The organism is Pelistega suis (genome assembly GCF_013133795.1).
Lineage (GTDB): Bacteria > Pseudomonadota > Gammaproteobacteria > Burkholderiales > Burkholderiaceae_B > Taylorella > Taylorella suis.
Window position 1 is genome coordinate 1 of record NZ_JABGBN010000003.1, and the last position, 115,343, is coordinate 115,343.

General features: G+C 42.6%; 100 protein-coding genes, 5 tRNA genes and 1 pseudogene (1 of these 106 running past the window's edge). 78 read left to right on the plus strand and 28 right to left on the minus strand.

The window, feature by feature from the left end:
* Positions 1–319: 319 nt before the first annotated feature.
* Positions 320–2,911 (minus strand): bifunctional aconitate hydratase 2/2-methylisocitrate dehydratase, encoded by a 2,592-nt coding sequence (acnB, locus tag HKX39_RS05330; protein ID WP_171680300.1) that lies wholly within the window; start codon positions 2,909–2,911, stop codon positions 320–322.
* A 256-nt stretch (positions 2,912–3,167) separates the two neighbouring features.
* On the opposite strand from acnB, the gene HKX39_RS05335 reads away from it, so the two are divergent.
* Entirely contained in the window at positions 3,168–4,142 is a 975-nt protein-coding gene (locus HKX39_RS05335; protein WP_171680301.1) for a hypothetical protein, read from the plus strand.
* 93 nt (positions 4,143–4,235) lie between these two features.
* On the plus strand, positions 4,236–5,132 hold the full coding sequence (locus tag HKX39_RS05340) for a hypothetical protein (RefSeq protein ID WP_171680302.1): 897 nt from the start codon (positions 4,236–4,238) through the stop codon (positions 5,130–5,132).
* A gap of 5 nt (positions 5,133–5,137) precedes the next feature.
* On the opposite strand, the gene HKX39_RS05345 is transcribed toward HKX39_RS05340, so the two are convergent.
* The 5 genes from HKX39_RS05345 to HKX39_RS05365 form a co-directional block, all read right to left on the minus strand.
* A complete protein-coding gene (locus HKX39_RS05345) occupies positions 5,138–5,410 on the minus strand; it encodes a GNAT family N-acetyltransferase (RefSeq protein WP_425500269.1) in 273 nt (90 codons plus the stop codon).
* An 82-nt stretch (positions 5,411–5,492) separates the two neighbouring features.
* Positions 5,493–5,828 (minus strand): hypothetical protein, encoded by a 336-nt coding sequence (locus tag HKX39_RS05350; protein ID WP_171680304.1) that lies wholly within the window; start codon positions 5,826–5,828, stop codon positions 5,493–5,495.
* A gap of 286 nt (positions 5,829–6,114) precedes the next feature.
* Entirely contained in the window at positions 6,115–7,266 is a 1,152-nt protein-coding gene (gene prpC / locus HKX39_RS05355) for a bifunctional 2-methylcitrate synthase/citrate synthase (RefSeq protein WP_171680305.1), read from the minus strand.
* Positions 7,267–7,303: 37 nt separating this feature from the next.
* A complete protein-coding gene (gene prpB, locus HKX39_RS05360) occupies positions 7,304–8,188 on the minus strand; it encodes a methylisocitrate lyase (protein ID WP_216605055.1) in 885 nt (294 codons plus the stop codon).
* Between the two features lie 210 nt (positions 8,189–8,398).
* A complete protein-coding gene (locus HKX39_RS05365) occupies positions 8,399–9,388 on the minus strand; it encodes a malate dehydrogenase (RefSeq protein WP_171680306.1) in 990 nt (329 codons plus the stop codon).
* A 227-nt stretch (positions 9,389–9,615) separates the two neighbouring features.
* Between HKX39_RS05365 and HKX39_RS05370 the strand changes: the two genes are divergently transcribed.
* The 7 genes from HKX39_RS05370 to gltA all read left to right on the plus strand — a co-directional run bounded on the left by HKX39_RS05370 (position 9,616) and on the right by gltA (position 15,382).
* Positions 9,616–10,362, plus strand: a complete 747-nt coding sequence (locus HKX39_RS05370) for a GntR family transcriptional regulator (RefSeq protein ID WP_171680307.1) — start codon at positions 9,616–9,618, stop codon at positions 10,360–10,362.
* Positions 10,363–10,462: 100 nt separating this feature from the next.
* Positions 10,463–10,873, plus strand: a complete 411-nt coding sequence (sdhC, locus tag HKX39_RS05375; RefSeq protein ID WP_171680308.1) for a succinate dehydrogenase, cytochrome b556 subunit — start codon at positions 10,463–10,465, stop codon at positions 10,871–10,873.
* On the plus strand, positions 10,873–11,250 hold the full coding sequence (sdhD, locus tag HKX39_RS05380) for a succinate dehydrogenase, hydrophobic membrane anchor protein (RefSeq protein WP_171680309.1): 378 nt from the start codon (positions 10,873–10,875) through the stop codon (positions 11,248–11,250). The genes sdhC and sdhD overlap by 1 nt, the downstream gene beginning before the upstream one ends.
* On the plus strand, positions 11,251–13,035 hold the full coding sequence (gene sdhA, locus HKX39_RS05385) for a succinate dehydrogenase flavoprotein subunit (RefSeq protein ID WP_171680310.1): 1,785 nt from the start codon (positions 11,251–11,253) through the stop codon (positions 13,033–13,035).
* 7 nt (positions 13,036–13,042) lie between these two features.
* Positions 13,043–13,759, plus strand: a complete 717-nt coding sequence (locus tag HKX39_RS05390; protein ID WP_343043420.1) for a succinate dehydrogenase iron-sulfur subunit — start codon at positions 13,043–13,045, stop codon at positions 13,757–13,759.
* A 6-nt stretch (positions 13,760–13,765) separates the two neighbouring features.
* On the plus strand, positions 13,766–14,026 hold the full coding sequence (locus HKX39_RS05395; protein ID WP_171680312.1) for an FAD assembly factor SdhE: 261 nt from the start codon (positions 13,766–13,768) through the stop codon (positions 14,024–14,026).
* Between the two features lie 48 nt (positions 14,027–14,074).
* On the plus strand, positions 14,075–15,382 hold the full coding sequence (gltA, locus tag HKX39_RS05400) for a citrate synthase (protein ID WP_171680313.1): 1,308 nt from the start codon (positions 14,075–14,077) through the stop codon (positions 15,380–15,382).
* 52 nt (positions 15,383–15,434) lie between these two features.
* Here the strand turns inward: gltA and HKX39_RS05405 are convergent, their stop codons facing one another.
* On the minus strand, positions 15,435–15,836 hold the full coding sequence (locus HKX39_RS05405) for a hypothetical protein (RefSeq protein WP_171680314.1): 402 nt from the start codon (positions 15,834–15,836) through the stop codon (positions 15,435–15,437).
* Between the two features lie 2 nt (positions 15,837–15,838).
* A complete protein-coding gene (locus HKX39_RS05410; RefSeq protein WP_171680315.1) occupies positions 15,839–16,426 on the minus strand; it encodes a Panacea domain-containing protein in 588 nt (195 codons plus the stop codon).
* A 378-nt stretch (positions 16,427–16,804) separates the two neighbouring features.
* Between HKX39_RS05410 and HKX39_RS05415 the strand changes: the two genes are divergently transcribed.
* The 6 genes from HKX39_RS05415 (at position 16,805) to HKX39_RS05440 (ending at position 29,569) form a co-directional block, all read left to right on the plus strand.
* Positions 16,805–17,716, plus strand: a complete 912-nt coding sequence (locus tag HKX39_RS05415) for a glycosyltransferase family 2 protein (protein ID WP_171680316.1) — start codon at positions 16,805–16,807, stop codon at positions 17,714–17,716.
* Positions 17,717–17,829: 113 nt separating this feature from the next.
* Positions 17,830–26,355: an ESPR-type extended signal peptide-containing protein gene (locus tag HKX39_RS05420; RefSeq protein ID WP_171680317.1), complete on the plus strand. Its 8,526-nt coding sequence runs from the start codon at positions 17,830–17,832 to the stop codon at positions 26,353–26,355.
* A gap of 68 nt (positions 26,356–26,423) precedes the next feature.
* Positions 26,424–27,617, plus strand: coding sequence for a glycosyltransferase (locus HKX39_RS05425; RefSeq protein WP_171680318.1), 1,194 nt, complete (start codon positions 26,424–26,426; stop codon positions 27,615–27,617).
* A gap of 64 nt (positions 27,618–27,681) precedes the next feature.
* Positions 27,682–28,308, plus strand: coding sequence for a class I SAM-dependent methyltransferase (locus HKX39_RS05430; protein WP_171680319.1), 627 nt, complete (start codon positions 27,682–27,684; stop codon positions 28,306–28,308).
* Positions 28,309–28,337: 29 nt separating this feature from the next.
* A complete protein-coding gene (locus HKX39_RS05435; protein ID WP_171680320.1) occupies positions 28,338–28,727 on the plus strand; it encodes a hypothetical protein in 390 nt (129 codons plus the stop codon).
* 8 nt (positions 28,728–28,735) lie between these two features.
* Positions 28,736–29,569 (plus strand): hypothetical protein, encoded by an 834-nt coding sequence (locus HKX39_RS05440; protein WP_171680321.1) that lies wholly within the window; start codon positions 28,736–28,738, stop codon positions 29,567–29,569.
* 331 nt (positions 29,570–29,900) lie between these two features.
* Here HKX39_RS05440 and HKX39_RS05445 read toward each other — a convergent pair whose 3' ends face one another.
* Entirely contained in the window at positions 29,901–32,180 is a 2,280-nt protein-coding gene (locus HKX39_RS05445) for an NADP-dependent malic enzyme (RefSeq protein ID WP_171680322.1), read from the minus strand.
* 321 nt (positions 32,181–32,501) lie between these two features.
* Here HKX39_RS05445 and HKX39_RS05450 point away from each other — a divergent pair, with 321 nt between their 5' ends.
* The 5 genes from HKX39_RS05450 to HKX39_RS05470 all read left to right on the plus strand — a co-directional run bounded on the left by HKX39_RS05450 (position 32,502) and on the right by HKX39_RS05470 (position 41,211).
* The gene (locus tag HKX39_RS05450; RefSeq protein WP_171680323.1) at positions 32,502–35,366 is read left to right on the plus strand and encodes a 2-oxoglutarate dehydrogenase E1 component; all 2,865 of its coding nucleotides are present in this window, start codon (positions 32,502–32,504) and stop codon (positions 35,364–35,366) included.
* A 25-nt stretch (positions 35,367–35,391) separates the two neighbouring features.
* Positions 35,392–36,582 carry a 2-oxoglutarate dehydrogenase complex dihydrolipoyllysine-residue succinyltransferase gene (gene odhB, locus HKX39_RS05455; protein ID WP_171680324.1) on the plus strand — a complete coding sequence of 397 codons (1,191 nt, stop codon included), beginning with the start codon at positions 35,392–35,394 and terminating at the stop codon, positions 36,580–36,582.
* A gap of 87 nt (positions 36,583–36,669) precedes the next feature.
* Entirely contained in the window at positions 36,670–38,100 is a 1,431-nt protein-coding gene (gene lpdA, locus HKX39_RS05460) for a dihydrolipoyl dehydrogenase (RefSeq protein WP_171680325.1), read from the plus strand.
* 561 nt (positions 38,101–38,661) lie between these two features.
* Positions 38,662–39,765 (plus strand): cell division protein ZapE, encoded by a 1,104-nt coding sequence (gene zapE / locus HKX39_RS05465; protein ID WP_171680453.1) that lies wholly within the window; start codon positions 38,662–38,664, stop codon positions 39,763–39,765.
* A gap of 81 nt (positions 39,766–39,846) precedes the next feature.
* On the plus strand, positions 39,847–41,211 hold the full coding sequence (locus HKX39_RS05470) for a tryptophan--tRNA ligase (RefSeq protein ID WP_246226069.1): 1,365 nt from the start codon (positions 39,847–39,849) through the stop codon (positions 41,209–41,211).
* Positions 41,212–41,373: 162 nt separating this feature from the next.
* Here the strand turns inward: HKX39_RS05470 and ddpX are convergent, their stop codons facing one another.
* Together ddpX and argE are read right to left on the minus strand one after the other, a co-directional pair.
* Positions 41,374–41,931 (minus strand): D-alanyl-D-alanine dipeptidase, encoded by a 558-nt coding sequence (ddpX, locus tag HKX39_RS05475; RefSeq protein WP_171680326.1) that lies wholly within the window; start codon positions 41,929–41,931, stop codon positions 41,374–41,376.
* Positions 41,932–41,958: 27 nt separating this feature from the next.
* Positions 41,959–43,110 (minus strand): acetylornithine deacetylase, encoded by a 1,152-nt coding sequence (gene argE, locus HKX39_RS05480; RefSeq protein WP_171680327.1) that lies wholly within the window; start codon positions 43,108–43,110, stop codon positions 41,959–41,961.
* A 194-nt stretch (positions 43,111–43,304) separates the two neighbouring features.
* Here argE and HKX39_RS05485 point away from each other — a divergent pair, with 194 nt between their 5' ends.
* The 3 genes from HKX39_RS05485 to phnP all read left to right on the plus strand — a co-directional run bounded on the left by HKX39_RS05485 (position 43,305) and on the right by phnP (position 45,939).
* Positions 43,305–44,846, plus strand: a complete 1,542-nt coding sequence (locus HKX39_RS05485) for a YifB family Mg chelatase-like AAA ATPase (protein WP_171680328.1) — start codon at positions 43,305–43,307, stop codon at positions 44,844–44,846.
* Positions 44,847–44,864: 18 nt separating this feature from the next.
* Positions 44,865–45,008 carry a hypothetical protein gene (locus HKX39_RS05490; RefSeq protein ID WP_171680329.1) on the plus strand — a complete coding sequence of 48 codons (144 nt, stop codon included), beginning with the start codon at positions 44,865–44,867 and terminating at the stop codon, positions 45,006–45,008.
* 172 nt (positions 45,009–45,180) lie between these two features.
* Positions 45,181–45,939 (plus strand): phosphonate metabolism protein PhnP, encoded by a 759-nt coding sequence (gene phnP, locus HKX39_RS05495; protein WP_171680330.1) that lies wholly within the window; start codon positions 45,181–45,183, stop codon positions 45,937–45,939.
* Here the strand turns inward: phnP and HKX39_RS05500 are convergent, their stop codons facing one another.
* Both HKX39_RS05500 and HKX39_RS05505 read right to left on the minus strand, forming a co-directional pair.
* Complete coding sequence (locus HKX39_RS05500; RefSeq protein ID WP_171680331.1) at positions 45,940–47,115, minus strand: alpha-hydroxy acid oxidase; 1,176 nt, start codon at positions 47,113–47,115, stop codon at positions 45,940–45,942.
* A 161-nt stretch (positions 47,116–47,276) separates the two neighbouring features.
* A tRNA-Pro gene (locus tag HKX39_RS05505) sits at positions 47,277–47,353 on the minus strand.
* 201 nt (positions 47,354–47,554) lie between these two features.
* Between HKX39_RS05505 and HKX39_RS05510 the strand changes: the two genes are divergently transcribed.
* The 3 genes from HKX39_RS05510 to HKX39_RS05520 all read left to right on the plus strand — a co-directional run bounded on the left by HKX39_RS05510 (position 47,555) and on the right by HKX39_RS05520 (position 51,416).
* Positions 47,555–48,757 carry a DesA family fatty acid desaturase gene (locus HKX39_RS05510; protein WP_171680332.1) on the plus strand — a complete coding sequence of 401 codons (1,203 nt, stop codon included), beginning with the start codon at positions 47,555–47,557 and terminating at the stop codon, positions 48,755–48,757.
* Positions 48,757–51,006 (plus strand): UvrD-helicase domain-containing protein, encoded by a 2,250-nt coding sequence (locus HKX39_RS05515; protein ID WP_171680455.1) that lies wholly within the window; start codon positions 48,757–48,759, stop codon positions 51,004–51,006. The genes HKX39_RS05510 and HKX39_RS05515 overlap by 1 nt, the downstream gene beginning before the upstream one ends.
* Before the next feature lie 128 nt (positions 51,007–51,134).
* Positions 51,135–51,416 carry a hypothetical protein gene (locus tag HKX39_RS05520; RefSeq protein ID WP_171680333.1) on the plus strand — a complete coding sequence of 94 codons (282 nt, stop codon included), beginning with the start codon at positions 51,135–51,137 and terminating at the stop codon, positions 51,414–51,416.
* Between the two features lie 82 nt (positions 51,417–51,498).
* Here HKX39_RS05520 and HKX39_RS05525 read toward each other — a convergent pair whose 3' ends face one another.
* A complete protein-coding gene (locus HKX39_RS05525; RefSeq protein WP_171680334.1) occupies positions 51,499–53,841 on the minus strand; it encodes a Tex family protein in 2,343 nt (780 codons plus the stop codon).
* A 160-nt stretch (positions 53,842–54,001) separates the two neighbouring features.
* Between HKX39_RS05525 and yoaA the strand changes: the two genes are divergently transcribed.
* Complete coding sequence (gene yoaA, locus HKX39_RS05530; RefSeq protein ID WP_171680335.1) at positions 54,002–55,966, plus strand: DNA repair helicase YoaA; 1,965 nt, start codon at positions 54,002–54,004, stop codon at positions 55,964–55,966.
* Positions 55,967–56,126: 160 nt separating this feature from the next.
* Here the strand turns inward: yoaA and HKX39_RS05535 are convergent, their stop codons facing one another.
* A complete protein-coding gene (locus tag HKX39_RS05535; protein WP_171680336.1) occupies positions 56,127–56,945 on the minus strand; it encodes an outer membrane protein assembly factor BamD in 819 nt (272 codons plus the stop codon).
* A gap of 153 nt (positions 56,946–57,098) precedes the next feature.
* On the opposite strand from HKX39_RS05535, the gene HKX39_RS05540 reads away from it, so the two are divergent.
* The 6 genes from HKX39_RS05540 to HKX39_RS05565 all read left to right on the plus strand — a co-directional run bounded on the left by HKX39_RS05540 (position 57,099) and on the right by HKX39_RS05565 (position 62,598).
* The gene (locus HKX39_RS05540; RefSeq protein ID WP_171680337.1) at positions 57,099–58,073 is read left to right on the plus strand and encodes an RluA family pseudouridine synthase; all 975 of its coding nucleotides are present in this window, start codon (positions 57,099–57,101) and stop codon (positions 58,071–58,073) included.
* Between the two features lie 2 nt (positions 58,074–58,075).
* The gene (gene pgeF, locus HKX39_RS05545; protein WP_171680338.1) at positions 58,076–58,822 is read left to right on the plus strand and encodes a peptidoglycan editing factor PgeF; all 747 of its coding nucleotides are present in this window, start codon (positions 58,076–58,078) and stop codon (positions 58,820–58,822) included.
* A gap of 122 nt (positions 58,823–58,944) precedes the next feature.
* Positions 58,945–60,588 carry a PHA/PHB synthase family protein gene (locus HKX39_RS05550; protein ID WP_246226071.1) on the plus strand — a complete coding sequence of 548 codons (1,644 nt, stop codon included), beginning with the start codon at positions 58,945–58,947 and terminating at the stop codon, positions 60,586–60,588.
* Between the two features lie 111 nt (positions 60,589–60,699).
* On the plus strand, positions 60,700–61,437 hold the full coding sequence (gene phbB / locus HKX39_RS05555) for an acetoacetyl-CoA reductase (RefSeq protein ID WP_171680339.1): 738 nt from the start codon (positions 60,700–60,702) through the stop codon (positions 61,435–61,437).
* Between the two features lie 4 nt (positions 61,438–61,441).
* Complete coding sequence (phaR, locus tag HKX39_RS05560) at positions 61,442–61,966, plus strand: polyhydroxyalkanoate synthesis repressor PhaR (protein WP_171680340.1); 525 nt, start codon at positions 61,442–61,444, stop codon at positions 61,964–61,966.
* Positions 61,966–62,598 (plus strand): P-loop NTPase family protein, encoded by a 633-nt coding sequence (locus HKX39_RS05565; RefSeq protein WP_171680341.1) that lies wholly within the window; start codon positions 61,966–61,968, stop codon positions 62,596–62,598. The genes phaR and HKX39_RS05565 overlap by 1 nt, the downstream gene beginning before the upstream one ends.
* Positions 62,599–62,600: 2 nt before the next feature.
* On the opposite strand, the gene HKX39_RS05570 is transcribed toward HKX39_RS05565, so the two are convergent.
* The gene (locus tag HKX39_RS05570) at positions 62,601–62,831 is read right to left on the minus strand and encodes a hypothetical protein (protein WP_171680342.1); all 231 of its coding nucleotides are present in this window, start codon (positions 62,829–62,831) and stop codon (positions 62,601–62,603) included.
* Between the two features lie 375 nt (positions 62,832–63,206).
* Positions 63,207–63,428, minus strand: coding sequence for a hypothetical protein (locus HKX39_RS05575; RefSeq protein ID WP_171680343.1), 222 nt, complete (start codon positions 63,426–63,428; stop codon positions 63,207–63,209).
* A 117-nt stretch (positions 63,429–63,545) separates the two neighbouring features.
* Here HKX39_RS05575 and HKX39_RS05580 point away from each other — a divergent pair, with 117 nt between their 5' ends.
* Positions 63,546–63,818 carry a type II toxin-antitoxin system HicB family antitoxin gene (locus HKX39_RS05580; RefSeq protein WP_216605057.1) on the plus strand — a complete coding sequence of 91 codons (273 nt, stop codon included), beginning with the start codon at positions 63,546–63,548 and terminating at the stop codon, positions 63,816–63,818.
* A gap of 541 nt (positions 63,819–64,359) precedes the next feature.
* Here HKX39_RS05580 and HKX39_RS05585 read toward each other — a convergent pair.
* The 3 genes from HKX39_RS05585 to HKX39_RS05595 all read right to left on the minus strand — a co-directional run bounded on the left by HKX39_RS05585 (position 64,360) and on the right by HKX39_RS05595 (position 65,463).
* Complete coding sequence (locus HKX39_RS05585) at positions 64,360–64,575, minus strand: hypothetical protein (RefSeq protein WP_171680344.1); 216 nt, start codon at positions 64,573–64,575, stop codon at positions 64,360–64,362.
* Between the two features lie 191 nt (positions 64,576–64,766).
* Entirely contained in the window at positions 64,767–65,027 is a 261-nt protein-coding gene (locus HKX39_RS05590) for a hypothetical protein (protein ID WP_171680345.1), read from the minus strand.
* 359 nt (positions 65,028–65,386) lie between these two features.
* A tRNA-Met gene (locus HKX39_RS05595) sits at positions 65,387–65,463 on the minus strand.
* Positions 65,464–65,539: 76 nt separating this feature from the next.
* Here HKX39_RS05595 and scpB point away from each other — a divergent pair.
* From scpB to typA, 8 genes and pseudogenes are all read left to right on the plus strand, one after another.
* A pseudogene (scpB, locus tag HKX39_RS05600) lies at positions 65,540–66,050 on the plus strand (SMC-Scp complex subunit ScpB); the annotation flags it as partial.
* 221 nt (positions 66,051–66,271) lie between these two features.
* Positions 66,272–67,906 carry a 23S rRNA pseudouridine(2605) synthase RluB gene (gene rluB / locus HKX39_RS05605; RefSeq protein WP_171680347.1) on the plus strand — a complete coding sequence of 545 codons (1,635 nt, stop codon included), beginning with the start codon at positions 66,272–66,274 and terminating at the stop codon, positions 67,904–67,906.
* Between the two features lie 188 nt (positions 67,907–68,094).
* Positions 68,095–68,565 (plus strand): ribosome maturation factor RimP, encoded by a 471-nt coding sequence (rimP, locus tag HKX39_RS05610; RefSeq protein WP_171680348.1) that lies wholly within the window; start codon positions 68,095–68,097, stop codon positions 68,563–68,565.
* Positions 68,562–70,034: a transcription termination factor NusA gene (gene nusA / locus HKX39_RS05615; protein ID WP_171680349.1), complete on the plus strand. Its 1,473-nt coding sequence runs from the start codon at positions 68,562–68,564 to the stop codon at positions 70,032–70,034. The genes rimP and nusA overlap by 4 nt, the downstream gene beginning before the upstream one ends.
* Before the next feature lie 54 nt (positions 70,035–70,088).
* On the plus strand, positions 70,089–72,902 hold the full coding sequence (gene infB / locus HKX39_RS05620) for a translation initiation factor IF-2 (RefSeq protein ID WP_171680350.1): 2,814 nt from the start codon (positions 70,089–70,091) through the stop codon (positions 72,900–72,902).
* A 3-nt stretch (positions 72,903–72,905) separates the two neighbouring features.
* Complete coding sequence (rbfA, locus tag HKX39_RS05625) at positions 72,906–73,319, plus strand: 30S ribosome-binding factor RbfA (protein ID WP_171680351.1); 414 nt, start codon at positions 72,906–72,908, stop codon at positions 73,317–73,319.
* Between the two features lie 25 nt (positions 73,320–73,344).
* Positions 73,345–74,097 (plus strand): tRNA pseudouridine(55) synthase TruB, encoded by a 753-nt coding sequence (truB, locus tag HKX39_RS05630; protein WP_171680352.1) that lies wholly within the window; start codon positions 73,345–73,347, stop codon positions 74,095–74,097.
* Entirely contained in the window at positions 74,094–75,914 is a 1,821-nt protein-coding gene (gene typA, locus HKX39_RS05635; RefSeq protein WP_171680353.1) for a translational GTPase TypA, read from the plus strand. Before truB ends, typA begins: the two co-directional genes overlap by 4 nt.
* A 199-nt stretch (positions 75,915–76,113) precedes the next feature.
* Here the strand turns inward: typA and HKX39_RS05640 are convergent, their stop codons facing one another.
* Genes HKX39_RS05640 through HKX39_RS05650 form a run of 3 tightly spaced genes read right to left on the minus strand, consistent with a single transcriptional unit; the run spans position 76,114 to position 78,421 of the window.
* On the minus strand, positions 76,114–77,454 hold the full coding sequence (locus HKX39_RS05640) for an ATP-binding protein (protein ID WP_171680354.1): 1,341 nt from the start codon (positions 77,452–77,454) through the stop codon (positions 76,114–76,116).
* Positions 77,455–77,459: 5 nt separating this feature from the next.
* The gene (locus HKX39_RS05645) at positions 77,460–78,122 is read right to left on the minus strand and encodes a response regulator (protein WP_171680355.1); all 663 of its coding nucleotides are present in this window, start codon (positions 78,120–78,122) and stop codon (positions 77,460–77,462) included.
* Between the two features lie 17 nt (positions 78,123–78,139).
* Positions 78,140–78,421, minus strand: a complete 282-nt coding sequence (locus tag HKX39_RS05650; RefSeq protein ID WP_171680356.1) for a PepSY domain-containing protein — start codon at positions 78,419–78,421, stop codon at positions 78,140–78,142.
* A gap of 340 nt (positions 78,422–78,761) precedes the next feature.
* On the opposite strand from HKX39_RS05650, the gene HKX39_RS05655 reads away from it, so the two are divergent.
* The 3 genes from HKX39_RS05655 to HKX39_RS05665 all read left to right on the plus strand — a co-directional run bounded on the left by HKX39_RS05655 (position 78,762) and on the right by HKX39_RS05665 (position 80,928).
* Positions 78,762–78,837: transfer RNA gene (locus tag HKX39_RS05655), tRNA-Asn, on the plus strand.
* Positions 78,838–78,855: 18 nt separating this feature from the next.
* Positions 78,856–78,931, plus strand: a tRNA-Asn gene (locus HKX39_RS05660).
* 152 nt (positions 78,932–79,083) lie between these two features.
* The gene (locus HKX39_RS05665; RefSeq protein ID WP_171680357.1) at positions 79,084–80,928 is read left to right on the plus strand and encodes a Na/Pi cotransporter family protein; all 1,845 of its coding nucleotides are present in this window, start codon (positions 79,084–79,086) and stop codon (positions 80,926–80,928) included.
* Between the two features lie 129 nt (positions 80,929–81,057).
* On the opposite strand, the gene HKX39_RS05670 is transcribed toward HKX39_RS05665, so the two are convergent.
* The 3 genes from HKX39_RS05670 to HKX39_RS05680 form a co-directional block, all read right to left on the minus strand.
* A complete protein-coding gene (locus HKX39_RS05670; RefSeq protein ID WP_171680358.1) occupies positions 81,058–82,113 on the minus strand; it encodes an NAD(P)-dependent alcohol dehydrogenase in 1,056 nt (351 codons plus the stop codon).
* Positions 82,114–82,120: 7 nt separating this feature from the next.
* Positions 82,121–82,981, minus strand: coding sequence for a LysR family transcriptional regulator (locus tag HKX39_RS05675; RefSeq protein ID WP_171680359.1), 861 nt, complete (start codon positions 82,979–82,981; stop codon positions 82,121–82,123).
* Between the two features lie 94 nt (positions 82,982–83,075).
* Entirely contained in the window at positions 83,076–83,294 is a 219-nt protein-coding gene (locus HKX39_RS05680) for an HP1242/YdcH family protein (protein ID WP_171680360.1), read from the minus strand.
* A 198-nt stretch (positions 83,295–83,492) separates the two neighbouring features.
* Here HKX39_RS05680 and HKX39_RS05685 point away from each other — a divergent pair, with 198 nt between their 5' ends.
* Genes HKX39_RS05685 through HKX39_RS05720 form a run of 8 tightly spaced genes read left to right on the plus strand, consistent with a single transcriptional unit; the run spans position 83,493 to position 90,418 of the window.
* The gene (locus HKX39_RS05685) at positions 83,493–84,137 is read left to right on the plus strand and encodes a CDP-alcohol phosphatidyltransferase family protein (RefSeq protein WP_171680361.1); all 645 of its coding nucleotides are present in this window, start codon (positions 83,493–83,495) and stop codon (positions 84,135–84,137) included.
* Between the two features lie 4 nt (positions 84,138–84,141).
* On the plus strand, positions 84,142–84,918 hold the full coding sequence (locus HKX39_RS05690) for a 1-acyl-sn-glycerol-3-phosphate acyltransferase (protein ID WP_171680362.1): 777 nt from the start codon (positions 84,142–84,144) through the stop codon (positions 84,916–84,918).
* Positions 84,911–85,870, plus strand: a complete 960-nt coding sequence (locus tag HKX39_RS05695; RefSeq protein ID WP_171680363.1) for a phosphatidate cytidylyltransferase — start codon at positions 84,911–84,913, stop codon at positions 85,868–85,870. Before HKX39_RS05690 ends, HKX39_RS05695 begins: the two co-directional genes overlap by 8 nt.
* A gap of 56 nt (positions 85,871–85,926) precedes the next feature.
* Positions 85,927–87,567 carry a CTP synthase gene (gene pyrG / locus HKX39_RS05700; RefSeq protein ID WP_171680364.1) on the plus strand — a complete coding sequence of 547 codons (1,641 nt, stop codon included), beginning with the start codon at positions 85,927–85,929 and terminating at the stop codon, positions 87,565–87,567.
* Position 87,568: 1 nt separating this feature from the next.
* Positions 87,569–88,426 carry a 3-deoxy-8-phosphooctulonate synthase gene (gene kdsA, locus HKX39_RS05705; protein ID WP_171680365.1) on the plus strand — a complete coding sequence of 286 codons (858 nt, stop codon included), beginning with the start codon at positions 87,569–87,571 and terminating at the stop codon, positions 88,424–88,426.
* A gap of 18 nt (positions 88,427–88,444) precedes the next feature.
* Positions 88,445–88,729 (plus strand): DUF1330 domain-containing protein, encoded by a 285-nt coding sequence (locus HKX39_RS05710; RefSeq protein ID WP_171680366.1) that lies wholly within the window; start codon positions 88,445–88,447, stop codon positions 88,727–88,729.
* 58 nt (positions 88,730–88,787) lie between these two features.
* A complete protein-coding gene (gene eno / locus HKX39_RS05715; protein ID WP_171680367.1) occupies positions 88,788–90,074 on the plus strand; it encodes a phosphopyruvate hydratase in 1,287 nt (428 codons plus the stop codon).
* Positions 90,075–90,091: 17 nt separating this feature from the next.
* Complete coding sequence (locus tag HKX39_RS05720; RefSeq protein WP_171680368.1) at positions 90,092–90,418, plus strand: septum formation initiator family protein; 327 nt, start codon at positions 90,092–90,094, stop codon at positions 90,416–90,418.
* A 113-nt stretch (positions 90,419–90,531) separates the two neighbouring features.
* Here the strand turns inward: HKX39_RS05720 and HKX39_RS05725 are convergent, their stop codons facing one another.
* Positions 90,532–91,077, minus strand: coding sequence for a PIN domain-containing protein (locus HKX39_RS05725; RefSeq protein ID WP_171680369.1), 546 nt, complete (start codon positions 91,075–91,077; stop codon positions 90,532–90,534).
* A gap of 169 nt (positions 91,078–91,246) precedes the next feature.
* On the opposite strand from HKX39_RS05725, the gene clpB reads away from it, so the two are divergent.
* From clpB to HKX39_RS05780, 11 genes are all read left to right on the plus strand, one after another.
* Complete coding sequence (clpB, locus tag HKX39_RS05730; protein ID WP_171680370.1) at positions 91,247–93,823, plus strand: ATP-dependent chaperone ClpB; 2,577 nt, start codon at positions 91,247–91,249, stop codon at positions 93,821–93,823.
* 117 nt (positions 93,824–93,940) lie between these two features.
* Positions 93,941–94,177: an accessory factor UbiK family protein gene (locus tag HKX39_RS05735; RefSeq protein WP_171680371.1), complete on the plus strand. Its 237-nt coding sequence runs from the start codon at positions 93,941–93,943 to the stop codon at positions 94,175–94,177.
* A 292-nt stretch (positions 94,178–94,469) separates the two neighbouring features.
* The gene (gene trxA / locus HKX39_RS05740; RefSeq protein ID WP_216605058.1) at positions 94,470–94,796 is read left to right on the plus strand and encodes a thioredoxin TrxA; all 327 of its coding nucleotides are present in this window, start codon (positions 94,470–94,472) and stop codon (positions 94,794–94,796) included.
* Between the two features lie 56 nt (positions 94,797–94,852).
* Entirely contained in the window at positions 94,853–96,109 is a 1,257-nt protein-coding gene (gene rho, locus HKX39_RS05745; protein WP_171680372.1) for a transcription termination factor Rho, read from the plus strand.
* A gap of 115 nt (positions 96,110–96,224) precedes the next feature.
* Positions 96,225–96,995, plus strand: a complete 771-nt coding sequence (locus HKX39_RS05750; RefSeq protein WP_171680373.1) for a 5'-methylthioadenosine/adenosylhomocysteine nucleosidase — start codon at positions 96,225–96,227, stop codon at positions 96,993–96,995.
* A gap of 40 nt (positions 96,996–97,035) precedes the next feature.
* Complete coding sequence (locus tag HKX39_RS05755) at positions 97,036–97,953, plus strand: GIY-YIG nuclease family protein (protein ID WP_171680374.1); 918 nt, start codon at positions 97,036–97,038, stop codon at positions 97,951–97,953.
* Between the two features lie 22 nt (positions 97,954–97,975).
* Positions 97,976–98,052: transfer RNA gene (locus HKX39_RS05760), tRNA-Ile, on the plus strand.
* Positions 98,053–98,491: 439 nt separating this feature from the next.
* On the plus strand, positions 98,492–98,833 hold the full coding sequence (locus tag HKX39_RS05765) for a helix-turn-helix domain-containing protein (RefSeq protein WP_216605059.1): 342 nt from the start codon (positions 98,492–98,494) through the stop codon (positions 98,831–98,833).
* Between the two features lie 140 nt (positions 98,834–98,973).
* The gene (locus HKX39_RS05770) at positions 98,974–99,873 is read left to right on the plus strand and encodes a ribonuclease H1 domain-containing protein (RefSeq protein WP_171680375.1); all 900 of its coding nucleotides are present in this window, start codon (positions 98,974–98,976) and stop codon (positions 99,871–99,873) included.
* A gap of 61 nt (positions 99,874–99,934) precedes the next feature.
* Positions 99,935–100,444, plus strand: a complete 510-nt coding sequence (locus HKX39_RS05775) for an RNase LS family HEPN domain-containing protein (RefSeq protein ID WP_246226073.1) — start codon at positions 99,935–99,937, stop codon at positions 100,442–100,444.
* A gap of 41 nt (positions 100,445–100,485) precedes the next feature.
* A complete protein-coding gene (locus HKX39_RS05780) occupies positions 100,486–100,848 on the plus strand; it encodes a hypothetical protein (RefSeq protein ID WP_171680377.1) in 363 nt (120 codons plus the stop codon).
* 143 nt (positions 100,849–100,991) lie between these two features.
* Here HKX39_RS05780 and HKX39_RS05785 read toward each other — a convergent pair whose 3' ends face one another.
* The gene (locus tag HKX39_RS05785) at positions 100,992–101,669 is read right to left on the minus strand and encodes a DUF7424 family protein (RefSeq protein WP_171680378.1); all 678 of its coding nucleotides are present in this window, start codon (positions 101,667–101,669) and stop codon (positions 100,992–100,994) included.
* A 343-nt stretch (positions 101,670–102,012) separates the two neighbouring features.
* Here HKX39_RS05785 and parE point away from each other — a divergent pair, with 343 nt between their 5' ends.
* The 14 genes from parE to HKX39_RS05855 form a co-directional block, all read left to right on the plus strand.
* The gene (parE, locus tag HKX39_RS05790; protein ID WP_343043419.1) at positions 102,013–103,983 is read left to right on the plus strand and encodes a DNA topoisomerase IV subunit B; all 1,971 of its coding nucleotides are present in this window, start codon (positions 102,013–102,015) and stop codon (positions 103,981–103,983) included.
* Positions 103,983–106,286 (plus strand): DNA topoisomerase IV subunit A, encoded by a 2,304-nt coding sequence (gene parC / locus HKX39_RS05795; RefSeq protein ID WP_171680379.1) that lies wholly within the window; start codon positions 103,983–103,985, stop codon positions 106,284–106,286. Before parE ends, parC begins: the two co-directional genes overlap by 1 nt.
* 84 nt (positions 106,287–106,370) lie before the next feature.
* Positions 106,371–107,402 carry a CDP-6-deoxy-delta-3,4-glucoseen reductase gene (locus HKX39_RS05800; RefSeq protein ID WP_171680380.1) on the plus strand — a complete coding sequence of 344 codons (1,032 nt, stop codon included), beginning with the start codon at positions 106,371–106,373 and terminating at the stop codon, positions 107,400–107,402.
* A 230-nt stretch (positions 107,403–107,632) separates the two neighbouring features.
* Positions 107,633–108,031, plus strand: a complete 399-nt coding sequence (locus HKX39_RS05805; RefSeq protein WP_171680381.1) for a TrbG/VirB9 family P-type conjugative transfer protein — start codon at positions 107,633–107,635, stop codon at positions 108,029–108,031.
* Positions 108,032–108,108: 77 nt separating this feature from the next.
* A complete protein-coding gene (locus tag HKX39_RS05810; RefSeq protein WP_171680382.1) occupies positions 108,109–108,411 on the plus strand; it encodes a type II toxin-antitoxin system HigB family toxin in 303 nt (100 codons plus the stop codon).
* On the plus strand, positions 108,401–108,751 hold the full coding sequence (locus HKX39_RS05815; RefSeq protein WP_171680383.1) for a helix-turn-helix domain-containing protein: 351 nt from the start codon (positions 108,401–108,403) through the stop codon (positions 108,749–108,751). Before HKX39_RS05810 ends, HKX39_RS05815 begins: the two co-directional genes overlap by 11 nt.
* 99 nt (positions 108,752–108,850) lie before the next feature.
* Positions 108,851–111,466: an alanine--tRNA ligase gene (gene alaS, locus HKX39_RS05820; protein WP_171680384.1), complete on the plus strand. Its 2,616-nt coding sequence runs from the start codon at positions 108,851–108,853 to the stop codon at positions 111,464–111,466.
* Positions 111,467–111,477: 11 nt separating this feature from the next.
* A complete protein-coding gene (locus HKX39_RS05825) occupies positions 111,478–111,723 on the plus strand; it encodes a sulfurtransferase TusA family protein (protein ID WP_171680385.1) in 246 nt (81 codons plus the stop codon).
* A gap of 138 nt (positions 111,724–111,861) precedes the next feature.
* Entirely contained in the window at positions 111,862–112,107 is a 246-nt protein-coding gene (gene rpsP, locus HKX39_RS05830) for a 30S ribosomal protein S16 (RefSeq protein ID WP_171680386.1), read from the plus strand.
* 112 nt (positions 112,108–112,219) lie between these two features.
* Complete coding sequence (rimM, locus tag HKX39_RS05835; protein WP_171680387.1) at positions 112,220–112,813, plus strand: ribosome maturation factor RimM; 594 nt, start codon at positions 112,220–112,222, stop codon at positions 112,811–112,813.
* Positions 112,813–113,595, plus strand: coding sequence for a tRNA (guanosine(37)-N1)-methyltransferase TrmD (gene trmD / locus HKX39_RS05840; RefSeq protein WP_171680388.1), 783 nt, complete (start codon positions 112,813–112,815; stop codon positions 113,593–113,595). The genes rimM and trmD overlap by 1 nt, the downstream gene beginning before the upstream one ends.
* A 56-nt stretch (positions 113,596–113,651) precedes the next feature.
* The gene (locus HKX39_RS05845; RefSeq protein ID WP_171680389.1) at positions 113,652–114,143 is read left to right on the plus strand and encodes a low molecular weight protein-tyrosine-phosphatase; all 492 of its coding nucleotides are present in this window, start codon (positions 113,652–113,654) and stop codon (positions 114,141–114,143) included.
* A 169-nt stretch (positions 114,144–114,312) separates the two neighbouring features.
* Positions 114,313–114,813 (plus strand): Rrf2 family transcriptional regulator, encoded by a 501-nt coding sequence (locus tag HKX39_RS05850; protein ID WP_171680390.1) that lies wholly within the window; start codon positions 114,313–114,315, stop codon positions 114,811–114,813.
* A 16-nt stretch (positions 114,814–114,829) separates the two neighbouring features.
* Positions 114,830–115,343: the beginning of an IscS subfamily cysteine desulfurase gene (locus HKX39_RS05855; protein WP_171680391.1), read on the plus strand. 698 nt of this gene lie beyond the right edge of the window; 514 of the gene's 1,212 nt are visible here — the first part of the coding sequence; its start codon is at positions 114,830–114,832; its stop codon lies off the right edge, out of view.

The following is a 115,343-nucleotide window of genomic DNA, read 5'->3' on the forward strand; positions in this document are numbered from 1 at the left end:
GTCCAAACCGTCGTGTGGAAATCAAAGCAAGTGGTGGAACAGCGACTAACTCTACAGATGCTGGTTTAGAAGGTCCATCAGCATTGTATGACAAAAACTACCCATATCCGCCAAAACGCTAATTAGACGTCGTTTTACAGGTCTTACCCCAAAAGTTAAACAGACTTTTGGGGTATTTTTTTATCCTGCAGTATGGCGTAGCATATTTTGGGAGAGGTGGGGGGCTTATTACAAACGAGAAAAGGAAACGGGAAAACAAAAAGGACTAAGCCTCTGGAGTACAGAAACTTAGCCCCTAACGTTGAGCGTTGAGTGCTCTTTATAATTTAACAGAAGCCGCTAACTCTTTGTAGCTATCGATTTGATCGAAGTTCATGTAACGATAAATCTTATCGCCATTTTCATTAATCACACCGATGTCCGCTAAGTACTCTTCACGAGTTGGGATACGACCTAAGCGAGAGCAGATAGCGGCAAGCTCAGCAGAACCCAAGTATACGTTAGTATTCTTACCTAGACGGTTAGGGAAGTTACGCGTACTGGTTGACATGACTGTCGCACCTTCACGCACTTGTGCTTGGTTACCCATACATAATGAGCAGCCTGGCATTTCTGTACGTGCACCAGCTACACCTAGAACACCATAGTGACCTTCTTCCGTGAGTTGCTCTTGGTCCATCTTCGTTGGAGGCGCTACCCATAGACGTACAGGGATATCACGTTTACCTTCTAATAGTTTAGAAGCAGCACGGAAGTGACCAATGTTAGTCATACAACTACCGATAAACACTTCGTCAATCTTCGCACCAGCAACTTCAGATAATGTCTTCACATCATCTGGGTCGTTCGGGCAAGCAACGATAGGCTCATGAATTTCATTCAAGTCGATTTCGATAACCGCCGCGTATTCCGCATCCGCATCGGCTTGTAGTAGTTGTGGGTTTTCTAACCATGCTTCCATGGCTTTAACACGGCGAGCAAGAGAGCGCGCATCTTGGTAACCATTAGCAATCATCGCTTTTAATAAAGTGATATTACTGTTGATGTACTCAATGATAGGCTCTTTGTTGAGGTGAACTGTACAACCTGCAGCAGAACGTTCTGCAGAGGCATCTGACAATTCAAAAGCTTGCTCTACTTTAAGATCTGGTAGACCTTCAATCTCTAGGATACGACCAGAGAAGATATTTTTCTTGCCTTGTTTAGCCACCGTCAATAGACCTTGCTTGATAGCATAGAGAGGAATCGCATTAACGAGGTCGCGTAGAGTTACACCAGGTTGCATTTTACCTTTGAAACGCACTAATACCGACTCAGGCATATCAAGTGGCATGACGCCTGTTGCAGCGGCGAACGCCACAAGACCAGAACCTGCTGGGAAAGAAATACCAATTGGGAAACGAGTATGTGAGTCACCACCTGTACCGACAGTATCAGGTAATAACATACGGTTTAACCAAGAGTGAATCACGCCGTCACCTGGACGTAGAGAGATACCGCCACGGCTGCTGATGAACTCAGGTAGTTCGTGGTGAGTCTTCACGTCTACTGGTTTTGGATATGCTGCTGTGTGGCAGAATGATTGCATCACTAAATCAGCTGAGAAACCTAAGCAAGCTAAGTCTTTTAACTCGTCACGAGTCATAGGACCTGTAGTGTCTTGGCTACCCACAGATGTCATGCGAGGCTCGCAGTATGTGCCTGGACGAATACCTTGACCTTCTGGAAGACCACAGGCACGACCGACCATTTTTTGAGCCAGTGTAAAGCCTTTGCCAGTATCAGCAGGGTCTTTTGGTAGGCGGAATAATGTAGAAGCTGGTAAGCCTAATGCTTCGCGAGCTTTTGCTGTTAGACCACGACCAATGATAAGAGGGATACGACCACCAGCACGGACTTCGTCAAATAATACATCTGATTTTACTTGGAATTCAGCAATCACCTTACCGTCTTTTAATGCTTTACCTTCGTATGGACGTAATTCAATCTCGTCACCCATATTCATTTGGCTAACATCTAATTCGATAGGTAATGCACCGGCGTCTTCCATGGTGTTGTAGAAAATAGGGGCAATTTTACCGCCTAAACATACGCCACCAAAACGTTTGTTAGGGATAAAAGGAATGTCTTCGCCGGTAAACCATAGAACAGAGTTGGTCGCTGATTTACGAGAAGAACCTGTACCTACCACGTCACCTACGTAAGCAACAAGATTGCCTTTTTCTTTGAGTGACTGGATAAATTTCACGGGACCGCGTTTACCGTCTTCTTCAGGCTCAAAAGGTGCACCGTCACGTTTGTTTTTTAACATCGCTAAGGCGTGCATAGGGATGTCTGGACGAGTTGTCGCATCTGGAGCAGGAGAGAGGTCGTCAGTATTTGTCTCACCAGGGACTTTAAATACGGTGATTTTTAGGCTTTCTGGTACTTCTGGACGGCTTGTAAACCACTCAGCATCAGCCCAGCTTTGGAGGACTTCTTTTGCAAACGCATTGCCTTTATCAGATTTTTCTTTGACATCATGGAATGCATCAAACATCAATAATGTTTTCTTAAGAGCATTTGCTGCAATTTGACCTAACTCAGGATTATCTAATAAATCCACTAATGGGCTGATATTGTAGCCACCTAGCATCGTGCCTAATAATTCAGTCGCATGTGCTGGACTAATGAGGGGATTTTTTTCTGTGCCGAAAGCAACAGCAGCAAGATAAGAGGCTTTTACTTTAGCCGCATCATCTACGCCAGCAGGTACACGGTGCGTTAATAACTCAAGTAAAAACGCTTCTTCACCTGCGGGTGGGTTTTTTAATAGTTCGATAAGGTCAGCCGTTTGTTTTGCTGATAGTGGAAGGGCTGGAATGCCCAGAGCAGCGCGTTCGGCTGCGTGTTTGCGATATGCTTCCAACATAGTATTTTCCTAAAGTCGGTTAAGATAAATAACCTTATTATTATAAATGAAAAATCAGGTTTCTGCTTAAGTCTTATATAAGACTTGAAAAAAACCAACAATTTGAATAAGTATTTAAAATTCAAAGAGATGGTTTTATTTATTTGAGCCTTGGTGAAATAGTTTGAAAAATGAAAGTCTATTCCTAGGGAAAGTCCTAGTCAGTATTTTCCGCTATAATTTGGGCATCTATCATTTCGTTAATAAAGGAATAAGAATGAGTAAAACAAAATTACTAGTCGGTGCTGTTGCGGTAGCTGTGGCGGGCTTGGCTTGGCATTTTGCGGGGAATAAAGACGCTACATCACCCGTAGGTAGTATGGCAGAGCAACAGCTCAATCCACAAGAAGCAAAAAGTGCGGCACTAGTGAAAAATTTTGAGGCGTATCTTGCAGGCACAGAGCAAACAGGCGCTTATAAATGGGAACGTATCTCGACATTAGATGACGGTACGGCACGTTTACACAATGTATCGTATCAAGCGCCTAATATGACAGAACAAGAGGTGATTAAGTTTAAGCATTTTGATTTGCAAAAAATGACGTACACGTCAGAGTTGTATGAGCAAAAGGTCAGCTTTGAGGGTTTGTCTAATGCGGAAGGTAAATCATTAGTGCAGGAGGCTCTTTATCAGGATGATGTTTATAAGAGTTTGGGTTATACCGGTGATTTGCCTTTATCAAACGGTGAGTTTGATTTAATGCATGATGTCAAAAACAATAAAGCAGCCATGAGTATTTTGTTTAAGCAAGCTGACTTTTTGAATATTCAAGTTAATTTTGCCGGTACGCAATTAAATGACTTTTTGGATGTCATCACTAAAACATCAGATAAAGAGTTAGAAGAAAATCCAATGAAACTAGTTGGTGCCTTATCGCCCGCATTAATTGAGAAGTTATCTATTCAGGCGAATGATACAGGTCTTATAGAGCGCACGCAAAAACTGTCAGATGCGACACCATTAACAATGGATACATGTCAATTCAGTTTAGCAATGATGGGTATTTCTCTAGATGATTCAGCATGTACTAATTTCACTCATTTTGTGAATGGACAGCAAAAGCAGTTAAAAATTAGTATTAATCCTGCCCAAGCCGTAGCGGTAGGCAAGATGATGTTAGACCTTGCATCGCCAACGCCAGAAACTATTGCGGCTATTGTCAAAGACTTAAATTTAAAAGTTGAGAACTAATCGAATTGGTTTAACGAGAAAATACGTAGTTAATACATCAGAGGCTGGTAGATTGTGAACTATCAGCCTTTATCTTTCCAAGGATTTAAAGTCATGTCAAAAAAATTAGTGGGTACGTTAGCCGCAGTGGCTGTCGTGGGTGCTGGGGTATGGTTTGGTGGTAATTACTATCTTACCCAAAAGGTAGAAGAAGAGGCAAAAGCCTTTATTACGAAAAATAACCTAACTGATCAAATTCAATGGGCTAAGGCAGAGGGTCGTATCAATAAGACAGCGACATTTTATGATGTCGTTATTAGTCCTAAGAAAATGAAAGAGAAGATTTTTGTGAAAGAACTTCATGTCAATGATTTTTCGGATAAGCAGGGTAATTATGTCTTAGACCTTTCATTTAAAGGGTTGTCAGACAATCAGGGTAAAACGTTATTGACTAAAGACTTAGCTAAAGCATCATGGGCAAAGCATATTGATACGCAAAGTCTGCCTTTGATGGATGGGCAATTAGCAGTGCGTCAGAAAGATGATAGTCTTGCTTTTACGATGGTGGCAGAGCAGGGTAATGTTGGTGATGTGAGTTTTAGTATTGATTTAGCCCAAACTGATGTTGTGATTAATACCTTAAAAGAGAAAGGTGTGTCACAAAATAATCCTTTCCAATTATTAGGTTTGTTATCCCAAGTGACCTTGGAAGATGCTTATTTGCAGATTAAGGACAAAGGGCTTATTCAAGGACGTGATAAGACAGCCGATGCTAATTTGGAGAAACAGTGTTTAGATGATTTAATGGCTCGACAAGTTTCTCAAGCACAAACATATTGTGCTAGCTTGAACAAGTTTATCAATGGCGAGGCAAAAACACTAAACATCGCCGTCAAACCTACACAAGCTATTTCACTCTTTGCGCTTTTTAATCAGTTGCAACGATCATCTAAACGACCAGACGGTGTTGCAGCATTGCTAGAAACACTCAAATTAGAAGTGAAAAACTAAGGAATTTAAGCGAGCAAATCTGCAAATTCAGGATGGCGCTTAATATAGGCGGCAGCATAGGAACAGCTTGGAATGACTTTCCAAGCTTTTTCTTTGGCTGTATTGAGAGCGGCTTCCATCAATTGACCTGCAATGCCACGCCCACCAATCGCCTCAGGGACAATGGTATGAGTAATATTCATCACATTATTAGCTAACTCATAATCAATATGAGCGGTATGACCTTCAACCTCTGTGGTGAATTGTTGCTTTTCCGGATGGTGAGTAATGGTCATGATAGATGTCCTTTGTTAAACAGTAAATGGTTATGTGTTTGTGATGAACGGTATGTTGGTGAGTAGTGTTATATTCTCAAGTACTTTACGCGGTTGTGCCGTTTTGAACAATCAGGATTAATACCCATAGCAATACCATGGCAATGATACCGACAAAGCAACCTCCCCATAAACCGAGTAAGGGAGCTTTGGTTTTGAGCGATACTAGGGAGGGATTAACGTGGGTGAGTTGTTGGTTTGCATGACCAATTAAACTCCAGCGCGTATTAGGGAAGAACACACGGAAAAAGTAGTCCAGTAAAATGCCAGTTCTATTGCCTAAGCTAAGACGTTGCCAAGGTAGGACATTTAAATACGGGTGCTTGAGCTCTGCGTTGACAGAAGAATGTCCAAATACAAATAGGTATAACGCACTTATCAATGTACAGGCTAAACAAAAAAATAAAAGCGTAAAAGTGTAGCTAAGCAGTGTAATCGCCATATTAAGGTATAAAGAAAGGGTGTTATTGTTGAAAAATGATATTTTACCAAAAACACGATCTAGGCTAAATGGATGTGTGGTGTTGAGATTTTCCTCACACTCAAGGCGCGAGTTTGGGTATACGCTGATAACAAACACCTCCCGATGAAGGGAGGTGTTTGCCGCTAAGTATTTAAGCGAGTCGTCATCACTTAATACACTAAGTGATGGCGCATTGAGTGCACTATTATGGACGCTGATCTAACGGTACAAATGGAATATCATCTGGACCTGTATAGTTGGCGGTCGGGCGGATAATCTTGTTATCAGCACGTTGCTCTAGAATGTGAGCAGACCAACCCGCAGTACGAGCAATCACGAATAATGGGGTAAACATCGCTGTAGGCACGCCCATCATATGATATGACACAGCAGAGAACCAGTCGAGATTCGGGAACATTTTTTTGATTTCCCACATGACTGATTCAAGGCGCTCCGCAATGTCGTACATTTTAGTATTGCCTTGCTCATCCGAAAGTTGTTTTGCCACCTCTTTGATGACCACATTACGTGGGTCTGAAATGGTATAAACGGGATGACCGAAACCAATAATCACTTCTTTATTTTCTACACGTTTACGGATATCCGCTTCTGCCTCGTCTGGGTTTTCGTAGCGTTTTTGAACTTCAAAAGCGACTTCATTGGCACCACCATGTTTTGGACCACGTAATGCACCGATTGCTCCTGTTACGGCAGAGTACATATCAGAGCCAGTACCCGCGATTACACGGCTTGTAAAGGTTGAGGCATTGAACTCATGCTCAGCATAAAGAATGAGCGAGGTATGCATCGCGCGAACCCAGCTTTCGGGAGGTGTTTCACCATGTAATAGGTGGAGGAAGTGACCGCCAATACTGTCATCATCAGTTTGTACATCAATCACACGACCATTATGACTAAAGTGATACCAATAGAGTAATGCAGAGCCTAAGCATGCCATGAGACGATCAGCAATATCACGTGCATCAGCGGCATTGTGGTCGTCTTTTTCGGGTAATGTACAACCCAAAACCGATACCGCGGTACGCATAACATCCATTGGGTGGCTAGCGGCGGGTAAAGACTCTAAAACCGTTTGTAAATTAGCGGGTAAACCGCGAAGACGTTTTAACTTGGCTTTATAGGCTTCCAGTTCTTTTTTGTTAGGTAATTTACCATGGACTAATAAGTGGGCGATTTCTTCAAATTCACTCACTTTGGCTAAATCAAGAATATCATAACCGCGATAGCTTAGGTCATTACCTGTACGACCGACGGTACATAGTGCCGTATTACCAGCGACGACACCAGATAGTGCGACTGATTTTTTTACTTTTGGTTTAACTTCTTCCGTGCTCATTTAACACTCCTTTCAGTGAGAATCGTTAATCATTAAATTATTTGTTCTTAGCAAATAGGGCATCTAATTTTTGTTCAAATGCATGGTAGCCAATGCGGTCATATAGCTCTTCGCGAGTTTGCATAATATCAATAACCTCACGCTGATGACCATTTTTTCGGATACTGTTATAAACGGTTTCTGCGGCTTTATTCATGGCACGGAAAGCCGATAATGGGTATAGCACCATACCTACGCCAACACTAGAGAGCTCTTCGACGCTAAAAAGTGGCGTTGCACCAAATTCCGTAATATTGGCCAAGAGAGGAACATTGATAGCTTTTGCGAATTTTTCATAAGTCGGTAAATCATAAGCTGCCTCGGCAAAAATACCGTCAGCACCAGCTTCTACGCATTTAATAGCACGTTCGATAGCTGCATCGACACCATGGGCTTGGATAGCATCAGTGCGTGCGATAATGAAAAAATTCTCGTCAGTACGTGCGTCGGCTGCCGCTTTAACGCGATCGACCATCTCTTCGGTAGAAACGATTTCTTTGCCTGGACGATGTCCACAACGTTTTGCGCCAACTTGGTCTTCGATATGGCAAGCTGCCGCACCTGCTTTAATGAGACTCTGTACAGTACGAGCGATATTGAAAGCAGAGGGTCCTAGACCTGTATCAATATCGACCAATAAAGGTAAGTCGCATACATCGGTAATGCGACGTGTATCGATAAGAACATCTTCTAATGTATTAATCCCAAGGTCTGGTAAACCTAGTGAGCCTGCTGCAACACCCCCACCAGATAAGTAAATGGCTTTAAAACCAGCACGTTTAGCTAACAATGCATGATTGGCATTGATAGCACCGATAATTTGTAATGGATTTTCTTCGGCTAGAGCTTGGCGAAATTTAGCACCTGCTGATTGAATGGTCATAATGTGTTATCTCCAATATCGTTTTTAAATTTATCTTGCAAGTATTGGTGAAAATCTTGCAAATGAAAATAGGGGAAACTACTCTTTTTAAATAGTAAAAAAGCCACGCATTGTAGGCGTGGCTAGTAGAACAACATCAGCACCAAGCAAGTGAGTCCATATGGCTTGCTTGGGCATAATGCATCATCACTATTGAGATAAGTGATTAAATTACTTTAGAAGATCAGCCACGCCGTCACGTTCTTCAGTAAGTTCGGCTAAGGTCTTGTCCATACGCTCACGAGAGAATTCGTTGATTTCTAAGCCTTGAACAATTTTGTATTCACCGTTTTCGGTAGTGACTGGGAAGCCGTAAACGATACCTTCTGGGATACCATAAGAACCGTCAGATGGAACACCCATTGTTACCCATTTGCCATTAGAGCCAAGTACCCAGTCACGGATATGGTCAATCGCTGCATTGGCTGCAGAAGCGGCTGAAGATAAGCCACGAGCTTCAATAATAGCAGCGCCACGTTTACCAACAGTAGGGATAAAGTTTTCTTTATTCCATACGTCGTCATTGATTTTCTTCTCTAAGCTTTCGCCATTTACTGTCGCAAAGCGGATATCTGGATACATGGTTGGAGAGTGGTTACCCCATACGATTAAGTTTTCGATATCTTTAACTTGTGTACCAGATTTTTGTGCTAATTGCGTTAATGCACGGTTATGGTCCAAGCGTAACATTGCCGTGAAGTTTTTAGCTGGTAGGTCTGGAGCAGATTTCATCGCAATATACGCATTCGTATTGGCTGGGTTGCCTACCACTAATACTTTGACATCACGTTTGGCGACAGCATTTAGTGCTTTACCTTGAACTGTGAAAATTTGAGCATTCGCTTGTAAGAGGTCTTTGCGTTCCATGCCTGGGCCACGAGGACGTGCGCCGACTAATAAAGCAATATCTACGTCTTTGAAGGCTGTCATTGGATCACTATGTGCTGTGACTTCTTGGAGTAATGGGAACGCGCAGTCGTCTAGTTCCATGATAACGCCTTGAAGTGCTTTTTGAGCTTTTTCATCAGGAATTTCAAGAAGTTGTAGGATAACAGGCTGGTCTTTACCTAGCATTTCACCAGAAGCGATGCGAAATAGTAAAGCGTAACCGATTTGGCCTGCAGCGCCTGTGACGGCAACGCGAACAGCTGGTTTAGACATATTTATGCTCCAATAAAAATTGAAAATAAGGGTTTTGTTTGAAAAAAACAAATACCAAAACAACAAAAAATTATACGCGTATATTAGCCGATAATCTTCTTTTTCGTCAATAAGTCTTATATAAGATATATGAGTGGACAATAAAGGGTAAGATATGAAATAATTTCAAACCATTAATGCGGTATCCCTATAGGACATTTGGCGAGATACGAAGAAGGTAAAGAAATATGACCAAGTCATTAAAACCAAAGACTTCTGCTTCTTTTAGCCCGCTTTATAAGCAGATTAAAGAGCTATTATTGCAGAGCTTGGAGACAGGTGAATTTAAACCCGGTAGTGTTATTCCTAGTGAACAAGAATTGGCGGTACGGTTTCAAGTGAGTCAAGGTACTGTCCGTAAAGCGATTGATGAGTTATCAACTGAAAATGTTTTAATTCGACGCCAAGGGAAAGGCACGTATGTAGCGACGCATCATGAACCACAAGTGCGTTATCGTTTTTTACGTATGGCGACAGATCAGCCAGGTGGTGTCAAACGTACCAAAAGTGTGATTGTTTCTTGTGATGAAGTTAATCCGACGCTTGAACAAACACGTTTATTTGAGTTAGAAGCTTCGCAAAAAGTAATCTGTATTAAGCGTGTTATGCATCTTTCAAATGCACCAGCAGTGTATGAAGAAATTTATTTGCCAGAACCCGTTTTTAAAGGTTTAACATTTGAGTTGCTTCATTCCGAAAAAATGCCTTTATACGGTTTATTTGAGAGTCATTTTGGGGTGCAATTGTTACGTTGTGACGAGAAGTTACGAGCAGTAAATGCGCCTGCAGATGTGGCACGTCTACTTGAAATTAAGGAGGGGGTGCCATTATTGTCCATTGAGCGTGTGGCGTATACCTATGGCGAAAAGCCGATGGAAATTCGGAAAGGTTTGTATCTAACAGAGCATTATTACTACAGAAATAGCCTGAATTAAACCCTTGAATGTAACGATTGTTAAATTTCTTTATGAGCTATGCTAAAATCATAAGGTTTAATAATTGATTTTTTTATTGTTGTAAATTTTAGAGGCCAATATGTCAGACTTAAAGTCAAAACCTCGCCGTGAATTTCGCAATGTCGATTTTCAGCTGATTACGACAAAGTATCGCTTACCTTTTGCGGGTAAGGTGTCGATTCTTCATCGTGTTAGTGGCGCACTTTTATTCTTAAGCTTACCTTTACTCATCACTTTATTTGCTTATAGTGTAAATCCTTTCGGTTTTAGAGCATTAACCGAAGGTTACTTAGGCTTTTTTGTGAAGTTCTTATTATTAGTGGTGCTATGGGGTTTCATGCATCACTTATGTGCAGGTATTCGTTATTTAATCCTAGATTTACATATCGGTATGGATAAAGTCACCGCACAAAAGAGTGCAAAAATCGTTCTTGGTGTGAGCTTGGCTTTAACGCTAGTATTTGCGATTAAATTATTTGGAGTTATCTAATGGCACAAGATCAATTCGGTAGAAAGCGTCGCGTGGTTGGCGCGCATTACGGTACTCTGGACTTTATCGCTCAACGTGTGACAGCGGTTATTTTAGCGGTGTATTCCGTACTCTTTTTATTGACGTTATTATTTACGTCGGTGACCTATAAGAACTGGGTCGGTTTCTTTACATTTACCTGTTTTGATGTGCCCGTCGGCAAAATGTTAGCGACGGTTGCTTTCTTTGCGTTGGCATGGCACGCATGGGTAGGTGTTCGCGATATTTGGATGGACTATGTTAAATCAGCAGGTGTTCGTCTTGCCTTATTTGCATTAACACTTCTTTGGTTAGCAGGCTCAGTTGCCTACTTTGCTTCAATTGTTTGGAGACTATAAATGACAGCGATTCTTTCTTCATTACCACGCCGTAAGTTTGATGTAGTGGTAGTTGGTGCAGGTGGTGCGGGTATGCGCTGTTCATTACAGTTAGCACAAGCTGGTTTATCTGTTGCCGTTCTCTCAAAAGTATTCCCAACACGTTCTCATACCGTTGCGGCACAAGGCGGTATTAGTGCCTCTTTAGGTAATATGTCAGAAGACAACTGGAAATGGCATATGTATGACACGGTCAAAGGTTCTGACTGGTTGGGCGACCAAGACGCGATTGAGTTTATGTGTCGTGAGGCGCCTAATGCGGTATACGAGTTAGAGCATTTTGGTATGCCATTTGACCGTAACCCTAACGGTACGATTTACCAACGTCCTTTCGGTGGTCATACAGCAAATTTTGGTGAGAAACCAGTTCAACGCGCTTGTGCAGCAGCTGACCGTACAGGTCATGCTTTGTTGCATACGCTATACCAACGTAACGTTGCTGCACGTACCCACTTCTTTGTTGAGTGGATGGCATTAGACCTCATCCGTAATGATGACGGAGATGTTTTAGGTGTTACGGCGCTAGAGATGGAAACAGGCGATATCTACATCCTTGAAGCTAAGACAACAGTATTAGCAACAGGTGGTGCAGGTCGTATTTGGGCAGCATCAACTAACGCATTCATCAATACGGGTGACGGTTTAGGTATGGTGGCTCGTGCAGGTATTCCTTTACAAGATATGGAATTCTGGCAATTCCACCCAACAGGTGTGGCAGGTGCGGGTGTTCTTATTACTGAGGGTGTACGCGGTGAGGGTGGTATCCTTTTAAATAAGAATGGTGAGCGTTTCATGGAACGTTATGCGCCTAACCTAAAAGACTTAGCACCTCGTGACTTCGTTTCTCGCTCTATGGACCAAGAAATCAAAGAAGGTCGTGGTTGCGGTCCAGACGGTAGCTATGTGGTGCTTAAATTAGACCACTTAGGTGCTGATGTGATTAATAAACGTCTACCTTCTATTCGTGAAATCGCGATTAAGTTTGGTAACGTAGACCCTATTAAAGAGCCAATTCCCGTTGTCCCAACTATTCACTATCAAATGGGTGGTATTCCAACTAACTACCATGGTCAAGTATTATCATGGGATGCTGCTACTCAATCAAATAAAGTGGTTAATGGTTTATATGCAATTGGTGAATGTGCAGCAGTCTCTGTGCATGGTGCTAACCGTTTAGGTACTAACTCATTACTTGACTTAGTCGTCTTCGGTCGTGCGACAGGTAACCATATCGTTGAGTCACATCCAGAGCGTCAAAAAGCTCACAAAGACCTCGCTGTTGAGTCAGTGACTAAGTCGCTTGACCGTGTGAATGCACTAGAAACGCGTGCTTCGGGTGAAAAAGTTCAAGACGTGGGTAATGCAATGCGTATGGCAATGCAACACCACTGCGGTGTATTCCGTACATTAGACTTGTTGAATAAGGGTGTGGCTAAGATTGATGAAATCGCCGAACAAGCGAAGAACATCTACTTCAAAGACAAATCTAAAGTCTTCAATATGGCTCGCCAAGAGGCATTAGAAATTGAGAATATGATTGAAGTGGCTCGTGCGACGATTAAATCGGCTTCTCAACGTACAGAGAGCCGTGGTGCGCATGCACTTAATGATTACCCAGAGCGTGATGATGTGAACTGGACGAAACACACATTATGGTATTCTGATGACGGTCGCTTAGAGTATAAGCCTGTTCAAATGAAACCATTAACAGTTGAATCATTCCCACCAAAACCACGCACATTCTAAGCAGGATATTATGACTAAACGTATCGTAAAATTTGAAATTTATCGCTATGATCCTGATAAGGACGAGCGTCCATACATGCAAAAATTGGATGTAGAACTAGGTCCAAATGACAAAATGTTATTAGATGCGATTGTTCGCATTAAGAACGATGTGGATGATAGTATTTCTATCCGTCGTTCTTGCCGTGAGGGTGTTTGTGGTTCTGATGCGATGAACATTAATGGTAAAAATGGTCTTGCATGTTTGACTAACCTTAATGACTTAACTCAGCCTATCGTGTTACGTCCATTACCAGGTTTACCTGTTATTCGTGATCTTATTGTTGATATGACGCATTTCTTTAACCAGTATCATTCGGTTAAACCGTATCTTATTAACAATACACCAGCACCAGAAAAAGAGCGTTTACAAAGTCCAGAGGCTCGTGATGAGTTAGACGGTCTTTATGAGTGTATTTTATGTGCGTGCTGTTCTACATCTTGTCCATCATTCTGGTGGAACCCTGATAAATTCGTGGGGCCTGCTGGTTTGTTACAAGCTTATCGTTTCTTGGCAGATAGCCGTGACGAAGCGACAGCTGAGCGTTTAGATAACCTAGAAGATCCGTACCGCTTATTCCGTTGTCATACCATTATGAATTGCGTGGATGTATGTCCAAAAGGCTTAAATCCAAGCAAGGCTATTGGTAAGATTAAGGAAATGCTCGTACGTCGTACTATCTAATAGCTTATGGCGAACTTAACAGAACTAGAGCGTGCACGTCTAAGATGGCGTGCACGCCGTGGTCTTTTAGAAAACGATTTAATTATTACGCGTTTTCTAGACCGCTATGAAACTGAGTTAAACGATGAGGACGTTCGTAGTTTGACTCATCTTTTTGAAATGGACGATAATTCTTTGCTTGATGTCTTACTCGGTAGAGCAGAGCCAGAAGGCAACTATGATACAGCGAATATTAACCGTTTGGTTAAGCTTATGCGCGAGGATTAGAGATTAAGTGTAGGATGTGTCCGGGTATAACTTTACAAAGGAATTTAAATGAAGTTATCAGATAAAAAAGCTACCCTAAATATTGATGGTAGCACACCAATCGAATTGCCAGTTTATTCTGGTACTGTTGGTCCAGATGTACTAGATATTCGCAAACTATATGCTCAAAGTGATATGTTCACATTTGACCCAGGGTTTATGTCGACGGCATCTTGCGAATCAGCGATTACGTACATTGATGGCGATAAAGGTGAATTGTTATACCGTGGTTATCCAATCGAGCAATTAGCGGTCAATTGTGATTATTTAGAAGTCTGCTATTTATTATTAAATGGCGAACTTCCAAATGCACAGCAAAAAGCCGAGTTCGAGTACTCAATCAATCATCACAACTTAGTGCATGAGCAAATGCATTTCTTCTTACGTGGTTTCCGTCGTGATGCTCACCCAATGGCGATTTTAACGGGTTTAGTGGGTGCAATGTCTGCGTTCTATCATGATTCTACAGACATCACTAACCCACGTCACCGTGAGATTTCGGCGATTCGTTTGATTGCCAAAATGCCAACATTAGTGGCAATGGCATACAAATACTCTCGTGGTGAGCCATACGTCTATCCACGCAATGAGTTGTCTTACTCTGGTAACTTCTTACGTCAGATGTTTGCAACGCCTTGCGAAGATTACAAAGTCAATGAAGTCTTAGAGCGTGCCTTTGACCGTATTTTGACGTTACATGCTGACCACGAGCAAAATGCTTCTACATCGACTGTTCGTCTATGTGGTTCTTCTGGTACTAACCCATTTGCAGCGATTGCAGCAGGTGTGGCGTGCTTATGGGGTCCTTCTCACGGTGGTGCTAACGAAGCATGCTTACAAATGCTTGAAGACATCCAAGCTAATGGTGGCGTAGCCAAAGTTGGCGAATTCATGGAAAAAGTGAAAGACAAAAACTCTGGCGTACGCTTAATGGGCTTTGGTCACCGTGTTTATAAAAACTATGACCCACGCGCTAAATTAATGCAAGAAACATGTAAAGAAGTATTGACGGCATTAGGTTTAGAAAACGACCCATTATTTAAATTAGCGATGGAACTAGAGCGTATTGCCTTAGAGGATCAATACTTTGTGGATCGCAAACTCTATCCAAACGTTGACTTCTACTCAGGTATTGTTCAACGTGCGATGGGTATTCCAACACAGCTCTTTACGGCTATCTTTGCATTAGCACGTACAGTCGGTTGGATTGCTCAATGGAATGAGATGTTATCGGATGCCAACTATAAGATTGGTCGTCCACGTCAGTTGTACGTGGGTAGTGCTCGTCGTGATGTGCCAGCATTGGATAAACGCTAGAGCGTACTGATTAATTATCATCAAAAAAACCGTCTCTTTAAGAGACGGTTTTTTATGTTGGTGTCTTTATACTGTCTTGTATAATTTGTTTAAATTGACGGGATATCCTTTTTGATTTCAGCGCACCTGCTATAATTTTTTCTAAAAGTGTCTGTGAGCATGGTTCTTTTTTGACAAATACGCCTTTGTCTAATAAACTATTAATGTGTGCTATATTATCTTCTCGAGCGCATCTGTAGTTTACATAACTTTTATGTTGAATAAAGGGGTGTTCACCTGCCTGTACAACACAGGCGTCATCATAAGGAACATCATCACGAATACTTGTAAAGTTGACTAGAATAACGACTGGTATACTTCCTGTTTGTGGTAATGTCACAGGGTCTATCACGACGGTAAAAAGATGTTTGTGGTTGTTGTCGCCTGATGGTATGAGCATACATTGACCACGCATACTTACCTCATTTGAAGTCTGGCATTGATTTCTGCCTGATCGCGCATATTGTTCACAATACCTTTGATTTGGGCTTCATTGTAATTAAGAATCTTTAATAGTTTTTCAATCCGGATAGGACGGCTAGATCCTTTTGGGTCTTCCCACTCAGGGCAGAGTCCGTCGTGAGTCTTGTTACGTAATTCCCATGCACCATAATGCCCAAACTCTTGCCATGTCTTATCAAGTGTTTCTAAGTCAGATTCAGACAGTGCTAATAAATCCTCTTCAGGATTACGTAACATGTTAGGGTCTTTGAGTGCGACAAAATGATTTTCTTTGTCTGCAATCCAATCGTTCCAACCACCAGCCTTATGCTTGGTATTCCCATTGATACAGTCATATGTCATGGATAATACTGGTCCATGTGGCATAGATACAAAGGCATCTCCTGTGATTGTTTCACCGAAAAGACGCAATGATTCTCTTTCAGCTAAATACATTAGCTTTATCAGCTTTAAAATTTCCAGTTTATTGTTTGCTTTGTGTATGAGGAACGCTGCGACTTGAGCAGCTTTTTGCTCTTGGAAAAGCAAGGAATTGTCAATCATTTCTATGGCAGCCCTACTGTCAATTAAAATATCTGTGATACTAACCACTCTGTAAGAAGTTTTATGCTAGTTTATAAGTGGATATCTTGTCAATTTAGTGTAAGCCCCTTATTAAATCTTTAGGAAAGTTATTTTTTTGCTAAGAATAGTTTATTCCAGGTTATGAGAGGATATATGGATCTTTTTGTAAAGACCCATATAAGATTATACAAGTTTGGTATGAAAACAACATCCCATAGTCTATGAGTCAACTGCTTGGCAGTTTTTAGTATATATAGAACATGTAGAAGATTCATGCTAGTTCATGATGACATGACACATGATGCTATCATGGCTTAGCAGACGGATAGTCAGTAAAAAATTAAACAAAGGAATTTTATGTCGATAGCGATGAGTTTTATTATACCGATGTACAACGTTGCTCCCTATTTACAGCGTTGTATAGACAGTATATTGGCACAGACAATTAGTAAAGAGATTTTATTGATTGATGATGGGTCTACAGATGAGACGCTTAATATCGCATTGAGTTATGTGCGTCAATATCCTTTTATCCATTTGGTCGCGAATCAACATCAAGGCGTATCCAGTGTTCGTAATATGGGCTTGCGTTTAGCAAAAGGCGAGTTTGTTTTTTTCTTGGATGCGGATGATTGTTTGGCGCCAGGTCTAGATTTACAGGCGATTTATACACAAATTGAAACCCATTATCCAGAAGCGGTTATAGTGAAAGGCTTGCTGCAAATTCATTTGCCCGCACCATTTAACACTATCAATACGTCTAGACCAGTGATGACAACGCTAGAGCCTCATTCAATGATGGTGGTGGGGAGTATTGCTTTTACAGAACACATGGTTCGCACAGATAATTGTTTTATCCATACAGGGAGTTACTTTATTAGGCGTGCTTTTTTACGAGAACACTCTATCTATTTTCATGAGCAAACTGCCTTTATGGAGGATTTTCAGTTTCTTTGTGACGTATTTGAGTATGATAAACCTATTGTAGAAATATCGACCTTGTTTTTTTACTATATGCGTCGGTATGGGAGTAGTTTTCCTTTGATGGGGAGTATGGAAGTTTTTCATAAGAAAGCTGGATTTTTAGCCTATTTGCGCGAGGCAATGGCACATACACAACGACTAAAGCCTTATCTGCGATACCTTTATCAACGACAATTACAAGAGTATCAGTATATCTATGACGTCGTATCGATTGAATATAAATATGCCATTCAAGGGCATCCCGAATTACGCCAATGGTTATTTATTTTGCCAGATGAGCCTTGATGGCACATTTTATTTTTCCAATCAGTTACAATAGCCAAAGGAACTATTTTTTTATTTAAAAAGGACAAAGAAAGTCAGCACTATTCGCCTGACAATACATGGGAAGAATCTAGATGAATAAGGTTTTTAAAGTTATTTGGAGTCAATCACTAGGCACATGGGTTGCCGTATCTGAATTGACTAAATCGGCGAGCAAAGAAAAATCTAGCCGTGCTTTGCGTCGAGCGGCGGGCGTGGCAACGTTGAGTCTGGGGGCTTCTCTGAGTGGAGGAGTGGCGCATGGTGCAGTAGTCGGTGAGGATGGAGCTGTTGAACAAGCTCACAGGGCTTATAATCTCACGGCTACCTCCAATAATTATGTTGAACAGTTCTATTTGATCGGTGGAATCCGAGGTGTGGCTATGGGGGAGACCTCTATGACCCTTGATAGGACTTCTACAGCGATAGGACATGCTACTGCCGCATTGGGTTCAGGAGCTTCTGCATATGGTGATGAAGCTCTAGCTCGTTCAGAAAATGCGACGGCGATAGGTAGTAGTAGTCGGATTTTGAGAGGGGGGGTTAATGCTACAGTAGTGGGGGATCGGTCATATTCAAATGCTACTAACTCTGTCGCCTTTGGGGTCTGTGCAACTATTTCGAATAATGCAAACGCTGCTATTGCGATTGGTAATCATTCATTTGTCGCTGCCAATGCGACAAATGCGATTGCGATTGGTTCATTGGCAAATGTGAGTGCGGTAAATGCTTTGGCGTTTGGTCCAACGGCGTTGGCTAATCGTACCAATGCGATTGCGATTGGTAATAGTTCAAAAGCAACGAGTGTTGATTCCATTGTGATTGGTAATCAGGCATTTATCGAGAATCAATATACTGATTCTCGCTTTCCTAATCTGCGGAGCCCCGATTTTAGTGGCACTAATAATACGGTGATGGGAACTGGAGCATCAATTCGTGTTTATCCAATTTATGATAATTCTGGCTTTTTTACGGATTTTGGTACTGTAGGAATATATTCATCACGCAATAGTGTGATAGGTGCGAATGCGACGGTTATTTCAGGGAGTGGTAATAGTGTATTTGGTTCAGATGCATCTTCTACACTAGGTCTTAATACAGTAGTGATAGGTCAAAATGCCAAAGCTGAGGGTTCTAGAGACTCTGTGCAAGAGATTCGTTCTGCTGTTGCGATTGGTGATAATGCAACTGTCTCAATTAATCTAGTAACTCAGCCTGGGGATTATACGAAGGGAGTATGGGGTAGGGATGTTCCTTTGGGAGAGACAGGCCGGTTTGGTACTGGCTATGTATTTGACTACTCTGTCAAGGGGGGAATAGCAATTGGTGATCATAGCCGAGCTTTTCTCTCGGGGGTTGCCGTGGGTAATCGTGCATTAGCAAAATCAGACCAGTCTGTTGCGGTAGGTGTTAATGCCAATGCGACAAAAGGGGGAGCCGTTGCGATAGGTTATAAATCAGCAGTGGATACGCAAGACTCCTTGTCTATAGGGGCTTTTTCTCAGGTGAAAGATAGTCGGATGGATACATGGGGTATTGCTGATGTGTATCCTGGCGGTGGGCGTCACTTTGTATTGACTGATTATAGCTCTGCGGTGTTTTTTCAACCGCACTCAGTAGCAGTCGGCTCTCGTTCTTTGGTGGATGGTGCTTATTCTACTTCAGTGGGACCAGATGCGACTGTATTTGGTGATCGATCTATTGCGATTGGTGATCAGGCGGTTATTGGTGGCGTCAGTCTTGAAAAATATGCGGAGGGGTTAGGGGATGGTCAATGGAAACAAAATGCTAACTTTCAGACCTCAGCTTTTGAATATCGTCGTTTTTTAGATATTGATTCTGTTACAGAAGTAGGAAAATTAGACTTCTTTACTAACTCAACGGCAATGGGAACCCAGGCGCAAGTATTGGGTAATTCATCCATTGCTTTTGGTGATGGGGCGCATGTCGGTTTTGCTACTAAAGTGATGACTAATAATAACGAAACCGCGACACTTGGACGAGTAGCAAATCAGTCAATTGCGATGGGTACCAATGCATCGGTGATTTCTGATAAAGCTATAGGTATTGGTAATAGTTCGCTCGTTGCGGCAAATGCGACTAATGGTATTGCGATTGGTAATAGTTCGGCGGTCAATGTTAATGCAACTAACGCTATTGCGATTGGTACACAATCTAATGCTTCAGGTGTCAATGCGACAGCGATTGGTACATTGTCTGTGGCTCGTGGACTGGAATCTATTGTACTAGGTAGTAATAGTAGCGTGATTGGTAATCAATCGGTTGCCGTTGGTGTAGGACACCGTATTTTGGCGGATAATGCGGGTGTATTTGGTGATCCCTCTTATTTAACGGCAGAAGCGGATGGTTCTTATGCTATTGGTAACAATAATACGATTACGACCAATAATACATTTGTGTTAGGTAGTGGTATTAATCGTCGATTGGACTTGGTGACGAATGGTCCTGGTACTGTTGCCAACTCAGTATATCTAGGTAATGAATCTGAGGTTACGGGTGGTTCAGGTGGTGTTGTATTTGGTGGTATAGGTACATTAAAAACTTTCAATGCTAATCAAACGCAAACAGGGACAGCGACGACGGCGGGTGCGGTTGGTACGGTCTCAAGTGCGACAGTAGGAACCTTAACTTATAATAACTTCCAAGGTGCAACAGCAATTGGTGCGGTCTCTGTGGGTGCTTCGGGTATGGAGCGCCGTATTCAAAACGTCGCTGCCGGTGAGATTTCTAGAACATCTACGGATGCGATTAATGGTAGTCAGTTATACTCTGTAGCTAATGTATTAGGACAAGGTTTCCGCGTACTTGATTACGCTAATGTACTTAAAGGTACGGTGACCCCAGGCGAGGCTATTCAGTTTGTCAATGGTACAAACACCATAGCGAGAGTAGAGGCGGAAAGTGGCAATATTACCAAAATTGGTTTTGATGTTGCATTACAGACGACTCCTTTAACCATCACGGGGGCTGGTGATGCGGCAGCACCGACAGGGAATGCGACTCATTATATGACGGCAAATCAGATTGCTAATGCGATGAATGGAGTTGGATGGTTTGTAACTGGTGGTACGACAGGGACAGGCACAAGTGATGGTGCGGTAGAGAATCAGTTAGTGACAAGCTCAGATTCAGTTAAGTTTGTTGCTGGGGATAATTTGGTTATCAGTGTACAAGAGGAGAGTGGCCCAACAAGAACAAAAGTAACGTATAGATTATCACCATATTTAACAGATATTATTTCTATTAATGTGACTGACGGTCCTCTAATTAATGGTGATGGAATTACCTTGAGTGATGGGGATAAGATTACCAATCTTACTCCGCAGCTGATTAATACCTATACAACGTCTAGTCAAGGCTTTAATCCTCAAACGATTAATCGAGCCGATGCGGCTTCGATGGGCGATGTGTTAGCGGCAGGCTGGAACTTACAGGAAAATAGTTCAGCCAAAGATTTTGTGAAACCTTATGACACCGTTAATTTTGTTAATGGTACAGGCACGATTGCTAATGTGACAGTCTCGGGTTCTAATTCGACAGCAGCGGTACGCTTTAATGTGGCTAATACAACATTAACGTCTGTTAGTACAGGGACTACGCGTGGTAGTTTGGCATTGAGTATGTCTAATGCTGGGTCTAGCTTTGTTAATGCCGCCGATTTAGTGAGTGCCATCAATTCAAGTGGGTGGCGTATTACGGCAGGGCAAACAACAGGTGTTGCAACAGGGATTACTGATCAATTAATTAAACCTGGTAATTTAGTTGAGTTAATTGCTGGTGATAATGTCAAAATTGAACAAACAAATGGTCGTTTTGTTATTTCTACCACAGTAGCTAAAGGTGATACGGGCGCGACAGGTCCTGCTGGTGCGACAGGTGCTACGGGCGCAACAGGTGCTACAGGTGCGACAGGTGCTACCGGCGCTACGGGTGCAACAGGTGCGAGAGGCGCAACAGGTGCGAGAGGCGCAACAGGTGCTACCGGCGCAACAGGTGCGACGGGCGCGACAGGTGCTACTGGTGCTACTGGTGCTACAGGCGCGACAGGTGCTACGGGTGCCACAGGCGCAACAGGTGCAACAGGCGCTACGGGTGCCACAGGTGCGAGAGGCGCTACAGGTGCTACCGGTGCGACAGGCGCTACTGGTGCTACAGGCGCTACTGGTGCTACGGGTGCGACAGGCGCAACAGGTGCTACTGGTGCCACAGGTGCGAGAGGCGCTACCGGTGCGACAGGCGCTACAGGCGCTACTGGTGCTACGGGTGCGACAGGTGCTACGGGTGCGACAGGCGCAACAGGTGCTACTGGTGCCACAGGTGCTACTGGTGCCACAGGTGCGAGAGGTGCTACGGGTGCTACAGGCGCTACTGGTGCTACAGGTGCTACGGGTGCGACAGGCGCAACAGGTGCTACTGGTGCCACAGGTGCGAGAGGCGCTACCGGTGCGACAGGCGCTACTGGTGCTACGGGTGCGACAGGTGCCACAGGCGCAACAGGCGCGACAGGCGCAACGGGTGCTACCGGCGCGACAGGCGCAACAGGTGCGACAGGTGCTACCGGCGCAACAGGCGCAACAGGTGCTACTGGTGCCACAGGTGCGAGAGGCGCTACCGGTGCGACAGGCGCTACTGGTGCTACGGGTGCGACAGGTGCTACGGGTGCGACAGGCGCAACAGGTGCTACTGGTTCCACAGGTGCTACTGGTGCCACAGGTGCGAGAGGTGCTACGGGTGCTACAGGCGCTACTGGTGCTACTGGTGCTACTGGTGCTACAGGCGCGACAGGTGCTACGGGTGCCACAGGCGCAACAGGTGCAACAGGCGCTACGGGTGCCACAGGTGCGAGAGGCGCTACAGGTGCTACCGGTGCGACAGGCGCTACTGGTGCTACAGGCGCTACTGGTGCTACGGGTGCGACAGGCGCAACAGGTGCTACTGGTGCCACAGGTGCGAGAGGCGCTACCGGTGCGACAGGCGCTACAGGCGCTACTGGTGCTACGGGTGCGACAGGTGCTACGGGTGCGACAGGCGCAACAGGTGCTACTGGTGCCACAGGTGCTACTGGTGCCACAGGTGCGAGAGGTGCTACGGGTGCTACAGGCGCTACTGGTGCTACAGGTGCTACGGGTGCGACAGGCGCAACAGGTGCTACTGGTGCCACAGGTGCGAGAGGCGCTACCGGTGCGACAGGCGCTACTGGTGCGACGGGTGCTACAGGTGCTACCGGCGCAACAGGCGCTACGGGTGCAACAGGTGCTACGGGTTCTGCTGGTGCTACAGGTTCTGCTGGTGCTACGGGTGCTACTGGTGCCACAGGTGCAACAGGTGCTACGGGCGCGACAGGTGCTACAGGTGCCACAGGCGCAACAGGTGCTACAGGTGCTACCGGCGCAACAGGTGCTACAGGTGCTACAGGCGCAACAGGTGCGACAGGTGCTACAGGTGCTACAGGTGCGACAGGTGCTACAGGTGCGACAGGTGCTACGGGTGCTACAGGCGCAACAGGTGCCACAGGTGATACTGGTGCTACGGGTTCTGCTGGTGCTACAGGCGCTACGGGTGCGACAGGCGCGACAGGCGCTACGGGTGCTACAGGCGCAACAGGTGCTACAGGCGCAACAGGTGCTACCGGCGCAACAGGTGCTACCGGTGCTACGGGTGCTACAGGTGCTACCGGCGCGACAGGTGCCACAGGCGCGACGGGTTCTGCTGGTGCTACCGGCGCTACAGGCGCGACAGGTCCTACAGGTGCTACTGGTGCTACGGGTGCGACAGGCGCTACGGGTGCGACAGGCGCAACAGGTGCTACAGGTGCTACAGGTGCTACAGGCGCAACAGGCGCTACCGGCGCAACAGGTGCAACAGGTGCTACGGGTGCTACAGGTGCTACAGGTGCTACCGGTGCTACGGGTGCTACGGGTGCTACCGGTGCCACAGGTGCAACAGGTGCTACAGGTGCTACAGGTGCTACGGGCGCGACAGGTGCTACAGGCGCTACGGGTGCCACAGGCGCGACAGGCGCGACGGGTTCTGCTGGTGCTACCGGCGCTACAGGTGCTACAGGTGCTACAGGTGCTACCGGCGCGACAGGTGCTACTGGTGCTACAGGTGCTACAGGTGCTACAGGTGCAACAGGCGCTACGGGTGCAACAGGCGCTACGGGCGCGACAGGTGCGACAGGCGCTACGGGTGCAACAGGTGCTACAGGCGCTACCGGTGCGACAGGCGCTACGGGTGCGACAGGTGCTACAGGTGCCGCTGGTGCTACGGGTGCGACAGGCGCTACAGGTTCTGCTGGTGCTACCGGTGCCACAGGTGCGACAGGCGCAACAGGTGCTACAGGCGCTACCGGTGCTACAGGTGCCACAGGTGCCACAGGTGCTACGGGTGCGACAGGTTCTGCTGGGGCTACAGGTGCTACGGGCGCGACAGGTGCTACAGGCGCAACAGGTGCTACGGGTGCCACAGGCGCAACAGGTGCTACAGGTGCAACAGGTGCTACGGGCGCGACAGGTGCTACGGGTGCGACAGGTGCGACGGGTGCTACAGGTGCTACAGGTGCGACGGGCGCGACAGGTGCTACGGGCGCTACAGGTGCCACAGGTGCTACAGGCGCGACAGGTGCTACGGGTGCTACGGGTGCCACAGGTGCTACGGGTGCCGCTGGTGCGACAGGTGCTGTTGGTGCGACGGGTGCTACAGGCGCGACAGGTGCCACAGGTGCGACAGGTGCCACAGGTGCTGTTGGTGCGACAGGTGCTACAGGTGCTACAGGTGCGACAGGTGCTACAGGTGCTACAGGTGCTACAGGTGCGACAGGTGCTACGGGTGCTACGGGTGCTACGGGTGCTACGGGTGCTACGGGTGCTACGGGCGCGACAGGTGCGACAGGTGCTACAGGTGTCGCTGGTGCTACGGGTGCGACAGGCGCTACGGGTGCCACAGGTGCGACAGGCGCTACAGGTGCGACAGGTGCCACAGGCGCGACAGGTGCTACAGGCGCTACGGGTGCGACAGGTGCTACAGGTGCGACAGGTGCCACAGGTGCTACGGGTGCCGTTGGTGCGACAGGTGCCACAGGCGCTACAGGTGCTACAGGTGCTACAGGTGCGACAGGTGCGACAGGTGCGACAGGTGCTACGGGTGCCGCTGGTGCGACAGGTGCCGCTGGTGCTACGGGTGCTACGGGTGCTACGGGCGCGACAGGTGCCACAGGCGCGACAGGTGCCACAGGCGCTACAGGTGCGACGGGTGCTACAGGTGCGACGGGTGCTACAGGTGCGACAGGCGCGACGGGTGCTACAGGTGCGACAGGCGCTACCGGTGCTACGGGTGCTACGGGTGCTACGGGCGCTACCGGTGCTACAGGTGCCACAGGTGCTACGGGTGCTACGGGTGCTACGGGCGCTACAGGTGCTACAGGTGCTACAGGTGCTACGGGCGCTACAGGTGCTACAGGTGCGACAGGTGCTACGGGTGCCACAGGCGCTACCGGTGCCACAGGCGCGACAGGTGCTACGGGTGCCACAGGCGCGACAGGTGCTACGGGCGCGACAGGTGCTACAGGCGCTGATGTTTACACGACAAGCGCTGATTACGATACGAACGGCACAAATGTTATCTTTATGCGTAATGATGGCTCGACGTATACCTTACCGGTGGACAGTCGCCTAATTGCCGATGAGAAGAACAACGGTTCTAAATACGGTGATGTAGGCTCGGGTGCGTTACGTATGGGAGAGACAGCTAAAGCAATTGGAGAGAACTCTCTAGCTGCAGGTAATAACTCTGAAGCGACTGGTGCTAATTCTGTTGCGATGGGTCAAGCATCTAAGGCCTTGGCGGATAATGCAACCGCTATTGGTCAAAGCGCCTTGGCTGAAAAATCTAACAGCTTAGCTGTTGGTCAAAATGCTAAAGCGCTAGCCTCTAGTGCGACAGCTATTGGTCAAAATGCTGAGGCAAGAGGCGACAATTCTGTTGCTTTAGGTCGTGGCTCTGTGGCAACAGAGGCTAATACGGTATCGGTTGGTGCTAAAGGTAGTGAACGTCGTATTACCAATGTGGCGAACGGTACCCAAGCGACTGATGCACTTACTGTTCAACAGCTTGAAAATAGTGCAGGTAAGAACATTAAAGTAACGCGTAATGGTGATAAGTTCTCTATTTCTACTGAAGATAATGTGAGCTTTAATCAGGTGAATGTTGGTCCTGTGACGATTAATCAAGCGGGCATTAATGCAGGTGGTACACGTATTACTAACCTTGCCTCAGGTATTGTTCATGGTGATAACCGTGATAATAGCAATGCAGCTAATATCGGTGATGTGAAGCGTTTAGTTGGTGATAGTCATAAGTCCTTGAACCAATATATCAATGCTTCAGCAGCCTCAGCATTAGCAGCAGCAGGTCTACCACAACCTCATCGTGAAGGTCAATCGGGTCTTGTGGCTTCGGTTGGTCAATATCAGTCGCAGTATGGTCTTGCGATTGGTTATTCGCGAGTTTCTGATAACGGTAAGTGGATTATCCGCGGGGCAGTAACAACCAACTCTAAGAAGCAGTTTGGTAGTCAGGTTGGTGTAGGTTACTTCTGGTAATACATCAGCGGTAGTTATAAGGGTTTATCTTGTAAGAGATAGACCCTTATTTATTTGAGGGAAGCGAAATGTCAACGATTTGTTTGAATATGATTGTCAAAAATGAGAGTCATATTATTGAAAAAACCTTAGAAAATCTTTGTCAGCATTTAACATTTGACTACTGGGTTATTTCAGATACAGGCTCTACAGATAATACGGTTACTTTAATTGAACAGTTTTTTAAACAACGTCAAATTCCTGGTGAAATTTATCATGCTGAATGGAAAAATTTTGCCTATAACCGTAATCTTGCTTTACAGGCAGCCACTAAGAAAACAGATTATGTTTTGTTTTTTGATGCAGATGATTCTCTTCATGGAGAAGTCATTATTCCTGAATCACTAAATCAGGATGCCTATTTTTTTAAGTTTGGTGCTCAAACCTCAGGGACGGCCTATCAGCGGTTATTACTGGTTCGGAACGATGGGAGCTTTTACTGGCGAGGGGTGTTACATGAGTTTATAGAACGTCGTATACCCGCGAGTCATGGTCTTATTGATGGGGATTATTATGTTATTTCTGGTCGTCTAGGTGATAGAAATAAGAATCCTCAACAAAAATATATCAATGATGCTCGTCTATTAGAGCAGGCCTGTTTTGATAATCAGGAACCTGATTTATTGCCTCGTTATATGTTTTATTGTGCGCAGTCCTTTCGTGATGCTGGATTATCTGAAAAGGCGTTGGAATGGTATACAAAACGTGCGCAATTCGCCGAAGGCTGGGTTGATGAGCGTTATTTAAGTTATTTAGCTGTCGGGTTTATTTATGAGGGAAGAGAGGATTATGAGGCGGCACAGCAAGCATGGTTGCAAGCCGTATGTTTATGTCCTGAAAGAGCTGAAGCATGGTATCATTTAGCACGACGTTGTAATTGGCAGGGGCATTATACGCTAGCTTATACTTATGCTCGACAGGGGTGTGAGTATGCTTTTCCTACCAATAGTCGTCTGTTTTTGTCGGTCGATATTTATCGTTATTGGCGCTATTATGAGTATTGTTTAAATGCGGCATTGCTACAAAAATGGGAAGAGTCATATCAAGGATTTAAGCAATTGGTCGAATATGCCCCTGCGGATTTGATTATGCGTTTAGAGGTCTATTTGCCTCATTATCGAGAGTTTTTAATGAAAGATAATTTTGAACAGGTTTCTCAATTACAGCAGATGTTAGAGATTAAGGGGTTAACCTCTTTTTTTATGCTACTATTAGGAAAGTAGGATTTGTTGAATAGGTTCTGAGTAGTTTAGTATTGGGTAGTATGATATTTTAGATGAGTGACAAATGAATAATGAATTAATTTTTAAAGACCCTGATTGGTTTAGTCATAATATTCCATCATTTTCAGCAATTTTTGATCGTATCAAACCTAAACGTATTTTAGAGATTGGTTCGTATGAGGGACGTTCGGCAGCTTATATGATAGAAAAGGCGCTTCAGTATCATCAGGAAGTAGAGCTCTTTTGTATTGATACCTGGGAGGGAGGTCAGGAGCATATCGGGGTTAATGATATGAATATGGTGGAGAGAAATTTTCTTCACAATATGCAAGTGATGCAACAACGTTATCCTGGTCTTAAATTGCATCAGCTTAAGGGGTACTCGCATCCAGCAATGATGCAGTTATGTACTCAAGGCTTAGAGGGCACGTTTGATTTCATCTATGTAGATGGGTCACATGAGGCTCCTGATGTTTTGATGGACGCTCTGTTAGCCCATCGTTTGGCAAGAAAGCAAGGTGTGATTGCTTTTGATGATTATCTCTGGACGTCGTTGCCTTATGGACAGCAGGATCATTATTTATTGGTTAAACCTGCCGTAGATAGTTATATCAATACGTATAATCGTAAAGTTTGTGTATGGCGTAATTTCCCGCTTTATCAGCTTTATGTTGAGAAAATTGCGGATTAGTGAATACATATTACTCATTGGAGAAATGTATGCAAGAGAGTGATATTAAATGTTTTATTGAGAATAGGGTTAATGAGGAATGGGAAAAGAAAAACTCACCTTTATTGCTTAGTTCTTTAGGAATTTTGTTAAAAGATAAATTTGGTGATGATAAACCTGAAGGAGTGAGTTTAAAAAAATGGATAGATAGTTATAGTATTGATACTATTAAGTATGTTTATCATAAACATAAAAAAGCCAAAATAGGCCTAATTCCCGCTAGTCAAGAATATGAGTGGGATAGTGTTGATAGAGTCAATAATGCGATGGTATCGACAAAAATGGATTTAAAAGATTTTTCTGTGTTACTAAAAGAGAAACTTTCTAAGGAAGAGTTGGATCAGATACCGTTGAGTATATTATTGAAAATTTTTAGTTAACATTATTTATGCTGAAAGTATCTTTTATTCACAATGAAAATTACTTTAAATTAAAAGATCAATTAGAGAGTTTATTTAATTCTCAATTAAAACATAAATATAAAATTATGGATAATCCAGATGTTTATCCGTCTGTAGATATTTTTTTAGAAAATGAGCTGTGTAATGTCAAAAATGGAAAATATTCCAGTGTTCTGATATTTATAGATGAAGATATTTTAATTCCCGAAGAATTAAAATACGTATATTTATTTCATCAACTTAATCCACCGTACAAGGGGTGTGATAAAGTAGCAGGTAATAGGGTTTATCTTCAACAACAAATATCATTTGGATTAAAAAGAATAAATTTTATTCGATCAAATTTTAATGATAAGATGATTCGGTCTATTTTGATAATGCCAAGGAGAAATTTCTCATCTTCTACGCTAGAGCAGTTGTTTAGAACTATTATTGAAATTAAAAGAAATAAAGGGAACGAACACACTAATCAAATACAAAGGCTTTTTTATGAATTTATTGATCAACATAAAAAACCTAAATCAAAGTCTGATAATGCGAATATAAAGTATATGAGAGATGATAATGATGTATTTTTTAGGTTGGGGGAGGAAAAACATGGGCAAGCCGAAACGAAGCAACCTCCTCATGACAACGATTGTATATTGAGTAGTTATTTTAGATTTGGTGTGAGATTAAATAGAGATATACATTTCAATGTCTCAAGTAGTGATGCATATATTGCAACAAGCAGTAAGTTTTGGAATTGTCATCGTAAACCTTATTGGGTTAAAAAAAACACTTCTCATTTGAATATATTTCCCAATGATTTTATCCGATGAGATAATATTCGTGCTATATAAATGAAAAGGCTCTCAATATATCGAGAGCCTTTTATAGTATTCAATGATACTTAAAATTATATAGAAAATCTATAAATTTTATTTCGATGGAATCTCCCCTAGCTGCCTCCATTGTGAGAATGTGACAGGCAATGAAATTTTGCCATCGAGTATATAAGGTTATAAATTTGCTTAGTGTACTAACTACTTGAATCTTTCTATTCGCTTATCACTTTAAAAGTGTGATAAGCGATGAAATTATGTAATAGTTACATCTAAGATTTACATTTATAACTTAAATTTTTTACGATTGTACCGTAATTTACACTAGTTATCTAGTGTTTTGCTGTGCATCAATCACGGCTAATGCTGTCATATTAATAATACGACGAGTGGTTGAACTCGTTGTCATAATATGAACAGGTTTTGCTGCACCTAGTAGGATAGGACCCAAGGTAATACCATTACCACTTGTCATTTTGAGTAAGTTGTAAGAGATATTACTTGATTCTAAACTTGGCATAATTAAGAGATTAGCACTGCCACGAAGTGTACTGTCAGGGCAAGCTTCTAAGCGAATACGCTCACTCAATGCCGCATCTGCATGCATTTCACCATCAACTTCTAAATGTGGCGCACGTTCTAAAATAATATTGCGTGCTTCTGCCATTTTTTTGGAGCTCGCATTTGGGCGACTACCGAAATTAGAGTTAGAAAGTAGGGCAACTTTAGGTGTAACACCAAAGCGTTGCATTTCTTCTGCGGCTAATAAGGTAATCTCTGCAATGGTTTCTGCGTCAGGGTTTTCATTGACATGCGTATCCGCAATAAAGAGCGTATCATTTGGCATAATGATGACGTTCATTGAAGCAAAGTTCTTAACGCCAGGTTTAAGACCGATAACTTCGGATACGTATTGGAGTTGGTTTTCCCAACGAGTACGTGTACCACAAATCATGGCATCTACATCGCCACGTTCTAATAGTAATGCACCAATGAGGGTATTGTGTTTGCGCACCATCATCTTTGCAATTTCTGGTGTGACCCCTTTACGACCGCGAAGTTTGTAATAATGTTGCCATGCTTCTGTGTAACGCTCGTCATCTTCGGGGTTCACAATCGTAATGTTTTTACCATGTTGCAAGCGTAGGCCTAGTTTTTGGATGCGCATTTCGATAACAGCAGGGCGACCAATGAGAACTGGGATAGCAATGCCTTCGTCGACGACGGTTTGAACAGCACGTAATACGCGTTCGTCTTCGCCATCGGCATAAACGACACGTTTTTGTGCTGATTTGGCTTGCATAAATAATGGACGCATTAATTGACCAGAGTGATATACAAAGTTCATCAACTGTGCACGGTAAGCATCCATATCAGCGATGGGTTTTGTCGCTACACCCGAATCCATCGCGGCTTGTGCAATCGCTGGGGCAATTTTGACGATAAGTCGTGGGTCAAATGGTTTTGGAATGATATAGTCAGGACCAAATTCTAAGGTTTGCCCCTCGTAAGCATTGGCTACTTCGTCGCTTTGTTCTGCTTGTGCTAAATCGGCAATTGCGTGTACGCAGGCCATTTTCATTTCTTCGTTAATGGTTGTTGCACCAACATCAAGAGCACCACGGAAGATAAATGGGAAGCAGAGAACGTTATTTACTTGGTTTGGATAGTCAGAACGACCGGTTGCAATGATAACGTCTGGACGAGCTGCTTTTGCATCCTCAGGTAAAATCTCTGGGTCTGGGTTAGCTAGCGCTAGAATCAGTGGATTAGCCGCCATGGTTTTAACCATATCGCCTGTGAGAACACCTTTTGTTGAGCAGCCGAGGAAGACGTCAGCGCCTTTGACGACATCGGCTAAAGTACGCGCCTCTGTTTCTTGGGCGTAGCGTGCTTTATTTTCTTCCATATTGGCTTCACGGTTTTTGTAAATAACGCCTTTTGAATCGCAAACATAGATATTCTCACGTGTTACACCAACACGGACTAATAGATCTAAGCAAGCAATCGCTGCTGCTCCAGCACCTGAGCAGACTAATTTTACATCAGCTGGGTTTTTACCAATGAGTTTTAAGCCATTAAGAATAGCGGCAGAAGAGATAATCGCTGTACCGTGTTGGTCATCATGAAAGACAGGAATCTTCATGCGTTCGCGGAGTTTTTTCTCAATGTAGAAACACTCGGGGGCCTTGATGTCTTCTAGATTGACACCGCCTAGTGTAGGTTCGAGTGCACAAATGATGTCTACAATTTTATCCGGGTCATTTTCGGCTAATTCAATATCAAAAACATCAACACCAGCGAATTTTTTAAATAAGCAACCTTTACCCTCCATGACAGGCTTAGCAGCAAGGGGACCAATATTACCTAAACCAAGCACAGCGGTGCCATTTGTAATCACGCCTACAAGATTATTACGCGAGGTATAGCGTGCAGCCGCCGCTTGACCATGTGCGTAAATTTCCATACACGCATGTGCAACGCCTGGAGAGTAGGCGAGAGCTAAATCATCTTGGTTTGCCATGGCTTTTGTCGGTACGACAGAAATCTTGCCAGGGCGAGGGTATTCGTGGTAATCAAGCGCCAGTTTTTTTGAATCAGTAGACATAGTTCGTCCTATAATAGTCCTGTAATAAATTAATCAAAAACTAATAGTGTAAATGGTACATTCTTTTGTTTAAAAAATCTTGATTTTTGATAGAGGTAAGTATTTGTGTTTCAATCCGTCAAGAAAAGCAAAGGAAATCAGTTGAATTAGGGTTAATACGCTATTTTTCTTTGCAAAAAAGGTTATACTACTGCCTAATCGGATTTATGTATTTGAGTCCGCCTTCTTTTTTTATCGCTATCCGTAATTCGGTAAGGCCGTAAATCGGAAGGTTTTCCTGCATCCATATGGTGAAACACTCATAAAAGGTGAAGCGTCGTTATGACTACAGCTATCGAAAAGAGTAAAAACTCGTATCTTTTTGGCAGTAACGTTGCGTATGTTGAAGAACAATACGAAGCGTACTTAGATAATCCAGAATCCGTCACTCCAGAGTGGCGCGAATATTTTGATAATCTTAGCCATCTTCCTGCCGTTGACGGCAAAGAAACTACACGTGACCAAAATCACTCTTCAGTGATTGCATCTTTTGCACAACGTGCTCGTTCTAATACTTTATTAACACAAGCTGCGCCCGCAAACTTAGAAGTTGCTGGTAAGCAATTAAAAGTACAATCTTTAATTGCCGCTTATCGTAGCTTAGGCGTACGTTACGCACAGCTAGACCCATTAAAACGCAGAGAAAGACCTGAAATTCCAGAGTTAGACCTAGCTTTCTATGGTCTGACAGAGGCGGATTTAGACGAAGTTTATTCGGCTACAAATACATACTTCACTAAGAAGTCAACCATGACTTTACGTGAAATTCTTAATGCTTTACGCGATACTTACTGCCAATCTATCGGTAGTGAGTTTATGCATATTTCGGATCCAAAAGCAAAACGTTGGATTCAAGAGCGTTTAGAGAGCTCTTTAGCTAAAGCGGAATTCTCAGTCGCAGAAAAGAAAAATATCCTTAAACAATTGACAGAAGCAGAAGGCTTAGAGCGTTACTTGCATACGAAGTACGTGGGTCAAAAACGTTTCTCACTTGAAGGTGGTGAAAGCTTTATCGTGAGCATGGACGAAATCGTTAATCACGGTGGTCGTATCGGTGTTCAAGAAATCGTGATGGGTATGGCTCACCGCGGTCGTTTAAATATGCTAATTAACGTCATGGGCAAACGTCCGGGCGATTTGTTTGCCGAGTTTGAAGGTAAACATGCCGAAGGTCTAACTGACGGTGACGTAAAATATCACAACGGTTTCTCTAGTGATATTTCAACACCAGGAGGTCCAGTGCACCTATCATTAGCGTTTAACCCATCTCACCTTGAGATTGTTAACCCAGTGGTAGAGGGTAGTGCACGTGCTCGTCAAGACCGTCGTCAGTCTAAGAAAGATGTATTGCCAGTGCTAGTACATGGTGATGCGGCTTTTGCAGGTCAAGGCGTGGTGATGGAAACTTTAAACCTTGCACAAACACGCGGTTATGGTACCGGTGGTACAGTACATGTCGTGATTAATAACCAAATCGGTTTCACGACATCTGACCCACGTGATGCACGTTCTACATTGTATTGTACTGACGTTGTTAAGATGATTGAAGCACCAGTATTCCACGTTAATGGTGATGATCCAGAAGCGGTGGCATTTGTTTCTCGTCTAGCGTTAGATTATCGTGCAGAATTTGCGCATGATGTGGTGATTGATATTGTATGTTTCCGTAAATTAGGTCACAACGAACAAGATACACCAGCATTGACACAACCATTGATGTACAAATCAATTGGTAAACACCCAGGTACACGTAAACTATACGCAGACAAATTAGTCGCTCAAGGCGTATTGGGTACAGATGATCCCGAAGAAATGGTCAAAGAGTACCGTGCGGTGATGGATGCCGGTGGTGAGACTGCTGAGCCAGTTCTTACAGACTTCAAAAACAAATATGCGATTGACTGGACGCCTTTCCTTGGTGCTAAATGGACTGACAAAGCAGACACAGCGATTCCAACGACAGAGTTACAACGTCTTGGTGAGCGCATTACGACGGTGCCAGAGACATTTACTCCTCATAAACTCGTTGAGAAGTTATTAGCAGACCGTGCAGCGATGGCACGTGGTGAGATGAATCTTGACTGGGGTATGGGTGAACATTTAGCGTTTGCTTCTTTAGTGAGCGCAGGTTTTGATGTGCGTATTACAGGTCAAGATGCGGGTCGTGGTACATTTACACACCGTCATGCGGTATTACATGACCAAAAACGTGAGCGTTGGGATGACGGTACGTATATTCCATTACAAAACATTAGCGAAAACCAAGCGAAATTTACTGTTATTGACTCTGTATTATCAGAAGAAGCTGTGCTTGGTTTCGAGTATGGTTTTGCTTGCTCAGAGCCAAATACATTAACGATTTGGGAAGCACAATTCGGTGACTTCGTCAACGGTGCACAAGTAGTTATCGACCAATTTATCGCTTCAGGTGAAGCAAAATGGGGTCGTCAATGTGGTTTAACCATGATGTTACCGCATGGCTACGAAGGTCAAGGTCCAGAACACTCTTCAGCACGTATCGAGCGTTTCTTACAATTATGTGCTGACAACAATATGCAAGTGGTTCAACCAACTAACGGCGCACAGATTTTCCACTTACTACGTCGTCAAATGATCCGTAAGTTCCGTAAGCCATTAGTGATTTTCACACCGAAGTCATTATTGCGTAATAAAGATGCGAGTGTGCCATTAACAGAGCTTTCGGAAGGTTCATTTAAACCTATTATCGGTGAAGTGGATACAGCAATTAATGCAAGCAAAGTAAAACGTGTATTAGTTTGCTCTGGTAAGGTTTACTACGATTTAGTCAATGCGCGTAAAGAGCGTGAAGCTGATGATGTAGCGATTATTCGTGTAGAGCAACTTTATCCATTTGCACACAAAGATTTCGCAGCTGAATTAGCGCAATATACTAATGCCAAAGAAGTGGTATGGGTTCAAGACGAACCACAAAACCAAGGTCCTTGGTTCTACATCCAACATCATATTTATGAGAATATGAAAGAAGGTCAAAAACTTTCTTATGCTGGACGTAATGCTTCTTCTTCGCCAGCAGTGGGCTATTTAGCTAAGCACAATGAACAACAAAAAGCTTTGATTGAGCAGGCATTTGCTAGTCGCTTAAAAGGCTTTGTATTAACAAAATAATTTTTAAGTTTAAAGGATTTTAATTATGGCAATTATCGACGTAGTCGTACCGCAATTATCTGAGTCAATTTCTGAAGCGACTCTATTAGAGTGGAAATTTAAAGTAGGCGCTTCTGTTTCTCAAGACGAAACATTGATTGAAGTAGAAACGGACAAAGTGGTTCTAGAAGTTCCATCACCAGCATCAGGCGTGATTACTGAAATCATCGAGGGTGACGGTAGCACAGTGACTTCTGGTCAATTATTAGCAAAAATCGATACAGAAGCGACAGCAGCAGCGTCTGCTCCTGCAGCGGCACCAGCTGCAGCTCCGGCGGCAGCAGCACCAGCAGCAGCTTCAAAAGGTGATGTGGCTTCTCCAGCAGCCAGCGTTATCTTAGCTGAAAAAGGTCTCAATGCTTCTGATGTAGCAGGTTCAGGTCGTGATGGTCGCGTCACTAAAGCAGACGCACAAGCAGCATCTGCTAAACCAGCTGCGGCAGCAGCACCAGTAGCCGTACCTTTAAACTTAGAAGGTCGTCCAGAACAACGTGTTCCAATGACTCGTCTACGTGCACGTATCGCTGAGCGTTTATTACAATCTCAACAAGAGAATGCTATTCTAACAACGTTCAACGAAGTTGATATGAGCGCGGTTATTGCTTTACGTAACCAATACAAAGACAAGTTTGAAAAAGAGCATGGTGTTAAATTAGGCTTCATGTCTTTCTTCGTAAAAGCGGCTGTTGCTGCATTAAAACGTTACCCAATCCTAAACGCATCAGTTGATGGTACAGATATCATTTACCACGGTTACTTTGATATTGGTATCGCGGTAAGCAGCCCACGTGGTCTAGTTGTACCTATCTTACGCAATGCGGATCAATTAAGCTTAGCGGATATCGAAAAAGCTATCGCTGACTTCGGTGCACGTGCTCGTGACGGTAAGTTAGGTTTAGAAGATTTAACTGGCGGTACATTCTCTATCTCTAACGGTGGTGTATTCGGTTCTATGATGTCTACACCAATTATCAACCCACCACAATCAGCGATTTTAGGTGTTCACGCGACAAAAGAGCGCCCAGTAGCGATTAATGGTAAAGTTGAAATCCGTCCAATCAACTACTTAGCGATGTCTTACGATCACCGTATCATTGACGGTCGTGAAGCAGTATTAGGCTTAGTAGCAATGAAAGAAGCGTTAGAAGATCCACAACGCTTATTATTAGATATCTAATCGTTAGATACCGAGAGGGCGCCCCTGATAATAAGATTAGGGGCGTTTGGTTTTTGTAAGAATACAGATTTTTAAAGAGAACAGAATATGTCTACACAATTTGACGTTGTTGTTATTGGTGCAGGTCCTGGCGGTTATATCGCTGCTATTCGTGCCGCTCAATTAGGTAAAAAAGTCGCATGTATTGATGCTTGGGTTGATGAGAAAGGTAATGCGAAACCAGGTGGTACGTGTACAAACGTAGGTTGTATCCCATCAAAAGCGCTTTTACAATCTTCTGAGCACTATGAGCAAGCGAATCACCACTTCGCAGAGCATGGTATCGAAGTAGGTAGTGTGAAATTAAAATTAGAGACTTTAATTGGTCGTAAAGATACGGTTGTTAAACAAAACAATGATGGTATCCAGTTCTTATTTAAGAAAAATAAAGTGACTTTCCTTGTAGGTAAAGGTTCTTTCGTGGGTAAAGAAGCTGACGGTACTTACAAAATCAAAGTTGACGGTAAAGATGCAAAAGAGTTAACAGCCACTCACGTTATCGTGGCAACGGGTTCTGCTCCACGTGCTTTACCAGGTTTGGCCTTTGATGAAGAGCAAATCCTATCTAATGACGGTGCCTTACGCATGTCTTCTGTACCTAAGAAATTAGGTGTGATTGGTGCGGGTGTTATCGGTCTAGAAATGGGTAGCGTATGGCGTCGTTTAGGTGCTGAGGTGACTATTCTTGAAGCGGCACCAGCATTCTTAGCGATGGCTGACGAGGCTGTAGCGAAAGAAGCGAAAAAAGCCTTTGATAAACAAGGTCTAAAAATCGAAGTTGGCGTTAAGTTAGGCGAAATCAAACAAACGGCTAAACAAGTTAAAATCCCTTACACAACAGCTAAAGGCGAAGAGCACACACTAGAAGTGGATCGTCTCATCGTGTCTATCGGTCGCGTACCTTATACCGATGGTTTAAATGCCGCAGCAGTTGGTCTAGCACTTAACGAGCGTGGCTTTATCGAAGTTGACGGTGATTGCAAAACAAATCTTCCAAACGTATGGGCGGTAGGTGACGTTGTTCGTGGTCCTATGTTAGCGCACAAAGCAGAAGAAGAGGGTGTGGCTGTGGCTGAGCGTATCGCTGGCAAACATGGTCATGTTAATTTTGACACGATTCCTTCTGTTATCTACACATCACCAGAAATGGCATGGGTAGGTAAGACTGAGCAACAATTAAAGCAAGAAGGTCGTGAGATTAAAGTAGGTAGTTTCCCATTCTTAGCGAATGGTCGCGCGCGTGCTTTAGGTGATACGACTGGTTTTGTGAAAATCATTGCTGATGCAAAAACAGATGAAGTATTAGGTGCACATATCATTGGCCCTATGGCATCTGAGCTAATTTCTGAATTAGTAACCATTATGGAATTCAAAGGCGCAGCAGAAGATATCGCACGTATCTGCCACGCTCATCCAACATTGTCTGAGTCAGTGAAAGAAGCAGCGCTCGCGGTGGATAAGCGTTCGTTGAACTTCTAATCGATACTCGTCGCTCTTGCAGTATGTTGTTCTTACTGCAAGAGCTTGTGTATTCGCTCGGACAGCAAAGTGCATCGCTATCGCTCGCCGTTTGCAAACTCGCTCGGTACATCAAGTTCTCTTCGTGAGGACTGCCATTAACTAGCACAGCAATGTTTACTCAAGCACTTAAGGTTTGTGGAGACGTTTCGATGCACAAAGCGAGTTAGGCGAACGAAGTGAGACTCTGTCCGAGCGACTGCACGGAACGTGTAGCAAACCTGATGGTGAGTTAGCAACTAATGACAAGCGACTGACAAAAACCTGTAGGTAGATTGGTGTATGCACATAATGCGAGTTAGCATTTAAGAGTGAATACACAATGTTCTGAAGTAGGTGATTGTGATTAATACAAGCACTTAAGGTTTGTGGAGACGTTTCGATGCACAAAGTGAGTTAGGCGAACGAAGTGAGGCTCTGTCCGAGCGACTGCACGGAACGTGTAGCAAACCTGATTGTGAGTTAGCAACTAATGACAAGCGACTGACAAAAAACAATATTTTCATCACTGACACGATATTAATGAACGTTATCCAGTATTACCAAAAAACACTTGCCGACAAAGGCTACAAGCCTGACGAGGCACAGTTAAAAGCGATTGAGCGTTTACAAAAATTCTATGACGATTGGGTGAGTTTACCCGCACCGACAGAACAGTCTTTTTTTAAGCGTTTATTTGCAAAGCCAGCTCCACCAGCAGCACCACGAGGAGTCTATATGTGGGGAGGAGTTGGTCGTGGTAAAAGCTTTTTGATGGATTCCTTTTACTATACAGTGCCTTTAACGCGTAAAACGCGTATCCATTTCCATGAGTTTATGCGTGGCGTACATGCGCATCTTCAAGCCATTAGCAAAGAAGCGGACCCACTTGATATCGTCGCTAAACAGATTTCTGAGAAGTATCAGTTAATTTGCTTTGACGAGTTTCATGTTTCTGATATTGCCGATGCGATGATTTTGTATCGCTTATTGCAGAAACTGTTTGATAACGGCACTAGCTTTGTCATGACATCGAATTACGAGCCGTCGACACTTTATCCTGACGGTTTACATCGTGACCGTATTTTGCCGGCAATTGCTTTAATCAAAGAAAAGATGGATATTCTTAATGTCGATACCGGTGTGGATTATCGTCGTCGTACATTAGAACAATTGAAGCTTTATTTTACGCCGATTACCTCAGAGACCAATCAAGAGTTAATGCAAATCTTTGATACCTTGACGACACATCGTAATGAGGTAAGCAGTATCAACGTAGAGGGGCGTGATATCCCTGTGGTGGCAGAAGGAACAGGCGTGGTGTGGTTTACCTTTGCTGCATTATGTGGGACAGCTCGTTCGCAAAATGACTATCTCGAACTCGCTAATCATTATAAGACCCTCATCCTTTCAGATATTCCTAAGCTTGAGGCAAAAGATGCCTCTGAAGCACGTCGCTTTACTTGGTTAATTGATGTACTGTATGACCATAAAGTGAAACTCATCATGTCCGCTGCTACCGAGCCAGAGCAAATTTATGTTGAGGGAGTCCAAGCAAGTGAGTTCCATCGCACGGTCTCTCGTATGGTGGAAATGCAGTCCAAGGAATATATGGAAGCGGAAACTCGCCATTCGGTGACATTGTAGTTAAAAGAGTTTATGCTATCTAAATTAAGTAGCTAAGAGCATAATTATTTCAAGATTAAAAGTTTTACATTTAAAGAGAAGATGATGAAAAGAACTCGCGTATTAACAGGCATTACCACAACAGGTACTCCGCATTTAGGTAATTATGCCGGTGCTTTGCGCCCAGCGATTCAGGCGAGTGAGCGAGCGGATGTGGATGCGTTCTTTTTCATGGCAGATTATCATGCCTTGATTAAATGTGATGATCCAGCGCGTGTAGCACGTTCTCGGTTGGAGATTGCGGCGACTTGGTTAGCGGCAGGTCTTGATCATGAGAAGGTGACGTTTTATCGTCAATCGGATATCCCTGAGATTCCTGAGTTATCATGGATTTTGACCTGCATGACACCTAAAGGTCTGATGAACCGTGCGCATGCTTATAAAGCATCGGTTGATCAAAATACAGCCAAAGGTGTCGAGATGGATGATGGGATCACGATGGGTCTATATTCGTACCCAATTCTGATGGCTGCCGATATTTTGATGTTTAATGCGCATATCGTGCCAGTAGGTAAGGATCAAGTACAACACTTAGAAATGGCGCGCGATATTGCCCAACGTTTTAATCACCATTATGGACAGGGTAGAGAGTATTTTGTGCTACCTGATGTCCAAGTTGACGAAGATGTTGCGACCTTACCGGGTTTAGATGGTCGCAAGATGTCAAAGAGCTATGGCAATACGATACCTTTATTTGAAGGCGGTCGTAAAGAGTTAAAAGCGGCGATTGCACGTATCCAAACAGACTCTAAATTACCTGGCGAACCTAAAGATGCTGAGAACGCTCATCTCTTTAGTTTATATCGTGCTTTTGCAACGGTTGAACAAACCCAGCAATTTAAAAAAGCCTTAGAAGAGGGGTTAGCATGGGGGCAAGCGAAAGAAGACCTCTTTAATCTTTTAGAGGGTATTCTAGGTCCAATGCGTGAGCGTTATGAAGCCTTGATGGCTAAACCTCAAGAGATTGAGGATATTTTACAAGCGGGTGCCGTTAAAGCGCGTGCGTATGCATCACCATTTATTAAAGAAATTCGTGAAGCGGTGGGTCTACGCAATACCGTGGTGGCAGTCACAGAGCCTAAAGCAGCCAAAAAATCCGCTAAAACAGCACGTTTTGTGAGTTTCCGCGATACCGACGGTCAATTTAAATTCCGTCTAGTCGCCGCTAATGGTCAAGAATTATTGTTATCCGTACCTTTTGCTAATCCTAAAGACGCTGGGCTTTCTACCAAAGCGATGACGCAAATGGATATGACAAGCGCTGTACAAGTGCGTGCTGATGAGGGCGTTGATATTGTGATTGACGGTCAGGTGGTCGCTTCTAGCATTGATGTTAAGACAGCCGCTGAGCGTGAAGCTATGCTGGCTTTATTGGCAGAAAGTTTGGCGCAGTTAAATGCTGAATAAATAAGGATATAAAAAGCGTAGAGAAGGATTGCTTACGCGACTGATGTCTTCAGTGATAAGGGCTAGAGAATATTAATCTCTAGCCCTTTTTGTTATGTGTTGTAGATGTTTAATATATGTTTAAAGTATGTGTAATTGGTGTGAAATGTGTGTTAAATAAATTTACACCACATCAATTAAATCATTATCTAACATCGGATAGTCAAAAGCGCGGGGCAGTTGATAATGCCACCATTCGTATTTGATTTCACTAAAGCCAGCGTGTAGCATGATACCGAGTAAAATGGCACGATTGCGGATAATATCTACTGGTAAATCAGCGCAGTCGGTATGCGATAGCTCACTCATATCGTCAAATCCTGTACCCATATCTACCACTTCACCAGTGCGATTGTCGATAAGACCTAGGTCAATCGCAACACCTCGTGTATGGGCAGAGCCTTTTTCAGGTGGTGTCACATAATTAGAGTCTGGTAAGAACTCCCATAGGCGTTGTTGTGCTTTACTTGGACGGAAAGCATCGTAGATAATGAGTGTATAGCCAGCACGCTTAGCGTGGGCAACCGCTTTTTTTAAGCATTCTTCTGCGTCTGGATGCAGAGCGCAGATGGCATTTTTATAAATGAGTTTGCCTGTAAAATTGTCTTCTGTCGCATAAGCGAGAGATAATTTCACGCCATGCGTTTCTTCAGTAATGATTTTGAGTTCTGTCGTATTCATCGTAAATTGACCTGTATCGTGTGTGGATTACAATGAAGCAACGAGTTTGCGCAAGAAATTATCACATTCATCGAGTTGTTCGAGACTGATAAATTCATTTGGCTTATGGGCTTGCTCGATATTACCCGGACCACATACGATGGTTGGAATACCAATTTGCTCAAAAAGACCTGCCTCTGTACCATAGGCAACTTTACGCACTTCGTTATCACGAGTCAATGCGCGGACTAGGGCGGTAATCGCCGCTTTTTCTGAGGCTTCTAAACCAGGTGCACGAGAGTTAGCTGTGATTTCCACTTTTGCATCTGGGAACTCTTTCTGCATACGAGGAAGTAATTCTTCTTGCACATAGCGCTCAACTTTGCTTTGAATTTCTTCGACTGGAATACCTGGTAAATTACGGAATTCGTATTTAAAGGTACATGCTTCAGGAATGGTGTTGACCGCAATACCCCCCTCAATGAGATTGGTGGTCATTGTCGTAAATGGCACATCATATTTATCATCAAAAGGACCTTGCTGACGGTAATAATCGGCTAAATCACGGATATGACAAATTAGGCGAGCGGCATGTTCAATGGCATTACAACCGCGTGGAGTCAGTGAAGAGTGAGCGGCTTTGCCATGCACTTTACATGTAAAGAGATTAATGCCCTTATGAGCGACAACGACACGCATACTCGTTGGCTCACCGACGACACAACCGTCCACCTGCTGACCACGTTTTTTGAGTTCATCAATCATCACCGGTGCACCCGCACAACCGACTTCTTCATCATAAGAGAGGGCAAAGTGAATCGGTTTATTACGTTGTTGCTTTGTCCATTCTGGGAGTAAGGCGAGGGCTGAGGCGATAAAACCTTTCATATCACAAGTGCCACGACCATATAAAAGACCGTCTTTTTCAACCAGTTGGAAAGGATTAGTGTGCCAGTCTTGACCATCAACAGGCACCACGTCCGTGTGACCAGATAGCACAATCCCGCCTTGTGTCTCACCGTTAGAGGCAGGGAGTGTCGCAAATAGGTTGGCTTTGTTGCCTTCGGGATTCATGGTCAGCCAACTTTGTAAACCAAAAGAGTCCAGATAGTCTTTTACGGTATTAATCAGTTCTAAATTAGAGTTGCGGCTGGTGGTATCAAATGCTACGAGCTTTTCTAGCCATTGTCTGGTATTCATAAATAGGTCTTCCAAATAATTATTTAAATCTATACAAATTTAAATCGTAAGTCGCATGAAATCTATATCTTACGCATTTAACTCTATCTTAAAACGAAAAAAAGGCTAGGACAAGTTTATCCACCCATCTAGGCAAGAAATTATTGCTCTTTCATACTTTTGGTGCAAAGAATGAAAAATTGATAGAGGAATGTATGAGCGGTCATTTAGCCATTTTATATAGTTGTGCTTTATCAGGATTGCAAGCGCCCACCGTATGTGTCGAGGTGCATTTATCAACAGGCTTGCCTGCTTTTCATATGGTGGGCTTACCAGATACGGGTGTACGAGAGAGCAAAGAAAGAGTACGTGCCGCCATTGAGTTTGGTGGTTGGGACTTTCCCGCAGGGCGGTTTACCGTCAATTTATCACCGACTAACTTACCTAAAGAATCAGGGCGATTTGATTTGCCGATTGCGGTAGGCATATTAATGGCAACAGGGCAACTTGTCTTGCCGAATGAGCTACAACAGCAACTACCGCATATCTATTTGATGGGAGAGCTATCGTTGACGGGCGCCTTAATTTCCATACAAGCTCCGTTGATTATGGCATTGTCCATTTACAAACGTGACCCCAAGGCAATCGTGATTATGCCAAAAGAGGATGCCAAGGTGGCTGCACGTATTCGAGGCTTACAGGTGATTGGCGCAGAGACTTTAGCCGAAGTGGTGGCGTATTTATCTGGGCAGCGGACGATACAGGAGATGTTGATGGGTCAAGAGGGTGAGTCGATTGACGAGGCTAGTCGCGGAGTGGAGAGTACATCGTTATGTTTATCGGATATTCGAGGACAGGCACAAGCATGTAAGGCATTAGAAATTGCAGCGAGTGGTGGGCATGGTTTGATATTGGTAGGCTCACCAGGAGTAGGGAAAAGCATGTTGGCGTATCGTTTACCCACCTTATTACCTCCTTTAGATGAGCAACAACAACTGGATGTTATGGCGATTTATAGTTTAACGAAACTGATGCCACCACCATTAGGTATTGCTCCTTTTCGGGCGCCTCATCATTCGGCATCCGTAGTTGCTTTGATAGGGGGTGGGGCGAATGTACTACCAGGGGAGATTAGCTTAGCAAACCATGGTGTATTATTCCTCGATGAAATGGCAGAGTTTGATAGGCGAGTTTTAGAAGCATTGCGAGAGCCTTTAGAGTCAGGGGAAATTCATATTGCTCGAGTCAAACGAACCCAGACATACCCAGCACGCTTTCAATTAATTGCCACATGTAATCCTTGCCCTTGTGGTTATCTTGGACATAGCCAAAAGCTATGTCGGTGCACCAGCGATCAAATTACACGTTATCAAAATAAGTTATCTGGACCTTTATTGGAGCGAATCGATATGCATTTTAATGTGCATGCGATTACACAGGATTGGTTACAAGCTGTACCTGCGGAGCGTTCTGAAGTGGTGCGAGCGCGTGTGGAGCAATGTCGCCAACGACAAATACAACGACAGGGTGTGCTTAATGCCATGCTAAGTGATGCACAGGTAAAAGCGGTTTGTACCTTGGATAAATCCGGTGAGAGCTTATTGTCAGGTGCGATGCAACGTTTGGCTTGGTCAGCGCGAGTGAGCCAGCGCTTGTTAAAAGTTGCTCGGACAATTGCGGATATGTCTGAGCATGAGATGATTTTGGAGGAGGATTTAGCACAGGCGATGATGTTTAGAGGAGGGAGTGGTGGATAGGTTTAGGAAAAGAACGAGATGGCAGGGCGTGAAGAAGAAAAACACGTTTTATCGATTGGTGTTTCCTACGATGGAGAGGAGAAAGAGTTTAGCGAGCATTCTAGATATGCTGACATCATCTGCTATAATCAGTATTACCGTAAAGTTAGCGGGATATTCTAAGATTACCGATAGTGAGGCTATTGAATTAGCTATCGCATCGGTTTGTTTAGTGATATTCTCATACCTTATCAAAACGGAGTGACCTAATGACTTCAGCGTTAATTACTATTGTGGTTGTTGCCGGTATTATTACGGCGGTGATGGTTTATTTTGCTATTAAATATCCTGATTAATGACAACCTTTACTTTCCTCGGGACAGGCAGTTCTTCTCAAGTCCCTGTTTATAACTGTGATTGCCCAGCTTGCCAGCGAGCGAGAAGCGATGAGTCTTGGGTGCGCCGTCCTTGTAGTGCCATGCTTGAAAATACACATGGTAAGTGGCTTATCGATAGCGGCTTGATGGATTTGACGACTCGTTTTGCCCCACATGAGCTTAAAGGGATTTTACAAACGCATTACCATGCTGACCATGCGCAAGGCTTATTACACTTGCGCTGGGGTGTTGGCTTAAAAATCCCTGTCTACGGACCCATCGACGAAGTAGGCTTTGCAGACTTATATAAAAACTCAGGGATTTTAGATTTCCAGCCGGGCTTTTCGCCATTTGATACTCAACGCTTTCCAGACTTTTCGGTGATGGCGATTCCCTTACAGCATTCTAAACCGACTGTCGGTTATTTAATTTCCACATTTGCTGGTGAGAATTTGGCTTACCTAACGGATACTTGTGGTTTGGCTGATGATGTCATGCAGTTTTTAAGTGCCTTACCATTGAAATACGCTATCGTCGATTGTTCTTATCCACCAGCCACCCAGCCACGTAATCATAATGATTTGACACAGGCCTTAGCGATATTGGCGCAGTTGTCGCCTGAGCAAGGTTTTCTCACGCATATTGATCACCGAGTCGATGCGTATCTGATGGAGTATCCTGAGGCTTTGCCCCCTGACGTGTATTTAGCTAAGGATGGTATGCAGTTGGTGTTGTAGTTAAACTTTCCCAAACCCCTCAGGCACGATTAAAATTTCTTTATCCACTTGCTGAATATCGGTATGTCCGCAGAATGCCATGCTGACATCAAGTTCTTTTTGTAAAAGCTCAAGTGCGCGATAAACACCTGCCTGTCCGTATGCGCCTAAACCGAATAGGAAGGCTCGTCCAATCATCACAGCATCGGCACCGAGAGCATAGGCACGTAGAATGTCTTGTCCGGTACGTACGCCACCGTCCAAATAAATCTCCATGGTGCTATTGAGGCTTTTAACTTTTTCGACAATGGCTGGTAGGGCAGCAATGGTTGAAGGCGCACCGTCTAGTTGGCGACCACCATGGTTAGAAACGACAATCGCATCTGCACCGTATTGAACTGCGTTTTCGGCATCGCGTGCATCAAGAATGCCTTTTAGAATAATTTTACCCCCCCATTGCTCTTTAATCCACGCGAGGTCATTCCAGTTTAAAGAGGCATCAAATTGCTCGGCTGTCCATTTGGCTAAGACAGAAAGGTTTTCTGCGCCGGGGACATGACCGACAATATTGCCAAAACTACGGCGATTGGTCTGGAGCATATGCCAGCACCATTCGGGTTTGGTGGCGAGGTTGAGCAGATTGCGTAGGGTAGGCTTGGGGGGGGTCGATAAGCCATTTTTAATATCGAGATGACGTTGGCCTAAGACTTGTAAATCGAGGGTAACGACCAGTGCTGAGCAACCTGCTTTTTTAGCACGCTGAATAAGGCGAGCCATAAAGTCGCGGTCTTTCATCATATAGAGTTGGAACCAAAATGGGCGTGACGTGTGGGCGGCAATATCTTCGATAGAACAACAGCTCATGGTCGAGAGGGTAAAAGGAACGCCAAACGCTTCAGCGGCTTTGGCAGCGAGAATCTCACCGTCAGCCCGTTGCATTCCTGTAATACCTGTTGGTGCAATTGCTAGCGGCATTGCTACTTGTTCACCTAATAGACTGGTCTTCGTGCTGCGTTGAGAAATATCAACGGCAACACGTTGGCGGAATTTTAGCTGTTCAAAATCACTGCTATTAGCACGATACGTGGATTCTGTATAGGATCCGCAGTCTACATAATCGTAGAACATCTTTGGTACTTTACGTTTTGCCACTTTGCGTAAGTCTTCGATACAGGTGATTTTGCTTAAGTCAGCCATCTTGATTTTCCTACTCATGAAAGGTTTTATTGTAAACCTGAATAGCATGAAAAGAAATAGGGAAAGGCAGAGCAGTTGGTGCTGGCTTTTAGGGGAAATGACGATGTATTAGAAAAAGCTTCAGGGGGAGGGAGAAGTGTGAATGATGTGTTGAAGTAGTATGGTCGGAGCGGCGGGATTCGAACTCGCGACCCCTTGCACCCCATGCAAGTGCGCTACCAGGCTGCGCTACGCCCCGAACAAGAGAGCATTCTAGCAATATCTGTAGAAATATTCAAGTCATAAGATAATTCACCTTCATTTGAGAGGGATAGTAACAATTGGGTTGAACGGTAACAATTTAAATAATACTGAAATAATCTATTCCCTCTCGATTTGTGCTAATATCTTTTTCATACACTGTTTTAATATTTAAACGCTTGTTTTAAAAAGAAAATTTATGCAATCTATTCTCGATTTTGTCGCTGCTGGTCTCCTTCAACTTAATGTCTGGCAAGTGATTGGTATTACCCTTATTTTGACGCATATCACGATTGCGGCGGTCACGATTTATCTCCATCGTAGTCAAGCTCACCGTGGTTTGGATTTACATCCTATCGTTTCGCATTTTTTCCGTTTCTGGTTATGGATGACCACAGGGATGGTGACGCGTGAATGGGTAGCGATTCACCGTAAACACCATGCGAAATGTGAAAAAGAAGGCGATCCTCACTCACCGGTGATTTATGGTATTGACCGTGTTTTATGGCGTGGGGCGGAGTTGTATCGTGATGAAGCACTTAATGAAGAGACGATTAAGCGTTTTAGCCATGGCACGCCCAATGATTGGATTGAGAATAATCTTTATTCTAAGCATCCGTCATTAGGTATTTTGTCTATGCTCGTGATTGATATCGCACTATTTGGGGCGATGGGTCTGTGTGTATGGGCAGTACAGATGGCATGGATTCCATTCTGGGCAGCAGGTGTGATTAATGGCTTAGGTCATTATGTGGGCTATCGTAATTTCTCGAGTCCAGATACGAGTACGAATTTAGTTCCTATTGGTATTCTGATTGGTGGTGAGGAGTTACACAATAATCATCATGCGTATGGTACATCGGCTAAATTCTCTAGCAAATGGTATGAGTTTGATATTGGTTGGATGTATATTTCAATCTTAAAATTCTTCCGTTTGGCAGAGGTGAAAAAGGTCGCACCTAAATTAAAATTAGCTAAGCAAGTGCAAGAAGAGGTCACAGAAAATACGCTGCATGGTATCATTACACATCGCTACGAGATTATGACGCGTTATGCTTCTTTATTAAAGCAGACGGCATTACAAGAGATGGCTCGTCTACAAAGAAATCCAGAGGCTAAGGCTGAAGTAGCGAAGTTAAATTTTATTTCACAGCACATTACCCAGTCTGAGCAAGGCTTAAATGAGGCGCAGAGAGCGGAGCTTGCAGAGAGCTTGAGTCAGAATAAAGCATTAGCACAGTTAGTTGCAATGCGTGAGGAGTTATTCCGAGTATGGAGTAGTTCGACGGCAAGTACGGAGCAATTACTGCAAGACCTACGTCATTGGTTGCAACAAGCTCAACAAAGTGGTGTGCAGAGTTTAGAAGAGTTTGCTCTTCGATTACGTCGATACGCTGCATGATAGATATTCAACAATTAAATCCTGAACAACGTACTGCCGTCATGACCGATGCGCAGTACGTTTTAGTTTTAGCGGGCGCTGGAAGTGGTAAAACCAAGGTATTAACGACGCGTATGGCGTGGTTAATGGAACAGGGGATAGTCAGTCCTGGCGGTATTCTAGCGGTAACGTTTACCAATAAAGCGGCTAAGGAGATGCTGACGCGTATCAGTAGCCTGTTACCTATTAATACGCGAGCGATGTGGGTAGGGACTTTCCATGGTTTATGCAATCGCCTATTGCGAGCGCATTATCGTGATGCGGGACTACCGCAGAGTTTTCAGATTTTGGATATTCAAGATCAGTTATCAGCAATTAAGCGGCTGTTGAAATTCCATAATGTGGATACGGATAAATACCCTCCTAAGGATATTCAAAATTTTATTAATGGCAGTAAGGAACGAGGTTTACGTCCAGATGATATTATTCCTCATGATCCTTTTGAGGCGCGTAGTGTAGAGCTATATGCGCTTTATCAAAACCAATGTGATAAAGAAGGGGTGGTGGATTTTGCCGAGCTGTTATTGCGTGCGTTTGAGCTCCTTAAAAATAATGCGCTGATTCGTGAGCATTATCAACGTCGTTTTAAGCATATTCTGATTGATGAGTTTCAAGATACCAATGATTTACAGTATAAATGGTTACGTCTCTTGGCTGGGCAGCATAATGCAATGTTTGCGGTAGGTGATGATGATCAGTCTATTTATGCTTTCCGTGGGGCTAATGTAGGCAATATGCGTGCCTATGAGCAGGATTATGCTAAAGGTAATATCATCCGTCTAGAGCAAAATTACCGTTCTTACAATCATATTTTGGATTCTGCCAATGCACTGATTTCGCATAATACCGAGCGTCTCGGGAAAAATCTCTGGACCGATCGTGGTGACGGCGAGTTATTGCGGATTAATGAGTTAAGTGATGATAGAACTGAAGCACAGTGGATTGTGGACGAAGCCAAAAGCTTAATTCGCGACGGAATCGATTATCAGCAAATTGCGGTGCTTTATCGGAGTAATGCACAATCACGCGCTATTGAGCATGCTTTTTTTAGTGTTGGGCTGCCTTATCGGGTTTATGGGGGATTACGCTTTTTTGAACGACAAGAGATTAAGCATGTCTTGGCTTATTTGCGTTTGATTCATAATCTAGATGATGATACGTCTTTTTTACGGGTAGTGAATTTCCCTGCGCGTGGTATTGGTGCGAGAACTTTAGAGAACTTAACCGATGCGGCCACACAAATTGGTTGTAGCTTGGCATTAGGGATTGGGGCACTAAAAGGCGCTCCAGCGACAAAACTGGCGGAATTTGTTGGCTTGATTAAGCGATTGTCTGACATGGCAAAGATATTGAGTTTGCCAGACCTTATTCAGCAAATTATGCATGATGCTGGGATTGAGCAGTTTTATAAAGGTGAGCGTGACGGTGAAGAACGCCTAGAAAACTTGCAAGAGCTGGTTAATGCGGCACAGGTTTTTTGTTCAGAAGAGTCTTTTGAAGGGCGATCAGCTGCCGAATTGGTGAGTTTAAGTGCTTCAGAAGATCAAGCATTTCCAGAACAAACATCGGCGTTAGCGATGTTTTTAAGTCATGCGAGTTTAGAGGCGGGTGATAATCAAGCTAAGCATGGTGAGAATGCCGTACAACTGATGACTATTCATGCAGCAAAAGGGCTAGAGTTTGATGTGGTATTTGTGGCGGGTCTAGAGCAAGGACTTTTCCCTCATCGTAATAGTCTTGTGGCAGATGATGGTTTGGAAGAAGAGCGTCGCTTAATGTATGTGGCGATTACGCGGGCAAGAGAGCGCTTATATTTATCTGCGGCACATGAACGTATGCTTTATGGACAGACGGAATATACGACGCGTTCGCAGTTTTTGGACGAAATTCCTGAGGAGCATACCAAGTGGCTATCACCCAAACTCAAAGAGAGTGGCTTTACGCGCTCGGAATTTGCTTTCCGTCAGGGAGCTGGACGAGCTACGAATGAGCCAAAACGTCAAAGTGCGATGTTTGCCGGTATGTCAGGTGGCGTACAAGTGGGGGCACAACTTTTTAAAGTAGGTCAACGAGTGGCGCACGCTAAATTTGGTGAGGGTATGATTATTAATCTAGTGGGGCAAGGCGCAGAAGCTCAGGCACAGATAGTATTCCAGAATGTAGGCGTAAAGACCTTAGCATTGGGAGTGGCTAAGTTGGAGATTTTGTAGGTTTTCTTTTTATAAGAAAAGCGAGCAATGAACACCAACCAATTGAAATATCCCTTACGTTTATTAACAAGCAAAACATTAGTTTTTCGTTAATATACCTTCATACGTATGAACAGAAGGAATTTATCATGAAAACAATGACAAAATTAATGGTAGTGGGTGCGTTGGCGGTGAGCGTAAGTGCTTGTGTAGTTCACCCTCGGGGTGGCTATTCGGGATACCCAGGCAATAGTGCATATGGTCATGCTCAGGGTAATGGTCCTAAAGGCTATACTAAGGGGTATAGACATCAAGGTGGGAAAGCGCATGGAAATAGTGGAGCAGGTATACGAGGTAGTGGCTCTAAAGTTGAGGTTTACGGTGAGATTGATGCTGGGGTAGGATATAGCAGAACTAAAATCTCTCGTTAGTGAGTTGTTTAAAACATAAAATAGAAAAACCTTCACTGTGTGAGCAGTGAAGGCTTTTTTTGCAGAAAATGAGACTAAGTCATTAGCGTTTTAGCTTAGCAAAGGCAGCGGCCATCGCTCCTAGTCCTGCGGGTTCAGCGCCTTTACGTTCATCGCGCTGGCGATTAGGCTCACGGCGTGGTGCAGACGGGCTATCGCCACGTTTCATCGGTAGGCTGTCATCATTTAGGCGCATGGTGAGACCGATACGTTTGCGAGGAGCATCCACCTCTTGTACTTTGACTTTGACCATTTGACCCACACGGACGACATCACGAGGGTCTTTGACAAAGGTTTCCGATAGTGCAGAGATGTGAACTAAACCATCTTGATGAACGCCGATATCGACAAAGGCACCAAAGTTAGCCACATTGGTAACGACTCCTTCGAGAATCATGCCGACAACGAGGTCGTTAATGGTTTCGATACCCTCTTTAAAGGTTGCTGTTTTAAACTCTGGACGTGGGTCACGACCGGGTTTTTCAATCTCGCTAAAGATATCACGGATGGTAGGAACGCCAAATTTCTCGTCGGTAAAATCGGCTGGAGAAAGACCTTTGAGGGCATCTTTTTGACCGATAATGGTTTTAACGTCTTGTTGTAGTTTGCTCACAATGCGCTCCACAACAGGGTAAGCTTCTGGGTGCACCGCAGAGGCATCAAGAGGATTGTCCCCGTCATTAATACGCAAGAAACCTGCGGCTTGTTCAAAAGCTTTAGCCCCAAAACGTGAGACGTCCATCAGTTTTTTGCGATTGGTAAAACGACCATTGGTATCACGGTATTCGACGATATTTTTGGCGAGTGTCGCATTTAGACCTGATACACGGCTGAGTAAAGCCGCAGAGGCCGTATTGACATCTACGCCCACGGCATTGACACAATCCTCGATAACCGCATCGAGTGAACGTGCTAATTCGCGCTGATTGACATCATGTTGATATTGACCGACACCAATTGCTTTAGGTTCGATTTTGACGAGTTCTGCAAGTGGGTCTTGGAGGCGACGCGCGATAGAAACAGCGCCTCGTAAACTTACGTCAAGGTCAGGGAATTCTTTAGCTGCTAATTCTGAGGCAGAGTAGACCGAGGCACCTGCTTCGGAAATAACGATTTTCTTCACATTGGCATCAGGGATGGATTTGAGTAAATCACCCACGAGTTTCTCTGTCTCACGAGAAGCAGTACCATTACCAATCGCAATGAGTTCGATGTGATGTTTGGCAATTAGAGCCAATAGTGTATTGATTGAACCGCTGACATCACGGCGTGGCTCAAAAGGATAAATGGTGGTGGTTTCGAGTAACTTACCTGTTGGGTCAATGGCAGCGACTTTGACGCCTGTACGAATACCAGGATCAAGACCGAGCACTGCTTTTGGACCTGCAGGTGCGGCAAGTAATAAATCTTTTAAGTTAGCCGCAAAAACGCTAATCGCATCTTCTTCTGCTTTTTCGCGTAATTGAGTAATGATTTCTGTTTCGAATGAGGGGAGAAGTTTGACGCGCCATGTCCAACGAGAAACCTCAGCTAACCAACGACCACGAGGGCTAGCATCAATATTGTACTCTGCATCTAAACCGAGGAAGTCACTAATGCGAATAACACATGGATGAGGCGTGAGAGCATCTTGTTCTGGGTCAAGACCAACACGCAAATCTAGCACACCTTGGGTACGACCACGTAATAAGGCCAGTATACGGTGAGAGGGGAGTGTGCGAATGGTTTCTGAGAAATCAAACCAATCACGGAAATTATCCCCTTCTTGTTCTTTGCCTTCAATGACTTTGGAATACAGATAGCCTGCTTTTTGGAGATAATTACGCATATCGGCTAATAGATCCGCATCTTCAGAGAAACGCTCAGCGAGAATATCACGAGCGCCGTCCAGAGCCGTTTTAGCATCTTCAATTTTATGTTCGGGATTGAGATAGCTTGCAGCCAGTACCATCGGGTCAGCCGTTTTATCTGTCAAAATCGCATCGGCAAGCGGCTCTAAACCAGCTTCTTTGGCGATTTGTGCGCGTGTACGACGCTTAGGTTTATAAGGAGCATAAAGGTCTTCGAGTCGTTGCTTGGAGTCAGCTGCTAAGATTTGAGCTTGTAACTCATCGGTCATTTTGCCTTGTTCGACAATAGAACTCATAATGGCTAGACGACGTGCTTCTAACTCACGTAAGTACACGAGACGAACTTCGAGGTTACGTAGAACAGTGTCATCAAGACCACCAGTCACTTCTTTACGATAACGGGCGATAAAAGGAATGGTGGCACCGTCATTGATGAGCTCAACAGTCGCTGCGACTTGTTGGGGACGGACGTTTAACTCAGTCGCAAGCTGTTCGATAATACGGTTTTCATCAATTGTTTCGTTTACTATACTCATGGTCTTATCAAAGGGAGTTAATTTAATAAAGGTGACATTATACCTAAAAACACTGTATAAAAATACTGTATAAAATGGATAAAAAAGTCCTAGTTTGCATTTTTTAATAGTTTTATTTGATACTATATAGGCTCTTTATCGTCTTCTTGAGTCATTTTCTATGTTAAGCCTTGATGTGCGTGACTTTTTTGAAAGAAATCTTGCTGATACGCAGCCAGGCTATGTGTTACGTCAGTCGCAGGTGGAGCTTTCTCTTGCGATTGAGCAGGCGATGCATGAAAACTCGATTCTCATTGCTGAAGCTGGTACGGGTACAGGTAAAACATGGGCGTATTTGGTGCCAGCTTTTGCGTCTTTGCGTAAGGTGATTGTCTCGACAGGGACGCGTGCTCTACAAGATCAGCTTTTTCGTAAAGATGCTCCGATGATTAAAAAGGCATTGGGTTTGCCTATTCATATCGCTTTACTGAAGGGGCGTGGTAATTATCTTTGTCATTTTCACTATAAACGGTTAGTGGATGATGAACATGCTCAGCTCAAGAATCAGCAAGAGGCAGAGCATTTAAAAGAGATTAAGATTTTTTTCCAAAAAACACAGACAGGCGATAAATCGGATTGTGCTAAAGTACCGGATAGTGCTTCTATTTGGTCTCGCGTTACCTCGACAAAGGAAAACTGCTTAAATAAAGATTGTCCTTATATTGATGAGTGTTTTGTCGCAAAAGCACGGGCTAATGCCAGAGATGCGGATGTCGTGGTGGTTAATCATGCTTTATTTTTTGCCGATATTGCCTTGCGACAAGAGGCTGATATTGATTTACTGCCAGTGGCTGATGTAGTTATTTTTGATGAGGCTCATCAATTACCTGATGTGGCGACACAGTTTTTGGGTAGTACGATATCATTGAGTGATATTGATAGAGTTCAAAAGGAAATTCTTATTCATGCGACAACGCATGTTAAAAGTTCGGCTGACTGGGAAAAACTGTGTAATTTGGTGAAGCACTCGTGTTTGGAGTTACGGTTAGAGGGACGTGATATTGAAGATATGCCCGGTAAAAAGGCCGTTTTTGATACCTTACCTAACCCAGAGCGCTTTTTGAGTGAATTGGATAATTTACTTAATCATATAGATACCTTGTCGCGAGTATTGGGACAAGTAGCTGAACACCATATTGATTTACAAGAAGTATATAAGCGATTACATAGTTATCATGTTATTCTCCATCAATGGACTTATCCTGAGCATTATGAGAAAGAGGACAAAAACACTTATGTCCGTTGGGTTGAGTTTGGTACACAACAATTACGCTTCAGTCGTGCCCCTCTATCCGTAAAGAATTTCGCTAATTTTAAACGTCCCGATCAGTCGTGGATTTTAACCTCGGCCACTTTATCTGTGAATAAGCAGTTTACGCATTTTCAAGCGCAATTAGGTTTGTTTAATGCGACGTGTCAGTCTTGGGAATCACCGTTTAATTATGCAGAAAAAGCGGTGATGTATGTGCCTAGTGATTTACCTCATGTCAAAGACTTTATGTACGAACAAAAGTTTATTGATTTGTTAGTGCCTTTTATTCAGCGTACACCAGGAGGGGTATTGATACTTTGCACAACACTGCGAGCGGTTGAGGTATTGGGCGATTTATTATTAGAGGCATTTGATAAGGTAGGTATTAATCGGGCAGTATTAAGGCAAGGTGAGTCAGCTCATCGTGTACTTGTTGATAAGTTTAGACAAGAGGGTAATGCGGTTCTTATTGGCAGTGCAAGTTTCTGGGAAGGCGTGGATTTCCCTGGCGATTTAGTAACCTTGGTAGCGATTGATAAATTACCGTTTGCACCTCCTGATGACCCTGTGTTAGAGGCAAGGATTGATGAGTGCCGTAAGCGAGGAGGGAATCCTTTTATGGAGATTCAAATTCCTATGGCAACCATTGCCTTAAAGCAAGGGGCTGGACGTCTGATTCGTACAGAAAATGATTGTGGGGTATTGATTATTGGTGATGAGCGTTTAGTGAGTCAGCGATATAGTAAGCTGTTGTGGAATAGTTTGCCGAATTTTTATCGTACGCAGAATAAGCAGGTGGCTTTGGATTTTTGGTCAGAACCAACGACATCATAGACTATTGGTAAAATGAAATAGATATTTTTGTTATTTTCTTGATATTGTGCATTGTTATTATCAAGAGAGAAAAATCAAAAATGAGCCTCTGTTAGTAGAGGCTCATTTTTTAATTTACTGTCAGATGGTGTTTGTCCAACGAGATGCGTTAGTAGGAGAACTAGTTAAACCAACCTTTTGGTGAGAACCAATCCATCCAAGAAGTTTGTGCTGTTAAACCTTGCTTATAATATTTACTATCAGGGAAGTTTTGGTCAAGCACGCGCTTAGCGTCATTGGCTTCTTCGGTCATATTCAATGCTTCGTAAGATTTCATCATGATGAATAAAGCACGTTCAGCTGCTTGGACACCAGAGAATTCGCGAAGAACACCTTGTGCGCGGTTAATCGCTGCTACATAACCATTACGGATATAGTAGTATTCAGCAATATTCGCCTCGTTATCAGCAATGGTACTGACTAACCACACCAGACGCTGACGAGCATCATTGGCATAACGGCTTTCGGGGTAACGTTCAACTAATTCTTTAAATGCGGTATAAGACTGACGTAAACCGCGAGGGTCACGCTCACTAGGGTCTTGACCAGTGTAGCTTGTTAAGAAAGCACTAGGTGGTGTAAATGTCACCATACCTTTGAGGTAGAGCATATAGTCTGTACCAGGGTGATTAGGATAAAGTGCTAAGAAACGATCAATCGCAGCAGTCGCTTGTTCTGGCTCATCATCTTTCCAGTTTACATAAGCTAAATCAATCAGCGATTGTTGTGCATAAGAGCTATAAGGGTGACGGCTTTCTACCGCAGCAAGGTAGCGACGTGCTGACTTCCATTCGCCTTCACGTACGCTTTCGCGAGCGGCTTCATAAATTTGAGGGGCAGTCCAACCTTTGGTCTCATCCACATCATTTTTGAATGCGCCACAACCAGCAATGACGGCAGTACTGAGAAGAATCAGGCTACTTTTGTATAGTCTTTTCATAGCAAATATTAATATAGGTAAATGAAAGATAACGCTAATGATAACATTAGACAAGGTATTATAGTGATTTTCTTCGCATTAAGTAACATTAGGTTCTACAATATGCGTTATTTTTAATATTTTATTCCACAAGGTTTGTGGGTGAGTAATTTTATGTCAGAGCAAAATCTTTCTTTGGTAAGCGATAATGAGTTTGAGCAACAAGAGCCTATTGTATTTCGTTTGGAACGTGATGTTAAAGCGGATCGTTTGGATAAAATCTTGGCTCAGTTATTATCTGAGCATTCACGAGCAAGATTGCAAACATGGATTGAGGATGGTTTTGTCACTGTTAATGATAAGCCTGCCAAAGTTAAGCAAATTGTTGGTCCGGGTGATGTTATCTCGGTATTAGAACAAGAAAGTGAGCAAAGTAAGGCATTTATTCCTGAACCTGTAGAGTTTGCTGTGGTGGCAGAATCGGATGCTTGGATTGTGGTGAATAAACCCGCTGGTTTGGTCACGCATCCCGGTGCGGGTAATTGGCATGGTACTTTATTAAATGGTTTGCTATATCGCTATCCTGAACTAGCAACAGTACCGCGAGCAGGGATTGTGCATCGTTTGGACAAAGACACATCAGGTCTTTTGGTCGTTGCAAGGACAGAAATAGCTCAAACACACTTGGTACGTCAGTTACAAGCACGTACGATGGGGCGACGGTATATGGCTTTAGCGCAAGGGGCAATGCTAGCTGAAGGTTCGGTTGATTTGCCTATTGGTCGTGATTCAAAAGTACCTGTGCGAATGTCAGTTGAAAAGCCTATTGCACCAAAACCAGCTTTGACGCATTACACATCTTTAAAATTAGGTGTTTATAAAGATAAGAAAGCAGAAAAAGGGGTTTGTTTGATTGAATGCCGTCTTGAAACAGGTAGAACGCATCAAATTCGTGTGCATATGAGCGCTTTAGGTCATCCTTTATTGGGTGATAGTTTATACGGTAGTCATATTGATGTCGCTCGGCAAATGTTGCACGCCTATCGTTTGCGTTTTGTGGATCCGATGAGTGAAGAAGAGGTTGAGTTTGAAGCGCCAATTCCTGAGGATATGCAGTCCTTAATTGATATGATTCGCTGGGAGGAGTAAAGATGTGCCTAGAGGAGTTAGTGACTGGTAAAGCATGGAAAAATGTACGTTATGGTACAACAACACGTGATATGACGGGGGGCGTGAGCGAAGCCCCTTATGATAAGTTTAATCTAGGCTTACACTGTGGTGATAAGGCAGAGCATGCACAAGCTAATCGGGATGCCTTGACTGCCGTTTTACCTAGTCGTCCGTTATGGCTTAATCAAGTTCACGGTACGGAGGTATTGAATGCGGATAAGTTTTTTCAGTACCCAGCGACAGCAGATGCTGCCATCACCACCCAAAAAGGGCGCGTATTAGCGATTATGACGGCGGATTGTTTGCCTGTAGTGGTAGCGGATAGTGAGGGGCGTATTATTGGTGCTGCACATGCGGGTTGGCGTGGTTTACAAGCAGGGATACTCGAAAAATTAGTTCGACAAATGCAAGCACAATTTCCAGACTCGGTTCTTCAGGCATGGATTGGTCCAGCTATTTCACCAGCAGTTTTTGAGGTGGGTGCAGAAGTATATGAGGCATTTGCAGCAACGGATTCTGCGCTTGCGGTGTTTTTTAAAACTGGTGAAAGGGTAGGTAAATATTTCGCTGATTTACCGAGTATCGCGCACTATAAGTTAAAACAAAGTGGTGTTCAGCAGGTTGAGTTAAGTTATGAATGCACGTATTTGCAAGAAAATAAATATTTTTCTTATCGTCGCGCCAATCCAACAGGTCGTATGGTGACGATAGCATATATTGAAGATTAAAACTATTTAGGGCATTTTTGCGGTAAGCCACTTTCTTTGGAGTAGGGAGGTTGTCAAGGTAAATCCCTATTTTCAACGGATGAGAAATTCGGTAATCTGGCAGGATGTAAAGGAGAAATGAGATGACTGCGCCAAAAGACGATTCCCCATTAATGATGTGGATGGCTCCTTTGCTTGGAATGAGTGAGCAATACTTAACCATGCAAAAGAGTTTTATGGAGGATTTTCAAAAGGTTTTTACTCAAGTAGCTAATGGGTCTTTGCCTGCCTTGACGGATAGACGATTTAGTAGTGAGGCATGGCAGAAGAACCCACAGTTACTGAGTTTAGCTCATCTTTATCTATTATCTGCTCAAAAGATTTCCGAGATGGTTGAGCATTTAGAGATGGATCAAGAGGCCAAGGATAAATTGGTGTTTTCTATGCATCAATGGCTAGATGCCATGGCTCCTTCTAATTTCTTTGCTCTTAATGCGGATGCTTTAGCTACGTTTGAGAAAACAAAGGGTGAGTCTTTGCAAAAGGGTTTGCATAATCTTTTACAGGATTTACAAAAAGGGCGAATTACACAAACAGACGAAAGTGCTTTTGAGGTAGGTGGCAATTTAGCGGTAACACCGGGTAAGGTGGTCTATAAAAATGCCTTTTTTGAGTTAATTCAATATGCTCCTCAGACAGAATCTGTATATGAGATTCCGTTGCTCATCGTACCGCCTTGTATTAATAAGTTCTATATTCTTGATTTACAAAAAGACAATTCGTTTGTACAAGGGGCTGTTGAGCAGGGACATACCGTTTATTTGATGTCTTGGCGTAATCCATTACCCAATGATATCGATCAACCCGAGCAATATACATGGGATGATTATATTGAAAATGGGGTACTGCGTGCTTTACAAGCGGTCACTGAGATTAGTCAAAAGGATAAGATTAATACGCTAGGTTTCTGCGTAGGTGGAACAATGTTGGCGACAGCGTTAGCGGTTGCCAAGGCTAGAGGTATAGATTATGCCAATAGTATGACCTTACTGACGACCTTCTTGGATTTTTCCGATACAGGTATTATGCATGTCTTTGTGGATGAGGCAAGTGTGGCGTTGCGTGAGCAGACAATTGGGCTAGGTGGTTTAATGCCTGCCAAGGACTTAGCAACGACATTCTCCTTTTTACGCCCCAATGAGCTTGTCTGGAATTATGTCGTTAATAATTACTTCAAGGGTGAGACGCCAGTTCCATTTGATATTCTTTATTGGAATGCGGATAGTACGAATTTACCCGGACCGTTCTATGCTTGGTATTTGCGTCATACCTATTTAGAAAATAATCTCAAAAAAGAAAATTATTTAACGGTAGCGGGTGAGTCTTTGAATTTAGCCCTATTAGATATGGATACGTATTTATATGCTTCTAAAGATGATCATATCGTGCCATGGAAATCGGCTTATTTAAGTAATGATATTTTGACTGGTGATGTACGGTTTTGTTTAGGTGCTTCTGGACACGTGGCTGGTGTTGTTAATCCACCAGCTAAGAAAAAACGTCATCATTGGGTAAACGAATATGAGTATGATGACGGTTATTTGAGTGCTGAGCAGTGGCTTGAAGATGCCGAACGTCAAGAGGGTAGCTGGTGGGTGGATTGGTATGCATGGATTGCTGAGCGAGCAGGTAAGCAGGTGCGTGCTAAGAAAACCTTAGGGAATCGTCAATATAAACCGACGGTAGATGCTCCCGGTGCTTATGTAAAAGTACGAGCGGTGCAATAAAAGTTACGACTTATTTAAGAGTAAAAGTGTGCGCTATAAATAAGTCAAGCATAAAGAATAGTTGAATGTTAAACTAATTTTATTGATATAAAAATCTTAAGGAGATACAAAATGAGTCGCAAAATTGCTTATGTGACCGGTGGTATGGGTGGTATTGGTACTGCGATTTGTCAGCGTTTAGCCAAAGACGGCTTTAAGGTGATTGCAGGTGCGGGACCAAGCCGTAATTATCAAAAATGGCTAGACGAACAAGCGGCTTTAGGATTCACTTTCTATGCTTCTGTGGGTAATGTGTCTGATTGGGATTCTACGGTTGCGGCATTTAATAAAGTAAAAGAAGAACACGGTAATGTGGATGTACTTGTTAATAATGCAGGTATCACACGTGACGGCGTATTCCGTAAAATGAGCCTTGAAGATTGGACAGCTGTGATGGATACTAACTTGAATAGTCTTTTTAATGTGACTAAGCAAGTGATTGATTCTATGTATGAAAAACGTTGGGGTCGTATCATTAATATCAGTTCTGTGAATGGTCAAAAAGGTCAGTTTGGTCAGTCTAACTATTCCACAGCCAAAGCAGGTATTCATGGATTTACGATGGCTTTAGCGCAAGAAATGGCAAGCCGTGGTGTGACCGTTAATACAGTATCTCCGGGTTATATTGGTACGGAGATGGTGCGTGCGATTCGTCCTGAAGTGTTAGAGCAAATCGTATCAACCATTCCTGTGCGTCGTTTGGGTACGCCAGAAGAAATCGCTTCGATTGTTTCTTGGTTAGCCTCTGAAGATGCGGGTTTTGCTACTGGTGCTGACTTCTCAGTCAACGGTGGCTTACATATGAGCTAATAGAATGCGAATTATTAAGAAGTATCCTAATCGCCGTTTGTATGATACGGAAACAAGTGCGTATATTACTCTGACGGATATAAAACAACTCGTCTTGGAGGTCACGCCATTTCAAGTGGTGGATGCCAAGACGGGTGAAGACCTGACACGCAGTATTCTTTTGCAAATTATCCTAGAGCTAGAAAGCGAAGGGGTGCCCATGTTTAGTGCTGAAACACTGAAACAAATTATTCGTTTTTATGGGCATGCGATGCAAGGGGTTATGGGATCTTATCTCGAAAAGAACATGCAAGTGCTGACTGAAATGCAAAATCGTATGCGTGATCAATCAGACGTATTGTATCAACAGCAATTTAGCCCAGAGGCATGGGCTCAGTTCATGACGTTTCAAACGCCCATGATGAATAATGTGATGAACAATTATGTTGAGCAATCTAAAAATATGTTCATTCAAATGCAAGAGCAAATGCAAAATCAAGCCAATAATATGTTTGGTGCATTTAATCTCAATAGCGATAAGAAAAAGTAGTGACTACTTTAATTCCTGTTGGTCTTGTGGTGGGTTTGTCGCCATCTTTACGGGGCGCTCTTATTGAGCGCCTTCAGTCGTTTTTAGCAAAAACAGTTGTTTTACCTATATCTCATCGTCCTGTATCTGTGCAAGGGATGTGTTTGTGTTGCCAAATGCATAATGAAACTTCTGATAAATTGCGTCAGCTATTTATGCAGGCATTGCAGAGAAAGCGAGCTGCTTTTGAACAAGTATGGGTAGATTGTAAAGAGGGAATTGACCCTAGTAGTGTCAGCTATACTTTGCAACAAGACTTCTTTTTAAAAGAACGTTTTCGAGAAGCAGGGACAATTTTAGTGTTAGATCGCTTATTACTTGAAAAAGTACTCACGGCTTATGAAGATGCCATGATGTATTTTTCTCATACATCGCTGATAGTGCTCGCACCAGCACTATTTAAAGATGAGCGAGAAAGTCAGGCGTTGGTGGAGAAATTAGAAGTTATTTATGAACATATCCGTATTTTTCAGCCGACTTTCCAACAGGCATCGCTTATTCAATTTGATGAGTTGACGCCTGAGTATTGGGAGAACTATCAACGTAGTTTGCCTGTGCTAGTCAGCCCAACAAGACATCGTTTGTTTGTGTGATGTTATTGATTATGGTAATGTGCAAGTAACATTCGTAGGCATTCCGTACGAGTAATGCCGTGCTTTTTAGCTAAACCGTCGAAGTCGTTAAATACTTCGATAGGTAGGCGTAAGCCAATATTTTTAATTAAGCCAAGCTCACGCATTTTTTTATCGTACTCATGCGCGGCTTTCATGCGAGCAGCTTTGCTGGCTGGTGATTGGCTATTGGTGTTGTATTTGTTTTTGCTCATATTGATGTGTTCCGTTACATGTGATAATATACACGAGTGTCAGGGGTACTTGACTGATGTCTTTCCCCCTTTCACTACCCTAGTAGTACTTCATGATTTCGAGAATGTTCCTAGCAATCTCTACTATCAAACTAACTAGGGTGAGTATTAAAAGTGTTCGCTTCACTTTAATTACTCCTTGGTATCTCCCTAAGTTCAAAGGTCTAGGGATTTCACCTTAATGAGAGAGTTCCCCCTCTCTCATTAATTTTTATTATACTATATTGTATAATAAAATTGGAATAGTAGTGTAAAAGCACAAGTCAGATGAGTCAGGGTTGATGACGCCATTAGAACTAGAACTTGTGGGCGGAGATGGAGGAAAAAGTAGATTGATTACCAGTAATAGAAGATATCAAACAGAGTGGCTATGATGATAGGCATAGCAAGCATGAATAAAAGAATATTACGCGTCTGTTTACGATCTTTTTCCTTGTCCTTTAATTCACGAATCAAGTCACTCAGTTGTTCCTCGGTCATATCCTCAATATTAGAAGGGCGCAGCGCTTTTTTAATAGCAATCGCTAATTCATCCGTTGTGTAGTGTCTATCTAACATAACAGCCTCCCTTAAAAAGAAACACCTATATACAATAATACATGAAAAGTATATAAACGTATTATTCTGAGAGTTGATTTTGTATTGGTTATCTGATTTTATTAAGGATGATTAATTATGTTTTATCCAGCACATTTTGAACCAGCTGAAGAAGGCGGTTTTGTAGTGACATTCCCAGATTTACCAGAGGGTATTACCCAGGGGGATACCTATGAAGAGGCGATGGAAATGGCAGAAGATGTACTGATATCGTGTGTTGAAATCTATTTTGACGAAGAAAAACCATTCCCAGCGCCAAGAATGGCTAAAAAGGGGGAAGAGTCAGTATTTTTACCAGATAGCATTTACGCTAAGGTGTTATTGCATAATACGATGTTAAAAACAAAATGAGTAAAGCCGAATTAGCGCGCTTGACTTCTATTCGTCCACCTGAAATTCAACGTATTATGGCGAAAATTGCTACCCCAATTGCATTAGTCACATAATCTTATATAGCTATTTCACTGCTCCTCGAGGGCGGTTTTTTATGGTGGATATTAGGATAAAAGTATCCAGGAGAGAGAAAACAGATTCAAAAGTTTCTTGGAAACTTTGCTGGCAGTTGAATTTTGGTTTTTGTGAGATTATTTTTCTTTATAAATCAATAGATTATATATCAAAAAAGCACGAAATCACAAAAATCACACTTTTTTACATCGAACTCTAAAAATAGATATTGAATAAATGGCTGATGATGAGTGTTTTTGAGGGTTTCCGATACGTCAAAAATGATTAAAATAGCCTTATTTTTCCGGCTCTTTCAGTTAATTTACTATTGAATTTAAAACGTGCGTTTTAAAAATACCGAGGGTACGGCTGGGTGGGGCGAACCAGCAGGAGCAATGCATAAAAAACGCTTAGACGGTGCTAAGCGGTTTATGGTGGAGATTATTTATTGTTGGCTATTAGCTAAGTCTAATAATTTTTTTAATGCCTCAGGTCGTTTGATATTGTGTGCCTCGCAGTAGGTATCAAAGCGATTGGCGAGTTCTGTTTCTAATAGGAGTCTGATTGCTCGTGCCTCACCAGATTCAATCTTGCGCTTTTGGTGGGCGGTGGCGGTTTTGGCTCGCAGTGCTTTGCTGTGTGCGGTGTTGCTATTTGCCATATTTAATCCTTTAAAAGGGTGGGGCTATCAAGGCTTGACAGCCCCATTAAAAAGCCTTATATTTGTTCATGAACACCTAGGGGGGGCAACCCCTAGGCTTCATCTGATTAACTACCTACTTTTTAGTAAGCAGTCCCTGGTAACAACACCAGGATTATCAGAATAAGGATTATGAAGACGATTTTCATAATTCACCTTATTGAACTAAGCCCTACTGTTTGAATAAGACGGTGGGGCTTTCTCTTTATCCGTCCTACCCATACGATGAACATCACCGCATCTTGATTAATATCTGGGTCGATGAGGTGAACAATAGAGCCTGGACGGAATTCGTGCTCGTCCTGACCGAAGTCGATGTTGATAAAATAGTATTTATTGAGGTCGGTACCACGTCGTGTGTATTTGGCTAAGCTGGGTGATAGTCGTACCAGCTGCCCTAAGAATATTGACAATAAACTTAAAGAGGTAACACAACAAATTGAGAAAATTGTTGCTTTATTGTCAAAAATAGGTGCGGATGTCAGTGAAAGTATTATTAGAAAATTATCTGAGCTAGAAGAAGAAAAAGCCAGGTTAGAGAAAACAAAAATGTTTCAAAACAAGATGAATGCTCAATTACCAGATATCACCACTATATATAGTAGTGTGCTTGATAATTTGACAGAAAAAATAAAAAGCAGGACTGATAAAATCAGACCTGCTTTCGATGAATATCTTGGAGCTGTACCATTAACTATTGAAAACAATAGTGTATATGCCCATATTCGGACATCCGCTAGTAAGTTATTGACTAAGCAACAATATTTAGCGGTGGTTGCGAGGGCAGGATTTGAACCTACGACCTTCGGGTTATGAGCCCGACGAGCTGCCAGACTGCTCCACCTCGCGTCAGAAAAATAAATTATATAACTGATGTTATAATAATGCAAGTGTTTTTTTAAAATTTTTACTGTTGAGTGAGAAAATGGATGAATTATTCCTTAAGCAGGTCTTAGAAACAGCTTTATTATGTGCAAATGAACCAATGCGTGTTGGGGAGCTATCTAAGCTTTTTAGTGAGACTGATGGTGTAACGTCTGATGTAATTAAGCAACAGTTATTAAAATTACAGAGCGAATGGGCGGATAAAGGGTTAGAATTAGTAAATCTTGCAGGTGGGTGGCGTTTTCAAAGTCGCCCAGAGATGCAAAAATATCTTGAACGCTTAAATCCAGAGAAACCTCCTAAATATTCTCGAGCAGTGATGGAAACGCTAGCAATTATTGCTTGGCGACAGCCTGTTACTCGAGGGGATATCGAAGATATTCGTGGGGTGTCTGTTTCTTCTCAAATTATTAAAACTTTAGAAGATAGGGATTGGATTGAGGTAATCGGTCATAAAGAAGGTCCTGGTCGCCCAGCATTATTTGGTACAACAAAGCATTTTCTTGATGATATGGGCTTAAAGTCTTTATCGCAGTTGCCGGCTATTGAGGCAGATGCTGAGTTATTAATGGCGAACGATACTGAATTAGCGCAGTTGCTCCAAGAGCAGTCAGCGCAATTAAAATTACCAAACGAGGTAGCTCAAACGACAGATGCTGAGGGCGTTTCTGGAGATGTTGGGCTCGTCCAAAGCGAACAAGCAGATACAACAGAATTGATAACTGGCTCTGATGAGAATGAAAAACTATCAGAGGTTTAAAGGCTATAAAACATGAGCGAAAACTCAGAATATACAGAAAATACATCATCAAGTAGTGAGGAAACACCTAAGCGTGGGCGTAAATTGCGTACGCCATTTCGTCGCCGTCGTACAGAAACCGTAGAGAAAGTGGAAAAGCAGGTAGAGCTTGCGTCGTCTGTCGAAACTAATTCACTAGCTTCTCCTGCTTCTGAAGATGTTCCTGTTAAGCCAAAGCGTACTCGTAAGAAAGTCGCAGAGGTTGCTGACCAAGTGGTGTCCGATGGTGAGGTTGCCAAAAAAGCAATTCGTAAGCCGCGTGTGACTAAGAAGGCGAAACCAATTGCTAATCAAGACTTGATGGAATTGGATGATATTTCAGGAGAATCAAATCCTGAAATGGATGTAGAGGTTTCGGAGCAAGAGCAAAAGCAAGTTTTTTCTTTCCTTGATAAAAAGAATGATAAGTTAGAAAAGCGTCTTGGTAAGTATCTCAGTTCTGATTCGATTATGCCAAAGCTGCATAAAGTATTGGCAGATGCTGGCGTGGGTTCTCGTCGTGATATGGAAGAGTTGATTCTCCAAGGGCGTGTTTCTGTTAATGGTGAGCCAGCACACATTGGTCAGCGAGTGGGGGTTGATGATGTCGTACGTGTTAATGGGCGTTTGGTTGCTCGTCCTAAGAGCAATCGTCCTCCGCGAGTCATTCTTTATCATAAGCCGGCAGGTGAGATTGTTACGATGGATGATCCAGAAAATCGTGCGACGGTATTTTCTCGCTTGCCTAAGATGCGTACAGGTAAATGGGTGTCAGTGGGGCGTTTAGACTTAAATACTGAAGGGCTATTGATTTTTACGACTTCAGGTGATTTGGCCAATCGTTTAATGCACCCTCGTTATGGTAGTGAGCGTGAGTATGCTGTGCGTGTGTTGGGTGAAGTGACTGAAGAGCAGCGTCAACAATTATTACAGGGTATCCAATTAGAGGATGGTTTGGCGACCTTTGGTTGTTTGGACTATATCGGTGGAGAGGGTAGTAATCGTTGGTATCGTGTAACGATTAACGAAGGGCGTAATCGTGAGGTTCGTCGTATGTTTGAGGCGGTGGGCTTGTTGGTTAGTCGTTTAATCCGTTCTCGCTTTGGTGATATTACGTTGCCGCGTAATCTACGCCGTGGTCGTTGGGAAGAGCTTGATGGCAATCTTGTGTTGGCGCTGATGGAGCAATTGGGTCTGAATAAGCCTGTTTTTTCTGATGAGGATAGTAAGGTGCGAGGGCGAGGTCGTGGTCGCTTTATCGATCAGCGCCGTATTTCGCATGATAATGCCATGCCACCAGGTTTTGAAAATGCGGTAGATATGTCTGCTGAGTTTAGTGTACATCAACGTCGCTCTCCTGAGAAACGTGGTGCTGGTATGGGTAATCGTGCGGGTAAAAATACGACGGCTAAAGGTGGTCGTGGTTCTACTCGTCGCACAGCGGAAGGGCGCTTTGATGAGCAACGTCCAGTTCGTGGTTCGAGAGAGGCTGCGGGTCGTAAAGGTGCGCAAAATGCTAAGTCTAACAAATGCTCATTGCGTTCTCGAGATGATTGGCAACCGAGAGGTAGCAATGCTCATGAGTCCCAATTAGGGTTTGGGTTATCACGTCCTCGAAAATTGCGTTAGATTTTATTGGGTAAATACTCAATTTCTTGAAACTTAAGCGTTTTTCCTATATAATGCTTAAGTAATCCACATTTTTAAGTGTGGGCATTTTTACTGTGTTTAGTCGTTGTGGCTATCGAGAAAGCCCGCAGCGACTGAAGCACTTTCAAAATGATGGGCTGTTTAGCCCATTTTTTTTTAATATTTTTATGGCTGATTTATATACATTAACCGAACAAACAATCGCAGGTTTAGATGTTGAACTTGTGGATGTTGAGCGTGCGGCTTTAGGTTTGTTGCGTATCACTATTGATAAACCAGGTGGTATCAATATCGAGGATTGCGAGCAGGTATCGCGTCTCTTATCTCGTGTTTTTGAGGTAGAGAATATTGACTATAAGCGCTTAGAAGTAGGCTCTCCGGGCGTGGATCGTCCTTTGCGTACATTGGCTGACTTTAAGCGGTTTGCTGGTGAGCGAGTAGAAGTTAAATTACATACACCGATTGATAATCGTAAGGTTTTTAATGGTGTTTTATCAATTAAAGATGAGCAGAGCAATACATTCTGCTTAACATTCGAGGTTAAAAAGAACGAGACGCAAGTGGTTGAGTTTGTTTACGAAGATGTAGATAAAGCTAAGCTTGATCCCGTTTTGGATTTCAAAGGTAAAAAGAAATGAGTCGTGAAATTCTTCATTTTGTTGATGCACTTGCACATGAGAAAAATGTACCAGCAGAAGTTGTGTTTAGTGCCTTAGAGGGTGCTTTAGCGTCAGCAATGAAAAAGCGTTTTAAAGAAGATGCTGACATTATCGTGACGATTAATCGCCAAACTGGTGCACACAGTGGTGTGCGTCGTTGGTTAGTTGTGCCTGATGAAGCTGGTCTTCAAGAGCCAGAACGTCAAGAGTTATTGAGTGATGCCCAAGAAATCCAGCCTGGTATCAAAGTGGGTGAGTATATCCAACAAGACCTCGAAATTGAGGACTTTGGTCGTATTGGTGCGCAAGTGGCGAAACAAGCCATTCTTCAGCGTATCCGTGATGCGGAGCGTGAGCAGGTGCTTAATGAGTTCTTAGAGCGTGGCGATAGTATTGTGTCAGGTACGATTAAGCGCATGGATAAAGGTGATGCAATCGTTGAAATCGGTAAGGTGGAAGCTCGTTTGCCTCGTTCAGCAATGATTCCAAAAGAGAACTTGCGTTCAGGTGACCGTGTACGTGCATGGGTCGAAAAAGTTGATCACAATTTACGTGGCCAACAAGTGTTGCTCTCTCGTACGGCGCCTGAGTTTATTCGTGAGCTTTTTGAAAACGAAGTGCCTGAGATTGAACAAGGTTTATTAGAGATTAAAGCGGCTGCACGTGATCCTGGTATTCGTGCCAAAATTGCAGTGGTTGCTTACGACAAACGTATTGATCCTATCGGTACTTGTGTCGGTATGCGTGGCTCACGAGTGAGTGCTGTTCGTAATGAGCTTGCTGGTGAGCAAGTGGATATTGTTTTATGGTCTGATGTTCCTGCCGAGTTTGTGATTGCGGCTTTAGCACCAGCACAAGTAGAGTCTATTGTTGTCGAAGAAGACAAGAAAACAATGGATGTTGTGGTTGACGAAGAGAACTTAGCGAAAGCCATTGGTAGCCGTGGTCAAAATGTCCGTCTAGCTTCTGAGCTGACAGGTTGGCAAATTAATATTATGACGGCTGAAGAGAGTAATAATCGTAAGGCAGAAGAAAATGCCAAACTCTTGAAATTATTTGAAGATAAGCTAGATGTGGATGAAGAAGTTGCGTCTGTACTTATTGAAGAAGGCTTTACAGGTTTAGAAGAAGTGGCGTATGTTCCTGAGCAAGAGCTATTAGATATTGATGGCTTTGATGAGGAGTTAGTTGCCGAATTGCGTAGCCGTGCCCGTGCCGCTTTATTAACAGAAGCGATTGTTCGCGAAGAGGCGGTAGAAAGTGCGCAAGATCTTGTCGGTTTAGAAGGCTTAGATGCTGAACGTATTGCTAAACTTGTACAAGCAGAGGTTAAAACACGTGATGATTTAGCAGAATTGGCTAGCGATGAGTTGGCTGAGATTCTTTCTGTATCAGAAGAAGAAGCTGGTCAAATTATTCTAAGTGCGCGTGCGCATTGGTTTGAATAATGTGATTTAACGAGTTATTGATAAATTATTTTAGTTGTTAAGAAAGAGAACCGAATGTCAAATACCACTGTTTCACAGTTTGCTGAAGAAATAAAACAGCCAGTTGAAGTTTTGTTAGATCAACTCCGTCAAGCAGGCTCGACGATTAAATCGGCAAATGATGTTGTGACGGAAGAAGATAAAGCAAAATTGCTGAAAATGCTGAAGCACGAACATGGTGAAAAAGAGAAAAAGAAAATCACGTTAACGCGTACTAAAAAGTCGGAAATTCGCCAAGCGGATGGCTCTAAAGTACAAGTTGAGGTGCGCAAAAAACGTGTTGTTGTGTCTCCTGAAATTACAAAGGCAGAGATTAAGGCGGCTACTCAAGAAGCTAAAACCGCAACAACGCCATCTCCAGTGGTAGACAAGGTGGAAGCCCCTGTTAAAGCTGTTGAATCAACACCAAAAGAGGTTGCCGAGGCTACGTCTCCGGTTGCTCAAGTGGTGGCTGTAGAAGCAAAAGAGCAGGCTGTTGCCCCTCAGACTACTGCACCGATTGCTGAGGCAAAGCCAGCACTTATCGAAACTCCTGTGCAAGATAAGTTAGAGGCTAAGGCTGAACCTCAAGCTACATCGAAAGAAGAAGCTAAGGTGGCGCCTGTTGTAGAAGCGAATAAAGCAGCGCAACCAGCGAAAGAGACAAAACCAGAAGTGTCTAAACCAGAGGTTAAAGCAGACAAGCCTAAATCAGAGCCTGTTAAATCAGCCCCACAAGCTAAACCATCAATGAATCATGCTGAGCGCGAGCATGCTCGCAAGAAAGTGGAAAACGAAGCAGCAGCGATTCGTGATTTATTGCGCAAACCAGCTAAACCAGCGAAAGCAGCTCCTGCGGTAGTAGAAGAAGAGCAAGTGACTAAAAAGTCAGGCAAAAAAGAGGTGAAAGGCACTGCGAAGAAAAGTGGCGAAGTTGATAAAAACTGGACTGACGGTGCTCGCAATGCGAAGAAAGCACCGAGTAATGATAAACGCAGTGTATTAAAAGGTGATGAGGACGGTTGGCGTGCTGGTGGTTCTCGTAACAAACATAAGAACAAACAACAAGAGCAACGTCAGCCACAAGTAGTTGAATTTATTGCACGTGAGATTCATGTACCCGAAACGATTACGGTAGCTGAGTTAGCGCATAAGATGTCTGTTAAAGCAGCAGAAGTGATTAAAAAGCTGATGATGTTGGGACAGATGGTGACAATTAACCAACCATTAGACCAAGATACAGCGATGATTGTGGTCGAAGAGTTTGGTCATACCGCGGTTCAAGCGAAATTAGACGACCCAGAAGCCTTCTTAGATGAGGACGTAGAGGTTCGTGAAGTTGAGTCTTTACCTCGTCCACCAGTGGTGACGGTCATGGGTCACGTTGACCATGGTAAGACTTCTTTACTTGACTATATTCGTCGTGCGAAGGTGGCTTCAGGTGAAGCGGGTGGTATTACTCAGCACATTGGTGCATATCGCGTTAAAACCGATGCCGGTGTGGTGACTTTCTTGGATACACCGGGTCACGAAGCGTTTACGGCGATGCGTGCTCGAGGTGCTCAGGCAACGGATATTGTGATTCTTGTTGTGGCGGCCGATGACGGTGTGATGCCACAAACTAAAGAAGCGATTCGTCATGCTAAAGCCGCTGGTGTGCCATTAGTGGTGGCTATTAATAAGATTGATAAACCTGATGCAAATCCAGAGCGAGTAAAGCAAGAGTTAGTAGCTGAGGAAGTCGTGCCAGAGGAATATGGTGGTGACTCACCATTTGTACCTGTATCCGCTAAGACTGGTCAAGGTATTGATGACTTATTAGAAAACGTTCTTTTACAAGCTGAGATGCTTGAGTTAAAAGCGCCTGTTGATACACAAGCTAAGGGTCTAGTAATTGAAGCTCGCCTTGATAAAGGTCGTGGTGCAGTAGCGACGGTACTTGTACAGTCTGGTACGCTTAAACGTGGTGATGCTGTACTGGCTGGCTCTACCTTTGGTCGTGTACGTGCGATGTTAGACGAACATGGCAAGAGCGTTGAGTCTGCAGGTCCTTCATATCCAGTAGAGATTCAAGGTCTGACAGATGTTCCTGCAGCAGGTGATGAAGTACAAGTCCTTTTAGATGAGCGTAAAGCACGTGAGATTGCTTTATTCCGCCAAGCTAAGGCGCGTGATGCAGAATTAGCACGTCGTCATGCACAGACATTAGAGAATATGTTCCAAAATACAGAGGGACAAAAAACATTATCACTCATCATTAAAACGGATGTACAGGGCTCACAAGAAGCATTGGCACAGTCTTTATTGAAACTGTCAGGTGATGAGGTTCGCGTTCAAGTTGTTTATGCCGCGGTAGGTGGTATTTCTGAGAGTGATGTTAACTTAGCTATTGCTTCTCAAGCGGTTATCATTGGTTTCAATGTACGTGCTGACCAAAATGCGAAGAAATTAGCTGAGACAAGTGGTGTAGATATTCGTTATTACAATATCATTTATGATGCAGTAGACGAAGTAAAAGCCGCGATGTCAGGTATGTTAGCACCAGAAAAACGCGAAGAAATTATCGGTATGGTAGATGTACGTGAAGTTTACCGTATTTCGCGTATCGGTACGGTAGCCGGTTGTATGGTGACAGATGGTGTCGTACGCCGTGATTCACAAATTCGTCAATTACGTAATAACGTGGTGATTTGGACAGGTTCATTAGACTCACTCAAACGCTTCAAAGATGACGCCAAAGAGGTTAAGTCAGGCTTTGATTGTGGTATCACTTTACGTGGTAATAATGAAATTGAAGTGGGCGACCAGTTTGAAGTCTTTGAAATCCGAGAAATCGCTCGTACGCTATAAGTTATGACACGACACAAAAGTAAAGCACCTGCGAGCCGTAATTTGCGACTCGCAGAGCAAATTCAAAAAGATTTAGCCCAACTTATTCAACGTGAGTTGGGTACGCGCTCAGGACTAATTACGCTGACGGGTGTAGAGCTGAGTCCTGATTATGCGCATGCTAAAGTTTATTTCACAGTATTGGGTGCAGAGCCAGAAGTGGCATTAGATGCACTTAATGAAAAAGCAGGGTACTTACACTCATTACTCTTTAAAATGCTACATATCCATACGGTACCCACTTTGCATTTCCACCATGACAATCAATTAGCACATGGTATGGAGATGACTAAGCTAATTGATCGTGCTAATCGACCAGAAGATTTCCCAGAAGAAGACGAAGTGGCAGATTTTGAGCCACCGAAAATTCGAGGATAAAGCATTTTATTCGTAGGGATATAAAATGGGTCGAAAAAAAGGTCAGGAAATTGACGGTGTGCTGTTGTTAGACAAACCAGAAGGTGGGTCTAGCAATCATGCCTTGCAAAAAGCACGTCGTAAACTGGATGCCAAAAAAGCAGGGCATACAGGGACATTAGATCCTTTTGCAACGGGTCTCTTAATTTGTTGCTTTGGTAAAACCACAAAAATTTGTGGAGCCATGCTGAATGTCGATAAAAGTTATCGTGCAACATTGACCTTGGGTAGCGAGACAGATTCTGGTGATCTAACTGGTGAAGTGGTGCAACAAGCTGCTGAGTTTGCAGGAATCACCTTAGCGCAATTAGAGACCGTATTGCCACAGTTTTTAGGTGTGATTGAACAAATTCCGCCGATGTATTCGGCACTTAAACGAGACGGTAAACCTTTATATGAATATGCTCGTCAGGGCATTGAGTTAGAGCGTGAGCCTCGTCAAGTAACGATATATGATATTCAGATTGCTGAGTTTTCAGCAACCGAAATTGTACTGGATGTATTTTGTAGTAAAGGCACGTATATCCGTACATTAGCACAAGATATCGGTCGTGCTTTAGGTTGTTTTGCGCATTTACGTGCTTTACGACGCACTTCAGTAGGACCATTTAAATTAACCGATGCGATTACGCTAGAAGATTTTCAAACCTTAGAAAATCCTCAAAGCGTATTGCTATCACTCAATGATTTACCTCCGGACTTATTGCCGGAAAAATTAAGACAAAAGGAAACACTATGAGCCGCGCGCTCCGTAACATTGCTATTATTGCTCACGTTGACCATGGTAAAACAACGCTGGTTGACCAACTATTACGCCAATCAGGTACATTCCGTGATAATCAACACGTTGCAGAACGTGTGATGGACTCTAATGATATCGAGAAAGAGCGTGGTATTACGATTCTTTCTAAAAACTGTGCGGTAGAGTACGAAGGTACACACATTAATATCGTGGATACTCCAGGACACGCGGACTTCGGTGGTGAAGTAGAGCGTGTATTATCGATGGTTGACGGTGTATTACTATTGGTGGACTCAGTAGAGGGTCCAATGCCACAAACACGTTTTGTGACGAAAAAGGCATTGGCATTAGGTCTAAAACCAATCGTAGTCGTCAATAAAATTGACCGTCCAGGTGCTCGTCCTGATTATGTGATTAATACGACTTTTGATTTATTTGATAAATTAGGTGCAACTGACGAACAGTTAGATTTCCCTATCGTTTATGCTTCAGGCTTAAACGGTTTTGCGGGTCTCACAGAAGATGTCCGCAGTGGCGATATGCGTCCATTATTTGACACAGTTCTTAAGCATGTCCCAGTGCGTAACGATGATGTGGACGGTCCATTACAACTACAAATTATTTCTCTAGACTATAACAGCTATGTGGGTAAAATTGGTGTAGGTCGCGTTAACCGTGGTCGTGTTCGTCCTGGTCAAGATGTCGTGGTGAAGTTTGGTCCTGAGGGTGAGCCAATCAAGGGTCGTATTAACCAAGTACTAAAATTCAAAGGCTTAGACCGTGAATTAGTGGATTCTGCTGAGGCAGGTGATATTGTATTAATTAACGGTATTGATGAGATTGGTATTGGTTGTACTTTATGTGATCCAGCTAATCAAGAAGCCTTACCTATGTTAAAAATTGACGAGCCTACATTAACGATGAACTTTATGGTGAATACTTCACCGTTGGCTGGTCGTGAGGGTAAGTTTGTAACAAGTCGTCAAATTCGCGATCGTTTAAATCTAGAGTTAAAATCTAATGTAGCTTTACGCGTTAATGATACAGATGATGATACCGTATTTGAGGTTAATGGTCGTGGTGAATTACACTTAACCATTTTATTAGAAAATATGCGTCGTGAGGGTTATGAGTTAGCAGTATCTCGTCCACGTGTAGTATTCAAAGAAATTGATGGTGTGCGTTGCGAGCCAATGGAGCTTTTGACGATTGACTTAGAAGATGAGCACCAAGGTGGTGTGATGGAAGAGTTAGGTCGTCGTAAGGGTGAATTGCTCAATATGGAGTCAGATGGTCGTGGTCGTACACGTCTAGAATATCGTATTCCAGCACGTGGCTTGATTGGTTTCTCAGGCGACTTTTTATCAATGACACGAGGTACAGGTTTGATGAGTCATATTTTTGATGACTATGCGCCTGTGCGTGAGGGTAGTATTGGTGAGCGTCGTAACGGCGTATTAATTAGTCAGGATAATGGCGATGCAGTAGCTTATGCACTATGGAAGCTACAAGACCGTGGTCGTATGTTTGTTTCTCCAGGTGAGCCATTGTACGAGGGTATGATTATTGGTATTCATAGCCGTGATAATGACTTAGTGGTTAATCCAATCAAGGGTAAGCAACTGACCAATATCCGTGCTTCAGGTACGGACGAAGCGGTTCGCTTAGTGCCACCGATTAAGTTAACGCTAGAGTATGCGGTAGAGTTTATTGATGATGATGAGCTGGTAGAAGTGACGCCGAAGAGCATTCGTCTACGTAAACGCTACTTATTAGAGCATGAGCGTAAACGTGCTGCTCGTGAAGGCTTATAATCCAAAGTGCCTTGAATTAAGGTAAAGACTTTTACCTCTATAAAATTATCTCAATAAAAAGCTAAGTATCCTGATGGAACTTAGCTTTTTTGTTTCAATTTCTTATATATTCCTATTAGAGTTATGACTTCCTGCAATAGGTTCTCCGTGATATTTATGGTGTAGCACAGTATCCGATATTTTTAGGGTAAAAAGGAGCTTATGCTTTGTGGAGAGTCACGGTTAATCCTTGGGTTGGATTATTAATGAGTTGCAGCTTTAAATGATGTAAGTGTGCAATGCTTTCTATAATAGAAAAACCCAAACCACTACCTTGTTGCGTTTGACCTGCAGGGCGATAAAAGCGTTCTTTAATGCGATTGATTTCTTTGGGATTAATTCCCGGACCTTGGTCGGTGACGCTAATCTGTGAATCAGAAAGAGAAAGCGTAACCTCTGTCTGCTCTGGACTATAGCGAATAGCATTATCGAGTAAATTACGAAGCATCGTTTGAATAAGCAAAGAATTACCTTGTAATGGTAAAGCATTTTCTAAGCCAATATCGCAATCTAGTTTGAGACGAATACGCTTTTCTCTTGCAGCCAAATTGACGCTTTGTAAGGTTTGAGGAATAAGGTGAGCCCAGTCAATCGGCTGGCTATCAGGAATGCCTTGCATAGGATCAAGGCGAGAAAGAATTAAGAGTTGCTCGGTTAAGCGATTTGCACGCTCAATACTGGCTTGCATATTAAGCAGGTGATGGAGTTGTTCTTCTTTATCCTCACTCATGGAGAGTACTTCCGCTTGAACCTTTAAGGCGGCCAATGGGCTACGCAACTCATGTGCTGCATCTGAGGTAAAGCGTCGTTCTTTTTGGATAGAGGCATTAAGACGCGTTAATAAATGATTAATTTCTTGTACGAGTGGTTTTGTTTCCTGAGGGACGTTTTCTGATACGGCTTGTAGGCTATTGGCATCTCGTGCTTGTAATTCTTGTGTCAGTATTTTAAGTGGAGATAGACCACGACGTACACCATAGAGGATGAGAATTAAAAGAAGAGGGATAGAACATAATATGAGGGATAGTTGTACCCACAAAGCATTAAAGAGCATTTCAAAACGCTCTTCCATAGTTTGACCGACAGCGATAGTGCGATTAGCATCAGTTAAATACACATAGCGCCAGCTATGGATATTCCAAAGATAGGTTTTGCCATGAAAGCCGGATTGAGTGCTATAAGGGAAATGTTGTCCTTTTTCATCAGCAAATAAAAGCTTTCCTTGCGCATCCCAGATGGCAAAACCAAAGTCATCGTCATCAGCATAGCCTTTATTGCCGTCTATAGCATCCTCAATATCCCTAACAATAGTGTTTGCTTGGAAGTTTGGAGAGGCTTGTTGAATAAGATTAGCTGTATGTAGCATTTGGGTATCGACAATTTCATTAATTTCATGAAATGATGCCCAGCTACTACCAATAGCGATAGCCAGCCATAATGATAAAAGACCACTGCTTAAATAGGTAATAAGGCGACGTTGAATACTGGTAGTAGCTTTCATAGATATTAAGGGGCTTCACCGAGTTGATAACCTAGTCCACGACGAGTGAGGATAAAGTCTTTGCCGATTTTTTTACGTAAATTATGAATATGTACTTCGACAGCGTTGCTTTCTACTTCTTGATCCCAACTATAAAGCTTGTCTTCTATCTGGGCGCGGCTGAGAATTTGTTTCGATTGCAAGAGTAATAACTCAAGAAGAATATATTCACGTTGTGTTAGCGTGAGTGCCTGTCCGTGCAAGGTCGCTGATTTGCGATGAGAATCTAGACTTAGGGCACCATAGCTAAGTATTGAGCTAGATTTACCTTTACTGCGACGAATAAGAGCTAATAATCGTGCAATCACTTCGTCTAAAGCAAAGGGTTTGCAAAGATAGTCATCTGCGCCAGCATTAAGCCCAGCCAGGCGATCAGGCAAGGCATCGCGAGCTGTCAAAATAAGGACGGGCGTATCAAGTTGTTGGCGACGCCAATGTGCCAAAATATCCATGCCATCTACCTGAGGTAAACCAAGGTCAAGGACAACAGCGTCATAGGGGGCGTAGCTGAGCGCATCTTTACCGTGAAGACCGTTATTAAACCAATCAACGCTAAAGCCATGCTTTTGTAAACCATGTAAAAGTCCATCGCCAATTAGAGGGTCGTCTTCAAGTAATAAGATGCGCATTATCTGTTGAAATTTAATTAGTGATTGTCATGGTCAAGCTTGCTGCGAACAACTTCACCTGTTTTCATGTCAAATTTTACCTCGACACGTTCGCCTTTGGGATTGATTCCTTCAATTTCATAGCAATTATCATCAGTATCAAAAGAGTGAATTTTATAACCTTGTTTTTCTAGGTTTTGTTGAAATTTGACAGCAGGAATACGTTCATTTTCTGGGTAATGGGTGCAGTTTGTGCTGGCCAAAGCAGCGCTAGAAAGAGAAAGCGCAAAAAGAGAGAATAAAATTTGTTTTAACATCATAAAATCCTTTAAATTTTTTGAAGAGATAAATATTGATTAGGCTATCGCTAAATAATATATGAATACATTGTTGAATAAACTAGCGTATTTGCCATAGTTGTTATTAAACCTGAGAAAGCTTAAGATAATCTTAAGGAATTCTCATCGGTTTTCTTAAGAAAGTATAGAGGATAAAAAAGTTGAACGAGTAACGGAGGGAGGGTAAAGTTGGCGGTGGGTGATGATGATTTAATCATATGAAATTATGTTTATGATGTATCAAAAATACAACAAATCATCATTTTTAAATAAGATGACTTGCAATGTGCATTAGCTTTTGTCATAATTCTCATTCTGATGTTGCCCCATAGCTCAGTCGGTAGAGCGACGGACTGTTAATCCGCAGGTCACTGGTTCGAACCCAGTTGGGGCAGCCAACATCAGCCCAATATGATTGCCCCATAGCTCAGTCGGTAGAGCGACGGACTGTTAATCCGCAGGTCACTGGTTCGAACCCAGTTGGGGCAGCCAAGAATTCTTAAAGCACTTACTTCGGTAAGTGCTTTTTTCGTATCTGACGTACATACACCACACAAAACGGCTATACTTATACATTTCATCAATTTGTCATATAGTTTTGATATAGGCAGCATCGACCATGTCGGTTTGCCAGTGATTTTGTCATGGTTAAACAATTTCCAACACGTATTGTGAAATACGCTTTGCTACTTGTCGTTTTGGTAGGCTTGGGTATTAGCTTTGGTTTTAGTCCTTCGTGGCTTAAGCTTTGCTATGGTCTTGCTTTATTCTTATTTGGTATGCAATGTATCGAAGAAGGTCTGAATAATGCAGCAGGTGGTTCTTTAGAGCGACTGATGGCCAAGAGTACAGCGACACCTACGCGTAGCATGGCGTTTGGTATGTTAGCCACTTTTATTTTGCAATCAACGACGTTAGTGTCTTTATTGACTATCGCTTTTTTAGGAACCGGGTTAGTCACCTTAGCGGGTGGTATTGCCATCATTTTAGGGACTAATTTGGGGGCGACAAGTGGTATTTGGTTGCTCGCCATGGTCGGACAAGGGATTAGTCTTAGCCCAATGTCTGTGCCTATGTTTGTGTTTGGAATTATTGCCTCCTTTTTTAAAGGAAGGATTAAATCAATTGGTCGAGTATTTGTTGGTATCTCTTTAATCTTCTTGGGTATTGATACATTAAAACTGGGTTTTGAGGGTATTGGTGGGCAGGTAGATTTTGCCTCATACCAACTCTCTGGCATTATGAATGTGTTGGTATTCTCATTGATTGGTTTGCTACTGACAGTCGTCTTGCAATCCACACATGCGACACTGATTTTGACCTTAGCGGCATTGGCAGGTGGTCAATTGAGTATCGATCAGTCCTTTGCTATTGCGATTGGTTCCAATGTTGGATCTAGCTTATCCACCGCCTTGGTAGGTATGCTGGGTAGTGCACGTAGTGGTCAGCGTCTTGCCTTGGCTCATTTAATGTTCAATGTTGTTACTGCTGTACTTTCACTCATTTTGTGGATTCCATTAACGTATTTTACGAAATGGGTAGGTGAGATGGCAGGTATGAATAATTTACTTCAATTAGCTTTATTCCATACCTTATTCAATGTCTTAGGCGTACTTGTTTTCTGGCCGATGCAAGAGCGGTTGGCAACTTTATTGCGCAAATGGTTGCCGAGCAAATCTCAGACGAATTTATTACCAGAAAATCAAATGGTGGTTCAGCCAGAGAAAGTGGAAGAAGCGGTTAAGGCACGTTATTTAGATAATAATATGTTGCTATCAAGTGACACAGCATTAAGGGCTATTTTCTGGGAAACCAAACATTTGATGGTGTTGTGTTTAGAGGTCTTGTGTCGAGCTGCTTATATTCCAATTTCTCGTATGTATGCGATTGATAATAAGGAAGTTTTAGAAGCGCCACAAGCGCCCTTAACATTAGATGCTAAAAGTATGTATGAGGAGCAGATTAAAAAGCTCTTTAGTGAGATTTTGGATTTTAATAGTCGTATGAGTGTGAGCAGTACAGATGTGCGTGACCAGTTATTCCAACTCTATCTGGCGGGCTCGCATTTATTAGATGCGGTAAAAGAGGGGAAAGGTTTGCAGAAACATATGTATGCATCACTCTCTTCACCAAACTCGCCCATGTTTGCTGCTCATATGCATTTACGTCAGCATTTATTTACGTCGTTACAGCATTTTGTGAGACTATCCTTAATTTCATCTAAATCAGCGGATTGGCAAGCTTTATTCGAAGATTTTCGTCATCATACCAACAGTTTTGATATTAGTATTCAAAATGACTATTTAGATAAATTGCGTGAGAAAGTCATTGATCGGGCTGAATTTAAATCACTGGTCAATGATAGCCATCATATTCGCCGTATTGATCGTAAGTTATTAGAAATCTTACAACTTAGCGCAGAGAATCTCCCCGAGGGCTTATCTATTTCACTCGAGGAAATGGAAGGTGCTATTCCAATGCCGATATAAAATCTATGTGGTGAACTAAAAAGCTCGTATTGAAGTTGTCCTTGTAATGAACTGTTTCCCCATAAGTTAGACTCTTATGGGGATTGATATGGGCAACAGTATAGTACTCAATAAAAGAGACGGATAGTTTTATAGTGACTCTTGTTTTAAAGAGGACATATCAATGACAAAACGATATTTCACATCACTTTTTAGCATACGCTCATAGGCGTGATTGATTTCTTGAATAGGGATTAACTCAATATCAGAAACGATATTATGCTGACCACAGAAATTAAGCATTTCTTGTGTTTCCGCAATACCACCAATCAGAGAGCCAGCGACTGAACGACGACCTAAAACCAATGGGGCACTATTGAAACTCGGTTCAATTTTATCGATCAAACCGACTAAGACTAAGGTGCCATCTAAGGTGAGAGTCTGAAGGTATGGCTGTAAGTCGTGCGCATAGGGTACGGTATCAATAATGACATCAAGCGTATTGGCAACGGCTTTCATCTGCGTCTTATCACTAGATAGTACGATATGGTGGGCACCTAGACGTTGAGCATCTTCCGCTTTATCTGGGCTACGGCTAAAGAGGGTGACTTCTGCACCCATCGCACGAGCAAGTTTAATCGCCATATGTCCGAGTCCACCTAATCCAATAATACCCACTTTTGAGCCTGCTTGTACTTTCCAATGTTTGAGTGGTGAATACACAGTAATTCCCGCGCATAGCAGGGGAGCAGCAGCGGCTAAATCTAGATGCTCAGGTACGTGCAGAGCAAATTTTTCTCGGACGACCATGCGTTCGCTATAACCACCAAATGTAGCTTGTTTATCTTGACGATCGGTATCGTTGTAGGTGAAAGTTGCTCCTTCTTCGCAGTATTGTTCTAATTGATTTAAACAAGGGCGACAGTGCTGACAAGAATCCACCATACAACCCACAGCGACAGCATCACCTATTTTAAACTGTGTAACGTTTTTCCCTATTTTAGATACGCGACCGACGATTTCATGTCCAGGTACGCAAGGGTAGTTTGTCTTCCAATCACCAGCGACATGGTGTAGGTCAGAATGACAGACACCACAAAATAAAACGTCAAATTCAATATCATCGTCACGTAGCTCGCGACGATCAAAGTGGAACAATGATAAAGGTTGATTGGGGGCGTGATTGGCGTAGGCTTTAGTTTTCATGATTGTATTATTTATGTTTATGAGAAGCGGTTTTCTCAACTAGGAAGTCAATAAATGTTCGTATTTTGGCACTTAAGAATTTACGATCTACATAGACTGCGTAGATAGTAGGGTCTAGAAAATCCTCGCTATTAGGGATGACACTGACAAGTTTACCGCTTTGAATATATTCGTCAGTAAGCCAATCAGGTAAGTAAGCAATTCCCATTCCAGTAAGCGCTAATTCTCTTATCATAAGGGTATTATTGGTGTCCACAATCGGTTGCATAGGGAGATGTAGCTGAGCGTAATTAGGAACAATACCAAAATGGTTTTTGAGGTCTTGGTAATCCTGTGGCTGTCCATAGCGCATAATATAACTAGGGCTAGCAACGAGTTTAAATTTTACCTTGGTGAGCGGCTTGGCAATCAGACCGGGTTCGATAGTTTTGGTAGAACGTAGCGCTAAGTCAAAACCATCGGCTACTAGATTCGTATGTTTATTTTCTAAATAGATAGAGAGTTGAATATCACTATAACGATCACGGAACTCTTTGAGAATATTAGCAAAGTAAGGGGTGCAGCAGATAAGAGGAATCGTGATTTTTAAAGTTCCTTTAGGGCTAATCGTGCCTTGCTGAACTTCGAGTTGGGCATTATCGAGAGTTTGTAGGGCAATGAGGCATTGTTGGTAGTAGTGTTCACCGAGTTCAGTCAGGCTTAATTTACGACTAGTTCGATTAAGCAGTTTAGCTTGAACACGCTGCTCTAAGCTATTGATATGTTTGCTTGCCATAGCTGTTGAAATATCAAGAAACTCGGCCGCAGCGGTAAAACTACCTAAACGTACCACTTGGCAGAAAACGCGAATACTTTGTAGTGAGTCCATAGTAGGGCATAAAAAAAGCAACTCAAATCGAGTTGCTTTCATTCTAAACGAAATTTCTTTGAAAAGGGAAATTCGTTTTGTTATCGGTGAGGGGTTAAGCCTCAGATGCTTTTTTGAGAATGACGTAAAGTTGATCTTTAAGTGCTAGCTTTTGTTTTTTTAGTGTTTCAATCTCAATTGCATTACTAGTGACAGGATTTTGCTCTAAACGAATGATTTGATGATCCAATTCATTGTGCTCTTCGAATAAGCGAGCAAAGTGTGCATCTTCAGTTTTTAGGCGAGAGATTAAATCACGGTATTCTGGAAACATAGAAACTCCTTTTTAAGAGAGGGATAAAAATTAAGAAATATTTTTCTCCATACCTCTATTATAGAGTATCTGAGACACTTATCGGTCGTTTTTTTCTGAAAAAGTTTTTTTCTTCCCTGTTAAGGATTGAATTTTTATTACTGATAGAGAAATATTTGGGCTAGAATAATTATTTCGATTTTATGAAAGGGAGGCAGTATGGTAGAAGATAATCGACGTCCTTTGTCGGTTCGATCCAATAGTATCATCCAGAAAATAGCAGCCTATCTTGCTAAGCGAGACTTCCCTAGTCCAAACCAGATTTCTATATTAAGCATGGTCTTTGCACTGGTGGGGGCTGTGCTTTATGTCAGTGTTATTACCAAAACAGAAGTGGAGTGGAAGTTAATATTAGCGGCAGTATGTGTACAATTAAGACTTTTATGCAATTTATTTGATGGTATGGTTGCGGTAGAGGGGGGCAAGTCGAGTCCCGTAGGTGGCTTATATAATGAGGTGCCTGATCGTGTGGCAGATACCTTGTTTTTTCTAGGCTTTGCATATGCGATAGATGCTTTTGTATGGGGCTTAGTGCTTTCTTTATTTGCGATGGCGACAGCCTATATTCGTACCTTAGGCGGTAGTTTAGGTTTGCCACAATCGTTTATAGGTCCTATGGCTAAGCAACATCGTATGGCATTATTAACAGGAGCGAGTATTTTAGCTGCTGGTGAATGGTGGCTTAGTCAGACGTTTTATGTGATGTACGTGAGTCTTGGCTTATTGATTATCGGTAGTGCCACAACGTGTATAACACGCCTGTTGGCAATTGCAAAAGCGTTAAACCAATTACATGGAAAATAAAAATATGCTTGGAACTTTTTTATCCAGTCTAACAAAAATTATGATTGGCGCTTATGCGTATTGGCGCCATACTACGCCTTCTAAAAATCAACGTGTATATTTTGCTAATCATTCGAGCCATCTGGATACGATGGCGATCTGGTCTTCGTTAGATCCTGAATTACGTAAAATTACCCGTCCTGTTGCAGCGAAAGATTATTGGGGTAAAGGGGGGATTCGGGGCATTATTGCCAAGGATGCACTCAATGTTGTGTTGATTGAGCGTTCAGGTAATGGCGAGGATGACCCTTTAAAACCACTTTATGAGGCCTTGGATCAGGGGGACTCATTGATTATTTTTCCAGAGGGAACTCGTCGTTATGAGGCAGAACCAACGGCATTTAAGTCGGGGCTCTATCATCTTTCTCGTCGTTATCCTCATGTGGAATATATTCCTGTGTATTTAGCCAATACGCGTCGTAGCTTGCCTAAAGGAGCCTTATTGCCATTGCCTGTGAGCTGTATGGCAACCTTTGGTGCACCATTAGAAATAGACTTAGAAGAAAGTAAAGAGGAGTTTCTCGAGCGTGCAAGACAAGCCGTGATTGATCTCTCAAAACCAGAAGGTGCCTTGCCTCAGGATAGCTATAATCGTCGCAAGCTTAAACGAGGCAAGTTTCGCTCCCCCGATAGAGTGAATAGTAATATATCAGAGAAAGCAACAGAAGACGCTGTGTCAACTACAGTAGGGCAAGCAAGCCATCAAGTAGAAGTCCAACCTCAGGGAGAAAAAAATGTTTGATTTTTGGCAAAATTTATTTGCAAGTGTTCCTGATAAGTTTTGGTGGGTTTTACTAGGGTTATTAGTCATTTTGGCTATCGCCACCTTGATTGGTCAGCGTTTGGCTCTAAAGCATCCAACATCAGAAGTGGTGGGTAATCTTAACCAACGTATCAATGCCTGGTGGGCAATGGTGGCTGTATTGGTCATCTGTTTTATTTTTGGTAAGACGGCTACGCTGATTTTATATGCCATGTTGTCCTTTTTTGCTTTGCGTGAGTTTATGACGCTGACACCGACAGAGCGATCGGATTATTGGGCATTGGTATTGTGCTTTTATGTGGCTATTCCTGTGCAATATATACTGATTGGTACGGATTGGTATGGTATGTTTGTCATCTGTTTGCCTGTATACGGTTTTATTGTGTTGCCTACGATTCAGGCTTTATCTGGTGATACTGAGCGATTTTTTGAACGTACAGCTAAAATCCAATGGGGAATGATGCTAACGATTTATTGCTTAAGTTATGCACCTGCCTTGTTGTTATTAACCAATGTAGAATACGATGGACAGGGGCTTATGCTATTGCTCTACTTATTAATTGTGGTGCAGTTGAGTGATGTATTCCAATATATTGTGGGTAAACTTATCGGTAAGCGTCCTATTGCGCCAACAGTTAGCCCCAATAAGACGGTAGAAGGATTTATCGGTGGTAGCATTATGGCGATTGCTGTTGGAACATCGTTATGGTGGATTACGCCTTTTAGTGTAGGTTATGCGGCCTTGTTTTCTTTTTTAATAGTAATTTGTGGATTTTTTGGTGGTTTATCCTTGTCTGCTGTTAAGCGCAGTCTTGGAGCAAAAGACTGGGGGCGTATGATTGCAGGGCATGGTGGTGTTATGGATAGAATTGACTCTGTCTTATTTGCAGCACCAGTATTTTTCCATGTCGTCCGATATACGTATTTTTAAGATAAATTTTGGTATAATTTTACTTTCCTACTGAGCCCTGACTGGGCATGAATTCCATGACAAAATATGTTTTCGTTACCGGTGGTGTTGTTTCTTCTTTAGGTAAGGGGATTGCTGCCGCGTCTTTAGCTGCGATTCTAGAATCGCGCGGTCTTCGAGTGACTATGTTGAAGTTAGATCCATATATCAACGTGGATCCAGGTACGATGAGTCCTTTACAGCACGGTGAAGTGTTTGTAACGGAAGATGGTGCTGAAACAGACTTGGACTTGGGTCATTACGAGCGTTTTATTTCAGCACGTATGCGTAAATCGAATAACTTTACGACAGGTCAGATTTATGAAACTGTATTGCGTAAAGAGCGTCGTGGTGATTACTTAGGTAAAACTGTCCAAGTGATTCCTCACATCACTAACGAAATTCAAGACCATATTGCGCGTGGTGCTGCGTCTGCTTACGATGGGCATGCAGATATCGCTATTGTTGAAATTGGTGGTACGGTAGGTGACATCGAGTCCTTGCCATTCCTTGAGGCCGTACGTCAAATGAGTTTGCGCGTAGGTCGCCAGAATGCAGCCTTTGTGCATTTGACCTTAGTGCCATTTATTCCATCTGCAGGTGAGTTAAAAACCAAACCTACGCAGCACTCAGTACAGAAATTACGTGAGATTGGTATCTATCCTAATGCCTTATTGTGTCGTGCCGACCGACCTATTCCTGATGATGAGCGTGCGAAAATCTCTTTATTCTCTAATGTTCCATTAGATGCGGTCATTTCTGTGTGGGATGCAGATACGATTTATAAAATTCCTAAAATGCTTCACGAACAAGGTCTTGACCAATTAGTGTGTGATGCTTTAGGCATTAATCCGCCAAAGGCAGATTTATCGGCATGGGATAAGATTGTCTATGACTTAGAGCACCCAGAACATGATATCCGTATCGGTATGGTAGGTAAGTATGTGGACTTGACTGAATCTTACAAGTCACTAATCGAAGCCTTGAATCATGCAGGTATTCATAATAAGACCAAGGTAAATATCGAATACATTGATTCGGAAGAAATCGAGTCAAAAGGGACGGCTTGCTTAAAAGATCTTGATGCGATTTTGGTGCCGGGTGGTTTTGGCAAACGCGGTACTGAAGGTAAGATTCAGGCCATTCGTTATGCGCGTGAGCAAAATATTCCTTACTTAGGTATCTGCCTAGGTATGCAATTAGCGACGATTGAGTATGCACGTCATGTGGCTCAACTTGGTGGTGCCAATAGTACGGAATTAGACCCATCAACACCTCACCCAGTGGTCGCTTTAATTACCGAATGGGTAGGCAAAGAGGGTAAAGTAGAAACACGTTCAGAGAACTCAGATTTGGGTGGTACGATGCGTAAAGGTGCGCAAACTGTACCTATTAAACCAGGTACATTGGCACATAAAGTCTATGGTGATGAGGTGACAGAGCGTCATCGTCATCGTTATGAGGTGAATAACGTCTATGTTCCTCGTCTTGAAGAGGCTGGCTTGGTAATTAGTGCACGTACACCGACAGAGAATCTTCCTGAGATTATGGAAATTCCAAATCATCGTTGGTTTATGGGGGTTCAATTCCATCCAGAGTTTACGTCAACACCTCGTAGCCGTCATCCTTTATTTGATAGCTATATTAAAGCAGCCTTAGCTTATAAAGCGGAAAAGTAAGATGAAATTGACGCATTTTGATATTGGTCTGGACAAGCCTTTCTTTCTGATTGCAGGGACTTGTGTTATTGAGTCTCGTGATATGGCATTTGAAGTCTGTGGTCGTCTTGTAGAAATAACGCAATCCTTAGGGATTCCTTTTATCTATAAGAGTTCTTTTGATAAGGCTAATCGTAGTTCAGGTAAGTCATTTCGCGGTCCTGGTATGGAACAGGGGTTGCAGATTTTAGCAGACGTACGTGACCACTTTAATGTGCCTGTATTGACAGATGTGCATGATATTTCTCAAGTCGATGAAGTCGCTAGTGTGGTTGATGTTTTACAGACACCAGCGTTTTTATGTCGTCAAACAGATTTTATTCAAGCATGTGCAGCGACATTAAAACCTGTCAATATCAAAAAGGGTCAGTTTCTTGCGCCTCATGATATGGTTCAAGTTGTTAATAAGGCACGTGATGCGGCATTGGCTGCGGGTGGTGACGGTAATAATATTATGGTGTGCGAACGAGGTGTTTCGTTTGGCTATAATAATTTAGTCTCTGATATGCGCTCGCTCGCCATTATGCGAGAGACGGATTGTCCAGTGGTGTTTGATGCGACGCATTCGGTGCAATTACCGGGAGGTCAGGGAACCTCATCGGGTGGTCAGCGTGAGTTTGTGCCAGTATTAGCACGTGCAGCAGTAGCGACTGGTGTCGCAGGACTATTCATGGAGACCCATCCTAATCCTTGTGAGGCTTTATCAGACGGACCCAATGCTGTTCCTTTACATCATATGGACGCTTTATTACGTATTCTAAAAACCATTGATGAAACGGTTAAAGCACAACCATTTTTAGAAAATACCTTTAATACCTAATCCATTAAAAGGAAACGTATGAAAGCTTATATTGTTGCCCATGTCGATGTCACTAATCCAGCACAATACGAACAATACAAAGTTCTATCATCTTTAGCAATGAAAGCACATGATGCAAAAGTGCTTATTCGTGGTGGCGAAGAGCAAGTGCTTGAGGGAAATAGTTTAAAACGTACCGTTGTCATTGAGTTTCCAAATATCAAGGCGGCTCAAAATTTTTATCATTCACCACAGTATCGTCGTGCACGTAATGCACGTGAAGGTGCTGCTAAAGTGGATATGTGTATTATTCAAGGACTTTAGTAGTCAGTAGGCTAGTAAAGAGATTAGACAGATTTATTTTTATTTTTAGGGAAAATTCATGAGTGCAATCGTTGATATTATTGGTCGCGAAATATTAGACTCTCGCGGTAATCCTACAGTTGAGTGTGATGTACTATTAGAGTCAGGTGCGATGGGTCGTGCTGCAGTACCTTCTGGTGCTTCAACTGGTGCGCGCGAAGCGATTGAGTTACGCGACGGTGATAAATCACGTTACTTGGGTAAAGGTGTTTTAAAAGCCGTAGAAAACATCAATACAGAAATTTCTGAGGCCTTAATTGGTTTAGATGCACAAGAACAAACATTTATCGATAATACCTTAATCGATTTAGACGGTACAGAAACTAAAGAGCGTTTAGGTGCAAATGCGATTTTAGCGGTAAGTATGGCAGTTGCGCGTGCTGCTGCTGAAGAAGCGGGTCTATCACTTTATCGCTATTTCGGTGGTAGCGGTCCGATGAGTATGCCTGTGCCAATGATGAATGTCATCAATGGTGGTGCACATGCTAACAATACATTAGATTTACAAGAGTTTATGATTCTACCTGTAGGTGCTTCAAGTTTCCGCGAAGCATTACGTATGGGTGCCGAAGTTTTCCATGCATTGAAAAAAATCATTCATGACGCAGGTATGTCTACAGCGGTAGGTGATGAGGGTGGTTTCGCACCGAACGTTGAGAATCATGAAGCGGCAATTCAATTAATTCTTCGTGCGATTGAACAAGCTGGTTATGTCGCAGGCCAGGATATCGTATTAGGTTTGGACTGCGCAAGCTCTGAGTTCTACAAAGACGGTAAATATCATTTAGCCGGTGAAGGTGGTATTTCACTAACTTCAGCAGAATTTGCTAATTTATTAGCCTCTTGGTGCGATAAATACCCTATCGTTTCTATCGAAGACGGCATGGCAGAAAACGATTGGGAAGGCTGGAAAATCTTGACTGACTTATTAGGTAAACGTGTTCAATTAGTGGGCGATGATTTATTTGTGACGAATACAAAAATCCTAAAGCAAGGTATCCAACAAGGTGTCGGTAACTCTATCCTGATTAAGATTAACCAAATCGGTACATTAACTGAAACGTTTGCAGCGATTGAGATGGCAAAACGTGCTGGTTATACAGCGGTGATTTCTCATCGTTCAGGTGAGACAGAGGATTCAACGATTGCCGACATTGCAGTTGCAACGAATGCGATGCAAATTAAAACAGGTTCTTTATCTCGCTCTGATCGTATGGCGAAATATAACCAATTGCTACGCATTGAGGAAGAGTTAGCTGAAGTTGCTACTTATCCTGGTCGTGACGCTTTCTATAACTTAGCTTAAGATTTGTTGTTATTGATATGCGTAATATATTAGTTATTCTTGTATTAGCTTGTTTGGCGATTCAATATCCATTGCGTTTGGGTGATTCAGGCTATAAACGAGTGGATGAGCTGAATCTCCAATTAAAGGCACAGCAAGAAACTAATAAGGCGATGACAGCGCGTAATGCAGCGATGTTAGCGGAGATTGAGGACCTGAAATCAGGTACGCAAGCGCTTGAGGATTATGCACGCACAGAAATGAGTATGGTTGATGCCAACGAAGTCCTTGTGCGTGTCCTTCCGCCTAATGAAGAAGTGCCTATAGCACCTATCCGTATTGGCTCTCAGCTGCCGCAACAGTAGGTGTCAGTTGCACCTGCACAAAAGCCAGCAACTCAGCCGTCATCATCACAAAAACAGCCAACTGTCGCTAAACCTAAGGCCACGACAGTAGCTAAGCCGACACAGAACTGATGCTAATCTTTATGTCGGGTAGCAAGATATAACTTTGCTACTCGATATAGCTTGTCTCTTTTTAATAATTCTTCGATAGGATAATCAGGTAATCCTAGAGTTAAATGGTGCACTTTACTTTGCTGAAAAAGCTCAATAAGTAGCGTTTGATGACTAGACCATAACTCACTAAGATATTGTTCAGGGGTTTTTAAGGTAATCCCTAAATCTCGTAAGGTTTTTTTGTGAAAATCTTTCGTATTCCAAGTCAATAAGATACTGTCTTCTTGTGCATAAGCTTGCTGCCCTTGATAGGCGCAAGCGGCAATATGTCTATCTTTCTTATCAATTTTTTTAAATAAAATTTCATCGACCTCAATATCCCCAAGATTGGCACAAGGATGAGTCGTTTGCATAGTTTCCCATAATTGTGCGACAACATCACGCTCAACTTTCCAAATACGGGGCGCATTACGTAACCATTCACGTCCAATCTCATTTGACCAGATAGGGGTGATGAGTCCCGCATGGTGTAAGGCCAATAATAGCTGTCGGGTAAATGTATGCATCAGTACACAAGTATCAAGCGTGAGTAAGGTCGGCATAGCAAAAATAAAGAGAGAGTAGTAGAGTTGTGTTTATACACTATTTTTATCCATTTTGCTCTTGAATTTTATCATCTGTCCCCAATATATGATTCATCAGGGCAAGAGCCCTACAGAATAGAAGGAATCCAAAATGAGATTTGATAAACTAACAACAAAATTCCAGCAGGCTTTGGGTGATGCACAAAGCTTAGCGGTACGCAATGATAACCAATATATCGAAGCCGCCCATGTATTATCGGTGATGTTAGCCGATAGTGATTCAGGGATTGGTAGCTTATTAGCACGTGCAGGTGTACAAGTCGCTAATTTACAAAAACGTTTAGCGACACTCATTCAGAACTTTCCAAAAGTAGAGGGTATGGATGAAGTACAAATTAGTCGTACATTAAATCAAGTGCTGTTACGTACTGATAAAGAGGCGGCTAAACGTGGTGATAATTTTATTGCTAGTGAGTTATTTTTATTAGCACTGGCAGAGGATAAAACAGATATCGGTCAAATTCTACGTGAATGTGGTCTACAAAAAGCTGCACTCGAAAAAGCGGTAGAAGATGTTCGTGGTGGAAGTAGTGTAACCGAACAAGATGGAGAATCTAATCGAGAAGCACTTAAGAAATACACCACAGATCTAACAGAGCGAGCTCGCCAAGGTAAGCTTGATCCTGTGATTGGTCGAGATGATGAGATTCGTCGAGCGATTCAAATCTTACAACGTCGCAGTAAAAATAACCCAGTATTGATTGGTGAACCTGGTGTTGGTAAGACAGCAATTGTTGAGGGTTTAGCACAGCGTATTGTCAATGATGAGGTACCAGAGTCGTTGCGTGGTAAGCGAGTATTAACATTGGATTTAGCCTCTTTGCTCGCTGGGGCAAAATACCGTGGTGAATTCGAAGAACGACTTAAAGCGGTTCTAAAAGAGCTTGCACAAGACGAAGGTCAGAATATCGTTTTTATTGATGAGATTCATACTATGGTGGGTGCAGGTAAGGCAGAAGGTGCGATGGATGCTGGGAATATGCTTAAACCGGCTTTATCTCGCGGTGAACTCCATTGTATCGGTGCTACGACTTTAGATGAATATCGTCAATATATTGAAAAAGATGCGGCATTAGAGCGTCGTTTCCAAAAAGTGATTGTGGATGAACCAGATGTGGAATCGACTATTGCGATTTTACGTGGTTTACAAGAGCGTTATGAAATCCATCATGGTGTTGAGATTACCGATCCCGCAATTGTTGCAGCAGCAGAATTAAGTAATCGTTATATCACTGATCGTTTCTTACCTGATAAGGCGATTGATTTGATTGACGAGGCGGCCGCACGTATTCGCATGGAAATCGACTCAAAACCCGAGGTGATGGATCGTTTGGATCGTCGTATTATCCAGTTGAAAATTGAGCGTGAGGCAGTGCGCAAAGAAAGTGATGAGGCGTCACAACGTCGTTTACAAATTATCGAAGAAGAGTTGGCGAAGTTACAACGCGAATACGATGATTATGAGCAAGTGTGGAAAGCAGAAAAAGCCTCTGTACAGGGAACACAATCGATTAAAGAAGAAATCGAACGCGTACGTGCAGAAATGGCAGAGTATCAACGCAAGGGTGATTTTGGTAAATTATCTGAGTTGCAATATGGTAAATTGCCAGAACTAGAGGCTCGTCTCAAAGCCGCTGAAAAATCAGCAGAATCTGGGGAGCAAAAGCATAAGTTATTGCGTACAGAAGTAGGTGCTGAAGAGATTGCCGAAGTAGTTTCTCGTGCAACGGGCATTCCTGTATCAAAAATGATGCAAGGAGAACGTGCTAAGTTACTCACAATGGAAGACCAATTGCATAAACGTGTCGTTGGTCAAGATGAGGCTGTACGCCTTGTGTCTGATGCGATTCGTCGTTCACGAGCAGGACTTTCTGATCCTAGTAAGCCTTATGGTTCATTCCTATTCTTAGGTCCAACTGGTGTGGGTAAAACAGAGTTGACAAAAGCATTGGCAAATTTCTTGTTTGATTCTGACGAACATTTAGTGCGTATTGATATGAGTGAGTTTATGGAAAAACACTCTGTCGCTCGTCTTATCGGTGCACCTCCGGGATATGTGGGTTATGAAGAGGGGGGCTACCTCACGGAAGCCGTTCGCCGCAAACCTTATAGCGTGATTCTATTAGATGAAGTAGAAAAGGCACATCCAGATGTATTCAATGTGCTCTTACAAGTGCTTGATGACGGTCGTTTAACCGATGGACAAGGGCGTACTGTCGATTTTAGAAATACAGTGATTGTGATGACCTCTAATATTGGTTCAGCACAAATCCAAGGCTTAAGTGGAGAGCCTTATGAAACGGTAAAAGCCGTGGTATGGGAAGAGCTTAAACAATCTTTCCGTCCAGAGTTCTTAAACCGTATTGATGAGGTGGTGGTATTCCACGGTTTGGATAATAAACATATTGCGGATATTGCTAAAATCCAACTTAAACGTCTAGAACAACGCTTAGCAGCTCATGAAATGGGCTTGGAGGTGAGTGATGAAGCCTTGGCAAAAATCGCAGAAAGTGGCTTTGATCCAGTATTTGGTGCTCGTCCGCTAAAACGCGCGATTCAACAATATATTGAGAACCCTTTATCAAAACGTATCTTAGAAGGCGAGTTTTCACCAAAAGATACTATTTATGTGGGTGTGGATGGTGATAAGTTTAGCTTTAGCAAATAAGACAGGGAAAGCAAAGACTTATTAACTGCTAGAGGTAGGTTCAAAAGAGCCTACCTTTCTTTTTTATTTAAAAATTAGGTACAATACAGGGTATATTTTTATTTCAAGGATAAAACGATGATTAATCCTAATCAAATGTTTGAAGAATTCCAAAAAAACGTTCAAGAGCTAATCGCAAAAAGCCCTGCAGCAGATATTGAGAAAAACGTAAAAGCTTTTATGGCTCAAGGTTTTGCAAAGATGGACTTAGTGACTCGCGAAGAGTTCGATATTCAGCGTGCTTTAGTAGATTCTTTACGTGAACGTGTCGAGGCGCTAGAAGCAGCTGTTGCTAAGCTCGAAGAAAACAAATAACATTGATAAGTTGTTTTGGTCAGTCTTGTGGCTGACCAGAGACACAAGACAATGATTGAAATGAGTTTTTTTATAAAAATAGAACGGAAACTCATCTGTTTTTATAAAAAAAATGTACAATACAAACAGTCAATGTATCAAACGGAACTTTCTGTAAGAAAGAGAGTTTTCTGTGAAGATGGCTGATATCAGTCAGATAAATATTAAAAGCATCTCTAATCGATAGCGCTGACCGATAGGTCGCATAAGAGCGCATCCTTAATTTTCTAATCTTATTTTCTTATAAATTATTATGAGCGATATTATCAAACACGCGACGGCGGAAAGTTTTGACGCGGACGTACTACAATCAGATAAACCAGTTTTAGTGGACTATTGGGCACCATGGTGCGGTCCTTGTAAGATGATTGCCCCTATCCTTGATGAAGTAGCTAAGGAATTTGCCGGCAAAGTACAAGTGGTTAAAGTCGATGTTGAGCAACATCCAGATGTTGCCGCTCGTTTTGGTATCCGTGGTATTCCAACACTAATGATCTTTGACAAGGGTCAGTCTGTTGCGACTAAAGTAGGCGCTGTAAATAAAACAGATCTTAACAAATTTATTGAAAGCAATACATAAATCTCATCGCGCGGGTTATTTCTATTAACCCGCCATTTTTTTTCCTTATAAAAATAATGCATTTAAACGAATTAAAATCTTTACACGTTTCTCAATTACTTGATATGGCAGCAGGCCTAGAGATTGAAAACGCCAACCGTTTCCGTAAACAAGAATTAATGTTCCAAATCATGAAGCGTCGCGCGAAATTGGGCGATCAAATTTTTGGAGATGGTGTCCTTGAAGTCTTACCTGATGGTTTTGGTTTTTTACGCTCGCCGGATTCTTCGTATTTAGCAAGTACAGACGATATTTATATTTCACCTTCACAGATTCGTCGCTTTAATCTCCACACAGGGGATTCGATTGAGGGTGAGGTACGCGTACCCAAGGATGGTGAACGTTACTTTGCTTTAGTCAAAGTAGAAAAAGTCAATGGTATTGCCCCAGAAGCGATGAAACATCGCATTATGTTTGAAAACTTAACTCCGTTACACCCTAATAAACCGCTGATTTTAGAGCGTGATATTAAGAGTGATGAGAATCGTACGGGACGTATTTTGGATATTTTTGCCCCGATGGGTAAAGGTCAGCGTGCTTTAATCGTTGCCAGCCCGAAATCAGGTAAAACCGTGATGATGCAGCAAATTGCTAATTCATTGACAACCAATTATCCTGATGCCGTATTGATGGTGTTGTTGGTGGATGAGCGTCCTGAGGAAGTGACGGAAATGCAGCGTACAGTGCGTGGTGAAGTGATTGCTTCAACGTTTGATGAGCCAGCGACACGTCACGTGCAAGTGGCAGAAATGGTGATTGAGAAAGCCAAACGTCTAGTGGAATTGAAAAAAGACGTGATTATCTTATTAGATTCGATTACTCGTTTAGCGCGTGCGTATAACACCGTTGTCCCGTCATCAGGCAAGGTCTTAACCGGTGGTGTGGATGCGAATGCTTTACAACGTCCCAAACGTTTCTTTGGTGCAGCACGTAATATCGAAGAAGGTGGTTCACTGACGATTATTGGTACCGCATTGATTGAGACTGGTAGCCGTATGGATGAGGTTATCTATGAAGAATTCAAGGGTACAGGTAACTCTGAGGTTCATCTTGAACGCCGTCTTGCAGAAAAACGTCTGTACCCAGCGATTAACTTGAATAAATCAGGTACACGTCGTGAAGAGTTGTTAATGAAACCTGAGACACTTCAAAAAACATGGGTATTGCGTAAGTTTATCCATGAGATGGACGAAGTTGAGGCGATGGAGTTTATCCTTGATAAAATCCGCTCAACCAAGACTAATGATGAGTTCTTTGAGTTAATGAAGCGCTAGATTTTTAGCATGTTTTGATAGAAATAATGTCGGTATAATAGCCGGCATTATTTTTTACATAAATTCACATATATTACCTGTGTATTAACCATATTTAATACACATAAAAGACATCATGAAAACAATAGGGATTATTGCCGCTTTACCCCAAGAAATTGCCGAATTATTAGAAAAAATGGGTTCACAGATGACTCAGCAGACGATTGGTATGCGTACTTTTTATATAGGAGAAATTCAGGGTAAGAAATGTGTGATTGTGTTGGCTCGTATTGGTAAAGTTGCGGCGAGTGCCACTTGTACCACGTTGATTCAAACCTTTGGTGTCACAGAGATTATCTTTACAGGACTAGCAGGAGCCGTGAGTCAAGCCGTAAATATTGGTGATATTGTGATTGGTACAGAGTTTTGCCAGCATGATATGAATGCAGAGCCTCTTTTCCCTCGCCATGAAATCCCCTTATTGGGACGAGATGTTTTTCAGAGTGATGTAGCACTCAACCGTCAATTACAGCGAAGTACAGAACAGTTTCTTTCGGGAGAGAGCCAGTTTAGCTTAGTAAGGATGATTGCACCGACAGCAATAGCAGACTTTGGGTTGAAGGACATTAAAATCCATCACGGATTGATTGTAAGTGGTGATCAGTTTATTAGTAGCGATGAGGCAGTGGGCGAGTTGCAGCAACGCTTTCCTACTGCGTTATGTACGGAAATGGAGGGGGCGGCTATTGCACAAATATGCTATGAATATGGGGTGTCTTTTGCCGTGTTGAGAGTGATTTCAGATAAGGCAAATCATAGTGCCAGCCATGATTTTGGACGCTTTTTGAATGAGGTAGCGGCGTTTGTGTCATCTGGGGTGTTGTTAAATTATTTGGGGAATGAGTGAATCCTGTTTGGTGGCAAATGGTTGGTTTGAGGTGAGGACGATGAAAGGTAAAAATATAAATATGTTTTTAATGGAAGGTGAAGTGACAGGGGCTGTTAAATGTACTTTATCAAATTGGACAGGTGTTATTTATAAGATTCCGAGACAGCGATTAACTACTGATATTATTAAAAATCGCTCAGATTTAAAACAAAGCGGTATTTACTTTCTTATAGGTAAAAATGAAGAAGATAAAGGAGTGGTGTATATCGGTCAAGCGGGTAATCGAAAGAATGGAGAGGGAATTTTACTTAGAATTCTTGAGCATACTAAAAGTGAAGAAAAAGACTATTTTGATGAAGTGATTATTTTGACAACTCAAAATAATTCCTTTGGTCCAACGGAAATTAGTTATTTAGAAAATACCTTTACTAATCTTGCCAGACAGGTTAATCGTTATGAGGTTAAAAATGGCAATGAGCCTAATGTTGGTAATGTGACTGAAGAGAAAGAGTCAGAACTAGATGAGATTGTTGAAAATACGAAAATTATTATTGGTACTTTAGGGCATCGCCTTTTTGTGCCTATGATTGCTAGGATAGATGAGCAAGTTGCACAAATAGAAGATAAAGAAGAATTGAAGTTATTTTTACGTAGGAAGCTTCAAAAAACAGGTGAATATGTACAGGCAATGTGTAGGAGAACTTCAGAGGGGTTTGTTGTGCTAGAGGGGAGCATGATTGTAGAGGTTAATCGTGATGCATGTCCTCAATCTTTATTGCAGTTGAGAGATGAGCTTTATCGGAAAGGATTAATTGCACATGGAGGAATTTTAAAAGAAAAACAATTATTTAAGAGCCCATCTTATGCTGCAGCATTTGTATTAGGCATTAATACAAATGGTAGAACTGAATGGAAAACTGAAGATGGTAGAACCTTAAAAGAGATTGAAGAGATGGAAATTGAAGTAAGTTATTAAATATAGTATAATCATCTTCTTTCCCCCTGTAGCTCAGTTGGTTAGAGCAGAGGACTCATAATCCTTTGGTCGCCGGTTCAAGTCCGGCTGGGGGGACCATAAATCTCTGTTAAAAAAACAATAACTTACAAACGTTAATTGTTTTTTTTAAATCTAACCAACGATAGCGGTTGTGTCAATTTTGTGTCAAAAGCTCGAGACGTGAGCGAACTCTGCAAGATGTCCCGTGTCTAAATGGGCGTACTTCTGCACCATTTCGATTGTTTCCTATCCGCCTAACTCTTTAAGCACCCCATTAAGGGCACGCCATTTTGTTCAAGCAAAGCGATAAATCGTTCAGTTGTTCGATTTTTTTAATAAAACTTGACCTACCTGCCATACTAAATACCTCATTACAGACCTTCTAGTTTTTTAGGTGCCATGGTTATTTATTTCAATGTCTTGGATGATGGTTTCATTTTAGTCCTAGATGTTTATGTAAAAAACGAACAAGAAGATTTATCTAAAAAAGATTTAAAATTACTTTCGGAGCGTAAAAATGCTTAAGAAACAAATTCAAGAAGCTACAAAGGATTGGGATATTGAAGCAATGCTGCAAGCGGTGGTGAGAGATGATCCAGAGATGGAAAGTCATCAAGAGAGCTTGCGTCAAGCATTGTTAGAGGCTAAGAGAGGGCGTTTTGCTCGTAAAACAGTAGTAGAGGTATCGCCTATCGCTCATACTCGGCATAAGGTGGGATTGTCTCAAAGCAAATTTGCACAACGTTTAGGGATTTCTATTAATACCTTAAAATCTTGGGAGCAGGGGCAACGAAACCCAAGCGGTGCAGCTCACTCATTCAGTTACTGGACAAATATCCTAAGCTGGTGGTGGAGCTGACTTAGTGCTTCCCATTGTCTCAAGTAGATTTGATGTAATTTCCGACTTGCTGTGAATTTGTAAATGAGTTGTTTTTTTGTGAGGCGGTGGTGGTACTTCGTGTAAAATTTTTCAGTAATTATTTTAAATGAGAGGATGGCATGGCGAAACAAAAGTTTTATGCGGTTAGGGTGGGTAAGACACCGGGCGTATATGAATCTTGGGAAGAGTGTGAACAACAAGTAAAAGGGGTTAGTGGTGCGGTTTTTAAATCTTTTTCCTCTCGTGAAGAGGCTAATGCATTTCTAATGATAGAAACCATAGAAGACTCCACTGATGGAAACTCTAAAAATAAAATTTCTGACTATAATAACGATATTGAGAATGCTATCGCATCTTCTAGAGTAGTTGCCTTTGTAGATGGAGGGTTTAGTGATAAAGGGGGGGAGCCTGTAGCCGCTTATGGGTGTCTTATTATTCCTCCTGATGGCTCCGACCAAATTGAAATAAGTGATAGAGTCTATACAGATAAATTCATTGAGAGTAGAAATATTGCCCCTGAAATTTTCGCATCGTTAGAGGCCTTGAAATGGACGCTGGCAAATGGTTATAAATCTATTACGGTGTTCCATGATTTAGAGAATACTGGTAAATGGGCTAGAGGAGAATATCAAGCAAAATCAGATATTTCACGGTTTTTTGTAAAAGAATTAAATGATACTTTTTTTCCTTTGCTTGATATTAATTTTATTTGGGTCAAGGCTCATGCAGGAATTGAATATAACGAACGAGCAGACCAATTAGCTTCGGAAGCGCTGAAAAACTTTCGTAAACCAGTTGGGAAATACGGACCTAACTTTTTTACTGGTCGTAATGTTTCCGAAGAAAAGGTATTAGCTATTATTGAGGAACTAAAAAACATAGAGGGTGTGAACGTTAGACAAGACATCAATACTGCGGCAGAAAAGAGGTACGTGTTAAAACGTGTCTATGAAAAAAAACAGGAAAAACTTACCGTAACATTTTATTCTGACAAAAGAACAACACTAACTTCAAGGTAAGGTTGAATCTCTTTTTTCACTTTTCTTGGCGGGTTATACGCAATTTATACCAGCATTTGAAATGGTTAAAGCCTATGGTTTCGCATATAAAACTCATATTGAAATTTCTGAAATAGATGGTATTATAGGGAGTCTTAATCTTCCTGTGAATTATCCAAATGCAGCTGTTACGTTGTTAAAACAAGCTGCGCTATCTCTGAGAACATTGGAAAAGTCTTCTAATTCGGAATTTGACTATACTCATTATGTGCATCCTGCTTATCGAGCTTTAGAAGGGCATATAAAGTTTCTTTTTGAACAAATGGGGTATCATATAGATGAGTTAAGTGTAGGGGGGAATCATTTTGATAAAGACAAGGGAACGAGTGTTTTTTTTCTAAAAACTAAGAAGCTAAAAGAGCATGGTTTGGCTGCTAGATTAACGTCAGGCTATAATCTTTATTGTGCTAATAGGCATAAGGCTTCACATTTTGGTGAAATATTAGGGGAAATTGATACAACATTGTTAATTGAATCGCCAGAAGATGCGAAACACAGAATTAAAGAGGTTTTTGAGGAGATTAAATTTTAATTTTTAGTTGGCTTTGATTGATTTAGCAGAAGGAGATTATAATGGACTTGTTATACAGTCTTATTCATGCTAAATCTGTAGGCAACACCTATTTTTTATTGTTGCACCCTGATGTAACTTCTTTACAGGAAGTTATTAGAGATTTTAATCGCTCAAATAAGGATAGCATCAACGGTGTTGTCCTATCAGATTTGGTTTTTTTAACAGGTGATCGTAAGGGGCGTTATGTTTGTGGTCGTATTGTTGACGGAAAAATTGTTGGAGAGTCTTTTAGTGTGATTGATGCTCGTCCAGAGTTAGTTAGTGTACTAGATGAGTTTTATGCAAACTTAAGTGATGGTGCTGTTAGTCGAGTATACCCTTTATCTTTGCGGAAATATATTATGTCTTTAAGAGAGCATTAGGTTTTTGAAGTATTTCTATAAAGCGTGAATTGAGTTGCTATAATTCTTGGTTTTTGTGCTGAATAGAGAGTTCCTTTTGCTTTCTCCATGCTTTTTGACCTACCTTTATAAGGTAGGTCCTGAGTTGAATAAAAAAAGTTAGGCTATTTTTTCTTAGTATATCCATCTAAGAAAATAGAGATTTGTTGTTCGCCATCACCAGTAAGTATTTCTGAGTGAATTTCAGAAAGCTTAAAGATAGCAGTCGCTTTCGGTGGTGAATCAACATTACCAATTACGATAGGAGTATCATCCATCCATACAGAAAGAGGGGTCATTTCTATCGTATCGTCGCTATTGTTTTGATATTTGATAGATAAAGATGTTTTAAGATTGGACATCATGTTTTCTTTTTTGATGTCTTTTAGTGCTTTCTTAAATTTCTTAGTCACCATTACAGCAGCTTGATTGGATGTGCCTTCTGGGTCTGATGGGATGGCAGTTACTTTAATATTTTCAAAAATATCAGAGGTTTTACCACCAACAGCATAAGGAATTTTGAAGTGAGCAAAACTATCCATTTTTTTAGAAAAACATTCTACGTATTCTGTGCTAGGTAGATATTTTTGGATAGCCTCTTTTAGTTTAACTAAACTATCTGATTCTTGTCTTGAGTCTTCGTAATGCTTACAGCCCGCTACCTCAACATATAGAGACCCTATTTTCTCGTGCTGGGTTTCACTAAATAGTTCTGAATGCGTTGCTTCTAGTTCAGCCTCTACTTTACAACCAGCTAGCACCACAGCTGATGCGATTAAAGAATATTTGAATAGCTTTAACATGTTTTTCTCCTCTCATTGTTTAACACTTTTTACTTTAAATCTTCTTCCCTTGCCAAGCGTAGATTACATGATTATAAACTACGCCGCATTCTTCAAAGAAAAATATCGAGTAGCGCTAAGAAAAAACAAAGTGAACTGACTCTCATAAGTTGGACATCACTTATGGGCGTTTCCGTTTGTTGAACCACTCAACGAGTATTGCTTTAAAAGATATTGTTGGGCATATCACTAGCACTAGGATAGTTTTATTCTATCTTTCTTTTCAAATCACAAAATATCAGACAAACCTCCCTTTAATCCCTTAAAATAACTGTTTTTTTAGACAGTTTAAGAGAATTTTAGCGTGGCAGTGAAAGAGAATTACGACGAGAGTTCGATTCGCGTCCTCAAAGGTCTAGAGCCTGTACGAGAGCGTCCGGGGATGTACACACGTACGGATAATCCACTACATATTATCCAAGAGGTTATCGATAATGCCGCCGATGAGGCATTGGCTGGATTTGCCAAAAAAATTAGTGTCAGCTTAAATGTTGATGGTAGTGTGACGGTTGAAGATGACGGTCGAGGCATTCCGGTCGGTTTGCACCCTGAAGAGCAAGTGCCTGTGGTTGAAATTGTATTCACGCGCTTACACGCAGGTGGTAAATTTGATAAAAAAGCAGGGGGGGCGTATGCTTTCTCCGGTGGTTTACATGGTGTAGGTGTCTCGGTCACCAATGCGTTATCGACTCGTCTGGAAGTAGCGGTTACGCGTGATGGTGAAGTTCATGAGCTAGTGTTTGCCAATGGTGGTGAGGTAGCGACGCCTTTACATGTGATTGGTACTGCCTCTAAGCGTAAGACAGGCACTCGAGTATCCGTATGGCCAGATGCCAAATACTTTGACTCCGCTAATATTCCTTTGAATGAATTAGTACACTTATTACGCAGCAAAGCGGTATTAATGCCGGGTGTTGAGGTGTCTCTCACGATTGCTAAGACAGGTGAAGTCCGTAAGTGGTGCTATGAGGATGGGTTAAAGGGGTATTTACAAGAGGAACTTTCAGGAGAAGAGCTTTTAATCCCTTTATTCTCTGGTCAAGATTATGCTGATAAGCACCATGAAACCTTTGCCGAGGGCGAGGGGGCAGCTTGGGTAGTAGCATGGACAGCAGAGGGTGCGATTGTTCGTGAGTCTTATGTGAATCTGATTCCGACGACCAATGGTGGTACGCATGAGTCAGGTTTGCGTGATGGTTTATTTAATGCCTTAAAAGGTTTTGCGGAAATGCATAGTCTTTTACCCAAAGGGATTAAATTACTGCCAGAAGATGTTTTTGCGCGTGCGAGTTTTGTGCTTTCTGCTAAGGTACTGGATCCTCAATTCCAAGGTCAGGTTAAAGAGCGATTGAATAGCCGAGATGCGGTGCGTTTGGTATCAGGTTTTGCAAAATCAGCGCTAGAGCTTTGGTTAAATTCTAATGTTGAGCATGGTAAGAAACTTGCTGAGTTTGCGATTAAGCAAGCACAGGCACGGAGTAAATCTGCGCAGAAAGTTGAGAAACGTAAGAGTTCTGGTGTGGCGGTTTTACCAGGTAAATTAACGGACTGCGAGTCTTCGGATGTGACCAGAACAGAGGTGTTCTTAGTAGAGGGGGATTCGGCTGGTGGTTCAGCGAAGAAAGGGCGCGATAAGGAGTATCAGGCGATTTTACCTTTACGAGGTAAGGTTTTAAATGCATGGGAAGTCGAAAAAGACCGTCTTTTTGCAAATAATGAAATCCATGATATTTCGGTGGCGATTGGGGTAGATCCTCATGGTCCAGAGGATAATCCAGATTTATCGGGTTTACGTTATCGTCGCATTTGTATTTTATCGGACGCGGATGTTGATGGTTCACATATTCAGGTATTGTTATTGACCTTGTTTTATCGTCATTTCCCTAAACTGGTTGAAAATGGGTTTGTCTATATCGCTAAGCCACCTTTGTTCCGTATTGATGTGGCGGCTTCGGGTAAGCGTCCTGCACGCAAAATTTATTGTTTAGACGGCGAAGAGCTAGAGAATGTGAAGGATAAGCTCATTAATAAAGAGGGAATCCGTGAAAGCGCCTTAAGTATTAGTCGATTTAAGGGTTTGGGTGAGATGAATCCAGAGCAATTATGGGAAACCACCTTAAATCCGGATACTCGCCGTCTGTTGCGTGTGGCTTATGGTCAATTAGATTCTCAAGCAACGTTAGAAATGTTTGATATGTTAATGGGTAAAAGCGAATCTGCCCAACGCCGTTCTTGGATTGAAGAGAAAGGTAATTTAGCTGAGTTGGATGTGTAATGAGCGATCAAAACGAATTATTAACAGTAGAAGAAAATGGTGAGCCGAGCATTACCTTAGGACTTTATGCCGAAAAAGCCTATTTAGATTATGCGGTATCGGTAGTCAAAGGACGTGCTTTACCTGATGTCGGCGATGGTCAAAAACCTGTGCAACGTCGTATTTTATTTGCGATGGATCGTATGGGTTTGCGTGCTGGGGCAAAGCCTGTGAAGTCAGCGCGTGTGGTGGGGGATGTGCTAGGTAAATATCATCCGCATGGTGACCAAGCCGCGTATGATGCGATGGTGCGCATGGCACAGGATTTCTCTTTACGTTATCCTTTAATCGATGGGCAAGGGAACTTTGGTTCTCGTGACGGTGATGGGGCAGCGGCGATGCGTTATACCGAGGCTCGCTTAACGCCGATTGCAGAGTTATTGCTTGATGAACTCGGTGAGGGAACCGTTAATTTTATCCCTAACTATGACGGTCAAGAGCAAGAGCCAGAATTATTGCCCGCACGTTTACCGATGATGTTACTTAATGGAGCATCAGGTATTGCTGTGGGGATGGCGACTGAAATTCCTTCGCATAATTTGAAAGAGATTGCAGCGGCTTGTGTGGCTTTACTGAAAAATCCGAACTTATCTGATGAGGAATTATTTACGCTGGTTCCGGGACCTGACTTTAATGGTGGTGCGCAGATTATTTCGCCAGCGGAGACTATTCAGCAAATTTATAGTACTGGTAAAGGCTCTTTAAAGGTACGCGCTCGTTGGGAGTTTGAAGATTTAGCTCGCGGTCAATGGCAATTAGTGGTGACTGAATTACCGCCGAATACCTCAAGTCAAAAAGTACTCGAAGAAATTGAGGAAATTACCAACCCTAAGGTGAAAGTTGGGAAGAAAACACTTTCTCAAGAGCAGCAACAAGCTAAAGCCGCCATGTTGGCGCTATTAGAAAATGTACGCGATGAGTCAGGCAAAGAGGCCGATGTACGTTTGGTGTTTGAACCCAAATCTTCTCGTATTGACCGAGAGGAGTTTATCAATGCACTGTTGGCTAATACCAGTATGGAGGGTAATGCCTCAATCAATCTCGTGTGTATTGGTATTGATGGTCGCCCTAAACAACGTAGCTTACGCGAAGTGATTCAAGAATGGCTAGTCTTCCGTACTGATACGGTGACCCGTCGTTCGCAATATCGTCTAGATAAAGTCAATGATCGTATTCATATTCTTGAAGGTCGTCAATTAGTTTATCTTAACGTGGACGAGGTTATTCAGACTATTCGTGAGTCGGATGAGCCTAAAGCTGCCTTGATGGAGCGCTTTACCTTAAGTGAGCGTCAAGCCGAAGATATTTTAGAAATGCGTCTACGTCAGTTAGCACGTCTAGAGGGTTTTAAAATCGAACAAGAGCTCGAAGAAAAACGCAAAGAAAAAGAAAAATTAGAGGAGTTATTGGCTAATCCTTCGTCATTGAAACGTTTAATTATCAAAGAAATTGAAGCGGATGCAAAGAAATTTGGCGATGAGCGTCGTACCGTCATTGAAGAGGCAGAACGTGCTACGATGGAGAACAAGGTTTTAGATGAGCCGGTCACGGTGATTGTTTCTGAAAAAGGTTGGTTACGTTCACGTCAAGGACATGGTCACGATTTAAGTGGCGTCCACTTTAAGACAGGGGATAAATTCTATGCGAGTTTTGAATGTCGTAGTGTCGATACGCTGATTGGTATTGGTTCTAACGGTCGCGTCTACTCCGTACCAGTAGCGAACTTGCCGTCCGCACGGGGTGACGGTCAGCCAATTACCGCGATGATTGACTTAGAAAGTGGCACACATATTGTGCATATTGTGGCAGGCGCTGAGAGTAGTCGTTGGTTGCTTTGCCAAGATAATGGCTTAGGTTTTAGCGCACGTATTAGTGATATGACGACACGTCAAAAAGCGGGTAAAGCATTTATTAATCTTGAGGAAAAGGCGAAGATTCTACGCCCTGTGGCCTTACCAGAGAATACACGTTATGTGGGTATGCTCAGTAAAACGGATCGTTTCTTGATGATTGATATCGCTGAGGTTAAAGCCTTAAGTGGTGGCGGTCGTGGTACGATTCTGATGACCTTTGATGCGAAAGATAGCTTTGCTCAAGTATTAGCGGTGAGCGAACAAGGTATTATGGCGACAGGGGTCTATCGCAATAAGGATGTAGAAGACTTAATTGCTTTAGGTGATTTACAAGAGTTTGTAGGCAAGCGTGCACGCAAAGGTAAAGCGCTGAACTTACGAATGAAACAAGCGACATTATTACCGTTATAATGTAGAGGTTTTTGCGAGGTCTGGCATTATGCTAAGGTCTCGCATGGGATATTTAGCAAGGTTTTGTGGAGATTAAACGCTATCATGACTTATAAAGTAACCATTGAATCAACTAACCATACGTTTGATGTGAAAGAGGGGCAAACTATCTTAGATGCTGCTTTGGAGCATGATATTGTATTGCCTTATAGTTGTCGTACTGGATCTTGTACGAGCTGTAAAGGTAAGGTGGTCAGTGGCGAATATGAGGCAGGTCCGGGTACAGCAAACTTAATCTCTGAAGCAGAACGTGCTGAGGGTGCTTGTCTTTTCTGTGAGACTAAGCCTTTATCGGATGTGACTATCCAAGCGCGTGAAGTACGCATGGCAAGCGATATTCAAATTAAGAAGATGCCCGTGCGTGTTAGTGAGATGGAAAAAGCCGCCGATGATGTGATGATTGTGAAATTACAGACACCGAGTTCGGATGTATTCCGCTATGAGCCTGGTCAATATGTGGAGTTTATCCTTAAAGATGGTTCTCGTCGGGCTTATTCTTTGGCAACACGTCCAGTAGAGGGGGCACCGATTGAATTGCATATACGACATATGCCGGGTGGTTTATTTACCGACCATGTGTTTGGTGCAACGACGGCGATGAAAGTGCGAGAGATTCTTCGTCTGGAAGGGCCGCTAGGTTCATTCTTCTTGCGTAAAGAGTCGGATAAGCCCATGGTATTTTTAGCGAGTGGTACAGGTTTTGCACCGCTTAAAGCCATAATGGAAGAGGTGATTGCCTTGGATATTCAGCGTCCAATCTCTCTTTACTGGGGTGGTCGTCGTCCGGCTGATTTATATATGGCGCAGCTATGTAAAGAGTGGGAAGCAAAGTTGCCTAACTTTACCTTTATTCCAGTGATTTCTAATGCGCAAGCAGAGGATAACTGGACAGGACGTACAGGGTTTGTGCATGCAGCCGTTTTAGAAGATATTCCTGATTTAAGTGGCTACCAAGTCTATGCTTGTGGTGCACCGATTGTGATTGCAAGTGCGCGAGAAGCGTATGCGAAAGCAGGCTTACCGGCAGAGGAGTTTTATGCGGACTCGTTTACTTCGGCGGCTGATTTGCCAAAGTAAGGTGGTCGGTAGACTACGGTTGTCATAGTACCGTTTCTGGTTCGCTTAAAGCGTTCTAGTTAAGAAAAAATTTCGCCTACTGGCCTCTTGTCAGTAGGCGTTTTCTTTGGGGGAAATAGGGTGGACAAAATTGTCCGTCCGTAGTTTTGACAATAGAAATAGAGAGTGTTTTTCTTTGAGAATAATGAGACTGGTGTCATCGCCATTTCATTATTGTTAAGGAGGTTATTATGTTTTTACGCTCTCATCGTTTATATGTCTTTACTATGCTGGTATTGCCTATCATGGCAGGATGTACTACGCAGACAGACTGGTTACAAAAAAAGCGACATTATCCCGATTGGGAGTTTAGTGCTCGTCAGGTGAATAGCTATTCGTTTGCATGGGAAATGCAAGGGGATAGTCAAGTATTGCCTTTACAAGTGTTTAGTACGCAGGATGAGGTGTGGTTACAGTTTGAGCAAGGTCAAGTGATTCCTGCTATTTTGAGCATTGATCCTCAGACACAGGCAGAACAAGTCTTAAAAATCCATCGCAATCCCCCTTATATTGTTTTAAAAGGACATTACTCACAATTACGTCTACGATGGCAGGATAAAGAGGCGATTGTGTGGCATAGACCGAGATGAAGAGGTGATTGAATTTTCTATTTTTATTGAATGTTCCCAAAAAGGGAATTATAATTATTTTAATCTGTTGAGGTGTTATGCGAGTTATAGCTAAACGAACATTAGTAAATTTCTGGAGGCAATATCAAGATGCTCAACGTCCTTTGGAAGCATGGCATGATATCGTGCTAAAAAGTGACTGGAAAACACCTCAAGATGTGAAGGCAAGTTTTGCTATAGCAAGTATTTGTGGCAATAATCGAGTTGTTTTCAATATAGGTGGAAATAAATATAGATTGGTGGTTGAAATCGCTTATCAAGTTAGTGTGGTATGGGTCAAATTTATTGGTACGCATAAGGCCGATGACAGTATAAATGTAGAGGATGTCAATGAATATTAAACCTATTCGTAATGATGAAGATTTAACTCAAGCTTTTTTGGCTCTTGAGAAAGTTTTTCAAGTGGAAAATGGTACACCGGAGGCTGATGAAAGAGATATTTTATTAGCATTAATTGAGTCCTACGAGGCCAAGCATTATCCTATCGCACATGCAAATCCAATTGAAGCCATTAAATTTAAAATGGAGCAGCAAAATTTAACACGAGATGATTTGGTGCCTTATTTGGGTGCAAAGAGTAAGATTTCAGAGGTGTTAAATGGTAAGCGGCCTTTAAGTTTAAATATGATTAAAAACCTACATCATGGTTTACAAATCCCTTATGAAAGTCTAATCGCTTAGTAGCAGTTTTATTGCTAAGTTTAGAGGTTATTTATTACTGTACTGAACTGTTTTAATTTATAATCAAACGTTACTTTAAATTTTTCGTCTTGAATCACAATGAAAACCGCTGAAATTCGTTCTAAGTTTTTAAACTTTTTCCAATCGAAAGATCATACGATTGTTAAATCGTCTTCTTTAGTTCCGGCTAATGATCCTACTTTATTATTCACCAACTCAGGTATGGTGCAATTTAAGGATGTGTTTACAGGTAAAGATTCTCGTCCGTACTCTCGTGCGACGACAGCTCAGCGCTCATTGCGTGCAGGCGGTAAGCATAATGACTTAGAGAACGTGGGATATACAGCACGTCATCACACTTTCTTTGAAATGTTAGGTAATTTTAGTTTTGGTGATTACTTCAAAGAAAATGCGATTAAATATGCTTGGGAGCTATTAACGACAGTGTATAACTTACCTAAAGAAAAACTTTGGGTAACGGTCTATTTTGAAGACGACGAAGCTTACAATATTTGGAAAGACCAAATCGGCGTGCCTGCAGAGCGTATTATTCGTATCGGCGATAACAAAGGCGCTCGTTATGCCTCAGACAACTTCTGGCAAATGGCAGATACAGGTCCTTGTGGTCCTTGTTCTGAGATTTTCTATGATCACGGTCCAGATGTATGGGGTGGTCCTCCAGGATCTCCAGAAGAAGATGGTGACCGCTATATTGAAATTTGGAACTTAGTCTTTATGCAGTTTGACCGTGATAAGGATGGTGTGTTACATCCATTACCACGTCCTTGTGTGGATACAGGTATGGGGCTAGAGCGTATTGCAGCGGTATTGCAGCATGTTCATTCAAATTATGAGATTGACTTATTCCAGAAGTTAATCCAAGCGGCTGCGCGTGAGACGAATACAACTGACTTGGCAAATAACTCTTTAAAAGTCATTGCTGATCATATCCGTGCATGTAGCTTTATGATTGTGGATGGGGTGATTCCGGGCAACGAAGGTCGTGGTTATGTATTGCGTCGCATTATTCGCCGAGCTTTACGTCATGGCTATCAGTTAGGTCAAACCAAGCCTTTCTTCCATAAATTAGTGACAGATCTTGTTGGTCAAATGGGTGATGCTTATCCTGAATTAGTGGAACAACAAGAGCGTGTGGCAGCGGTATTAAAACTCGAAGAAGAGCGTTTTCAAGCGACACTAGAAAAAGGAATGAAGATTCTTGAGGAAAACCTTGAGGGACTTAAGAAAGGTGGTGTGCTTGATGGTAAGACGGCCTTTACTCTTTATGATACTTATGGCTTCCCGTTTGACTTAACGGCGGATATTTGCCGTGAGCGTGGTGTAGAAGTTGATGAAAAGGGTTTTGAAGTGGCGATGCAGCACCAACGCGATACAGCACGTGCGAGCGGTAAGTTCAAGACAAGTCAAAATCTAAGCTACTCAGGTCAAAATACAGACTTCCAAGGTTATGTGACTTTAGAAACAGAAGCTAAAATTCTTGCGATTTACCAAGACGGTACTTCTGTACAAGAAGCAGCCGAAGGTACAGATGTGGTGGTGGTATTGGATCAAACACCATTCTATGCTGAATCAGGTGGTCAAGTCGGTGATGCGGGTGCATTGACTGGTTTTGGTAATGCGGTTGATGTTTACGATACGCAGAAAATCACAGCGAATGTCTTTGGGCATTATGGCACGGTATCGTTGGGACAAATTAAGGTTGGTGATGCTGTTCAGGCACACGTAAATGTACAGCGCCGAGTGAGCATTACACGTAACCACTCCGCAACGCACTTAATGCATAAGGCTTTACGTCAAGTATTAGGTAGTCATGTGCAACAAAAAGGTTCACTCGTGGATGCAGAAAAAACGCGTTTTGACTTTTCTCATGATGCTCCTGTGACGCAAGCACAAATTGCTGAGGTTGAGGCGATTGTGAATGCAGAGATTTTAGCCAATACCGAGGTTCATGCACAAATGATGGGCTTTGATGAGGCTGTTGCTGGTGGTGCTATGGCATTATTCGGTGAGAAATATGGTGATGAAGTCCGTGTATTAGACATCGGCTTCTCTCGTGAGTTGTGCGGTGGCGTGCATGTCAAACGCACGGGTGATATTGGTTTATTCAAGATTGTTTCTGAGGGTGGTATTGCATCAGGTATTCGTCGTGTCGAAGCCGTCACTGGTCAAAATGCCCTAGCATGGTTGCATGGTCTTAATGATAGTGTTGTACAAGCTGCGGCTTTATTGAAGTCTTCACCAGCGAATCTTCTTGATCGTACTAAAGCGATGCAGGAGCAAGTATCTCAGCTAGAGAAAGAACTCGCACACACCAAAGAAAAACTTGCTGGTGCGATGGCAACGGAATTAGTGGCTCAAGCTCAAGATATCAATGGTACTAAAGTACTTGTGGCTGAGGTCAAAGATGCGGATACGAAATTCCTTCGTGATATGGTGCCGCAACTGAAAGATAAATTACAATCAGGCGTGGTGGTATTAGCGTCTGTTGCAGAGGGTAAAGTGAGTATCGCTGTGGGTGTGACAGCAGACAAGACTGCCTCTGTAAAAGCGGGTGAGCTTGTGGGTGTGCTTTCTGAGAAAGTTGGTGGTAAAGGTGGTGGTCGTCCAGATATGGCGATGGGTGGTGGTACTAACCCCGCTGCGCTTGCTGCTGCTTTAGCGGAAGTTCCTGCTTGGGTTCAAGCAAAGCTCTAAATTACTTTGTGATGAGTCAGTATCCTGATTTTGTAGCGACAATTGATACGTCTGGTTTGACGTGTCCTTTGCCGCTCCTGCGGACAAAGAAAGCATTACAAACGATTGAAAGTGGTCAAGTGCTTAAAATCCTCACGACGGATAAAAGTGCATTGAGTGACTTTCAGGCATTTGCCAAACAAACGGGTAATACGATACTTTTACAAGAACCGACTGAGGTAGAAGGAACAGTTGTTCATTTTATTCAAAAACGTTAAAGTCGTTTGAAGTGGGTTGTTGTAATTTGGTGTGATTTTTATTAAAAATCATAGCTAAGTATTGATTTATTTAGAAAAAACTTCTAAAATTACTCGTTTATTAACTGTGTTAACTAACTTTTAAGAGGAATAACCCCCATGGTGGTGATTCGTTTAGCCCGTGGTGGCTCTAAAAAACGTCCATTTTACAATATCGTAGCTGCTGATTCACGTAACCGTCGTGACGGTCGCTTTATCGAGCGCGTTGGTTTTTACAATCCAGTAGGTAATCCTAATGTTGAAAACTTACGTATCGCTTTAGATCGCGTAAATCACTGGACTTCTAACGGTGCTCAGGTTTCTGACGCTGTTGCTCGTTTATTAAAAGCTTACAAACCAGCTTAATTAACGAGAGATTTGCTGCTCGAGTGGATTTCACACTACAATAGCAGACAGGATACGACGACCGTCAGTTTTGCTGACGGTCGTTTTGTTTATATTATGATTTGATAAGACTATGCAAAAAATTCCAGAGGATTTGGTTGAGGTAGGGCGTATTAGTGATGCGTACGGTGTTCAGGGGATGATTAAGGTTATTCCTTTTTCTGAACAAGAAACGGTATTGCTAGACGTCAATCAATGGTGGTTAATGCGTACGGATTTAAAGGGAAAGCCTTTGGAGCCTATGCGTGATGCTCAGCTTATTCGTAGTCGTTCACAAGGCAGTGCTGTTGTCGCCAAGCTTAAAGATATTGCTGATCGTGATCAGGCACAAGTCTTAAAAGGCACGACAGTTTATATCTCTCGAGCAGATTTCCCTAACGCTGATGAAGATGAGTTTTATTGGGTCGATTTAATCGGATGTGCAGTTTATAGCTCACAAACCCAACCAGAAACCTTAATTGGTGTGGTGACTGAGGTATCCGATAATGGTGCGCATGGTGTGTTGCATGTACATCGTCAAAAACTTAATGCCTCAGGTGAGTTAGAAGGGGTGATGACGGCAAAGGGGCGTGCTGTTGAGGTATTGGTGCCTTTTGTGAAGCAGATGGTGCCGGTAGTGGATTTAGATAAGCGTTATATTCAAGCGGATTGGCCGGTAGATTTCTAATGCGTATCGATGTTATTACCTTATTCCCAGAAATGTTTTCTGTTGTCTCTGAGTTAGGCGTAACGGGCAGGGCACATCAAAAAGGAATTTGGTCTTTGAAGACATGGAATCCTCGAGATTTTACAGAGGATGTGCATCATACAGTGGATGATCGACCTTATGGTGGTGGTCCTGGTATGGTGATGCTCGCAGAGCCTTTAGTTAAAACCTTGCGAGCGATTAAGGCGGAACATCAAACTTTAGGTATTCATCATCCGGTGTGTTTGATGAGTCCTATTGGTGAGGTATTTACTCAGCTTAAGGCTCAGCAACTTAGTCAAAGTACGGGATTTATTTTGCTGTGTGGTCGATACGAAGGGATTGATCAGCGCTTTATTGATCGCTATGTTGATGTACAAATTTCCTTAGGGGATTTTGTATTGTCGGGCGGTGAGATTGCGGCATTGGCGATTTTGGATAGTATGGTTCGTTTGCTGCCGGGTGTGTTAAATACGCATGACTCTGCTTTGCAAGATTCTTTTCATCCTTCGCAGGCTGGTTTACTAGATAGTCCTCATTATACGCGTCCAGAGGTTTTTGAGGGGGAATCTGTGCCGGAAGTATTGCTGTCTGGGCATCATAAGAATATCGCACGTTGGCGTCGAGAACAATCCTTAAAATTAAGCTTGCAGTATCGTCCTGATTTGATTGAAAAGGCAAAGCAAGGCAATTTATTAAGTGCGGATGACTTAAAAATGTTAAGTTTTCTTAATAAGTCCTCGGAAATGCCTCCAAGTACCTAAAAATCTTTTTGAAACTACTTGAAAAATAAAGGCTTTTAGTTCAAACTATCACCACTATGGAAACAAAAGTACTTTTCGTCTGTATGGGGAATATTTGCCGCTCGCCTAGCGCAGTGGGGGTATTGCGTCATCTGGTTTATCAAGCGGGTCTACAAGAAAGCATCAAGATTGATTGTGCAGCGACGCACGATTATCATGTTGGCGAAGCACCTGATGGTAGAGCACAGTTTGTGTCGCGTAAACACGGTTATGATATTAGTGATATCCGTGCTCGTCAGATTACGCCTGCAGATATTAAAGAGTATGATTTAATTCTTGCGATGGATTGGGAATCTTTATCTTATCTTCAACAGATGGGTGTTCGCCAAGATCATCACAAGATGATGTTATTGATGCGTTATGCCAATGATTATGAGGAAGCTACTGTACCAGATCCTTATTATGGTGGGGTAGATGGCTTTTTTAAGATGTTAGATTATCTAGAAGATGCGTGTCAGGGTTTGTTTGAAGTGTTGAGTAAGCGTGTCACGCAATATCAAGTTGCCTAGGCAAAAATTTTTAAAGACCTTGTGATGATTTCACAAGGTCTTTGTCTTTTCTGGGTATAATATTACGCGTTGTAACGACTGAATGTTGTATAAGGGGATAATTCCCTAGCATTTTACTTGGGTATTTGTTATACTTGAGTAAATTACTTGGTTATACAAGGAAACTGCTATGAGATTAACAACAAAAGGTCGTTTCGCTGTGACTGCGATGATTGATTTAGGCTTACGCCATCACGCAGGTCCCGTCACCTTAGCTGCGATTAGCCAGCGTCAAAATATTTCTCTTTCTTATTTAGAGCAATTATTTGGTAAGTTGCGTCGCCACGAACTTGTCGAGAGCATTCGTGGTCCTGGTGGTGGCTATACATTGGCTAAATATGCACGAGATATTACGATTGCGGATATTATTTTTGCTGTGGATGAGCCTTTAGATGCAACAGGCTGTGGCAACAAAACGCCCTGTTCAAGCGGGCGAGACGGCAGAGAAAGTGGTCATTGTATGACGCATGACCTTTGGAGTAATTTAAATCGCCGCATGGTGGACTATTTAGATTCGGTGAGTTTACAAGAATTAGTCGACCAGCAGCGTATGCGTCAAATTCAACAAACAGAGACTAGTCCCGTTCATATTCAACGTAAGAACGATGCCCTAAGTTCTGTATTAGCTTAAAATTCTGGAGTTTCTCATGTCAACTCGTCCTATTTATTTAGATTATTCTGCGACAACACCTGTCGATCCACGTGTCGCTGAGGCAATGATTCCTTGGCTCTGTGAAAATTTTGGTAACCCAGCTTCTCGTAGTCATTCTTATGGTTGGGAAGCCGAAGATGCTGTAGAAAAAGCGCGTGCGCAAGTCGCTAGTCTTGTTAAAGCAGATCCTCGCGAAATCGTATGGACTTCTGGTGCCACAGAGTCTAATAATCTTGCGATTAAAGGTGCTGCACATTTCTATCAAGAAAAAGGCAAACATCTGATTACCGTACGTACAGAGCATAAAGCGGTATTGGATACTATGCGTGAGTTAGAGCGTCAGGGTTTTGAAGTCACCTATCTTGATGTTCAAGAAAATGGTCTTTTAGATTTAGAGGTATTAAAAGCAGCGATTCGTCCAGATACGATTCTAGTATCGGTGATGATGGTAAATAACGAAATTGGTGTAATCCAAGATATTGAAGCCATTGGTGAGATTACGCGTGAGA

Bases quoted from the DNA above. Each gene is read 5' to 3' on its own strand.
- acnB (WP_171680300.1), bottom strand. From the start codon at position 2,911: ATGTTGGAAGCATATCGCAAACACGCAGCCGAACGCGCTGCTCTGGGC.
- HKX39_RS05335 (WP_171680301.1), top strand. From the start codon at position 3,168: ATGAGTAAAACAAAATTACTAGTCGGTGCTGTTGCGGTAGCTGTGGCG.
- HKX39_RS05340 (WP_171680302.1), top strand. From the start codon at position 4,236: ATGTCAAAAAAATTAGTGGGTACGTTAGCCGCAGTGGCTGTCGTGGGT.
- prpC (WP_171680305.1), bottom strand. From the start codon at position 7,266: ATGAGCACGGAAGAAGTTAAACCAAAAGTAAAAAAATCAGTCGCACTA.
- prpB (WP_216605055.1), bottom strand. From the start codon at position 8,188: ATGACCATTCAATCAGCAGGTGCTAAATTTCGCCAAGCTCTAGCCGAA.
- HKX39_RS05365 (WP_171680306.1), bottom strand. From the start codon at position 9,388: ATGTCTAAACCAGCTGTTCGCGTTGCCGTCACAGGCGCTGCAGGCCAA.
- HKX39_RS05370 (WP_171680307.1), top strand. From the start codon at position 9,616: ATGACCAAGTCATTAAAACCAAAGACTTCTGCTTCTTTTAGCCCGCTT.
- sdhC (WP_171680308.1), top strand. From the start codon at position 10,463: ATGTCAGACTTAAAGTCAAAACCTCGCCGTGAATTTCGCAATGTCGAT.
- sdhD (WP_171680309.1), top strand. From the start codon at position 10,873: ATGGCACAAGATCAATTCGGTAGAAAGCGTCGCGTGGTTGGCGCGCAT.
- sdhA (WP_171680310.1), top strand. From the start codon at position 11,251: ATGACAGCGATTCTTTCTTCATTACCACGCCGTAAGTTTGATGTAGTG.
- HKX39_RS05395 (WP_171680312.1), top strand. From the start codon at position 13,766: ATGGCGAACTTAACAGAACTAGAGCGTGCACGTCTAAGATGGCGTGCA.
- gltA (WP_171680313.1), top strand. From the start codon at position 14,075: ATGAAGTTATCAGATAAAAAAGCTACCCTAAATATTGATGGTAGCACA.
- HKX39_RS05405 (WP_171680314.1), bottom strand. From the start codon at position 15,836: ATGCGTGGTCAATGTATGCTCATACCATCAGGCGACAACAACCACAAA.
- HKX39_RS05410 (WP_171680315.1), bottom strand. From the start codon at position 16,426: ATGATTGACAATTCCTTGCTTTTCCAAGAGCAAAAAGCTGCTCAAGTC.
- HKX39_RS05415 (WP_171680316.1), top strand. From the start codon at position 16,805: ATGTCGATAGCGATGAGTTTTATTATACCGATGTACAACGTTGCTCCC.
- HKX39_RS05420 (WP_171680317.1), top strand. From the start codon at position 17,830: ATGAATAAGGTTTTTAAAGTTATTTGGAGTCAATCACTAGGCACATGG.
- HKX39_RS05425 (WP_171680318.1), top strand. From the start codon at position 26,424: ATGTCAACGATTTGTTTGAATATGATTGTCAAAAATGAGAGTCATATT.
- HKX39_RS05430 (WP_171680319.1), top strand. From the start codon at position 27,682: ATGAATAATGAATTAATTTTTAAAGACCCTGATTGGTTTAGTCATAAT.
- HKX39_RS05435 (WP_171680320.1), top strand. From the start codon at position 28,338: ATGCAAGAGAGTGATATTAAATGTTTTATTGAGAATAGGGTTAATGAG.
- HKX39_RS05440 (WP_171680321.1), top strand. From the start codon at position 28,736: ATGCTGAAAGTATCTTTTATTCACAATGAAAATTACTTTAAATTAAAA.
- HKX39_RS05445 (WP_171680322.1), bottom strand. From the start codon at position 32,180: ATGTCTACTGATTCAAAAAAACTGGCGCTTGATTACCACGAATACCCT.
- HKX39_RS05450 (WP_171680323.1), top strand. From the start codon at position 32,502: ATGACTACAGCTATCGAAAAGAGTAAAAACTCGTATCTTTTTGGCAGT.
- odhB (WP_171680324.1), top strand. From the start codon at position 35,392: ATGGCAATTATCGACGTAGTCGTACCGCAATTATCTGAGTCAATTTCT.
- lpdA (WP_171680325.1), top strand. From the start codon at position 36,670: ATGTCTACACAATTTGACGTTGTTGTTATTGGTGCAGGTCCTGGCGGT.
- zapE (WP_171680453.1), top strand. From the start codon at position 38,662: ATGAACGTTATCCAGTATTACCAAAAAACACTTGCCGACAAAGGCTAC.
- HKX39_RS05470 (WP_246226069.1), top strand. From the start codon at position 39,847: ATGATGAAAAGAACTCGCGTATTAACAGGCATTACCACAACAGGTACT.
- ddpX (WP_171680326.1), bottom strand. From the start codon at position 41,931: ATGAATACGACAGAACTCAAAATCATTACTGAAGAAACGCATGGCGTG.
- argE (WP_171680327.1), bottom strand. From the start codon at position 43,110: ATGAATACCAGACAATGGCTAGAAAAGCTCGTAGCATTTGATACCACC.
- HKX39_RS05485 (WP_171680328.1), top strand. From the start codon at position 43,305: ATGAGCGGTCATTTAGCCATTTTATATAGTTGTGCTTTATCAGGATTG.
- HKX39_RS05490 (WP_171680329.1), top strand. From the start codon at position 44,865: ATGGCAGGGCGTGAAGAAGAAAAACACGTTTTATCGATTGGTGTTTCC.
- phnP (WP_171680330.1), top strand. From the start codon at position 45,181: ATGACAACCTTTACTTTCCTCGGGACAGGCAGTTCTTCTCAAGTCCCT.
- HKX39_RS05500 (WP_171680331.1), bottom strand. From the start codon at position 47,115: ATGGCTGACTTAAGCAAAATCACCTGTATCGAAGACTTACGCAAAGTG.
- HKX39_RS05510 (WP_171680332.1), top strand. From the start codon at position 47,555: ATGCAATCTATTCTCGATTTTGTCGCTGCTGGTCTCCTTCAACTTAAT.
- HKX39_RS05520 (WP_171680333.1), top strand. From the start codon at position 51,135: ATGAAAACAATGACAAAATTAATGGTAGTGGGTGCGTTGGCGGTGAGC.
- HKX39_RS05525 (WP_171680334.1), bottom strand. From the start codon at position 53,841: ATGAGTATAGTAAACGAAACAATTGATGAAAACCGTATTATCGAACAG.
- yoaA (WP_171680335.1), top strand. From the start codon at position 54,002: ATGTTAAGCCTTGATGTGCGTGACTTTTTTGAAAGAAATCTTGCTGAT.
- HKX39_RS05535 (WP_171680336.1), bottom strand. From the start codon at position 56,945: ATGAAAAGACTATACAAAAGTAGCCTGATTCTTCTCAGTACTGCCGTC.
- HKX39_RS05540 (WP_171680337.1), top strand. From the start codon at position 57,099: ATGTCAGAGCAAAATCTTTCTTTGGTAAGCGATAATGAGTTTGAGCAA.
- pgeF (WP_171680338.1), top strand. From the start codon at position 58,076: ATGTGCCTAGAGGAGTTAGTGACTGGTAAAGCATGGAAAAATGTACGT.
- HKX39_RS05550 (WP_246226071.1), top strand. From the start codon at position 58,945: ATGACTGCGCCAAAAGACGATTCCCCATTAATGATGTGGATGGCTCCT.
- phbB (WP_171680339.1), top strand. From the start codon at position 60,700: ATGAGTCGCAAAATTGCTTATGTGACCGGTGGTATGGGTGGTATTGGT.
- phaR (WP_171680340.1), top strand. From the start codon at position 61,442: ATGCGAATTATTAAGAAGTATCCTAATCGCCGTTTGTATGATACGGAA.
- HKX39_RS05570 (WP_171680342.1), bottom strand. From the start codon at position 62,831: ATGAGCAAAAACAAATACAACACCAATAGCCAATCACCAGCCAGCAAA.
- HKX39_RS05575 (WP_171680343.1), bottom strand. From the start codon at position 63,428: ATGTTAGATAGACACTACACAACGGATGAATTAGCGATTGCTATTAAA.
- HKX39_RS05580 (WP_216605057.1), top strand. From the start codon at position 63,546: ATGTTTTATCCAGCACATTTTGAACCAGCTGAAGAAGGCGGTTTTGTA.
- HKX39_RS05585 (WP_171680344.1), bottom strand. From the start codon at position 64,575: ATGGCAAATAGCAACACCGCACACAGCAAAGCACTGCGAGCCAAAACC.
- rluB (WP_171680347.1), top strand. From the start codon at position 66,272: ATGAGCGAAAACTCAGAATATACAGAAAATACATCATCAAGTAGTGAG.
- rimP (WP_171680348.1), top strand. From the start codon at position 68,095: ATGGCTGATTTATATACATTAACCGAACAAACAATCGCAGGTTTAGAT.
- nusA (WP_171680349.1), top strand. From the start codon at position 68,562: ATGAGTCGTGAAATTCTTCATTTTGTTGATGCACTTGCACATGAGAAA.
- infB (WP_171680350.1), top strand. From the start codon at position 70,089: ATGTCAAATACCACTGTTTCACAGTTTGCTGAAGAAATAAAACAGCCA.
- rbfA (WP_171680351.1), top strand. From the start codon at position 72,906: ATGACACGACACAAAAGTAAAGCACCTGCGAGCCGTAATTTGCGACTC.
- truB (WP_171680352.1), top strand. From the start codon at position 73,345: ATGGGTCGAAAAAAAGGTCAGGAAATTGACGGTGTGCTGTTGTTAGAC.
- typA (WP_171680353.1), top strand. From the start codon at position 74,094: ATGAGCCGCGCGCTCCGTAACATTGCTATTATTGCTCACGTTGACCAT.
- HKX39_RS05640 (WP_171680354.1), bottom strand. From the start codon at position 77,454: ATGAAAGCTACTACCAGTATTCAACGTCGCCTTATTACCTATTTAAGC.
- HKX39_RS05645 (WP_171680355.1), bottom strand. From the start codon at position 78,122: ATGCGCATCTTATTACTTGAAGACGACCCTCTAATTGGCGATGGACTT.
- HKX39_RS05650 (WP_171680356.1), bottom strand. From the start codon at position 78,421: ATGATGTTAAAACAAATTTTATTCTCTCTTTTTGCGCTTTCTCTTTCT.
- HKX39_RS05665 (WP_171680357.1), top strand. From the start codon at position 79,084: ATGGTTAAACAATTTCCAACACGTATTGTGAAATACGCTTTGCTACTT.
- HKX39_RS05670 (WP_171680358.1), bottom strand. From the start codon at position 82,113: ATGAAAACTAAAGCCTACGCCAATCACGCCCCCAATCAACCTTTATCA.
- HKX39_RS05675 (WP_171680359.1), bottom strand. From the start codon at position 82,981: ATGGACTCACTACAAAGTATTCGCGTTTTCTGCCAAGTGGTACGTTTA.
- HKX39_RS05680 (WP_171680360.1), bottom strand. From the start codon at position 83,294: ATGTTTCCAGAATACCGTGATTTAATCTCTCGCCTAAAAACTGAAGAT.
- HKX39_RS05685 (WP_171680361.1), top strand. From the start codon at position 83,493: ATGGTAGAAGATAATCGACGTCCTTTGTCGGTTCGATCCAATAGTATC.
- HKX39_RS05690 (WP_171680362.1), top strand. From the start codon at position 84,142: ATGCTTGGAACTTTTTTATCCAGTCTAACAAAAATTATGATTGGCGCT.
- HKX39_RS05695 (WP_171680363.1), top strand. From the start codon at position 84,911: ATGTTTGATTTTTGGCAAAATTTATTTGCAAGTGTTCCTGATAAGTTT.
- pyrG (WP_171680364.1), top strand. From the start codon at position 85,927: ATGACAAAATATGTTTTCGTTACCGGTGGTGTTGTTTCTTCTTTAGGT.
- kdsA (WP_171680365.1), top strand. From the start codon at position 87,569: ATGAAATTGACGCATTTTGATATTGGTCTGGACAAGCCTTTCTTTCTG.
- HKX39_RS05710 (WP_171680366.1), top strand. From the start codon at position 88,445: ATGAAAGCTTATATTGTTGCCCATGTCGATGTCACTAATCCAGCACAA.
- eno (WP_171680367.1), top strand. From the start codon at position 88,788: ATGAGTGCAATCGTTGATATTATTGGTCGCGAAATATTAGACTCTCGC.
- HKX39_RS05720 (WP_171680368.1), top strand. From the start codon at position 90,092: ATGCGTAATATATTAGTTATTCTTGTATTAGCTTGTTTGGCGATTCAA.
- HKX39_RS05725 (WP_171680369.1), bottom strand. From the start codon at position 91,077: ATGCATACATTTACCCGACAGCTATTATTGGCCTTACACCATGCGGGA.
- clpB (WP_171680370.1), top strand. From the start codon at position 91,247: ATGAGATTTGATAAACTAACAACAAAATTCCAGCAGGCTTTGGGTGAT.
- HKX39_RS05735 (WP_171680371.1), top strand. From the start codon at position 93,941: ATGATTAATCCTAATCAAATGTTTGAAGAATTCCAAAAAAACGTTCAA.
- trxA (WP_216605058.1), top strand. From the start codon at position 94,470: ATGAGCGATATTATCAAACACGCGACGGCGGAAAGTTTTGACGCGGAC.
- rho (WP_171680372.1), top strand. From the start codon at position 94,853: ATGCATTTAAACGAATTAAAATCTTTACACGTTTCTCAATTACTTGAT.
- HKX39_RS05750 (WP_171680373.1), top strand. From the start codon at position 96,225: ATGAAAACAATAGGGATTATTGCCGCTTTACCCCAAGAAATTGCCGAA.
- HKX39_RS05755 (WP_171680374.1), top strand. From the start codon at position 97,036: ATGAAAGGTAAAAATATAAATATGTTTTTAATGGAAGGTGAAGTGACA.
- HKX39_RS05765 (WP_216605059.1), top strand. From the start codon at position 98,492: ATGCTTAAGAAACAAATTCAAGAAGCTACAAAGGATTGGGATATTGAA.
- HKX39_RS05770 (WP_171680375.1), top strand. From the start codon at position 98,974: ATGGCGAAACAAAAGTTTTATGCGGTTAGGGTGGGTAAGACACCGGGC.
- HKX39_RS05775 (WP_246226073.1), top strand. From the start codon at position 99,935: ATGGTTAAAGCCTATGGTTTCGCATATAAAACTCATATTGAAATTTCT.
- HKX39_RS05780 (WP_171680377.1), top strand. From the start codon at position 100,486: ATGGACTTGTTATACAGTCTTATTCATGCTAAATCTGTAGGCAACACC.
- HKX39_RS05785 (WP_171680378.1), bottom strand. From the start codon at position 101,669: ATGTTAAAGCTATTCAAATATTCTTTAATCGCATCAGCTGTGGTGCTA.
- parC (WP_171680379.1), top strand. From the start codon at position 103,983: ATGAGCGATCAAAACGAATTATTAACAGTAGAAGAAAATGGTGAGCCG.
- HKX39_RS05800 (WP_171680380.1), top strand. From the start codon at position 106,371: ATGACTTATAAAGTAACCATTGAATCAACTAACCATACGTTTGATGTG.
- HKX39_RS05805 (WP_171680381.1), top strand. From the start codon at position 107,633: ATGTTTTTACGCTCTCATCGTTTATATGTCTTTACTATGCTGGTATTG.
- HKX39_RS05810 (WP_171680382.1), top strand. From the start codon at position 108,109: ATGCGAGTTATAGCTAAACGAACATTAGTAAATTTCTGGAGGCAATAT.
- HKX39_RS05815 (WP_171680383.1), top strand. From the start codon at position 108,401: ATGAATATTAAACCTATTCGTAATGATGAAGATTTAACTCAAGCTTTT.
- alaS (WP_171680384.1), top strand. From the start codon at position 108,851: ATGAAAACCGCTGAAATTCGTTCTAAGTTTTTAAACTTTTTCCAATCG.
- HKX39_RS05825 (WP_171680385.1), top strand. From the start codon at position 111,478: ATGAGTCAGTATCCTGATTTTGTAGCGACAATTGATACGTCTGGTTTG.
- rpsP (WP_171680386.1), top strand. From the start codon at position 111,862: ATGGTGGTGATTCGTTTAGCCCGTGGTGGCTCTAAAAAACGTCCATTT.
- rimM (WP_171680387.1), top strand. From the start codon at position 112,220: ATGCAAAAAATTCCAGAGGATTTGGTTGAGGTAGGGCGTATTAGTGAT.
- trmD (WP_171680388.1), top strand. From the start codon at position 112,813: ATGCGTATCGATGTTATTACCTTATTCCCAGAAATGTTTTCTGTTGTC.
- HKX39_RS05845 (WP_171680389.1), top strand. From the start codon at position 113,652: ATGGAAACAAAAGTACTTTTCGTCTGTATGGGGAATATTTGCCGCTCG.
- HKX39_RS05850 (WP_171680390.1), top strand. From the start codon at position 114,313: ATGAGATTAACAACAAAAGGTCGTTTCGCTGTGACTGCGATGATTGAT.